The organism is Cupriavidus sp. D384 (genome assembly GCF_001652915.1).
GTDB lineage: Bacteria > Pseudomonadota > Gammaproteobacteria > Burkholderiales > Burkholderiaceae > Cupriavidus.
On the sequence record NZ_BBQI01000004.1, the window covers coordinates 1 to 96,691 of the forward strand.

The 96,691-nt window shown below is 64.0% G+C and carries 95 protein-coding genes and 5 tRNA genes; 40 read left to right on the forward strand and 60 right to left on the reverse strand.

From position 1 onward, the window contains the following. Positions 1–277: 277 nt before the first annotated feature. The 8 genes from A9J21_RS00670 to A9J21_RS00700 all read left to right on the forward strand — a co-directional run bounded on the left by A9J21_RS00670 (position 278) and on the right by A9J21_RS00700 (position 5,374). On the forward strand, positions 278–1,525 hold the full coding sequence (locus tag A9J21_RS00670; protein ID WP_066730901.1) for a site-specific integrase: 1,248 nt from the start codon (positions 278–280) through the stop codon (positions 1,523–1,525). Beyond that, positions 1,522–2,205, forward strand: a complete 684-nt coding sequence (locus tag A9J21_RS00675; RefSeq protein ID WP_066730903.1) for a hypothetical protein — start codon at positions 1,522–1,524, stop codon at positions 2,203–2,205. Before A9J21_RS00670 ends, A9J21_RS00675 begins: the two co-directional genes overlap by 4 nt. Positions 2,206–2,321: 116 nt before the next feature. Continuing rightward, positions 2,322–2,678, forward strand: coding sequence for an AlpA family transcriptional regulator (locus tag A9J21_RS00680; RefSeq protein ID WP_197497437.1), 357 nt, complete (start codon positions 2,322–2,324; stop codon positions 2,676–2,678). An 8-nt stretch (positions 2,679–2,686) separates the two neighbouring features. Further along, positions 2,687–2,977 (forward strand): hypothetical protein, encoded by a 291-nt coding sequence (locus A9J21_RS31320; protein ID WP_156545574.1) that lies wholly within the window; start codon positions 2,687–2,689, stop codon positions 2,975–2,977. Next, complete coding sequence (locus A9J21_RS00685) at positions 2,977–4,131, forward strand: AAA family ATPase (protein ID WP_066730906.1); 1,155 nt, start codon at positions 2,977–2,979, stop codon at positions 4,129–4,131. The genes A9J21_RS31320 and A9J21_RS00685 overlap by 1 nt, the downstream gene beginning before the upstream one ends. A gap of 295 nt (positions 4,132–4,426) precedes the next feature. Then, positions 4,427–4,786, forward strand: coding sequence for a hypothetical protein (locus A9J21_RS31325; RefSeq protein WP_156545576.1), 360 nt, complete (start codon positions 4,427–4,429; stop codon positions 4,784–4,786). Further along, positions 4,770–5,012, forward strand: coding sequence for a hypothetical protein (locus tag A9J21_RS00695; RefSeq protein ID WP_066730912.1), 243 nt, complete (start codon positions 4,770–4,772; stop codon positions 5,010–5,012). Before A9J21_RS31325 ends, A9J21_RS00695 begins: the two co-directional genes overlap by 17 nt. Further along, complete coding sequence (locus tag A9J21_RS00700; protein ID WP_066730914.1) at positions 5,009–5,374, forward strand: hypothetical protein; 366 nt, start codon at positions 5,009–5,011, stop codon at positions 5,372–5,374. The genes A9J21_RS00695 and A9J21_RS00700 overlap by 4 nt, the downstream gene beginning before the upstream one ends. Positions 5,375–5,464: 90 nt before the next feature. Here the strand turns inward: A9J21_RS00700 and A9J21_RS31330 are convergent, their stop codons facing one another. After that, the gene (locus A9J21_RS31330) at positions 5,465–5,710 is read right to left on the reverse strand and encodes a hypothetical protein (protein ID WP_156545578.1); all 246 of its coding nucleotides are present in this window, start codon (positions 5,708–5,710) and stop codon (positions 5,465–5,467) included. Here A9J21_RS31330 and A9J21_RS00705 point away from each other — a divergent pair. Then, positions 5,709–6,086: a hypothetical protein gene (locus A9J21_RS00705; RefSeq protein WP_066730916.1), complete on the forward strand. Its 378-nt coding sequence runs from the start codon at positions 5,709–5,711 to the stop codon at positions 6,084–6,086. The two genes, A9J21_RS31330 and A9J21_RS00705, sit on opposite strands and share 2 nt — an antisense overlap. A gap of 169 nt (positions 6,087–6,255) precedes the next feature. On the opposite strand, the gene A9J21_RS00710 is transcribed toward A9J21_RS00705, so the two are convergent. Continuing rightward, positions 6,256–6,477: a hypothetical protein gene (locus A9J21_RS00710; RefSeq protein WP_156545580.1), complete on the reverse strand. Its 222-nt coding sequence runs from the start codon at positions 6,475–6,477 to the stop codon at positions 6,256–6,258. Between the two features lie 78 nt (positions 6,478–6,555). Between A9J21_RS00710 and A9J21_RS00715 the strand changes: the two genes are divergently transcribed. Continuing rightward, the gene (locus tag A9J21_RS00715; RefSeq protein ID WP_156545582.1) at positions 6,556–6,978 is read left to right on the forward strand and encodes a hypothetical protein; all 423 of its coding nucleotides are present in this window, start codon (positions 6,556–6,558) and stop codon (positions 6,976–6,978) included. Between the two features lie 229 nt (positions 6,979–7,207). Next, positions 7,208–8,623 carry a phage major capsid protein gene (locus A9J21_RS00720; protein ID WP_066730921.1) on the forward strand — a complete coding sequence of 472 codons (1,416 nt, stop codon included), beginning with the start codon at positions 7,208–7,210 and terminating at the stop codon, positions 8,621–8,623. Positions 8,624–8,839: 216 nt separating this feature from the next. On the opposite strand, the gene A9J21_RS00725 is transcribed toward A9J21_RS00720, so the two are convergent. Then, positions 8,840–9,478, reverse strand: a complete 639-nt coding sequence (locus A9J21_RS00725; protein ID WP_156545584.1) for a hypothetical protein — start codon at positions 9,476–9,478, stop codon at positions 8,840–8,842. A gap of 399 nt (positions 9,479–9,877) precedes the next feature. Here A9J21_RS00725 and A9J21_RS00730 point away from each other — a divergent pair, with 399 nt between their 5' ends. Beyond that, complete coding sequence (locus A9J21_RS00730; RefSeq protein WP_156545586.1) at positions 9,878–10,246, forward strand: hypothetical protein; 369 nt, start codon at positions 9,878–9,880, stop codon at positions 10,244–10,246. 8 nt (positions 10,247–10,254) lie between these two features. Beyond that, positions 10,255–10,758, forward strand: a complete 504-nt coding sequence (locus A9J21_RS00735; RefSeq protein ID WP_066730928.1) for a hypothetical protein — start codon at positions 10,255–10,257, stop codon at positions 10,756–10,758. A 480-nt stretch (positions 10,759–11,238) separates the two neighbouring features. On the opposite strand, the gene A9J21_RS00745 is transcribed toward A9J21_RS00735, so the two are convergent. Both A9J21_RS00745 and acs read right to left on the reverse strand, forming a co-directional pair. Beyond that, complete coding sequence (locus tag A9J21_RS00745) at positions 11,239–13,290, reverse strand: sodium:solute symporter family protein (RefSeq protein ID WP_066730931.1); 2,052 nt, start codon at positions 13,288–13,290, stop codon at positions 11,239–11,241. Between the two features lie 116 nt (positions 13,291–13,406). Then, complete coding sequence (acs, locus tag A9J21_RS00750; protein ID WP_066730933.1) at positions 13,407–15,389, reverse strand: acetate--CoA ligase; 1,983 nt, start codon at positions 15,387–15,389, stop codon at positions 13,407–13,409. Between the two features lie 353 nt (positions 15,390–15,742). Between acs and A9J21_RS00755 the strand changes: the two genes are divergently transcribed. The 4 genes from A9J21_RS00755 (at position 15,743) to murI (ending at position 19,920) form a co-directional block, all read left to right on the forward strand. Then, entirely contained in the window at positions 15,743–16,666 is a 924-nt protein-coding gene (locus A9J21_RS00755) for a DMT family transporter (protein WP_082926159.1), read from the forward strand. A 123-nt stretch (positions 16,667–16,789) separates the two neighbouring features. Continuing rightward, positions 16,790–17,359 (forward strand): TIGR00645 family protein, encoded by a 570-nt coding sequence (locus tag A9J21_RS00760; protein ID WP_066730935.1) that lies wholly within the window; start codon positions 16,790–16,792, stop codon positions 17,357–17,359. 142 nt (positions 17,360–17,501) lie between these two features. Further along, positions 17,502–19,025 (forward strand): fumarate hydratase, encoded by a 1,524-nt coding sequence (locus tag A9J21_RS00765; protein ID WP_066730937.1) that lies wholly within the window; start codon positions 17,502–17,504, stop codon positions 19,023–19,025. Positions 19,026–19,098: 73 nt separating this feature from the next. After that, a complete protein-coding gene (gene murI, locus A9J21_RS00770) occupies positions 19,099–19,920 on the forward strand; it encodes a glutamate racemase (protein ID WP_066730939.1) in 822 nt (273 codons plus the stop codon). Here the strand turns inward: murI and A9J21_RS00775 are convergent. Then, positions 19,910–22,225, reverse strand: coding sequence for an AAA family ATPase (locus tag A9J21_RS00775; protein ID WP_066730941.1), 2,316 nt, complete (start codon positions 22,223–22,225; stop codon positions 19,910–19,912). The two genes, murI and A9J21_RS00775, sit on opposite strands and share 11 nt — an antisense overlap. A 454-nt stretch (positions 22,226–22,679) precedes the next feature. On the opposite strand from A9J21_RS00775, the gene A9J21_RS00780 reads away from it, so the two are divergent. The 4 genes from A9J21_RS00780 to A9J21_RS00795 all read left to right on the forward strand — a co-directional run bounded on the left by A9J21_RS00780 (position 22,680) and on the right by A9J21_RS00795 (position 25,199). Next, a complete protein-coding gene (locus tag A9J21_RS00780) occupies positions 22,680–23,336 on the forward strand; it encodes an energy transducer TonB (protein ID WP_066730944.1) in 657 nt (218 codons plus the stop codon). Positions 23,337–23,386: 50 nt separating this feature from the next. Next, complete coding sequence (locus A9J21_RS00785; protein ID WP_066730945.1) at positions 23,387–24,118, forward strand: MotA/TolQ/ExbB proton channel family protein; 732 nt, start codon at positions 23,387–23,389, stop codon at positions 24,116–24,118. A 35-nt stretch (positions 24,119–24,153) separates the two neighbouring features. Further along, a complete protein-coding gene (locus A9J21_RS00790) occupies positions 24,154–24,567 on the forward strand; it encodes a biopolymer transporter ExbD (RefSeq protein WP_066730947.1) in 414 nt (137 codons plus the stop codon). Positions 24,568–24,851: 284 nt separating this feature from the next. Next, entirely contained in the window at positions 24,852–25,199 is a 348-nt protein-coding gene (locus A9J21_RS00795) for a hemin uptake protein HemP (protein ID WP_066730948.1), read from the forward strand. A gap of 227 nt (positions 25,200–25,426) precedes the next feature. On the opposite strand, the gene A9J21_RS00800 is transcribed toward A9J21_RS00795, so the two are convergent. The 3 genes from A9J21_RS00800 to A9J21_RS00810 form a co-directional block, all read right to left on the reverse strand. Further along, positions 25,427–25,834, reverse strand: a complete 408-nt coding sequence (locus tag A9J21_RS00800; RefSeq protein WP_066730950.1) for a heme-binding protein — start codon at positions 25,832–25,834, stop codon at positions 25,427–25,429. A gap of 221 nt (positions 25,835–26,055) precedes the next feature. Then, positions 26,056–26,322 (reverse strand): hypothetical protein, encoded by a 267-nt coding sequence (locus A9J21_RS00805; RefSeq protein ID WP_066730952.1) that lies wholly within the window; start codon positions 26,320–26,322, stop codon positions 26,056–26,058. A 317-nt stretch (positions 26,323–26,639) separates the two neighbouring features. Further along, on the reverse strand, positions 26,640–26,978 hold the full coding sequence (locus A9J21_RS00810; RefSeq protein ID WP_066730955.1) for a hypothetical protein: 339 nt from the start codon (positions 26,976–26,978) through the stop codon (positions 26,640–26,642). Positions 26,979–27,159: 181 nt separating this feature from the next. On the opposite strand from A9J21_RS00810, the gene A9J21_RS00815 reads away from it, so the two are divergent. Then, a tRNA-Leu gene (locus A9J21_RS00815) sits at positions 27,160–27,246 on the forward strand. A 47-nt stretch (positions 27,247–27,293) separates the two neighbouring features. On the opposite strand, the gene A9J21_RS00820 is transcribed toward A9J21_RS00815, so the two are convergent. Beyond that, entirely contained in the window at positions 27,294–28,385 is a 1,092-nt protein-coding gene (locus A9J21_RS00820) for a YeiH family protein (RefSeq protein WP_066730956.1), read from the reverse strand. 104 nt (positions 28,386–28,489) lie between these two features. Here A9J21_RS00820 and A9J21_RS00825 point away from each other — a divergent pair, with 104 nt between their 5' ends. Then, entirely contained in the window at positions 28,490–29,419 is a 930-nt protein-coding gene (locus A9J21_RS00825; RefSeq protein WP_066730958.1) for a LysR family transcriptional regulator, read from the forward strand. Here A9J21_RS00825 and ybaL read toward each other — a convergent pair. The 6 genes from ybaL to uvrC all read right to left on the reverse strand — a co-directional run bounded on the left by ybaL (position 29,407) and on the right by uvrC (position 34,520). Then, a complete protein-coding gene (gene ybaL / locus A9J21_RS00830) occupies positions 29,407–30,651 on the reverse strand; it encodes a YbaL family putative K(+) efflux transporter (protein WP_082926161.1) in 1,245 nt (414 codons plus the stop codon). The two genes, A9J21_RS00825 and ybaL, sit on opposite strands and share 13 nt — an antisense overlap. 388 nt (positions 30,652–31,039) lie before the next feature. Then, a tRNA-Cys gene (locus A9J21_RS00835) sits at positions 31,040–31,113 on the reverse strand. Between the two features lie 112 nt (positions 31,114–31,225). Beyond that, positions 31,226–31,301: transfer RNA gene (locus A9J21_RS00840), tRNA-Gly, on the reverse strand. 84 nt (positions 31,302–31,385) lie between these two features. Next, positions 31,386–31,461 (reverse strand) — tRNA-Gly (locus A9J21_RS00845). 180 nt (positions 31,462–31,641) lie between these two features. Continuing rightward, positions 31,642–32,241: a CDP-diacylglycerol--glycerol-3-phosphate 3-phosphatidyltransferase gene (gene pgsA / locus A9J21_RS00850; protein ID WP_066730959.1), complete on the reverse strand. Its 600-nt coding sequence runs from the start codon at positions 32,239–32,241 to the stop codon at positions 31,642–31,644. Positions 32,242–32,378: 137 nt separating this feature from the next. Further along, entirely contained in the window at positions 32,379–34,520 is a 2,142-nt protein-coding gene (gene uvrC, locus A9J21_RS00855; RefSeq protein ID WP_066730961.1) for an excinuclease ABC subunit UvrC, read from the reverse strand. Between the two features lie 143 nt (positions 34,521–34,663). Here uvrC and earP point away from each other — a divergent pair, with 143 nt between their 5' ends. Together earP and efp are read left to right on the forward strand one after the other, a co-directional pair. After that, positions 34,664–35,815, forward strand: a complete 1,152-nt coding sequence (earP, locus tag A9J21_RS00860) for an elongation factor P maturation arginine rhamnosyltransferase EarP (RefSeq protein ID WP_066730963.1) — start codon at positions 34,664–34,666, stop codon at positions 35,813–35,815. Positions 35,816–35,947: 132 nt separating this feature from the next. Continuing rightward, positions 35,948–36,508 carry an elongation factor P gene (efp, locus tag A9J21_RS00865; RefSeq protein WP_066730964.1) on the forward strand — a complete coding sequence of 187 codons (561 nt, stop codon included), beginning with the start codon at positions 35,948–35,950 and terminating at the stop codon, positions 36,506–36,508. Positions 36,509–36,601: 93 nt separating this feature from the next. Here the strand turns inward: efp and nagZ are convergent, their stop codons facing one another. From nagZ to A9J21_RS00970, 21 genes are all read right to left on the reverse strand, one after another. Further along, positions 36,602–37,651: a beta-N-acetylhexosaminidase gene (nagZ, locus tag A9J21_RS00870; RefSeq protein WP_066730965.1), complete on the reverse strand. Its 1,050-nt coding sequence runs from the start codon at positions 37,649–37,651 to the stop codon at positions 36,602–36,604. A 6-nt stretch (positions 37,652–37,657) separates the two neighbouring features. Further along, positions 37,658–38,086, reverse strand: coding sequence for a holo-ACP synthase (gene acpS / locus A9J21_RS00875; RefSeq protein WP_066730967.1), 429 nt, complete (start codon positions 38,084–38,086; stop codon positions 37,658–37,660). Continuing rightward, the gene (gene pdxJ, locus A9J21_RS00880) at positions 38,083–38,865 is read right to left on the reverse strand and encodes a pyridoxine 5'-phosphate synthase (RefSeq protein WP_066730969.1); all 783 of its coding nucleotides are present in this window, start codon (positions 38,863–38,865) and stop codon (positions 38,083–38,085) included. Before pdxJ ends, acpS begins: the two co-directional genes overlap by 4 nt. A gap of 27 nt (positions 38,866–38,892) precedes the next feature. Beyond that, positions 38,893–39,774: a DNA repair protein RecO gene (recO, locus tag A9J21_RS00885; protein ID WP_066731056.1), complete on the reverse strand. Its 882-nt coding sequence runs from the start codon at positions 39,772–39,774 to the stop codon at positions 38,893–38,895. A 5-nt stretch (positions 39,775–39,779) separates the two neighbouring features. Beyond that, positions 39,780–40,718, reverse strand: a complete 939-nt coding sequence (era, locus tag A9J21_RS00890) for a GTPase Era (RefSeq protein WP_066730971.1) — start codon at positions 40,716–40,718, stop codon at positions 39,780–39,782. Then, positions 40,715–41,485 carry a ribonuclease III gene (gene rnc, locus A9J21_RS00895; RefSeq protein WP_066730972.1) on the reverse strand — a complete coding sequence of 257 codons (771 nt, stop codon included), beginning with the start codon at positions 41,483–41,485 and terminating at the stop codon, positions 40,715–40,717. Before rnc ends, era begins: the two co-directional genes overlap by 4 nt. Positions 41,486–41,489: 4 nt before the next feature. Continuing rightward, complete coding sequence (locus A9J21_RS00900) at positions 41,490–41,801, reverse strand: DUF4845 domain-containing protein (protein ID WP_231906770.1); 312 nt, start codon at positions 41,799–41,801, stop codon at positions 41,490–41,492. Positions 41,802–41,933: 132 nt separating this feature from the next. Continuing rightward, the gene (lepB, locus tag A9J21_RS00905) at positions 41,934–42,833 is read right to left on the reverse strand and encodes a signal peptidase I (RefSeq protein ID WP_066730974.1); all 900 of its coding nucleotides are present in this window, start codon (positions 42,831–42,833) and stop codon (positions 41,934–41,936) included. A 63-nt stretch (positions 42,834–42,896) separates the two neighbouring features. Further along, positions 42,897–44,690: a translation elongation factor 4 gene (gene lepA / locus A9J21_RS00910; RefSeq protein ID WP_066730977.1), complete on the reverse strand. Its 1,794-nt coding sequence runs from the start codon at positions 44,688–44,690 to the stop codon at positions 42,897–42,899. A 260-nt stretch (positions 44,691–44,950) separates the two neighbouring features. Then, positions 44,951–46,444, reverse strand: a complete 1,494-nt coding sequence (locus A9J21_RS00915) for a DegQ family serine endoprotease (protein WP_066730979.1) — start codon at positions 46,442–46,444, stop codon at positions 44,951–44,953. 132 nt (positions 46,445–46,576) lie between these two features. Continuing rightward, on the reverse strand, positions 46,577–47,656 hold the full coding sequence (locus A9J21_RS00920; RefSeq protein ID WP_066731058.1) for a MucB/RseB C-terminal domain-containing protein: 1,080 nt from the start codon (positions 47,654–47,656) through the stop codon (positions 46,577–46,579). Between the two features lie 8 nt (positions 47,657–47,664). Further along, a complete protein-coding gene (locus A9J21_RS00925) occupies positions 47,665–48,321 on the reverse strand; it encodes a sigma-E factor negative regulatory protein (protein ID WP_082926162.1) in 657 nt (218 codons plus the stop codon). Between the two features lie 106 nt (positions 48,322–48,427). Further along, complete coding sequence (gene rpoE, locus A9J21_RS00930) at positions 48,428–49,027, reverse strand: RNA polymerase sigma factor RpoE (protein ID WP_066730983.1); 600 nt, start codon at positions 49,025–49,027, stop codon at positions 48,428–48,430. A gap of 276 nt (positions 49,028–49,303) precedes the next feature. Next, on the reverse strand, positions 49,304–50,536 hold the full coding sequence (fabF, locus tag A9J21_RS00935; RefSeq protein ID WP_066730985.1) for a beta-ketoacyl-ACP synthase II: 1,233 nt from the start codon (positions 50,534–50,536) through the stop codon (positions 49,304–49,306). Positions 50,537–50,741: 205 nt separating this feature from the next. Further along, complete coding sequence (gene acpP / locus A9J21_RS00940; protein ID WP_008644813.1) at positions 50,742–50,981, reverse strand: acyl carrier protein; 240 nt, start codon at positions 50,979–50,981, stop codon at positions 50,742–50,744. A gap of 170 nt (positions 50,982–51,151) precedes the next feature. Then, positions 51,152–51,901 carry a 3-oxoacyl-ACP reductase FabG gene (fabG, locus tag A9J21_RS00945; RefSeq protein ID WP_066730987.1) on the reverse strand — a complete coding sequence of 250 codons (750 nt, stop codon included), beginning with the start codon at positions 51,899–51,901 and terminating at the stop codon, positions 51,152–51,154. A 20-nt stretch (positions 51,902–51,921) separates the two neighbouring features. Further along, entirely contained in the window at positions 51,922–52,857 is a 936-nt protein-coding gene (fabD, locus tag A9J21_RS00950; protein WP_066730988.1) for an ACP S-malonyltransferase, read from the reverse strand. A gap of 75 nt (positions 52,858–52,932) precedes the next feature. Continuing rightward, entirely contained in the window at positions 52,933–53,913 is a 981-nt protein-coding gene (locus A9J21_RS00955; protein WP_066730989.1) for a beta-ketoacyl-ACP synthase III, read from the reverse strand. A 90-nt stretch (positions 53,914–54,003) separates the two neighbouring features. Then, the gene (plsX, locus tag A9J21_RS00960; RefSeq protein ID WP_066730991.1) at positions 54,004–55,083 is read right to left on the reverse strand and encodes a phosphate acyltransferase PlsX; all 1,080 of its coding nucleotides are present in this window, start codon (positions 55,081–55,083) and stop codon (positions 54,004–54,006) included. Positions 55,084–55,275: 192 nt separating this feature from the next. Next, positions 55,276–55,455, reverse strand: coding sequence for a 50S ribosomal protein L32 (gene rpmF, locus A9J21_RS00965; protein WP_008644820.1), 180 nt, complete (start codon positions 55,453–55,455; stop codon positions 55,276–55,278). Between the two features lie 121 nt (positions 55,456–55,576). Beyond that, entirely contained in the window at positions 55,577–56,194 is a 618-nt protein-coding gene (locus tag A9J21_RS00970) for a DUF177 domain-containing protein (RefSeq protein ID WP_066730993.1), read from the reverse strand. Positions 56,195–56,350: 156 nt separating this feature from the next. Between A9J21_RS00970 and A9J21_RS00975 the strand changes: the two genes are divergently transcribed. Together A9J21_RS00975 and A9J21_RS00980 are read left to right on the forward strand one after the other, a co-directional pair. Then, entirely contained in the window at positions 56,351–56,950 is a 600-nt protein-coding gene (locus tag A9J21_RS00975) for a Maf-like protein (RefSeq protein WP_066730995.1), read from the forward strand. 3 nt (positions 56,951–56,953) lie between these two features. Beyond that, on the forward strand, positions 56,954–57,685 hold the full coding sequence (locus tag A9J21_RS00980) for an SAM-dependent methyltransferase (RefSeq protein ID WP_066730997.1): 732 nt from the start codon (positions 56,954–56,956) through the stop codon (positions 57,683–57,685). Between the two features lie 87 nt (positions 57,686–57,772). On the opposite strand, the gene A9J21_RS00985 is transcribed toward A9J21_RS00980, so the two are convergent. The 4 genes from A9J21_RS00985 to A9J21_RS01000 form a co-directional block, all read right to left on the reverse strand. Next, positions 57,773–58,939 carry a S49 family peptidase gene (locus tag A9J21_RS00985; RefSeq protein ID WP_066730998.1) on the reverse strand — a complete coding sequence of 389 codons (1,167 nt, stop codon included), beginning with the start codon at positions 58,937–58,939 and terminating at the stop codon, positions 57,773–57,775. A 39-nt stretch (positions 58,940–58,978) separates the two neighbouring features. Beyond that, positions 58,979–59,362: a Rieske 2Fe-2S domain-containing protein gene (locus tag A9J21_RS00990; RefSeq protein ID WP_066731000.1), complete on the reverse strand. Its 384-nt coding sequence runs from the start codon at positions 59,360–59,362 to the stop codon at positions 58,979–58,981. Beyond that, the gene (locus tag A9J21_RS00995) at positions 59,355–60,014 is read right to left on the reverse strand and encodes an HAD-IA family hydrolase (protein WP_066731002.1); all 660 of its coding nucleotides are present in this window, start codon (positions 60,012–60,014) and stop codon (positions 59,355–59,357) included. The genes A9J21_RS00990 and A9J21_RS00995 overlap by 8 nt, the downstream gene beginning before the upstream one ends. Positions 60,015–60,075: 61 nt before the next feature. Then, positions 60,076–61,074: an RluA family pseudouridine synthase gene (locus tag A9J21_RS01000; protein WP_066731003.1), complete on the reverse strand. Its 999-nt coding sequence runs from the start codon at positions 61,072–61,074 to the stop codon at positions 60,076–60,078. Between the two features lie 992 nt (positions 61,075–62,066). On the opposite strand from A9J21_RS01000, the gene A9J21_RS01005 reads away from it, so the two are divergent. The 5 genes from A9J21_RS01005 (at position 62,067) to A9J21_RS01025 (ending at position 69,104) form a co-directional block, all read left to right on the forward strand. Further along, complete coding sequence (locus tag A9J21_RS01005; RefSeq protein ID WP_066731004.1) at positions 62,067–65,213, forward strand: Rne/Rng family ribonuclease; 3,147 nt, start codon at positions 62,067–62,069, stop codon at positions 65,211–65,213. A gap of 251 nt (positions 65,214–65,464) precedes the next feature. Then, complete coding sequence (gene moaA, locus A9J21_RS01010; protein WP_066731005.1) at positions 65,465–66,589, forward strand: GTP 3',8-cyclase MoaA; 1,125 nt, start codon at positions 65,465–65,467, stop codon at positions 66,587–66,589. After that, positions 66,589–67,200 (forward strand): molybdenum cofactor guanylyltransferase MobA, encoded by a 612-nt coding sequence (gene mobA, locus A9J21_RS01015; RefSeq protein ID WP_066731007.1) that lies wholly within the window; start codon positions 66,589–66,591, stop codon positions 67,198–67,200. The genes moaA and mobA overlap by 1 nt, the downstream gene beginning before the upstream one ends. 54 nt (positions 67,201–67,254) lie before the next feature. Then, positions 67,255–68,541, forward strand: a complete 1,287-nt coding sequence (gene glp / locus A9J21_RS01020; protein WP_066731008.1) for a gephyrin-like molybdotransferase Glp — start codon at positions 67,255–67,257, stop codon at positions 68,539–68,541. Positions 68,542–68,822: 281 nt separating this feature from the next. Next, entirely contained in the window at positions 68,823–69,104 is a 282-nt protein-coding gene (locus tag A9J21_RS01025) for a hypothetical protein (protein ID WP_066731010.1), read from the forward strand. A gap of 29 nt (positions 69,105–69,133) precedes the next feature. On the opposite strand, the gene rmuC is transcribed toward A9J21_RS01025, so the two are convergent. The 6 genes from rmuC to A9J21_RS01055 all read right to left on the reverse strand — a co-directional run bounded on the left by rmuC (position 69,134) and on the right by A9J21_RS01055 (position 75,693). Next, positions 69,134–70,501: a DNA recombination protein RmuC gene (gene rmuC / locus A9J21_RS01030; protein WP_082926163.1), complete on the reverse strand. Its 1,368-nt coding sequence runs from the start codon at positions 70,499–70,501 to the stop codon at positions 69,134–69,136. Between the two features lie 28 nt (positions 70,502–70,529). Continuing rightward, the gene (locus A9J21_RS01035; protein ID WP_066731062.1) at positions 70,530–71,525 is read right to left on the reverse strand and encodes a D-glycerate dehydrogenase; all 996 of its coding nucleotides are present in this window, start codon (positions 71,523–71,525) and stop codon (positions 70,530–70,532) included. A 5-nt stretch (positions 71,526–71,530) separates the two neighbouring features. Continuing rightward, the gene (locus A9J21_RS01040; protein ID WP_066731012.1) at positions 71,531–72,961 is read right to left on the reverse strand and encodes a sodium:proton antiporter; all 1,431 of its coding nucleotides are present in this window, start codon (positions 72,959–72,961) and stop codon (positions 71,531–71,533) included. A 204-nt stretch (positions 72,962–73,165) separates the two neighbouring features. Continuing rightward, the gene (locus A9J21_RS01045; protein WP_066731013.1) at positions 73,166–73,852 is read right to left on the reverse strand and encodes a lactate utilization protein C; all 687 of its coding nucleotides are present in this window, start codon (positions 73,850–73,852) and stop codon (positions 73,166–73,168) included. Between the two features lie 69 nt (positions 73,853–73,921). Continuing rightward, positions 73,922–75,100: a nicotinate phosphoribosyltransferase gene (gene pncB, locus A9J21_RS01050; protein WP_066731016.1), complete on the reverse strand. Its 1,179-nt coding sequence runs from the start codon at positions 75,098–75,100 to the stop codon at positions 73,922–73,924. Positions 75,101–75,192: 92 nt separating this feature from the next. Further along, positions 75,193–75,693 (reverse strand): hypothetical protein, encoded by a 501-nt coding sequence (locus A9J21_RS01055; RefSeq protein WP_307188092.1) that lies wholly within the window; start codon positions 75,691–75,693, stop codon positions 75,193–75,195. Positions 75,694–76,181: 488 nt separating this feature from the next. Here A9J21_RS01055 and fdxA point away from each other — a divergent pair, with 488 nt between their 5' ends. From fdxA to rpsU, 6 genes are all read left to right on the forward strand, one after another. Next, on the forward strand, positions 76,182–76,505 hold the full coding sequence (gene fdxA, locus A9J21_RS01060) for a ferredoxin FdxA (protein ID WP_066731019.1): 324 nt from the start codon (positions 76,182–76,184) through the stop codon (positions 76,503–76,505). A 139-nt stretch (positions 76,506–76,644) separates the two neighbouring features. Continuing rightward, complete coding sequence (locus A9J21_RS01065; RefSeq protein WP_066731021.1) at positions 76,645–77,748, forward strand: NAD(P)/FAD-dependent oxidoreductase; 1,104 nt, start codon at positions 76,645–76,647, stop codon at positions 77,746–77,748. Positions 77,749–77,990: 242 nt separating this feature from the next. Beyond that, positions 77,991–78,066, forward strand: a tRNA-Asn gene (locus A9J21_RS01070). 176 nt (positions 78,067–78,242) lie between these two features. Then, complete coding sequence (locus tag A9J21_RS01075; RefSeq protein ID WP_066731023.1) at positions 78,243–79,082, forward strand: AraC family transcriptional regulator; 840 nt, start codon at positions 78,243–78,245, stop codon at positions 79,080–79,082. Between the two features lie 25 nt (positions 79,083–79,107). Continuing rightward, positions 79,108–79,767 carry a LysE family translocator gene (locus A9J21_RS01080; RefSeq protein ID WP_066731025.1) on the forward strand — a complete coding sequence of 220 codons (660 nt, stop codon included), beginning with the start codon at positions 79,108–79,110 and terminating at the stop codon, positions 79,765–79,767. Positions 79,768–80,118: 351 nt separating this feature from the next. Further along, positions 80,119–80,331: a 30S ribosomal protein S21 gene (gene rpsU / locus A9J21_RS01085; RefSeq protein ID WP_066731027.1), complete on the forward strand. Its 213-nt coding sequence runs from the start codon at positions 80,119–80,121 to the stop codon at positions 80,329–80,331. Positions 80,332–80,401: 70 nt separating this feature from the next. Here the strand turns inward: rpsU and A9J21_RS01090 are convergent, their stop codons facing one another. Beyond that, on the reverse strand, positions 80,402–81,019 hold the full coding sequence (locus tag A9J21_RS01090; protein WP_066731030.1) for a LysE family translocator: 618 nt from the start codon (positions 81,017–81,019) through the stop codon (positions 80,402–80,404). Between the two features lie 148 nt (positions 81,020–81,167). Between A9J21_RS01090 and nodI the strand changes: the two genes are divergently transcribed. Both nodI and A9J21_RS01100 read left to right on the forward strand, forming a co-directional pair. Beyond that, entirely contained in the window at positions 81,168–82,109 is a 942-nt protein-coding gene (gene nodI / locus A9J21_RS01095) for a nodulation factor ABC transporter ATP-binding protein NodI (RefSeq protein ID WP_082926165.1), read from the forward strand. Positions 82,110–82,118: 9 nt separating this feature from the next. Beyond that, the gene (locus A9J21_RS01100; protein ID WP_066731031.1) at positions 82,119–82,973 is read left to right on the forward strand and encodes an ABC transporter permease; all 855 of its coding nucleotides are present in this window, start codon (positions 82,119–82,121) and stop codon (positions 82,971–82,973) included. A 68-nt stretch (positions 82,974–83,041) separates the two neighbouring features. On the opposite strand, the gene A9J21_RS01105 is transcribed toward A9J21_RS01100, so the two are convergent. The 12 genes from A9J21_RS01105 to A9J21_RS01160 form a co-directional block, all read right to left on the reverse strand. Then, on the reverse strand, positions 83,042–84,250 hold the full coding sequence (locus tag A9J21_RS01105; RefSeq protein ID WP_066731032.1) for an O-succinylhomoserine sulfhydrylase: 1,209 nt from the start codon (positions 84,248–84,250) through the stop codon (positions 83,042–83,044). Between the two features lie 32 nt (positions 84,251–84,282). Then, complete coding sequence (gene purF / locus A9J21_RS01110; protein WP_066731034.1) at positions 84,283–85,815, reverse strand: amidophosphoribosyltransferase; 1,533 nt, start codon at positions 85,813–85,815, stop codon at positions 84,283–84,285. Positions 85,816–85,931: 116 nt separating this feature from the next. Next, the gene (locus tag A9J21_RS01115; RefSeq protein WP_066731036.1) at positions 85,932–86,429 is read right to left on the reverse strand and encodes a CvpA family protein; all 498 of its coding nucleotides are present in this window, start codon (positions 86,427–86,429) and stop codon (positions 85,932–85,934) included. A 108-nt stretch (positions 86,430–86,537) separates the two neighbouring features. Next, the gene (locus A9J21_RS01120) at positions 86,538–87,308 is read right to left on the reverse strand and encodes an SPOR domain-containing protein (protein WP_066731038.1); all 771 of its coding nucleotides are present in this window, start codon (positions 87,306–87,308) and stop codon (positions 86,538–86,540) included. 73 nt (positions 87,309–87,381) lie between these two features. Then, a complete protein-coding gene (folC, locus tag A9J21_RS01125) occupies positions 87,382–88,692 on the reverse strand; it encodes a bifunctional tetrahydrofolate synthase/dihydrofolate synthase (protein ID WP_066731040.1) in 1,311 nt (436 codons plus the stop codon). Between the two features lie 78 nt (positions 88,693–88,770). After that, positions 88,771–89,643, reverse strand: coding sequence for an acetyl-CoA carboxylase, carboxyltransferase subunit beta (accD, locus tag A9J21_RS01130; RefSeq protein ID WP_066731042.1), 873 nt, complete (start codon positions 89,641–89,643; stop codon positions 88,771–88,773). Positions 89,644–89,859: 216 nt separating this feature from the next. Continuing rightward, on the reverse strand, positions 89,860–90,657 hold the full coding sequence (gene trpA, locus A9J21_RS01135; protein ID WP_066731066.1) for a tryptophan synthase subunit alpha: 798 nt from the start codon (positions 90,655–90,657) through the stop codon (positions 89,860–89,862). A gap of 17 nt (positions 90,658–90,674) precedes the next feature. Then, a complete protein-coding gene (locus A9J21_RS01140; protein ID WP_066731045.1) occupies positions 90,675–91,622 on the reverse strand; it encodes a site-specific DNA-methyltransferase in 948 nt (315 codons plus the stop codon). Further along, the gene (gene trpB, locus A9J21_RS01145; RefSeq protein WP_066731067.1) at positions 91,622–92,815 is read right to left on the reverse strand and encodes a tryptophan synthase subunit beta; all 1,194 of its coding nucleotides are present in this window, start codon (positions 92,813–92,815) and stop codon (positions 91,622–91,624) included. Before trpB ends, A9J21_RS01140 begins: the two co-directional genes overlap by 1 nt. Before the next feature lie 118 nt (positions 92,816–92,933). Then, a complete protein-coding gene (locus A9J21_RS01150; RefSeq protein ID WP_066731047.1) occupies positions 92,934–93,644 on the reverse strand; it encodes a phosphoribosylanthranilate isomerase in 711 nt (236 codons plus the stop codon). Continuing rightward, on the reverse strand, positions 93,634–94,464 hold the full coding sequence (truA, locus tag A9J21_RS01155; protein ID WP_066731052.1) for a tRNA pseudouridine(38-40) synthase TruA: 831 nt from the start codon (positions 94,462–94,464) through the stop codon (positions 93,634–93,636). The genes A9J21_RS01150 and truA overlap by 11 nt, the downstream gene beginning before the upstream one ends. 144 nt (positions 94,465–94,608) lie before the next feature. Beyond that, positions 94,609–96,691 (reverse strand): FimV/HubP family polar landmark protein (locus tag A9J21_RS01160; RefSeq protein WP_066731068.1); only part of this gene is annotated, 2,083 nt, incomplete at its 5' end.

Here is a 96,691-nt window from a genome sequence, read left to right on the forward strand (position 1 = left end):
CGATTTTATGAGACACCATAATTCGCACTAAACGTTACGAATCAACAGGTTAGCGGAGAAGGTGGCACAGGTTAATAGCCTATCGGGGGTTCGAATCCCCCTCTCTCCGCCACACCCCCTTCCTGCCCAGTCAAGCAGCGTAAGGCAAAACACCAAGAAACCCGCATCCCATATAGGTTTGCGGGTTTTTTATTGCCTCTCGCCGGCTCGCATGACGTTGCATGCTATGCTTTCAAACTGGGGGCTGCGTTGGACAGACCTCATCTTGGGGGATGTGATGAGCGGCCGACTTACCGAATATAAGTGCCAAGTTGCGAAGCCTGGTCGCCATGGTGACGGGCGTGGCCTGTATCTGCAAGTCCGCTCGGAGATGGGCAAAAGCTGGATCTACCGCTACCGCGACGCCGAAGGGCGGGAGCGATTCTGTGGGCTCGGGCCTTGGCCGGCGGTTTCGCTGGAAGAAGCGCGCACCCGCGCCGTCGAAATGAAGCGTATGCGGCTGGATGGCCGCGACCCCATTGCCGAGCGCTTGGCACAGGAGGCGAAGGCCGAATTTGCCGCCACTTCCATCACTTTCCGTGCCGCCTTGGACAAGGTGATTGACCTCAAACGGCCGGAATGGAAAGCCGGCTCCGGCTCGGAGGCGCAGTGGCGGCAAACCATGAATGATTACGTCCTGCCCAAGATCGGCAGCCTCGATCTGCGCCAGATTGAACCGGCGCACGTACTGGCCGTGCTCGAACCGATCTGGTCGACCAAGCTGGAAACCGCGAGCCGTACCCGCAACCGCATTGAGCAAGTGCTCGGGTGGGGCATCGGCATGGGTCTGGCCGATGCACCCAATGCGGCGCGCCTCAAGGGCAATCTCGACGTTCTGTTGCCGCGTCACAGCGTTATTCAGAAAAAGGATGCCGCCAAGGCAGTCAAGCACCACGCGGCACTTCCCTACGCGCAAGCGCCGGCCTTTGTTGCCGAGTTGCGCCAACGGGAAGGGCTGGCTGCTCGTGCGCTTGAATTCACGATGCTGACCTCAGTGCGCACGGCCAACACGCGCGGGGCAACATGGGATCAGTTCGACCTGGAGGTCGGCATCTGGACATTGCCCGCCGAGGTCATGAAAGCGAGCCGGGAGCATGTTGTGCCACTGGCACGCCAAACCATTGCCTTACTGAAAGGCTTGAAGGGCAACCACGAAACCCTTGTCTTTCCGAATCCGGCGGGGGATGCGATGAGCGAAAACGCCATGTTGGCATTGATCGGCAGGATGAAGCGCAAAGGCGAAGTGACCAGCCACGGCATGCGCAGTACGTTTGCCGACTGGTGTACCGAGCAAACGAACTTCGACCGCGACGCAGTGCGCATCCAACTGGCGCACAACGTGGGCGACGCTACGCAACGCGCATACATGCGAGGCGCGCTACTCGAAAAGCGCCGGGTGATTGTGCAAGCATGGGCGGACTACCTGGAGGGCTTGCCGGCCTCGGGCATCGTGACCCCGATGCGCCACAAGGGGAAGGCAGCATGAGCAAATCTGCCGCTGATACGCTGCGCGAAATTAACGATGCGATGACCGGGTATCGGGCCGCCGTCGACATGCTCAACGCTGAATCGGCCCTTCCCCCCCAAGCCCTTGAGGCGCTGCGCAAGTTCAATGCATCGTTGCTGCCCACAATGCAGGCGATGGCAAAATCCGCACCGCCGGCAAAGTCCGCACCTGTGGCGAGCCCTCGGGCCAAGCTCAATGGTGAGTTAGATGCGGTAGGCGTAATTGCTGAACTTCGCGGCCTTGCAAAGCGCGCCACATCGCCCGAACTCGGCCACACGCTGACGTGGTTGGCTGATTTTGTTGACGCCACTCGAAATTCCGGTGGCGGATATCAGCAAGCCATGCACCGGGAGATCGGGAGGCAGAACAGCCGCAATGCTGCCTCAAAGGGTGGCAAGGCACCGAAGCGCTCAAAGGAGAGGGCCGAGGCAGAGAAGCTCTGGCTCGCGTGGCAGCGTGATATTCACCTCTTCACCGGCACCACGGCATTTTACGAAGAATTATCGGTGCGGAATCTTGCAGCAAATTGGCGCACTGCCCAAGCGTGGGCTGTCGGTTTTGCCAGCAAAAAGGCAACTGCTCCTTGGCGCAAAGCCTTTGCCAGCAAGCTTCGCGGGAAGGTGTGGGACCCGCTCAAACATGAGTGGGGTGTCAAGTAGCACCAAGCTGCTTACTGCTACCTGCTAACTGGCACCAAGCGGCTTGGTGCCAGTTTTTTTATTCCGTAGCATCGCCTTGAATGCCCCTGTACGAACTCGTAACAGGAGCAAGGACGATGCAACCCACTACTAGCCGTCGCTACAAGCGCAAGGCTGCTTCCGGGCAACGTGCGCCCCGCATTGACGGGCTCGACGACCTCGCCAACATTAACCGCGAGCAACTCGCGAAATTCCTCGACGTCGATCCGTCGACTACCTATCGGTTGCAGAAACAGCCCGGCTTTCCGCAACCCTTCCGCGTTGGCAATTCCGTGCGCTGGCTGGTATCCGAAGTCCGCGAGTACATCCAGCGGCAGGCGGATGCGCGACCGAGCGTGCGCCGCCAGAAAGCGCTTGACGATCAGGCCGATGCCACACGCCCTCGGCTTGGCGGTCGCCCACGTAAGGCTGCTATAACCCGTGCCGCCGAGTAGGGGGCGCCATGGCAGCCGCTACCCAACACGATGTGCTCTATGAACTCGACCGCGTGCGAGAGGCCGGGTGTGGGCGTTATCGCGCCTGCTGCCCGCTGTGCAACCTGTATCGCCGCACCGTCTCCATCCGCGAGACGAGCGAGGGCCGGATGTATATGCACTGCTGGCGGTGCGGTGCTGACGAGGGGCTGATTGTGGCCGTCCTCGCGCGCCGCCGCCGGGCTCTTGGCCTGCCGCGCCAGTGGTGGCGCGAGCCACCGCGCTATGCCTATGAACCCATCCCCGTGGGAGAGCGGTAATGCCTGCTCAACGAGATCACGATCACGGTGATTCGGACGCTCATGCTGAAAGGGAAGCTGCGGCACGCCAAGCACGCCGCAAGGCCAACGGCCATGACTATGGCGACCATGCGCACTTCAATGGCAAGGCGCATACCTCCATGGCGCTGCTGCGCGAAGGGAGCGATATGACGATGAAACCCATTGAATGGCTCTGGCCCGGCTGGCTACCCAAGGGCAAGCTCATCCTGCTGGCCGGGCAACCGGGCGCCGGCAAGACCACCATCACGCTCTCACTTGCTGCGGCTCTAACGCGGGGCACCATGTGGCCGGATGGCTCCGAGATTCAACGGGCCGGCCACGTTGCCATGTGGACTTCCGAGGATGATGCGGAGGACACCGTCGTGCCTCGCCTGTCGCGGATGGGTGCGAACCTCAATCACTTCCACCACATCTACGGCGCGCGCCGGCCCGACGGGCGAACCGATATCTTTGATCCTGCCACGGATATTCCGCTACTGGCCGAAGCACTGGCGGCGGCGCCGTACCACGTCGACATGCTCATCATCGATCCCATTGTGAGCGCGGTGGCCGGTGACGCCCATAAGGCCAATGACGTGCGCCGGCACCTTGAACCGCTCATTCAGTTTGGCGCGAGCTATGGGTGTGCAATCGTCGGCATCACCCACTTTGCGAAGCGTAGCCAAGGTACCTTGCCCACCGAGCGCGTGCTTGGCAGTCAGGCGTTCGTGGCCGCCGCCCGCATGGTGCTCTTGGCCGCCTATGACGAAAAGAGCCGGAGCGGCGCGCTGATGCGCGCCAAGTCCAACATCACCCGCGCCATCGGTGGCATTGCGTACTCGACGCAAGAGGGCGAGGCGGCCCCCGGCATTGATGCCACATATATCGAGTGGGGCGCCTATCAGCCTGACATGGCGGTCGAGATGCTGGCCGACCTGGAAAGCACTGATGAAGGCGGCGCGCTCTCCGAGGCGGTGGCATTCCTTCATGCACTGCTTGAGGATGGCCCCCAGTCCCAACGCTACATCAAGGCACAAGCCCACGAGGCGGGGCACTCGTGGCGCACCATCGAGAGGGCCAAGCACAAGCTCAAGGTGCAAGCCGAGCGGGTACAGGATGGCACCAAGGCGGTATGGAAGTGGGCGCTGCCATGATGCTGATGCTGCCAGTGACCAAGACCGCCACCTCGCGCGCGTGCGCGCGCGGGAAGGCACGTGGCGGACTTGGCGGTCTTACTGGAAATCCTTTCCTGTATTGGGTTTCCACTCCGCCAACCGTTGGCGGCCTTGATGGCGGTCTTGACGGTCTTGGATGGGCTCAAGGCCGCCAACAACACCGCCAAGACCGCCAACCCTTGGCGGACTCAAGAGCCTTACTGCAAGCGGGTTTCGGGCAAGGCCGCCAAGACCGCCACTATCCCCCCGCGCGTGCGTGCGCGAGAGCACCGGCATGACCGCCTACCTCACCGTGGCCGAGGTGCAGACGCTCATGGTGCAAGCACGGGCATGGGTGGATGAACTCGCGCGGCTTGAGGGCTGGCCGCCTGTGCTGCGTGACGACATCCTCTACCGCCTGCGCCGTGGCCCTGCTGCCGGTCTGCCCGATCAGGCCGAATACTTCCGCCAGCGCCTTGCCGATGCTCGGGCGCTGCGCGGCATCAAGACCGAGGTGCAACGCATGGGGCGAGCGCCACCCACGCCAGCCACCACCGAGGTGCGGCAAAGGGCACCACCCAAGCGGCGTGGCCTTGCCAAGCACCTTTACCGTGAACCCCCACACTCGGAGCATCACCATGAACCTCAGCCCTGAACAATTGGCCGGCATCATCAACGAGGGAATCAACACTGCTTTGGCCGGTGTGCTGGAGCGCGTGAAATCCCTAGAGGCCGAGCGTGCCAGATGTGCCGATATCGACCCGCTGCTCACCCGCATCAAGGAACTCGAAAGCGAGGTCGGGAGGTTGCAAGCCAAGGCCATGAACGGCGCGGCGTTCGTGCGGCGCCGCGTGGATTACCACACCGGAGAATCAGCATGATCGACCAAACCGAAACGAACGAGCACACCACCACCGAAGCCATCGACGTTGCAACGGGCCGCCATCAAGGCGTATGGGTGCGGCTCGCCCCTGATGGCTCGGGGCAATGGCAAGTGGCCTGTACCGCCGTGCATGGAGGCAAGCACGCCAGCCTCGCGGCGCCGTGCGAGGACGCCGGACAAGTAGCGGCCCAACTGCACCACTGCCTCAATGCGGTGGCGGAGTGGGATGGTTCGACGCAAGCGGCGCTGCTGGCGGTCTTCAGCCGGCTCATCACCGTGGCCGGTGAGAGCTTGGGTCAATCGCTTGCCAGCCTCAACGCTGGTGCGCAACGGGCGCTCGATCACCGCCGTGAGCACTAACCCTCGACCCGTGAGCAAACCGCCCGCCGAACTGGCGGCCAAGAGGTGCGCACGCATCGCAATAGTGATGAAAACGCACCTCTATCACAATTAATTCAGGTTTGCAAAAATTTCATTTCCGCCGCATGTGTCACCGGTTAAGGAGTGGTGATATTTAGAACATTCCCAGCCAAAGCCGGCTGACAAACAGGCTGCTGTCGGGAGGCGAGCCATGCTATCCAAATTTTTCAAGTGGATCGGGACTTTCATGTTGGTGGTCCTCGCATTGGGCTGGTGCGCGGCAAACAGGAAACCAGATTCATCACCTGCGAGCAGCACTACGGCTTCGAGACCCATGACTGCCAGCGAGGTTGAGGCGGAGGCCCAACGAAAGGAACGTGAAGCCGCTGCTTACAAGGCCGCTGCTGAACAGAGGACCAAAGTGAATGAACAGGCCGCGAAAGAACAAGAGAAGGCGCGGGCCGTGCGAGCCGCCGAACGAAAAAAGTACCCGGCTGAATGCAGAGACGTATCAGACCAAGCCTTTGAAGCCATTAAGCAAAAGCATGTGTACATCGGAATGACCGAGGTGGAAGCACGCTGTGCTTGGGGCAAGCCAGAGCGCGTCAACAACACCATCAACGCCAGAGGCAGACGCTCCCAATGGGTCTATCCCGGCTATCGCAGCTATCTTTACTTCCGAGATGGCATTCTTGAGACCGTGCAGAACTAGCCACATAGAGATGCGGTGGCTGGCAAGCTCGGGGGGGCCGTCGAATAAATCACGGGCTCGCTTTGAGAAGCGCCCGCCGAAGCCGACTTTTTGCTCATTGTCCAAAATTCGAGGCAAAAAAAATCGCACCCAGAAATTAAGCGGGCGGCCTATCAGAAGCCGCCGCGCGTCATGCTCCACGTTCCCAAGGAGTAAAAATCCTCCTGGTCAGCCGCTCGACCGAGCGGGCGCTACTACCGCTCACCTTGGCCTGCGCGCTGGCGGTACGCGCTTGCCGCTTTTCCGCCTTACCGCCAGCCGGCGGTAAGGCGATCCTGTGGTTCGTGATGGCGGCGCCTTGCTTCGCCCCCTCGACCTTGCGTGCGTGCGCCGCCTCTTTCAAAAATGCCATGATGCGATTGCCAATGAGGGCGCGGTCGGTGGCGGTAGTGCATAGACTGTCCACGTCGCCAGCTACCGGAGCGCCAGCATGCCGCGTCCCGCTCACCGCCCCCTTGTACCCGCCGGAAAAGCACAAGCGCCCGCCCCAGCCGTGGCGCGGTTCACGGTCTCCATCCAACGCGCTGAGATCAACGGCACCGCGCTCTTTCACTGCGACATTAGCGGCCCCACCGGCAAGGTCGGTGTGTGGGTAGAAGGCCACACCGGCGGTGCCCGCACCTTGGGCGCCGCGCTAGCCGCGCTCGCCGTTGCGGCGCACGCCAGCGATTCAACAGCGCAATTCACAGGCGCCGACCTCGGGGTGTTTCCTGAACTGGTGCTCACCGCTCTGCAAGAGCGCTTGCGTGAGGTGCGGCGCTGGACGCCGACGCGGCGGGACCGGATGCGCGAGACGATGTCGGCGGACATGGCGTATTCGCTGGCTCAACGCGGTCCCGCATCACGGGCGTAAGCGAGCGCAAAAAAGCCCACCGGGATCAACCGGCGGGCATCTCGAAAGCGAGTTGGGGGTGAGCCATTAATTCAATGCGCCTTTGGAGGGATGCTCCTCGTGCTGTTGAAGTGTAGGTCGTCGCCCGCCCGACCTACACTGGTCCAAAGCTTTCCTTAACACTCATCTCAGCACCGCGCGCATCCAACTGGAAACGTAATCCGGCGCTCCGCCAACTGTGGAGCGAATCATGCCGTCCCCCATTTCCGAACAAATCGAAACGCTGCAATCCCGCCGTGCCACCACACTCACGCTTCTGGAATCCATGCACGAAAAGGCTGTGAGCGAGGGCCGTGCGTTCAGCACCGAAGAGCAACTCGCCTTTGATGCCGCATCGAACGAATGCAACACCATCAACGCGCAACTCGAAACGCTGGACAAGCTGCAATCGGTGTCCGCCAAGAGCGCGCGCCCGCTCGGCATGGCGCCGGGCTACCCCACTTCGCAGAATCCCGTTGGCCGCCGCACCCATGAGCGCGGTATGGGCAACCTGCCACCGGGCACTGCATTTGCCCGCTTTGCGATGTGCCTTGCTGCTGGGCGGGGCAACCTACTGCAATCCGCCGAACTGGCAAAGAGCCTGTGGCCGGATTTCCCTCAACTCGCTGGCATCATCAAGCATGCTGCGGGCGTGGGTGGCACCGCTGGGGATGAGTGGGCAGCGCGCGTGATTCACACCAAAGCCGCCGTGGCCGCCGGCACCACGACCGACCCCACGTGGGCGGCACCGCTCGTGGATTACGCCACGATGCAAGACGAGTTTATCGGCCTGCTGCATCCGGCCACCATCATCGGGCGCTTGCAAGGGTTCCGCCGCGTGCCCTTCAATATCCGCATTCCACGGCAGACGTCCGGAACTTCCGTGGGATGGGTGGGCGAGGCCAAGCCCAAGCCCGTGAGCAAAATGGGTTTTGACGCGGTGACGCTCCCGTGGGCCAAGGTGGCGGGCATCTGCGCCATCACCGAAGAGCTTGCGCGGTTTTCGTCGCCCTCTGCCGAGGCGCTGGTGCGAGACGATCTCGTGGCGACGATCTCGGATTTCCTCAACGTGGCATTCATCGATCCAACGCAAGCACCCAACCCGGCGGCCAACTCGCCAGCGAGCATCACCTACGGCGCCGAGGCGATCCCGAGCACCGGCAACACGGTGAGCGCAATCACCGCCGATATTCAGGCGGCGCTCTCCTACGTCTCGCAGAACGGCTTGCCGTTGGATGGCCTCGCGTGGGTGATGAACCCACGCACGAAAATCTACCTCTCCATGCTGCGGCTCGGCACGGCGGACGGTGTGTTCGCATTCCCCGAGGTGGCAGCCTCCAGCACGCTGGCGGGCTTTCCCATCGTGGATAGCGCATCGGTGCCGATTGCCGCCGATAGCTCCACCTTCATTGCGCTGGTGAAGCCCTCGGAAATTTTGATTGCCGATGATGGTGGTGTGACGCTCGATGCGAGCCGCGAGGCAAGCATTGCCATGAGCGACGATGGCACCGGCTCGCTCGTTTCGCTGTGGCAAAACAACTTGGTGGGCATCCGTGCTGAAAGGTACGTTTTCTGGCAACCGCGCCGCGCGGCCTGCTGCGTGGTGATCTCGGGCATTACCTACTGAGGGCCAGGTCGGCGCAAACTTGCGCTCGCCTGAAAGGAAAAGCCCTCGCGCTTAAGGGTGAGCGCGAGGGCTTCATTTACTGGCCGCCCTTTTTCTCAACTCGCGGGAGTAAGCGGCATGGCATGGCCCGCGTCCCGATCTCTTGATAACGGCGCCGGGTGGCCGAGTAATCCGGCGCTCGCGGCTAAATAGCCCTCAACGGGCGCCGACTGCATTCTATGCCTGAGTCGTCGGCTTTGGTGGGTTCGATGATTGCTGCATGCCCGCTCTATCGTCGCTCTGCTGGAGTGCTCGCAGCGCATTATCGAAATCAGTAATGGTTTTTTGCAGCGACGTATTGAGAAATTTCATTGAAGCGAACAGGTCGTCAAACGCTGCCGCGTCCATCGCTTTGTGATTGTTTAACGCCATTGCGACCTTGGAAAGGAACTGCCTAACCGTACTTCTCAAATATAGAGATGGTGCAACCAGCGAAGCGGGTATGTGGTGGAGTTCGATGGATTCAAGCGAACGGACCAGTCCTTGCAGTTCAGGTAGGTCAAATGGCATTCCGTCTTTTGCGGCCTCGTAGATGGAATCTCGGCTCTTCAACTTCTCTGTAAAGTACTTTTGAACCGAAAGGGATCGTCGCGCGATCTCGCCCAGGGTCTCGGCCACATTTAGCTGCTCTAGCCTACGCTGTTCAGCCAACCCCGCAAGAGTTATCTGATGCTGGCGCCTTGCTTGGTAAATCGCAACACCCATCCCCAGTCCGAGAGCAAGTATTGAGCCCCACGCTTGAACCCATGAGGCGCATTCGCTCCGAGTCAGACCAAATGGTAGTAGTAAGCAAGTTTCTGCGATGTTGTAGGCCATAGGATCGCTTCAGCGGTAGCGGTTACTTGTTGGAATTCTGTCACAGCGCCTGCAGCGCAGATGGTATCGCATCCGCTATGGTCTAATTCCGGCATCGCCACCCCAAGTGCCACAGCATGAAACGTAGCTGGCTCAGGTTCGTCCCGCCTCTTGGCCTTTGCGCTCTGACCGCGCTCTCCCTCTATGGAATGGTGGTCCACACCAACGATCCCATCGCGTTCAATCTTGCGGTCGGTTTCGTTAATGCGGTGATCTTCTGGCTGCTGGTGGTGGTGTGGCCCGAGCGCAAGCGACGCAAGGTCATAAGGGAGAACCTACGCCGCCGATATCAAGATTTCAGGGAGACCGCCGTTCTCACGCTCTTGCATGCCGCCGGGATTTTACGAGACCTCGGACAAGGTGCAAGAGCTTACCGATCACCGAAAATTCAGGGAATTTTTCGATACCGACAGCGAAGGGCGATGGTATGACGCGCTCAATGGCCTGCAAGGTGAGCCCGAACGAATGGCCGACTTGCTGCTTGAGATGGAGATGCTGGCCGACGAGGTGCGCTATGTACTGAACAAGGTCGACATCGATGACGCCTCAGTGCACAGCGCGTTTAAGAACCTGTGTGCCCATATTTTGCGGCTGCGTAGCCATGGCGTCTATTCGCATGACCAGACAAAGTATGTCGGTCAATTCGTATGGGCCATGCTGGCGCAATGGAGTTTCATCGACGGCCAGTTGGAAAAAGACCCCATTCAAAAGCTCATCGACAGCATCTAGCTCACACCATGAAAGTTCCCTTGCTCTTGGCATTGCTGCTCGCCACCAATGCGGCCTCGGCATTCGACGTCGATGGCTTTCGCTCTGGTATGTCTCCCGCTGAGGTGTCCCAGATTGTTGCCGCTCGCGGACTTGAGCTGTGGCAAGCCGGCAATTCACAAAATTGGTCAATTGGTAGGCGGTCGGAATACCGAATCGACAGTACCCTGACTTTCTGCCAAAAGAGCGGGTTGATGGCCTACTCAAAGGCCATCGATCCCGACAACGACTATGTACCCACGCTTGAGCGGAATCTTTCTTCTTGGGGGCAGCCCAAGGTGAGCGTCAGGCGGCAACCATGGTCAGGACCAGGCGGTGGTGACATCGTCAGTTTGGACAACTTATGGAAGAGGGGCAGCGATGAGATCAACCTCAGCTTCTCGCCGGAGGGACGCGATGGCAAAGGCGGCTTGCGCTACAACCGAGGCGCATTTCTTTCCTATGCTGATCGGTCCCGTGTGTGCGCGCCGTAGCGACATGAGAAAGGCGCCGAGCCCACCGGAGTAATTCGCCCCACCGGGTGAGTCTGATGTGAGCGCCGTCTCGTTACCCGTAGTGCCCGGCGGGCTGCATGATGGCCTCCGACCGACATTCAGTGCAAGGCCGGGGCGAGTGGTCGCTTCACTCCAAGACGTTCTCAAACTGCGTAAATTGGGGGTAGAAGTGGGGGCTGGTTATCTGGTGAAGAACTGAAAACCGCCCCAGTAATGCCTTTGCGGGTAGCAGTTCGTATGACCCTCTCTCCGCCAGAATTTTGATGCCCGCGCCAGCGGGCATCGTCGCTTCCGGAGAGAAGCAAGCCAATAATTTGGCTTGCGCGGGGGATTCGAAGGGATTCGCTTGCAAGCGAATCCGCGGCCTGCGCATGTGTAGGCGAATCCCCCTCTCTCCGCCAGAATTTTGATGCCCGCGCCAGCGGGCATCGTCGTTTCCGGACTCCGCTCCGCCCCGCCCTACCCCTTCCTCAAATAATTCACCAGCCGATCGATCACTGGAGCATTCCTTGGCGTGACCAGGCTGACCAGAATGGCGGCCGCGAATCCTGCGGGTACGCCGAACGCCCCCGAGGCAATTGGATCGACGCCGAACCATCGGTTGCCGAAGATCCCGGTCATGCGGGTGAAGAACGGGTAGTTGACGAAGATGTAGTACACCGCCACGGCCAGGCCCGTGGCCATGCCGGCGACTGCGCCGGCGGCCGTGGTGCGGCGCCAGAAGATGGCCAGTACCAGCACCGGGAAGAAGCTCGATGCCGCCAGCGAGAAGGCCGCGCCCACCAGGAACAGGATATTGCCGGGCCGCAGCGATGTGACATACGACGCGAACAGCGCCACGCCCAGCAGCACCACCTTGGCCGTGGTCACGCGGCGCTGGTGGGTCGCCTGGCGGTCGATCATGTGGTAGTACACGTCGTGCGACAGCGCGTTGGCGATGGTCAGCAGCAGCCCGTCGGCCGTCGACAGGGCGGCGGCCAATGCACCGGCAGCGACCAGGCCCGAGATCACATAGGGCAGCCCGGCGATTTCCGGCGCGGCCAGCACGATCATGTCGGGCTGGATCAGGATCTCGGCCCATTGCACGATACCGTCCCCGTTCATGTCCCGGATGCCGAAGACCGGCGGGTCGACCTTGCGCCATTGCACCACCCACTGCGGCAGTTCCGCGTACGGCGTGCCCACCAGGTGATGGAAGAACTCGACCTTGACCAGTGCCGCCAGCGTTGGCGCCGACACATATAGCAGCGCGATGCAGAACACGGCCCACGCCACGGAACTGCGGCTTTCCTTGACCGATGGGGTCGTGTAGAGCCGCGTCAGGATGTGAGGCAGGCTGGCCGTGCCAACCATCAGGCAAAACACCAGCAGCACGAAGTTGAGCCGGCGCGTCTTGCGCTCCTGCTCCGACGCGGCGGGATAAGGCTCGGTCGATGGCGTGGAAGGCTGGCTGCGCGCCAGGGCTTCCTCGCGCTGCTGCGTCCATTGCTGCAAGGCGGCTGCGGCATCCGCGGGGAATGCCTGCCGTTCGCGCTCCACCGTCTTGATTTCGCGCAGCGGCGCATTGCGGGCGCGCAGTTCAAGCAGGCGCGCATCAAGCAACTGCCGCTCCTCGTTGAACGACATCGGCAGCCGTGCGATTCGCTCCTGCAGGTCGATGGCCTGCTGGCGGAAGATCTCGCGCACCTGCTGTTCCGCCGGATCGCGATCAAGCTGCTTCTCGGCCGCGTCGATCTGCTGGAGCAGACCGCCGTAGCCAACCTGCGGCAATACCTGGTGATGATGCTTCCAGGCGATCAGCGACACCGCCAGCAGGAAGGCCACGATCAGCATGATGTACTGGGCCACCTGCGTCCACGTCACCGCGCGCATGCCGCCCAGGAACGAGCACACCAGGATACCGGCCAGCCCGAAGAACACGCCCACCGCGAACTCCACGCCGATAAAACGCGTGACAATCAGCCCCACCCCCTGGATCTGGGCAACCAGATAGACGAACGAACATAGCGATGCCGCCAGAACGGCAATCGCCCGCACGGGAATATTGCCGCCCGGCTTGCCGTTGCCGTAGCGCGCCGCCAGGAAATCGGGAATCGTATATCCGCCGTATTTGCGGAGATAAGGCGCCAGCAGGAACGCCACCAGGCAATAGCCGCCGGTCCAGCCCATCACATAGGCCAGCCCTTCGTAGCCCGACGCGAAGATGATGCCGGCCAGGCCGATGAACGAGGCAGCGCTCATCCAGTCCGCAGCGATGGCCATGCCATTGAACATGGCGGGCACGCGCCGCCCGGCCACGTAGTATTCGTTGAGATCCGATGTGCGGCAGATCAGTCCGATACACGCATAGATCGCGATCGTGACAAAAAGGAAGACGTAGCCCAGCCAGAGCGCATCGGCATTCGAATGCTCGAGCAGGCCCATCATGCCGACGAAGCCGAGCAATCCGAGCGTAAACAGGCCGTAGTAAAGCATCAGCCGGCGGCGAAAGCGCGACTGGGTGTCTGGCATCAGCGCAACGATAAGTGGAAATCGGTGTGGAAAAAAGCATTGTGCCCGCCCCTGGCAGCGCCAGGGCGGGCACAACGTGGGTCACGCAGCCAGATAGCGTGCATGAACCGGCGGCGTTACTGCGCCTGCTTCAGTTGATCCAGGATGGCCGGGTTCTCCAGCGTCGAGGTGTCCTGCGTGATTTCCTCGCCCTTGGCCAGCGACCGCAGCAGGCGGCGCATGATCTTGCCCGAGCGCGTCTTGGGCAGGTTGTCGCCAAAGCGGATGTCCTTGGGCTTGGCGATCGGGCCGATCTCCTTGCCCACCCAGTTGCGCAGATCGGCGGCGATCTTCGTGGCCTCGTCGCCGGTCGGACGCGACCGCTTGAGCACCACGAACGCGCAGATGGCCTCGCCGGTCGTATCGTCCGGGCGGCCCACCACCGCGGCTTCGGCCACGAGCGGGTTCGACACCAGCGCCGATTCGATTTCCATCGTGCCCATGCGGTGGCCCGACACGTTCAGCACGTCGTCGATCCGGCCCATGATCGTGAAGTAGCCCGTGTCCTTGTCGCGGATCGAGCCATCGCCGGCCAGATACAGCGTGCCGCCCAGTTCCTCGGGGAAGTAGCTCTTCTTGAAGCGCTCCGGGTCGCCCCAGATCGTACGGATCATGGCCGGCCACGGACGCTTGATCACCAGGATGCCGCCACTTCCATTCGCCACGTCCTGGCCGGTTTCATCGACGATGGCCGCCATGATGCCTGGCAGCGGCAGCGTGCACGAACCCGGCACCAGCGGCGTGGCGCCGGGCAGCGGCGTGATCACATGGCCGCCGGTTTCGGTCTGCCAGAACGTGTCGACGATCGGGCAGCGTTCCTGGCCGATGTTCTTGTAGTACCACATCCACGCCTCGGGGTTGATCGGCTCGCCCACGGTGCCCAGCAGGCGCAGGCTGGACAGGTCGTACTGCTTCGGGTGGATCTTCTCGTCGGCCTCGGCCGCCTTGATCAGCGAGCGGATCGCCGTGGGCGCCGTGTAGAAGATGCTGACCTTGTGGCGCTGGATCATGTCCCAGAAACGGCCTGCGTTCGGGAACGTCGGCACGCCTTCGAACACGACCTGCGTGGCGCCGGCGGCCAGCGGGCCGTAGGCGATATAGGTGTGGCCGGTGACCCAGCCGATATCGGCCGTGCACCAGAACATGTCTTCGGGCTTGATGTCGAAGGTCCAGCGCATCGTCATCAGCGCCCAGAGCAGGTAGCCGCCGGTGCTGTGCTGCACGCCCTTCGGCTTGCCGGTGGAGCCGGAGGTGTAGAGCACGAACAGCGGATGTTCGGCGCCCACCGGTTCGGCTTCGCAGTGGTCCGGCTGGCCGGCCGACACATCTTCCATATAACGGTCGCGGCCCTCGGTCCAGGCCACCTTGCCGCCGGTACGGCGATAGACCACCACGTGCTCGACCGCTTCGCAGCCGCCCAGCGCCAACGCCTCGTCGGCAATGGCCTTGAGCGGCAGCGCCTTGCCACCGCGCATCTGTTCGTCGGCCGTGATCAGTGCCACGGCGCCCACGTCCACCAGGCGCTCCTGCAACGACTTGGCCGAAAAACCGCCAAACACCACCGAGTGCGTGGCGCCGATGCGCGCGCAGGCCTGCATGGCCACCACGCCTTCGACAGACATCGGCATGTAGATGACCACGCGGTCGCCCTTCTTGACGCCCAGCGCCTTCAGGCCGTTGGCAAAGCGGCTGACCTTCGCCAGCAGTTCCTTGTAGCTGACGCGCGAGACGGCGCCGTCATCGGCTTCGAAGACGATGGCCGTCTTGTCGCCATTGCCCTTCTCGATATTGCGCTCGAGACAGTTGTACGACGCATTGAGCTGGCCGTCCTCGAACCACTTGTAGAACGGTGCATCGCTCTCGTCGAGCACCTTGGTGAACGGCTTGTGCCAGTGCAGCAGCTCGCGGGCGTGGCGCGCCCAGAAGCCTTCGTAGTCGCGCTCGGCCTCGGCGCACAGGGCGTTGTACGCCTCCATGCTCGGAATCGCGGCGTTCTTTGCGAACGACTCCGGGGGATTGAAAACGCGATGCTCCTGCATTACCGACTCGATGGCGGACATGGGTTGTCTCCTGGTTTGGCTTTGACTGCTTTGGGTGCAAGGTACGCCCGGCGCCTTACTTAAACCTGACTATCCAGACCCGGCTACCGAAGTCTGACATTCGGGCGGATGCTGGCGGGCATCCATCGCACTGGGCGATGCTGCGGCGCAGCAGGTATGGCAAGGCGCGGGAGACTGGGGGCACAAGTGCAGTCGGCTCTACTAAGTTAGCACAGCTATAATGCGCCGGACCCAAATACCCGAACGTGGCGCACGCCCTTTCAATTGGCTTGCATGGGCCATGCCATGGCACCCAGCCAGCGGCATGCGAAGGCGCCCGCTTTGCGCGCCCCATCGGACGACATCGGACGAACTTGCCCATCCACGCCTTCCTGTTGATCGCCGCCATGGCCCTTGTCGGCAGCAATGTCGGGCTCGGCAAATCGATCATTGCCCATGTGCCCGTGCTGCTGTTCGCGCTGATGCGATTCCTGATCGCCATCGCCTGCCTGTCGCCGTGGTATCGGCCGGCGCGCATGCGCGCGGTGTCGCGCAGCGAATGGCTGAACCTGTTCCTGATGGCGTTCTTCGGCACCTTCATGTTCACGCTGCTGATGCTCGGTGGCGTGCGGCTGACCAGCGCGATGGCCGCCGGCGTGATAACCAGCACCATCCCGGCGACGGTAGCCATCCTGTCGTGGCTGTTGCTGCGCGAGCGGTTGTCCCGCCGCACGGTGTTTTCGGTGCTGCTGGCCGTGGCGGGCATCGCCGTGCTCAATATCGCCCGTGGCGGCCATGACGGCCAGGCCGACGCGGGCCTGGGCGGCGGCGACGCGCTGGCCGGCAACCTGATGATCCTGGGCGCCGTGGTCTGCGAATCGATCTATGTGATCCTGTCGCGGCGCCTGTCGCAAACGCTGGCAGCCATCGAGATCTGCGCCTACACCCACCTGATCGGTGGCGCGCTGATGCTGCCGCTGGGCATCGTGCCGCTGCTGACCTTCGACTTCGGCAGCGTGGACGGCACCACCTGGGCCATGCTGGTCTGGTACGCGCTGTCGGCCAGCGTGTTCTCGTTCTGGCTGTGGATGAAGGGCATTCGCCATGTGCCCGCCCAGCTGGCCGGGGTCTTTACCTCGGTGCTGCCGGTGGCGGCCGCCGTCTACGGCATCGCCGTGCTCGGCGAGCGGCCCGGCTGGGCCCATGGCGTGGCGCTGGCGTGCGTGCTGGGCGGCATTGTGCTCGCCAGCTGGCCGGGGCCGATCGCGCGCCGCGCGCTGGACAGCCAATCGCGCTGACCCAGCCCGCCGGCACTAACCAAACGTTACCTGGCCGCGCTGTCAGGTGTCATGGGCAGCACGGTACAATCGACCCCCGCTTCGATTGTCTGCTGACATTTACATCTTCTTCCGGCATCGCCCATGGCCCAACACACCCCGCTACGTCCCGCCCCGCTTCGACCGATTCCCCGCATCATCTTTGCCTCGCGCTGGCTGCAACTGCCGCTGTACCTTGGCCTGATCGTCGCGCAGGGCGTCTACGTCTACCACTTTCTGGCCGAGGTCTGGCACCTGCTGGCACACGTCACCACCTATGACGAAACCAAGATCATGCTGGTGGTGCTGGGCCTGATCGACGTGGTGATGATCTCGAACCTGCTGATCATGGTGATCGTGGGCGGCTACGAGACCTTCGTCTCGCGCCTGGGCATCGACAACCACCCGGACGAGCCCGAATGGCTGGACCACGTGAACGCCGGGGTGCTGAAGGTCAAGCTGTCGATGGCGCTGATCGGCATCTCGTCGATCCATCTGCTGAAGACCTTTATCGACGCCGAGCAGCGCAGCACGCACACGATCATGTGGCAGGTGATCATCCACGTAGCGTTCCTGGCTTCGGCCCTGGCCATGGCCTGGGTGGACCGCATGGTGTCGCATCCGCACCCTGCCGCCGGCCACGGCGCCGATGGTGCGGCGCAGCAGGCACACTGAATACTTCGCTTCGCCGAGGTGATTCATTCGCCTCGCAGCAATACCCGACCAAAGGTGTCGACGGCTGTATGCAACCCGTACAGCCGTCGCCGCCAGGGTGTATCATCCCGGGCTGTGTTTCACCGCTGCCCTCCCCCACAAAATGACAGTCATCAAGCAAGAAGACCTCATCCAGAGCGTCGCCGACTCGCTGCAGTACATCAGCTATTACCATCCGATGGACTACATCACCAGCCTGGGCCGCGCCTATGAGCTGGAACAGAGTCCCGCCGCCAAGGACGCGATTGCCCAGATCCTGACCAACAGCCGCATGTGCGCCGAAGGCAAGCGCCCGCTGTGCCAGGACACCGGCATTGTCACGATCTTCGTCAAGGTGGGGATGGACGTGCGCTGGGACGGCGCCACCATGGGCCTGACCGAGATGATCAACGAAGGCGTGCGCCGCGGTTACACGCACCCCGACAACGTGCTGCGCGCGTCGATCGTCAGCCCGCCCGAAGGCGCCCGCAAGAACACCAAGGACAATACCCCGGCCGTGATCCACTACGAAGTGGTGCCGGGCAACAGCGTCGACATCCAGGTAGCCGCCAAGGGCGGTGGCTCGGAGAACAAGTCGAAGTTCGTGATGCTGAACCCGTCCGACTCGATCGTCGACTGGGTGCTGAAGACCGTGCCGACGATGGGCGCCGGCTGGTGCCCGCCTGGCATGCTCGGCATCGGCATTGGCGGCACCGCCGAGAAGGCGATGGTGATGGCCAAGGAATCGCTGATGGAATCCATCGACATCCAGGACATCATCGCCCGCGGTCCGAAGGACTGGATCGAGGAAATGCGCGTCGAGCTGTACGAGAAGGTCAACGCGCTGGGCATTGGCGCGCAGGGCCTGGGCGGCCTGGCGACCGTGCTGGACGTCAAGATCATGGCATCGCCGACGCACGCCGCGTCGAAGCCCGTGGCAATGATCCCGAACTGCGCGGCCACCCGCCACGTGCACTTCACGCTGGACGGCAGCGGCCCGGCCAAGCTGGAAGCACCTGACCTGTCGGCCTGGCCGAAGGTGGAGTGGGCACCGAACACCGAAACGTCGAAGCGCGTCGACCTGAACACGCTGACGCCGGAAGAAGTGGCATCGTGGAAGCCGGGCCAGACGCTGCTGCTGAACGGCAAGATGCTGACGGGCCGCGACGCTGCGCACAAGCGCATCGCCGACATGCTGGCAAATGGGGAGAAGCTGCCGCTGGACTTCACGAACCGCGTGATCTACTACGTGGGCCCCGTGGATCCGGTGCGCGACGAAGTGGTTGGCCCGGCCGGCCCGACGACGGCCACCCGCATGGACAAGTTCACCGAGACGATGTTGTCGCAAACCGGCCTGATCGCCATGATCGGCAAGGCCGAGCGCGGTCCGGTGGCGATCGAATCGATCCAGAAGCACAAGTCGGCCTACCTGATGGCCGTGGGCGGTGCCGCCTACCTGGTGTCGAAGGCGATTCGCGGCGCAAAGGTACTGGCCTTCGAAGACCTGGGCATGGAAGCGATCTACGAGTTCGACGTCAAGGACATGCCGGTGACGGTGGCCGTGGACAGCTCGGGCACGTCGGTCCACAAGACCGGCCCCGCCGAGTGGCAGGCCAAGATCGGCAAGATTCCGGTCGCGGCAGCCTGATCGCCAGACTGGTCAATTGCAGTGCAAAGCCGGACAATTGCTGTCCGGCTTTTTTCATTCCCGAGTCAAAGGCGTGAACCCCTCCCCCATCGGCATCTTCGATTCCGGCCTTGGCGGCCTGTCGGTCCTGCGCGAAGTGCGCGCCATGCTGCCGCACGAGTCCCTGATCTACTTTGCCGATTCGCGCTACGCACCGTACGGCGACAAGCCCGAGCGATTTGTCGAGGCCCGCACGCTGCAGGTCTGCGAATGGCTGGTGGCGCAGGGCTGCAAGGCGCTGGTGATCGCCTGCAACACGGCAACCATGCATGCCGTGCAGACCCTGCGCGAGCGCCTGGCCGTGCCGATCATCGGCGTGGAGCCGGGGCTCAAACCCGCGGCATCGATGAGCCAGAGCAAGGTGGTGGGCGTACTGGCCACCGCCAACACGCTCAAGAGCGCCAAGTTCAACCGGCTGCTGACAGCGCTGTCGCACGAAAGCCGGTACCTGTGCGCGGCCGGTCACGGGCTGGTATCGCTGATCGAACAGGGCGACGTGTCGGGTCCGGCGATTCGCGAGAAGCTCGACGCCTACCTGCGGCCGATGCTCGACGCCGGTGCCGACACCCTGGTGCTGGGCTGCACGCACTACCCTTTCCTGTCGGAGACCATCCGCGACATGGTCGGGAGCCGGCTGACGCTGATCGACACCGGCACGGCCATCGCGCGCCAGCTGGCCCGCAAGCTTGCCGAGTTCGGCCTGGCGGCCAGCCCCGATGCCGCGCCGGCCGTGCGCTACCTGTCGACCAAGGACGCCACCCATCTGCGCGAGATGGCGTGGGCGCTGCTGCAGGTGGAGGCCGGCGCCGAGACGGTGGTCATCGAACCGGCACCCGCGATCGACGCTACTGAATAAACCCTACCGGCTTGTGATGCCGCACCTCGGGCTTCACGGAATGTTCCTGGCGCAACTGGGCCAGGAACTCGTCGGGCGTCAGCGCCTCGCCCAGCACCACTGACTGGCGCTTCACCGTAGCGAAATCGCCAGGTGTCAGGCAATCCATGCCGTCGAGATCGCGCCGGATGGCATCCGTCATGCGCCCGGTATCGCCATCGAGCGCCTCGTCGACGAACATCGTCTCGCGCTGCGCAGGCTTGAGCGGCAGAAAGCGGATCTTGAACGAAAACCGCCGCAGTGCAGCCTCGTCGATACGGTCGAACAGGTTCGTCGTGCAGACGAAGATGCCGTTGAAACGCTCCATCCCCTGCAGCATCTCGTTGACTTCCGACACCTCGTAATTGCGCACCGCCTGCTGGCGGCTCTGCATGAAACTGTCGGCCTCGTCGAGCAGCAGCACCGCGCCGTCCTCCTCGGCCCGCGCGAACATGGCCGCAATCTGCTGCTCGGTCTCGCCCACGTACTTGCTCATCAGGTCAGAGGCGCGCCGGATCATCAGCGGCAGGTCCAGCGCCGCCGCGATATGCTCGGCCAGCGCGGTCTTGCCGGTACCGGGCGGCCCATAGAAACACAGCGTGCCGCGCTGGCGCGCACCCAGCGCCTGCACGATCTTGTCCACCGCGTAGCGCGTTTCCAGATTCAGGTTGTCCAGCCGGTAATGGGTCACCACCGGGCGCGCCTCGACCTCGGGACGCAGACCCATCGCGCGGTCGGCATGTTCGAGCTGGCGCAGGATCAGCGCCTCGACCGGTTCATCGACATCGGGCCGCGCAAGTTCGACGAATCGCGCGGCCGATTGCACCTGTGCCGGTGTCAGCGTCTTTCGCGCCGCCAGCGTCGCCACGAACGCATCGCTGACCGCCAGGCTCCCAAGATGCTTGCGGATAATGTTCTCGCGCACCTGAGGTGGCGGAATCTTCAGTTCGAGGTGGAACTGGAAGCGCCGCAGATAGGCCGGATCGATCTGCCGGATCGAATTCGATATCCAGATCACGGGCACCGGGTTCTGCTCCAGCGTCTGGTTGACCCACGCCTTGCCATTGACGGAAGCGCGCGTGTCTTCCTGGCCAAACAGGCTCATCAGTTCGCGCGCGCTGCCGGGGAACACGTCCTCGACCTCGTCGAACAGCAGTGCCGTGCGCGGCCGCCCGCGCAGGAAGGCCTGCGACACCTGCAACGACCGGTATCGATCCTTGCCCGACAGGCTGTTGCCATCGCGGTCGAAGCAGTCCACTTCATACAGTTCGCAACCGGCTTCGCGCGCCACCAGCCGCGCAAACTCGGTCTTGCCAGTGCCGGGCGGCCCGTAGATCAGCACGTTCACGCCCGAGGCGTTCTGGCGCGTGGCGTTGCCAAGCAAGGCCGTCAGATAGCGGGCATCGGTCTCGACATGCGGGTAGTCGGCGGTGCCCAGCGTGGGCGGCGCGGCGGGCCGCGTGAAGACCGCCATCATCTCGGCCTCGCTGGCGTAGTTGCCCAGCAGCACGTGCAGCAGACGGTCGGACAGGCGCATCAGGTCGCCCAGGTCCGTCACACTGTTTTCCGGCAGCGGCTGTTCGATCAGGTTCAGCGTCTCCAGGCGCGATCCCGGCCGCAGCGACGCCGCGATATCGCCTGGGCTGGCAGCGGTCAGGCCAGCCAGGATCTGAAACGCTTCCTGGCTGTGCGCAACCTTGCAGTCGACCATCACCGCGCGCAGGTCGCGCTTGTACTTGGCAAGCGCCGCGTAGAGCAGCAGCTTGCGCTCGTGCTCGGGCAGGTTCAGCACGTGGCTGAGCATGTCGATATTGCGCACCAGCAGCACGCGCTCGCCATCCAGCCGCGCCGCAATCGCGGCCGACGATGCGGCAAACACCGCGAACATGTCCTTGGCGTGATGCTTGACGTATTCGTCCAGATAGTAAAACAGCGCGCTTTCGTCGAAAGCACTGTTCCACTGGCCGTGGCGCTCCAGGAAATCCTCGGGCGACAGGCGCGAAGCGCCCTTCCACGCAGGCATGTCGGCGCAACGCGCGGACAGGAAGCGCTGCACGCGCAGCACCACGCCGTACGGCCACACCATTTCCTGCGCGCTGACGGTCAGCACGTCATTGATATTGCTGCGCAGGTTGAAGCGCGGCCCGAGCGCGCAGACCACGCGCAGCGCAAACTGGGCGCACATCCAGTCGAGCGCCGAAGTGCCCACCGTGCCGGACGATGCGCGCAGCAGCGTGCTGCGGTCGTCCATCATGCGGTCGTCTTCAGCAAAACGGGTGAAATCCATGGCTGGTTCCCTTCGCACGGGGCGCGGGGCGTCCGGACCGCGGGGATCGCCTGGCCTGTGCCGTGTCTGCCGCTAACTTGGGATTTCTAATAATCGTAGCGCGGATTTCCGCAGGTGGGGCATTGGCGGCATGCTGTCGCGCGTTCTGCCCCACGTAACGCCGGATCGACATCCTCCCCGCATTGCTGCGAACTCCGCAATGAAGCAGACGCAGAATATCCTCACGCATTGCACAATGTGCAACAAATAAGAATCATTATCGTTTATACTGTCCTGCTGATACGCTGCCCAAGAGTGGCGCTCCCCCTGTAACCGGTTTCTAGACAGCTGTGTTTCTTTGGAGCGTTATCATCATGGAATTGCTATTGAGCCTGCTGGTTGGATGTGGAATCTCGCTGATCCTGTTCTACCGCAAGTGATTGCGCCGCGAGGCCGGACACCTGTCGTTCCTCTCATGTTCGATCAACGATTTTTGAAGATCACCGTTGCGGTCCTGCTGTTCCACGTCGGACTGCTGTATTTGATCCAGAGCGGGCTGGCCCGCAAGATGACGGAAGCCGTCATCGCCCCTGAAATCATCGCCCGCATCATCCCGATGGAGCAGCCGAAGCCTGAGCCGCCCGCCCCCGAACCGCCCAAGGCACAACCTACGCCGCCCAAGCAGGTCAAAGTGGTAACGCCACGTCCGACGCCGCCCAAGCCGCAGCCGACGCCGGCACCGGTTGCCAACCTGCCGCCAACACCGAACGCCATCGAGGCGCCGCCTGCTCCGCCCGCGCCACCTGCACCGGAGCCGCCCGCGCCGCCGCCGGCCGCCACCAATGCGGCACCGCGTGCTGTCGGGATCGGTGAAATGGCATGCTCGCAACCCGCGCCGGTGTATCCGCGGCAGTCGCAACGCATGGGCGAGACCGGTACTGCCGTGATCCGTCTGAATTTCGACGATACCGGCAAGGTCGTGAAGGCCGTGGTGTCGAAGACCAGCGGGTCCGATCGCCTTGACGATGCCGCGCTGACCGCCGCCAAGGCGATCCGCTGCAAGCCGTACATGGAGAACGGCCGCGCCATGGCCGCCACCGCGCAGCAACCGATCAAATTCGAGCTGAACTGATTTCCCGGAATTTTCCGATACCCTAAACACTGACACTTTCAGGAACCACCATGCAGGACCTCGGACTCTCCCACCTCTGGTCGCAAGGCGATTTCGTCATGCGCGCGACCGCCATCATTCTGCTGATCATGTCGCTGCTGTCGTGGATCGTGATTCTCACCAAGGCGTGGGATCTGGTTCGCCTCAAGAAGATGGCGCACGGCGCGGAAAAGCGCTTCTGGCACTCGGACGACTTCGACCACGCGCTCGACACGCTGGGCGCCAGCGACGCCAACCCGTTCCGCACGCTGGCCGTCACCGGCAAGGAAGCCGCCCAGCACCATCGCGCCAGCCAGCCGCAACTGCATGACGCACTGGACATTTCCGACTGGCTGACCCGCTCGCTGAAGAGCTCGATCGACGAAGCCGTTGCACGCATGCAGTCGGGCCTGGCCGTACTGGCCTCGGTGGGTTCCACGGCACCGTTCGTGGGTCTGTTCGGCACCGTGTGGGGCATCTATCACGCCCTGATCGGCATCGGCGCCTCGGGCGTGCCCACCATCGACAAGGTGGCCGGCCCCGTCGGCGAGGCCCTGATCATGACTGCCTTCGGCCTGGCCGTGGCCATTCCTGCCGTGCTGGGCTACAACGCCCTGAGCCGCGGCAACAAGGGCGTGATCAGCAAGCTGAACCGCTTCGCGCACGACCTGCACGCCTACTTCGTGACCGGCGCCCGCGTGCGTCCGACCTCCGCCAACCGCGCCAGCGACGATGCGTCGATGCGCTTGGCCGTCAAGAACTAAGCGCTGCTTCGCGCAAGCGCCTGAAGGAAAGCATCATGGCATTCGGCACCCTCGACGGCGACGATGACGAGGTGATGAGCGAAATCAACATGACGCCCCTGGTGGACGTCATGCTGGTGCTGCTGATCATCTTCATCATCACGATTCCCGTCATCAACCACGCGGTCAAGATCGACCTGCCGCGTGCAACCAACCAGCCCAACGACAGCAAGCCGCAGAGCATCAACGTTTCCGTCGATGCGCAGGGCAAGGTGTTCTGGAACCAGGAAGAAGTGGATCAGACGCAGCTGGAACAGCGCATTGCCAGCGCCGCGCAACTGCAGCCGCAGCCTGAACTGCACCTGCGCGCCGACCGCGACGTGCGCTACGAGCGCGTGGCCGAAGTCATGGCCGCCGCACAGCATGGCGGCCTGGGCAAGATCGGCTTCATCACCGAACCGAAGCACTGAGCCGGCGTCAGCCAGTTCTTGCCGACCGCTTCGTTTTGGCAGCAATAAGGGCACCTTCGGGTGCCCTTTTGCATTGGTAAGCGCGACTGCATCGGGCATCGTGAGCTGTCTTGCTTGTCCATCCCGGCAACGATTGCGTCACAGATGTAACTTCATGCGAAGAGGCTTGTAATGATAACGGTTCTCATTTAAGATCCTCTCATCGTGATTCGCAGCACGCGGATCGAGCAGATATCCACCTTCCGTCGCCAGACGGAACATCGGAACTTCGAACGGAGAAGACCATGAGCACCCTGAGCCTGCCGCTGTCGCAACCGCGTGAAGTCACGCGCCGCCGTCTGTCCCTGCGCCGCGTGGAGGTTGCCCCGCAGGCGCGCCGCGACACGGCTGCTACTGCGTCCGGCGCTCCGTCGACGGCCTCGTCCGCGCTGGAATCGGTCAAGTCGGCGGTCGCCGCCCTACCCGCGCGCCTGGAAGCGCTGATGCGCCAGACGCCGGCCAACACTACCGACACGCCCGCCGTGCCGCTCGAGGCGATCATGCAAGGGGCCACGACGCTGCCGATCCTGCATAACGGCGATGTTTATACGCTGCGCGTCACGCGCTACGGCAAGCTGATCCTGACCAAGTAACAGGAAAAGCAGCGGATTCTTCTGTAAAGACTTTTGTGGGGACCACCCGTCCAACGGGTGTTCGGCAGTAGCCAGACGATCGGATTCCCCTGTCAGGCAAACATTCCAGACCCTTTGCCTGAACGGCCGATGCCAGCCATGCCACTTTTTATACCGCCCCGCAGGCGTTGCGCCTGCGGGGCTTTTTGCTTCCTGTCAGCGCGTTGGCGCCTGGGAGCAACGGGGGGTCAGATACCCAGTGCGGCGATGCCGGCGCGGGCAATCTGCGCGTCTTCGGTCGACTTCACGCCGGACACGCCAACCGCACCCACCACCTGGTTGTTCACCACGATGGGCACGCCGCCTTCCAGCATGCCTTGCAGCACCGGCGCCGTCATGAACGAGTAGCGGCCATTGTTGATCATGTCTTCGTAGATCTTCGATTCGCGACGGCCCAGCGACGCCGTGCGCGCCTTTTCCGTGGCGATGTAGGCCGAGATCGGGGCGACGCCATCCAGGCGAATCGAGCCGAGCGGATGACCACCGTCGTCGACAACCACGATCGTGACAGCCCAGTTGTTTGCCGTGGCTTCGGCCTCGGCGGCGACCAGCACCTTCTTCACGTCGTCAGCCGTCAGTACGGTCTTTTGCTGCATACCTCTCTCCATCGTTCAGGGTTGAGGCTGCAGTATATCGCGCCCCTCTACCGCGAAATGACGTAATCCGCGCCTTTCGGAGGTGAAACTGCTTCACCTTCGCAAGGCTTGACGGTCATGTTACGAAGGGTCCGCACCCTGGACGCCGGAAACGTAAAGGCCCGCGATATCGTGGCGATACCGCGGGCCCTTGCCTGGCTGTCGGGTTGCCTGCTGTCGGATCAGGCGCCGTCGCTGAATGCGTCGCGGCGGTCGTTGACCCGCGCCCCATCCGAATACACATCGCGCGGGCCGGCCACGCGCGCACCATCGGTGTAGACATCCCGATTGGTGATACGGGCGCCATCGGTGTAGACATCACGCGTGTCCACAGCCCGTTGGCCGCCGCTGTAGATGTCGTACTTGACCGGTGCAGCGAACACCGATGTCGAGAGCGCGGCCAGCGCGCCAATTGCGGCCATAGCCGCCAGACGTTGTTTGAGAGCCATGTGAATCCCCTTGTTCTGTTTGACGACGGGCGCCGCGCCATCAGCGTGTGATCTGCTGGGAGCGTTGCTGTGGGAGCGGCGTCACGTGAGGCAGTTTAGGGGGAAACCCCTAGCCGAATATCCAGATCGCTTGAGCGTTCGCATCAAAAACTTTGAGCGACGAATTCGCGCGGGAACCAACACGCGCAATGTTCCGCCAAGTTTCTTCAGAAAGGATGGCCAGGATGAACGCTATACGGCGCCTGGCAAAAGAAAAAGCCCCATTCCGGGGCTTTTTCTAACAAATACCTTTCAATGACCTTGGAACGGCACACGGGTCAGTGGTGATGCCCATGGCCGTGACCACCGCCGTGGCCGCGGCCATGCCAGCCCGGGCCATAGTAGTAACGCGGGCCACCGTAATAGCGCGGGCCGTAGCCGTAGTACACCGGGGCCGGACGAACCACCACCGGCGGCGGGCCGTAATAAACCGGAGCCGGGGCCACGACGACCGGCGGGGGCGGTGCGTAGTAGGCAGGTGCCGGCGGATAGTAAGCGGGGCCGCCTACGACAACGCCCGGAACACCGATCGCCACGTCGACGTTCACTCGCGCCATTGCAGCGCCCGACGCCAGCGCGGCGGCTACACCGAATGCTGCGAACAACCAACGTTTCATGATCGTGCTCTCTATGAGTTAGGAAGAATCCTGATACTCACTATTGTACGAGGTCACGAACTTGCAGGTGCAACGGTGGTATCGACATTGTTACCGGCGGTAACAGGCAGATCACATATCGCAGGTGACGTGTCCAGCTTGCTTCCTGCGGGCGATGCCACCACAATACCGGGCTTGTCGTGCGGCCGTGGAGAAATTGGTAGACTCAGCAGACTTAAAATCTGCCGCCTTTCCAGGCTTACGGGTTCGAGTCCCGTCGGCCGCACCAGCCTCTCCGCCTTATCCAGGGCCCTGCGCTACTGGGCCCCTTGCCGTTCACACCAGAATCGCACACAGGCCAGCGCCCACCACCATCAGGAAGACAAACAGCAGGCCAGCCAGTGCCAGCGGCTTGCGGCCAGCGCGCAGCAGGTCGCCAATTCGCGTATGCAGGCCGATGGCGAGCATCGCGCAGGCCAGCAGCCAGTTGTCCAGCGCCGTCAGCGCGGGCTTCCAGTCGCTGGGCACCAGCGCCGCCGAATTCAGCGCCATCACCGCGACAAAGCCCACCGCAAACCAGGGCACCGAGCGCAGCAAACCCTTCAGGTTGCGCGAGGCACCGGATTCCTGCGACCAGCTCGTGCGCGGCCACAGGGCCATGATCAGCAGCAGCGGGCCCAACGCCAGCACACGAACCATCTTGGCTACCACGGCGGCATCGGCGGTGGCATCGCTCACCATCTTGCCCGATGCAATCACCTGGGCCACCTCGTGCAGCGTGGCGCCCGTGAAGATACCGAACGCGCGCTCGCTTACCGCGAGATGCCAGTGCTGCGTGGCCAGCTCGTACATCCACGGATAGAGCAGCATGCCGGCCGTGCCAAACAGCACGACGGTCGCCACGGCAACGGCGGTCTGGCGGTCGTCGGTACGCACCACCGAAGACACAGCAATGGCCGCCGCGGCACCGCAGACCGCGCTCCCAGCGCTCACCAGAATCGCTTCGCGCCGGCTAAGGCCGAAGAACGAGGAGCCCACCCAGGTACCGAACAGCAGCGTCGCCACCAGCATCAGCAAGGGCACCACAATTCCGCCAACACCCAGCGCGGCGATGGCGCCGAAGGTCAGGCGCAAGCCATACAGCGCCACGCCCAGGCGAAGCATGTGATGGCGAGCGAACTGCATGCCCGGGGCGAGCGGCGTCAGCCAGTGCTTGGGCATGGTGTTGGCGGCAATCATGCCGGCGAACATCGCCAGCGTCAGGGCCGACAAGCCATATTGCGAGACGGCCGGATGATCGGCCAGCACCTGGGCCAGCCAGGCGATGCCGCCCAGCGGCAGAAGCGTCAGAATGCGCTTGCGCCACAGCGTCAGCGTGGACGGGGCGATGGCAACAGAAATCGAATGCGGGGCAGGAGCCGTAGACATGGCAGCAACACGGGTCTTTGTTCAATGCCTTGCAGAGTACGCACCAGCTGCTAACCCGTAAAACGGGTAATATCGTTATGCGTAATCAGATATATCGATAAGACATGGAACAGCGCCCGCTTCGCCTGACCCTGCGCCAGTTGCAGGTGTTCGTTGCCGTTGCCCAGCATGGCAGCACGATTGCGGCCTCGGAATCCCTGGCGATGTCGCAATCGGCAGTCAGCGCGTCACTGGCGGAGCTGGAGCGTGCCCTGAATGGCGCACTTTTTGACCGTGTGGCGCGACGGTTAGCCATCAACGAAGCGGGCCGCCAGTTCTTTCCGCGTGCGCTGTCCCTGCTGGACCAGGCCCACGAACTGGAGCGATTTGCTTCCGAAGGGGGCGTGCAATTGCGCATCGCCGCCAGCAACACGATCGGCAGCTATATCCTGCCCGCACTGTTGGCGGGCTTCCGTCACGCCCAGACCGGCCCTTGCGCGCTTGACCTGCGCATCGGCAATACGCAAGACGTGCTGCAGTCCCTGCTGAAGTTCGAGGTGGATATCGGGCTGATCGAAGGCACCAGCCACGAGCGCGATCTGCGCAGCGTGCATTGGTGCGACGACGAAATGGTGGTGATCGTTGGCCCGTCGCATCCGCTGGCGACAGCCACTGACCGCCCGGAAGAACTGCACCGGCTGCTGCGCGAAGCCGACTGGATTGTGCGCGAGCCCGGCTCGGGTACACGCGAGATCATCGAGGCGCGCCTGGTGCCGGAACTCGGCGCCCTGCGTTTTGCGCTGGAGCTGGGCAACGCGGAAGCCATCAAGCGCGCGGTCATGAGCGGCTTTGGCGTCAGTTGCCTGTCACTTCACGTTGTCCGCGACGAAATCGAGCGTGGCTTGCTGGTGGCATTGCGCAGCGGCCTGCCGCGCGTGATCCGTCCGCTGCAACTGGTGGTCCACCAGGACAAGTTTCCCACGCAAGGCCTGCTGGCCTTTAGCGAATACCTGCGCGGCGCCGCGCCGGTGCTGCCACCACCTCAGGCCGGCTGAGCGTCGCGCCGTCCGTCCCCATCCACGCGCGCCGTATGGCGGTCGAGCAGATGGAACATGACGGGATTGAGCAGGATCGACAGCAGTGCGCCCGCCAGGATCAGCGCCTGGCCGCGCTCGGGCAGGATATTGAGATAGACGCCCAGACTCGCCAGGATGAACGAAAATTCGCCAATTTGCGCCAGGCTGACGGCAATCGTCAGGCCGACGCGGTTGTTGTGACCAAATGCGCGCACGATGCCAAGCGCCGCCAGCGACTTGCCCACCAGGATGATCAGCAGCGTCGCCAGCACGCCCCAGGGGTCGTTCACCAGCACCATCGGATCGAACAGCATGCCCACCGAGACGAAGAACAGCACGGCGAACGCGTCGCGCAGCGGCAGCGATTCTTCGGCGGCCCGATGGCTGAATTCCGATTCGGCCATCACCATGCCGGCAAAGAACGCACCCAGGGCGAACGACACGCCGAACAGCGAATAGGCACCGAACGCCACGCCGAGCGCCACGGCCAGCACGCCCAGGCGGAACAGTTCGCGGCTGCCGGTCCACACGATGCGTTCGAGCATCCACGGGATAAAGCGCCGGCCGATCACCATCATCACGGCCACGAACGCCGCCACCTTGCCCAGCGTCGAGAAGATCTCGATCAGCACATCCATCGTGGTCGGCGCCGATGCGGCGCCCGCCCCGCCTTCGGCGCCGCCTCCCAGCAGACCGGCCATCGCCGGCAGCAGCACCAGTGTCAGCACCATCGCCAGGTCTTCCACGATCAGCCAGCCCACCGCGATGCGCCCCTGTTGTGATTCGATCAGGTCACGCTCCTGCAGCGCGCGCAGCAGTACCACGGTGCTCGCCACCGACAGGGCCAGTCCGTAGACGAGGCCCTGGCCCCAGTGCCAGTCGAAGCCCCAGGCCACCAGCATGCCCAGCGCCGTGGCAATGCCAATCTGGACGATCGCGCCCGGAATGGCGATCTTCTTCACGGCCATCAGATCCTTGACAGAGAAGTGCAGGCCCACGCCGAACATCAGCAGGATTACGCCCAGTTCCGCCAGCTCCGGCGCAAGCGCCTGGTCTGCCGTGTAGCCGGGCGTATGTGGCCCCACCACAATACCGGCGCACAGGTAGCCAATCAGCGGCGGCAGCCGGAACCGGTTGGCGATGGCGCCCAGAATGAATGCCAGCACGATACCGCCGACGATGGTGCTGATAAGCGGGGTGGCGTGATGCATGCGTCTGGGGTTCCTTTCCGGTTGTCTCGATAATCTGGATGAATCACCGCAGCGCCCACGCACCATCCGCCGACGCATCATGCGCATTGGCATGTCGCGGACAGGGGAAGGACCCTAAACGTTGCTGGTGGTACGGGAAGAGCGGCCGCAGACCGCGGGTGCATAACAAAATCGCCATGCGCCGCGGCGGGAGGGAATGCATCGGAATACGACTACGCGAGGTGGCTTGCCACGCCAGGCGCCGTCCCGGATGCGTACGGCATTGACGTAATGTAACACGCGAAGCACCCCGCTCCGGATGAGAACAATCGCAAAAAACTGGGGAAGTTCGGCGAATGCCGGCGCTGAAAAGCACAACGGCGCCACATGGGCGCCGTCGGCTTGAAACTGGAGGCGGAGGTCGGAATCGAACCGGCGTACACGGCTTTGCAGGCCGCTGCATAACCACTCTGCCACCCCGCCAGGTGACGATGCTGGATTGTATCCGGATTCGCCGCGAGCGTCGTGACTGCCGACACTGCGACGGGATGCAATCCCGCTAAAGAAAAAGGGAAGCGTTGCTTCCCTTTGGGATTGGAGCGGGAGACGAGTCTCGAACTCGCGACCTCAACCTTGGCAAGGTTGCGCTCTACCAACTGAGCTACTCCCGCGTACAACTTTTACTGCCTTGGCAGCTTTCACTGCCGTTCCGCCGACCTGACCGAACATCATCACGTCACCGGATGCCATTAACCTGGAGCGGGAGACGAGTCTCGAACTCGCGACCTCAACCTTGGCAAGGTTGCGCTCTACCAACTGAGCTACTCCCGCAGGGCCCTGCATCATACCGAAAAGCAGACTATCGCGCAACTTCTTTTAACTACGCAGCTTTATGCTGGCAATTCGCGCTAAGTACCGCTTATCTTGCTGCTTTCGTTTGCGTCGTCAGCAGCGAGAACGAGATTATTGCAAACGACGAACCGGCTCGTCAACAACTTTTTGCAGGAAATTTCATTTTTGTGTGCGTGCCCCGCTCAGCGCATCGCTGCGCTCGCGAATCTGGGGCCACGCGAGCTTCATGTAATAGATCATCGACCACAACGTCAGCACGGCCGCCACGTAGATCATCAGCGTGCCCAGCAGCGAAGCATCCAGGCCGAACAGCGTGTCGTTGAACAGCAGCAAGGGGATGGCGATCATCTGCACGGTGGTCTTCAGCTTGCCCAGGAAGTTCACGGCCACGCTCTTCGACGCCCCGATCTGCGCCATCCATTCGCGCAGGGCCGAAATCGTGATCTCGCGGCCAATGATGACCAGCGCAATCAGGTCGGCCACACGCCCCAGCGCCAGCAGCGACAACAGGGCCGCGGTCACCATCAGCTTGTCGGCCACGGGGTCCAGGAAGGCGCCGAAGGCCGATGTCTGGTTCCAGCGCCGCGCCAGAAAGCCGTCCAGCCAGTCCGTGACCGCCGCGATGATGAAGAACGACGCCGCCGTCACGTTCTTGGTATGCATCGGCAACCAGGCCTCGGGCAGGTAGTAGACCCCGACGACAAGCGGGATCATGGCCACGCGAAGCCAGGTCAGCAGGATGGGAATGTTCAGTGGCATGGGCGGTGCGTTCGTGCGCCAGAAACTGGCTGGTGTGCGATGTGGTCGCCAAGGCGGATTGCGCGATTGTCGCCGATTTCGGCCTGAGCCCGTTAATTTCAGGCCGAAAGCCGCCCAATACGTGCAAACGCCAGGCTTTAGTGCAGTTGCCGGTAGATTTCCTCGGCCAGCGTTCGTGAAATGCCTTCCACGCTGGCGAGTTCGTCGACGCTGGCGGCCGTCACGCCGCGCAGGCCGCCAAATCGCGTCAGCAGCTTCTGGCGGCGCCGGGCGCCCACCCCTTCGATTTCTTCCAGCCGCGACGTGGTGCGCGCCTTGGCCCGCTTGGCGCGCATGCCGGTGATCGCGAACCGGTGCGCCTCGTCACGGATCTGCGCCACCAGCATCAGGGCGGCACTGCCCTGCCCCAGTTCCAGCGACGGGCGCCCATCGGCAAATACCAGCGTCTCCAGGCCCACCTTGCGGCCCTCGCCCTTGGCGACACCCACCAGCAGGCCAATATCGAGGCCAAGCTCCTCGAATACCTGGCGAGCCACCTCAACCTGGCCCTTGCCGCCATCGATCAGCACCACGCGCGGCATGCGAGGCACGCCCTCGGCGCCGGCAGCGTCCGGATCGCCGCCATCCTCCTGGATCTGCTCGACCAGCTTCTGGTAGCGCCGCGTCAGTACCTGGCGCATGGCCGCATAGTCGTCGCCGGGTGTGATATCGGTGATATTGAAGCGCCGGTACTCGCTGTTCTGCATCTCGTGATGATGGAACACCACGCACGACGCCTGCGTGGCCTCGCCGGCCGTGTGGCTGATATCGAAACACTCGATGCGCAACATGGCAAGGTCTTCCATGTCCAGGCCGATGGTCTCGGCCAGCGCACGCGTACGGGCCTCCTGGCTGCCCTGCTCGGCCAGGCGCCTGGCGAGCGCCAGGCCCGCGCCCTGTGCGGCCATCTCCAGCCACACCTTGCGCTGGCCCTGCGGCTGCCGCACCAGTGCCACCTTGCGGCCGGCCTGCATCGACAACGCCTCGACGACCGCACCGTCGGCCGGTACATGGCTGACCACGATGATCGGCGGGGGCGCCTGATCCAGATAGTGCTGGATCATGAAGGCCGACAGCACGCGCGCGGCAATGCGGTCGACGGACAGCGGCCCGGTGGGGGTGATGGGGGCGCCGGAGACTGCAGTTGCTGTTTCGGCCGCGGCCTGATCACTGGAGGCCTCGAACGCACCTGACGCCCCTGACGCCCCTGACGCCCCTGACGCTTCGGATGCCTCCGCCGCCTCGCCGTTGTCGTCGCTCTCCTCGACGATCATCGCCGCCTCGTCGGCATGGGCCGGAAAGTACGCCTTGTCGCCCAGATGCCGCCCGCCGCGCACCATCGCAAGGTTCACGCAGGCGCGCCCGCCCTGGACGGCCACGGCCAGCACGTCGATATCGCGCGCCTGGCCCACTTCCTCCACGGCCTGGCGCTTGAGCACGGTCGACAGCGCGCCAATCTGGTCGCGCACGGCGGCGGCCTGCTCGAACTGCAATTGCACCGCGTGCGATTCCATCTTCTGCTGCAGGCCCTCAAGCACCTCGGTTTCGCGGCCTTGCAGGAAGCTCGCCGCATTGCCCACGTCGCGCGCATAGTCTTCCTGCGAAATCGCGTTTACACAGGGCGCCGTGCAACGGTGGATCTGATGCAGCAGGCACGGTCGCGTGCGGTTGTTGAACACGGTGTCCTCGCAGGTGCGCAGCTGGAACACCTTCTGCAGGATCTGCATGCTCTCGCGCACCGCATGGGCACTCGGGAACGGCCCGAAATACTGGTGCTTGCGGTCGGTCGCACCCCGGTAATAGGCCATGCGCGGGAACTTGTGGCCCGTCAGCTTCAGGAACGGATACGACTTGTCGTCGCGAAACAGGATGTTGTAGCGCGGCGCCAGCGCCTTGATGAGATTGTTCTCAAGCAGCAGCGCTTCGGCCTCAGTCCGTACAACGGTGGTCTCGATCCGCGCGATCTTGCCCACCATCATGGCAATGCGCGGCGACAGCTGCGTCTTGTTGAAGTAGCTCGACACCCGCTTCTTCAGGTCGCGAGCCTTGCCCACGTAGAGCACATTGCCATCGGCATCGAAATATCGGTAGACGCCGGGCAGCCCCGGCATCCGCGCCAGGATTGGACGCGGATCGAAGTCCGGCACGTCGGGGGGCTCCGGAACCTGCGCCGGCATGGGAGCGGCTTCGGATTCGGATATCACGGGGTCGGTCTGGGGGACAGGTTCCTGCTCGGGCATCGCGGGCGGATTGGACGAATAAGGTGCGCCACATGTGCGCCATGTATGTGCGCCCATACGGGGCGCTGGCCTAGAATCGCAAGTTTAGAGCAATTCGCCCGCTAGACTTTTCCGACGGGCGGCCTCGACATTTCTTCTGCATCATGCCAATCCGTTCCTGGGACATTTTCTGCACGGTCATCGACAACTTCGGTGACATCGGCGTTTGCTGGCGGCTGGCACGCCAGCTGGCACAGGAGCACGGGCATGCGGTCCGCCTCTGGGTGGATGATCTTGCCAGCTTTGCCCGACTCGCGCCGGAGATCGACCCTGCCGCCACGCATCAACGCCTGGCAGGGGTCGATGTGCGGGGCTGGGACCCCCGGCCCGACGCCGCTTTCGATGCCCCGGCCCCGCACGACGTAGTGATCGAGGCGTTTGCCTGCCACCTGCCCGAATCGTTCCTGGCGGCCATGGCGGCTGCCCCGCGCAAGCCCGTCTGGATCAACCTCGAGTACCTGAGCGCCGAGGACTGGGTCAGCGAGCACCACACCATGGCATCGCCCCATCCGCGCCTGCCGTTGATCAAGTATTTCTTCTTCCCGGGCTTTGCGCGCGGCACGGGCGGCCTGTTGCGCGAATCCATGATCGGCGCCTCGCGCGATGCATTCCGCAGCAGCCCCGCCGCACAGGCCACGCTGTGGCACCGGCTTGGCGTGCGGCCCGCGCCCGGGGCGCTGAGGGTCAGCTTCTTTGCCTATGAGAATCCGGCCACGCCGGTTCTGCTCGACCAATGGCGCGATGGCGCCACGCCCATCGAATGTTTCGTGCCCCAGGGGCTGGCGGCGGCACAGGTCGGCCAGTGGCTGGGCGCGGCGCCCACCCCAGGCACCACTCACCATCGCGGCAATCTGATCGTCCATGGCATTCCGTTCGTCCGCCAGGAACACTACGACGAGCTGCTCTGGGCCTGCGACGTCAACTTCGTGCGCGGCGAGGATTCCTGCGTGCGCGCCCACTGGGCCGCGCGGCCGATGGTGTGGCACATCTACCCACAGGATGACCACGCACACCACGCAAAGCTCGATGCCTGGCTGACCCGGTTCACCCGTGCCGGCGTGGCGCCCGAAGGCTCCGCCGCCCTGATCGAGTTTTCGCATGCCTGGAACGGTTACGGCACGGCGCCCGACTGGGCGGCGTTACAGGCACAATTGCCGGCCCTGACCGCCGGCATGGACCGCTGGCAGCGGCAATTGCAGCACTTGGGCGACCTCGCAGCGAATCTCGTGGCCTTTAGCGAAAATCAGGTAAAATAGCGGGTTGATTTTGATGGCGAGCCAAGTTTCAAGGCCCAAGAACAAAACTGCCGGCTGCGCGCCTTCGCCATACCGATTTCCGGGCTACGCCTATCAGGTGCCCGGACCATTTTTTTCAGGAAGACAGTTCAGATGAAAATCGCACAGGAACTCCGCGTCGGCAACGTGTTCATGATCGGTTCCGACCCGATGGTGGTTCAGAAGGCCGAGTACAACAAGTCGGGCCGTAACGCCGCTGTTGTCAAGATGAAGTACAAGAACCTGCTGACGGACGCCCCGGGCGAGTCGGTTTTCAAGGCCGACGACAAGTTCGAAGTCGTGGTGCTGGAGCGCCGCGAATGCACGTTCTCGTACTTCGCCGACCCGATGTACGTGTTCATGGACACCGAATTCAACCAGTACGAAGTCGAGAAGGACAGCATGGGCGACGCGCTGAACTACCTCGAGGACGGCATGGCTGTTGAAGTGGTGTTCTACAACGACAAGGCCATCTCGGTGGATATGCCGACGACGCTGGTCCGCGAGATCATCTACACGGAACCGGCCGTCAAGGGCGACACCTCGTCGGGCAAGGTGCTCAAGGGCGCCAAGATCAACACCGGCTTCGAACTGCAAGTGCCGCTGTTCTGCAACATCGGCGACAAGATCGAAATCGACACGCGTACCGGCGAATACCGCAGCCGCGCCAACTAAGCTTCACGGCGCAACGCGATAAGAAAGGGCAGCTTCGGCTGCCCTTTTTGTCGTCCGCAGCCTGCCTGCCGCAGGCCCGGCATCTGCCCCCCCTTACTTGACCAGTCCCAGGTCCTTCAGCAGGCGCAGCGCGGCACGGTACTCGCCCTCCTGCTCGAGCTTGTTCCAGTCCAGCGGCTTGCGGCGGCCAAACAGCTTGCGGATACGGCGCTGCGACGTCTTGGAGATCGACATATCGAGCTCGGCCAGCAGCTGATCGGCCTTCTCCGGGTTGTTGCAGATCAAGACCATGTCACAACCAGCGTCCAGCGCAGCCTTGGCGCCCTGCGTGACGGTGCCCGCGACGCTGGCGCCTTCCATGCTGAGGTCGTCGCTGAAAATCACGCCTTCGAAACCAAGCTGCGCGCGCAGGATGTCCTGGAGCCAGAAGCGCGAAAAGCCAGCCGGAGCCGGGTCCACCTTCGGGTAGATCACGTGCGCCGGCATGACCGACGCCAGCGCCTGGCCCATCCAGTCATACGGGCGGGCGTCGTGCACCAGGATCTCGTCGAGCGTACGCTCGTCCACGGGCACCGCCACATGGGAATCGGCTTCCACGTAGCCGTGACCCGGAAAATGCTTGCCGCAATTGGCCATGCCGGCCAGCAGCAGACCATGCGTCAGGTGGTTGGCCAGCATCGTGACTACGCGCGGATCGGCATGGAATGCGCGATCGCCAATCACACCGCTGCGGCCGAAGTCCAGATCGAGCACCGGCGTGAAGCTCAAGTCGATGTCGCAGGCGCGCAACTCGGCTGCCAGCACATAGCCGCAGGCGATGGCCGCCTTGGTGGCCATCAGCACGTCGCGGTCCCACAGCTGGCCCAGTTTCGCCATGGCGGGCAGGTGCGTGAAGCCATCGGTCTTGGCGCGCTGCACGCGGCCGCCTTCGTGGTCGATGCAGATCAGCACGTCGTCGCGGACATTGCGGATCGCACGCGTCAGCGTTACCAGCTGGGCGCGCGATTCGAAATTGCGCGCGAACAGGATGACGCCGCCGGTCAACGGATGCGCGATGCGGCGCTCGTCTTCGGCGTTGAGCTGCTTGCCCACCACATCGAGCACCACGGGACCCGGACGCTTGCCGGTCACTTTATTGTTCATATCGGTTCAGTTCGAGGCTGGTTCAGGCAGCGGACCAGGCAGGCCTGTCCGCTCCGCGATCGCGAAGGCGACCGCATACTCATGTTCATCGCTGACACTGACCCGAATGGTCAGGCCGCGTTCCCGAACCCACTCGGCAAGTTCACCCGTGCATTGCGGGGTGGGCTCGCCAGACGGCAGATTCAGCAATTCCATCGCGCGCCAGGTCATCGGCCAGCGCATGCCCAGCCCGATCGCCTTCGAGAAGGCTTCCTTGGCGGCAAAACGCGTAGCCAGAAACGCCAGTCCGCGCTTTTCAGAGCGGGCCTTGCGCGCGTGATAGACCTTGAGTTCGCGCGGGCCCAGCACCTTTTCGGCAAAGCGCCCACGCGTGCGGTCCATCACGCCTTGCACGCGATCGATCTGGATGATGTCGGTGCCGATGCCGTAGATCACGCAGCCTGCCCCGGCACGGGATAACGGGTACCCAGCCGCGCCGCCACCATGATGGCCTTCATCTCGCGCACGGCATTCTGCCAGCCGACGAACACCGCGTGCGCCACGATGGCGTGGCCGATGTTCAGTTCCTGGATGCCCGGCAGTGCCGCAATGCGCTGCACGTTCGTGTAGTGGAGGCCATGGCCGGCATTGACGATCAGGCCGTGCTTCTGGCCAGCGCGCACGCCTTCGGCCACGCGCTGGAACTCCGCCTCCTGTGCGTCGGCCGTATGGGCATCTGCATAGGCACCCGTATGAATCTCGATCACCGGCGCCTTGCACGCTGCCGCGGCGGCAATCTGGTCAGGGTCCGCATCAATGAACAGCGACACGCGGATACCCGCATCGGCCAGCTGGCGGCACGCGGCGCTGACCTGCTCGAAATGGCCCGCCACGTCGAGGCCGCCCTCGGTGGTCACTTCCTCGCGCTTCTCCGGTACCAGGCACACGTCCTGCGGCTTGATCTCGCAGGCGATGTCGAGCATTTCCGCAGTGATCGCACATTCGAGGTTCATCCGCGTCGCCAGCTTCGGCCGCAGCGCGCGCACGTCGGCGTCACGGATATGGCGGCGATCTTCGCGCAGGTGCAGCGTAATCAGGTCCGCGCCGGCTTCCTCGGCCTGCAGGGCGGCCTGGATCGGGTCGGGATAGACCGTGCCGCGCGCATTGCGCAGCGTGGCAACGTGATCGATGTTGACGCCGAGGTCGATGACCCCGGGATTCGCGTGGAAGATCATGCCGGCTTGCTCAGAGGGAATTGGGAATCAAAGGTACTGCAGATCGATCAGGATCTGGCGCGTTTTCAGCGGCTCGCCCTGTAGATAATAATGCAGGAGGAACCGCATCAACGCGCGGCTTTGCGTAACCGTTTGTGCGCGTCCGTAGTCGTCCTGCGCCATGTCCAGCAGCGTCTGCCCCGACACGACGGGCCAGCTCGACGGATCGCTGGCATGGGCGCGCCGCACGCCGCGCTCGGGCTGGTAGACATAGTCGAGCCCGGGCTGCACGCGCTCGCCCGTTTTGATGCATTGGTCGAACGCCACCGCGAAGCCGGTTTCCTGCAGCAGCACACGTTCGAAACCGCGCAACACCAGGCTCGCAGGCTCGCCATGTGCCAGGCGCGTCAGCGTGATCATGTAGTGCTTGAACAGCGAGGGGTGTGCGTCTTCCCGCGGGCAGAATCGCAATAGCAATTCATTCAGATAGAAGCCCGACAGCAGCCCATCGCCAGCCAGCGGCAGCATGCCGCCCATGTACTCGGCCTTGGTCAGCGTCTTGACCTCGCCGCGGCCAGTCCACGACAACGAAATGGGATGAAAATGCTGCAGCACGGCGCGCAGCGCCGAATGCGGTCGCTTGGCGCCCTTGGCGACCATCGCCATGCGGCCGTGATCGCGCGTGAAGACGTCGAGAATCAGGCTGGTCTCGCGATAGGGATAGGCATGCAGCACGAATCCCGCCTCGTTGGTGACGCGCAACTCCGAGCGCGCCGGCACGATGCGCATCGCGCGGTCCATCATTTCGCGCCCGGCCGCCACGGCCGGACTCAGCGCAGGAATGGCGCCCGACTCCAGCACCTCGGCGGCCTCCTCGGCAATCGGATCGGCACTTCGCGCACGCGGCGCGCCGCGGCGCACGTCAGGCATCTTGCTCACTCGTAGCCGTAGGCGCGCAATCCGGCTTCGTTGTCGGCCCAGCCGCTCTTGACCTTGATCCACATCTCCAGGTAGACCTTGCCATCGAACAGCTTCTCCATGTCGAGGCGAGCCTCGGTAGAGATCTGCTTGAGCTTGCTGCCCTTGTTGCCAATGATCATGGCCTTGTGAGCGTCGCGCTCAACCAGGATCGTGGCGAAAATGCGGCGCAGCCGCCCTTCCGTCTCGAACTTGTCGATGACGACGGTGCTCGTGTACGGCAGTTCGTCGCCAGTCCAGCGGAACACCTTTTCACGGATGATTTCCGATGCCAGGAAGCGCTCGCTGCGATCGGTCATCGCATCGACGTCGTACATCGGCTCGCCTTCCGGCAGGTACGGCCGGATGATGGCAAGCAGGCGGTCGATGTGGTCGCGCGTCTTGGCCGACATCGGCACCACTTCCGTGAACGGAAAGCGCTGCCCCATCTGCTCCAGGAACGGCATCATCACTTCCGAACGGCCTTCGCCGATGCGGTCGAGCTTGTTGCACACCAGCAGCACCGGCACGTTCTTCGGCAGCAGCGCCATCACCTTTTCGTCATCGGGGCCGAAATAACCGGCCTCCACGACGAACAGCACGATATCCACCGACGACAGCGTCGATGTCACCGCGCGGTTCAGCGAACGGTTCAATGCGCTGGCATGGCGCGTCTGGAAACCCGGCGTGTCGGCGAAAACGTACTGCGCGTCGTCGGTGGTCTGAATACCGACGATACGGTGGCGCGTGGTCTGGGCCTTGCGTGACGTGATGCTGATCTTCTGGCCAACCAGCGCGTTCATCAGCGTGGACTTGCCCACGTTCGGGCGGCCTACGATGGCTACGGTGCCGCAGCGAAACGCCGCGGCGCCGGATGTTTCCGCCGCATCCTGCTGCGGAGGGAGAGAATCGGTCATTCCTTCAACCTGAGAGACAACTGGGGATCCTGGGGCACCGGCTGCTTGCGTGTCTTGCCCGTTCGCTCTGCGCGGCTGCGCTTGAGCAATTGGGGCACGAGCTTCTGGACTTCGTCCAGCGCAAGCTTGGCCGCTGCCTGTTCGGCCGCGCGGCGCGACGCGCCGGTGCCGAACACGCGTACCTCCAGTTTAGGCACGATGCATTCGACTTCAAATTGCTGGCTGTGCGCCGCACCGTGAGTGGCAATGACGTTGTACTGCGGCAGGGCAATCTTGTGACCCTGCAGATACTCCTGGAGCAGCGTCTTGGCATCCTTGCCCAGCGTGCGCGGATCCACCTGCTCCAGAATCGGGATATACAGCTTGCGGATCAACGCCCGGGCGGCGTCGAACCCACTATCGAGAAACACGGCCCCGACGATCGCCTCGAGCGCATCCGCGAGAATCGACGGGCGGCGGAAACCGCCGCTTTTCAGCTCGCCTTCACCCAGCCGCAGCGCGTCGGACAACTGCAGCATCTGGGCGATCTCGTACAGGGCCTGCTGCTTGACCAGATTGGCACGCACGCGGGACAGATCGCCCTCGTCCAGCTTGCCGAACATGCCGTACAGCATGTCCGCCACCGCGCAGTTCAGCACCGAATCGCCAAGGAATTCCAGGCGTTCGTTGTGCTGCGCGCTATGACTGCGATGCGTGAGCGCCTGCTGCAGCAATTCGGGCTTGCTGAATCGGTAGCCGAGACGTTGCTGCAAGGCGTCGAGGGTCATGTCTTTACTGCGTTCCCGAATAGGTAATCAAAAAACTCAACGGACCATAGATCCTGACTTCGGTCCGGTATTCGAAGCCGATCGTGCGAATGCGCCCGCTCTCGTCCTCGTTCACGTCCAGATCCTCGCCCCGGATCGAACCGATATTGTCGATCAAGGCCTGCTTGTCGAAATTGGCCGCAACTTCCTTGCGGTTATTCGAAGTGTCGCGCGCGTAGGTTACCGCCCGCTTGACCGAGAAATATTCCAGCATGCTGGGAATCGACTTCAATGCCGGCAAAGCCACTGCCAACACCAGCATGATGACCACCAGCATCGATCCCAACGAAAATCCGCGTGATTTATTAATCACAAATACACGGACTTTCCCCCTGCTACCCAAAGACTTCTGACCCATCGCGCTGCCCTCTATATTGAGTGTTTTGCGCTGCGTAGTGCCTGAAACGGCTTATTTGAACGACCCTACGCGCCCGAAATTGCCCAGATTCATCCAGATCATGAAGGCCTTGCCGACGATATTCTTGTCGGGTACGAAGCCCCAGTATCGGGAATCCAGGCTGTTGTCACGGTTATCCCCCATGACGAAATAGTGACCTTCCGGCACTTTACACGTCAGTCCCTGCTGATTGTAAGTGCAGTTCTCGCGGAACGGAAAATCCGGATCGGCGCCCGCCACAAATGCCGGCCGGTCCGTGTCATTCAGGATGCCATGTTCGGGGCCGCCCGGCAGCTTTTCAGTGAAATGCTTCGAATATGCCAGACGTTCCTCGTCCAGGTAGTCGGGCAGCGCACTGTATTCGGCCGGCTTGCCGTTGATGGTCAGCTTCTTGTTTTCGTAACGCACCACGTCGCCCGGCACACCGATCACGCGCTTGATGTAGTCCAGCGACTCGTCCTTCGGGTAGCGGAACACCATGACATCGCCGCGTTGCGGCTCGCCCACGTCCATGATTTTCTTGTTCACCACCGGCAGGCGAATACCGTAGTCGTACTTGTTCACCAGGATGAAGTCGCCGATCAGCAGCGTGGGGATCATCGACCCGGACGGGATCTTGAACGGCTCCACCACAAACGACCGCAGCACGAAAACCGCCAGGATGACCGGGAAGAAACTCGCCGAATACTCGAGCCACCACGGCTGACGCATTTTTTCTTCCGCCAGCTTCGCACGCGAGCGGTCCAGCTCCGTGCCGGCCTGCACGGCCTGCACGTGCTGGCGCTGGGCATCGAATTCAGCCAGCGCCAGTTGTGTCACGCTGCGGCGATGACGCTCGAATACGAGCTTGTCCGCGACCCAGGCAATGCCCGTAATGACCACCAGCACAAAAAGGATCAGTGCGAAATTCATGACGGCTTGGAGTGATGTCGATTTGTTGGTATCGCCAGCTTGTTATCGGCGGGGCGCAAGCGTTTACTTTTCGTCCACCTGCAGAATCGCCAGGAATGCTTCCTGCGGGATTTCCACGGTGCCCACCTGCTTCATGCGCTTCTTGCCGGCCTTCTGCTTTTCCAGCAGTTTCTTCTTTCGCGAAATATCACCGCCGTAGCACTTGGCAAGCACGTTCTTGCGCAGCGCCTTGACGTTTTCGCGGGCAATGATATTCGCGCCGATGGCCGCCTGAATGGCCACGTCGTACATCTGGCGCGGAATGATCTCGCGCATCTTGGCGGCCACCTCGCGCCCGCGATATTGGGAGTTCGAGCGGTGAACGATCACCGACAGCGCATCCACCTTGTCGCCGTTGATCAGGATATCCACCTTGACCACGTCCGACGGGCGATATTCCTTGAACTCGTAATCCATCGACGCGTAACCGCGCGACACCGACTTCAGGCGATCAAAGAAATCCATGACGATTTCCGCCATCGGGATTTCATAGGTGAGCTGCACCTGCTTGCCGTGATAGCTCATGTTGATCTGCGAGCCGCGCTTCTGCGTGCACAGCGTGATCACCGAGCCCACATAATCCTGGGGCATATACAGGTTCACCGTGACGATCGGCTCCAGGATTGCCTCGATCTTGCTCGGATCGGGCATCTTGGCCGGGTTCTCGACGGTAACCATCGTGCCATCGCGCTGCTGAACCTGATAGACCACCGTAGGCGCGGTCGTGATCAGGTCCATGTCGAATTCGCGCTCCAGACGCTCCTGCACGATTTCCATGTGCAGCAGGCCCAGGAAGCCGCAGCGGAAGCCAAAGCCCAGCGCCTGCGAGACTTCAGGTTCAAATTGCAGCGATGCGTCGTTCAGGCGCAGCTTTTCCAGCGATTCGCGCAGCGCTTCGTACTGGTTCGCTTCCACCGGATACAGGCCGGCAAACACCTGCGGCTTGACTTCCTTGAAGCCGGGCAGCGGTTCGGGGGCGCGCTTTGCGACCGTGGTGATCGTGTCACCCACCTTGGCCGCCTTCAGTTCCTTGATGCCGGCGATCACGAAGCCCACCTCGCCGGCGGTCAGCGCGTCGCGCGGGATCGACTTCGGCGAGAACACACCCACCTGTTCCACCAGGTGCTGCGAGCCCGTGGCCATCAGCAGCACCTTGTCCTTGGGGCGCAACGTACCGTTGACCACGCGCACCAGCATCACCACGCCAACGTAGTTGTCAAACCACGAGTCGATGATCAATGCCTGCAGTGGCGCGTCGGTTTCGCCCTTGGGCGGCGGCACCTTGGCGATCAGCGCCTCGATGACGTCTTCCACGCCCTGGCCGGTCTTGGCCGAGCACGGCGTGGCGTCGCTGGCGTCGATGCCGATGACGTCCTCGATTTCCTGCTTGGCGTTGTCCGGATCGGCCTGCGGCAGGTCGATCTTGTTGAGCACCGGCACCACTTCCACGCCCAGTTCGATCGCGGTGTAGCAGTTGGCCACGGTCTGGGCTTCCACGCCCTGCGACGCATCCACCACCAGCAGCGCGCCTTCGCAGGCCGACAGCGACCGGCTGACTTCATAGCTGAAGTCCACGTGCCCCGGGGTGTCGATCAGGTTCAGGTTGTAGACCTTGCCGTCACGCGCCTTGTAGCTCAGTGCCGCGGTCTGGGCCTTGATGGTGATGCCGCGCTCTTTCTCGATGTCCATCGAATCGAGCACCTGCGCTTCCATTTCCCGATCCGACAGCCCGCCGCAGCGCTGAATGATCCGGTCGGCCAGGGTGGATTTGCCGTGGTCGATGTGGGCAATGATCGAGAAATTACGAATATGGTCCATCTAGTGATCTGGAAAACGCCAGCGCGGCCCGGCAAGCCAGGGATGGCGCGGGCGCGGCAAAAAGTGGGGCGCACGGTTTTGCGCCAATCCGCGATTTTACCGGATTTTCAAGGACTTCCGTCGCGCGAAATGCCTTTGCGCACCGGGAATCCGGGCCCTTTGGCATGGCGCTTGCCGCACCTTGCCAAAAAACGATCGCGCCGGAGGGCATCCGGCGCGATCAGTCGACCTTCTGGCGGCCGGAACGGCCGCGCCATGCCCTAGCGGCTCTGGCTCGGACGCAGGGTCAGCACCTGGGTCGCATCGCCACGCCGCACGAACACCGCGGCCATCCGGCTCTTGTCCAGCGACTTGACCAGATCGTTGAACTGACGCGCACCCGTCACATCCGTATCGCCCACGCGCAGGATGATGTCGCCCGGGCGGATGCCGGCACGTGCCGCAGGACCGTCCGCCGTATCCACTTCCACGCCGGACTTGACCTTGAGTTCACGCAGGCGCGCTTCCGGGATGTCGTTCACGATGAGACCCAGCGCATTTGGCTTGGCTGTCGGCTGCTCTTCTCCGCCGCCGCTGCCCTTCCGGTCTCCCTTGCGCGCCGCAACCTTGGCATTGTCGGGCTCCAGCTCCGTCACGGTAATTTGCACCTCGCGCGTCTGGCCCTTGCGCCACACCTGCAGCGGTACCCGCGTACCCGGCTTGGTATCGCCCACCATGCGCGGCAGGTCGGAAGCCTTCTCGATATCGCGCCCATTGAACTTCAGGATGATGTCGCCAGCCTCGATGCCCGCCTTTTCGGCCGGGCCACCCGGCTCGACGCTGCCCACGAGTGCGCCGCGGGCACGACCCAGACCGAGCGAATCGGCCGCTTCCTTGGAAACGTCGCTGATCGCCACGGCAATACGGCCGCGCGTGACCTTGCCATTTGCCTTGAGCTGCTCCGACACACGCATCGCCTCGTCGATCGGAATCGCGAACGAAATGCCCATGTACCCGCCGCTGCGGCTGTAGATCTGCGAGTTGATGCCGATGACTTCGCCGCGCAGGTTGATCAGCGGGCCGCCGGAGTTGCCGGGGTTCACCGCCACATCGGTCTGGATGAACGGCAGATAGTCGCCCGTATCACGCCCCTTGGCCGATACGATGCCAGCGGTCACACTGTTATCCAGGCCGAACGGCGAGCCGATCGCCAACACCCATTCGCCAGGACGAATCTTGTCCGAATCGCCCAGCGCCAGGCGCGGCAGGCCGGTCGCCTCGATCTTGAGCAGCGCCACGTCGGTGCGCTTGTCCGAGCCAATCAGCTTGGCCTTGAACTCGCGCTTGTCCGGCAGCGTCACATAGATGGTCTCGGCATCGGCCACGACATGAGCGTTGGTCATCACGTAGCCATCCTGGCTGATGATGAAGCCCGACCCCACGCCACGGCTCTGCTCCTCGCCCTGGGGCGGCGTCTGCGGTTGCCCACGACGCGGCGGTGTAGGCTGCCCAGGCATCGGCACGCCAAAGAACCGGCGGAAAAACTCCGCCATTTCATCGTCGTCGGGCGAATTGCCGCCACGCGACCGGACCCGCTCGGTGGTACGGATATTTACCACGGCCGGACTGGCCTTCTCGACGAGGTCCGTGAAGTCGGGCAGGTTGTAATTCGAGGCCGCCGCCTGGGCGTGGCCCAGTTCGGAAACGGCCGGACCGAGCACGAGCATGGCCACCATGACCATGGCCCGCGCCAGGGCGGGGGATCTGGAAATCATCGACGAACTCCCGGGAGAATCAGCGAGAAACGGATGCTTCGCGGCAGGCCAAGGCCGGGGCGCCTGCGAAGCGCACTGCCTGGTGGTCCGGCGAGGGATTCGCTGCCCCGTCGCCGCCACGCCAAGATTCGCTCAGTGTAACGCCTTGGGCGGGCGGTACTCCACGCCGGCGGCGAACTGCTTCACGGTTGCGGCAGGCACCTCGCCGACCACGGTAATCCAATAGTCGGACACCCGTCGCACCACCACCTGGGTGGCGCCCAGTGAAGCCACGCCTTCGCGGCGGGCGCGTTGTTCGGACACCGGCTCGATAAACACCGAAAGTCCGGTCAGTCCGTCGCTATAGACGATCTGCAGTACCTCGAAGACACCCGCGGGCTTGGCACCCTGCGTCGGCGCGCGCAACTCGCCCAGCGGGCGACGCACCTCGCGGATCTTCTGGAAACCCTTGATCGGGGCGTTGATCGTCCACCCCTCGTCGGCGATATTGGCCGGCTGGTAGCTAACCTCGTAGTGATTCCACGAGCTTGCACCCTTGATCGCGTTCAGGATGCGCTGCTTGTCGGACGGCACGCCGATGTCGACCTGCGAAAACGCCACCTGTTCGAGCACCTTGCCGCCCTCGCCAATCGTCTGAGCGCGCATCAGCAGGCCAGAATTCTTGTCCGCCCACAGGCGCACCGCATAGCGCGCGACATCGTGTGGCTCCAGCGCGAAGACTTCGCACTCAACGCCCGCCACGCGTTCGGCGGGCAGCTTGCGCATGTCGTACAGATCCAGCACGTCGCTCTTGTTGGTCGCGAGCAGCGCGGGGAAGCGGTCCTTTGCCTCCTGCTTCTCGATCACGACGAGCTTCGCTTCGGGGATCAGGCTGTGCACCACGTCGTTTTGCCGCAGTACCTCGCGCGGCTTGCCGTCGAGCGTTTCCAGCCGTTCGTATTCGTTGTTGACGAGGTCGCTGTAGTGCTGGATCCGCGAGGCATGCATGACGCTGCCGCGCTGGTAGATCAGCGTGCCGACGTAGTTTTCGCGCTGCGCGGCGCGGTGGATCTTGTTGAGCCACGCTGTGGCATCGCGTCGACTCAGCGCGCTGTCAGACGGCTGCGCGGTGGCTGCGGCAGCGGTCAGACACAAGGCCAGAAAAAAGGACCTGCGCAGGCCCTTCTTTCCGTGTACGCCCGCGACATCGGCGGGCGACCGTCCTTTATGCATGTCCGGCATTATTCCTGCGAATTATCCTGGGAGAAATTGGCACCATTGGCCACGGTACGCATGGTCGGCACAAAGGCGTCCGTTGCCACAGACGTGCGGTGCGCACGCAGGTACTCGTCGAGACGTGGATCGCGGATCATCTGCGCGTTGTCGGCAGAAACCGTGACGATCCCGCCAGCGGCCGGCGCGACCGAGGCACCCGCCTTCATGGCGCCGCCCGGCTGCTGTTCCATGCGCGCCACGATGGCATCCGGCGCACCGGTGTCGCCCGGCCCACGCATCTGCGGCACGACCACCCAGCTGACAGCCGCAACGGCGGCGGCAATCGCGGTTCCGGGCATGACGCGGCGCACCCACGACGGGCGCACCAGCAGGCGCTGCCGGCCCGCGGCGGCCACGGCTGGCACAAGCACGTGCGGCTCGGACTCGAGTTGCGCGGAGAAACGGGAAAGAAAATCCGTGGTTGACCCCGCGTGCGTCAGTTCTTCCGAACGCAACGTGTCACCGATCAGTTGATACATCGACCATTCGGCCATTCCGGCATCGCCTTTGGCGATATCGAGTGCCGCGTCGATTTCGTGCGCCTGCAGTTCCCCATCCATCAGGATCGAGATCTGCTCCGCTGCTTCCATTACATGAACCGACTGCTTATGAGCCTGACCCATTTCCAACCCCAAGAAATTCCATTGAACACCGATAAATCCCGTCACTACCGCTTGTCGTTTATCGATGCAGGAATAGGCTGCAACGCTGGCTGCACGACATTCTCACTTACCATCGCTTGCCCTCTGCCGTTCCCAGCAGGGGCCGCAATTTCTCTGCGATCGCTTCGCGCGCCCGGAAAATCCGCGAGCGCACCGTACCGATCGGACACCCCATCGCCTCCGCGATCTCCTCATAGCTGAGGCCTTCGATCTCGCGCAGCGTGATGGCGGTGCGTAACTCTTCCGGCAGTGCTTCCATGGCGCGGTTCACCGTATCGGCAACCTGACGCGTGTGAAGCATGGACTCCGGCGTATTGATATCCCTTAGTTGCTCACCGTCCGCAAAAGTTTCAGCCTCTTCAGCATCGATATCGCTGTTTGCTTCCGGACGGCGCCCCTGGGTTGCCAGGTAGTTCTTGGCGGTGTTCACCGCGATCCGATACAGCCAGGTGTAGAAGGCGGACTCCCCCCGGAACTGGGGCAAGGCACGGTATGCCTTGATAAAGGCATCCTGCGCCACATCCTCCACTTCTGCGGGGTCACGGACAAGGCGCGAGATCAGGCGAATGATCTTGCGGTGGTACTTGACCACCAACAGTTCAAAGGCCTTCTTGTCGCCCTGCTGGACGCGTTCAACTAGAAGCTGATCGGCTTCGCGTTCGCTCACGAATGGTTCACCTGCTGCAGTGTATCTCTTGGTTTTGTCGTCACGACAAGCGTTGTATTTTACCTACGATCCGCGCGCCTTCGGGTGTCGCAAAGCGCATTCTGTGACCGTGGCTACGCAATTTGGTTCCTTCACCGGCTGGCTCCGGTTGCACCTGCGTGCAACCCGGCGGCACTGCGGCGGGACGATCAGGGGAAATACGAAGAAGAAGCCGGGACCCGCCCCTGCTGCCGGCAGGGTCCCGTCGACGCGCCACGGACGGGCGCGCCACACCGCTCAGAAACGGCGGAAAACCAGCGTGCCGTTGGTACCACCGAAGCCGAAGTTGTTCTTCACAGCCACGTCGATCTTCATTTCACGCGCCGTGTTGGCCACGTAGTCCAGGTCGCACTCGGGATCCTGGTTGAAGATGTTGATGGTCGGCGGCGATACCTGGTTGTGGATCGCCAGCACGGTGAAGACTGACTCCAGCCCGCCCGCACCACCCAGCAAATGGCCGGTCATCGACTTGGTCGAGTTGACGGCAACCTTGTAGGCGGCGTCGCCCAAGGCCAGCTTGATGGCATCCGACTCGTTCTTGTCGCCAAGCGGCGTCGACGTGCCATGGGCATTGAGGTAGTTGACCTCGTCCGGGTTCACACCAGCGTCCTTGAGCGCCGCGACCATGCAGCGGCGCGGACCATCGGTGCTCGGCGCGGTCATGTGGTAAGCGTCGCCGCTCATGCCGAAGCCCACCAGTTCGGCGTAGATACGCGCACCGCGCGCCTTGGCCGACTCGTACTCTTCCAGCACCATCACGCCGGCGCCTTCGCCCAGCACGAAACCGTCACGATCCTTGTCCCACGGACGCGAAGCGGCGGCCGGGTCCTCGTTGCGGGTCGACAGTGCACGGGCGGCGGCAAAACCGCCGATACCCAGCGGCGAGACCGTCGATTCGGCGCCGCCGGCCACCATCACATCGGCGTCGCCAGCCTGGATCAGGCGGGCGGCCAGGCCGATGCTGTGCAGGCCGGTCGTGCAGGCCGTCACGGCGGCCAGGTTCGGACCCTTCAGGCCGTGGATGATCGACAGGTGACCCGAGATCATGTTGATGATCGAGCCGGGCACGAAGAACGGCGAGATGCGGCGCGGGCCACGGTTGGCCAGCGTCATCTGCGTGTCTTCGATCATCGGCAGTCCGCCGATGCCGGAACCGACAAGCACGCCTACGCGTTCGGCATTGGCCTCGGTGATCTCCAGGCCGCTGTCCTTCAGCGCCTGGGTACCGGCGGCGATGCCGAAATGGATAAAGGTATCCATGTTGCGGGCTTCCTTGGCCGGGATGTAGTCCTCGGCGTTGAAGCCCTTCACTTCGCCGGCGAAATGCACAGCCAGGGCGGAGTGATCGAATTTGGTAATGGTGGCGATGCCGGACTTGCCGGCAACCAGGTTGGCCCAGCCTTCGGCAACCGTGTTTCCGACCGGAGACACAAGGCCAAGCCCAGTGACGACGACGCGACGACGGCTCACTATATTTTCCTACGAGTGCGTGAAGTGGAAACGGATGACTTCAGGATCCCGCCGCGCCTGCCGACAAATCATGGCATGGGCACATTGCTTGGGATCGATCCGGTTCAGCTTCTTCGAACAGACGAAAGCCACAGAAAACGGCATGACAGGACCGTGACGGCCCCGTCCATGCGCCTTCTGTGGCTCGGAATATGATGACGACGGCTTAGGCCTTGACGTGCGCGGTGGCGTAGTCGATGGCTTGTTGCACGGTCGTGATCTTTTCGGCTTCCTCATCCGGAATTTCCATGCCGAATTCATCTTCCAACGCCATCACGAGTTCAACCGTGTCCAGCGAGTCCGCACCGAGATCATTCACGAACGACGATTCGTTCTTGATGTCTGCCTCGGCCACGCCAAGCTGTTCAGCCACGATTTTCTTGACGCGTTGTTCGATATTGTCCATGTAACCCTCCAGGGAATGTTCGACAAAAAGTGGGCGCATTTTAGCAGGTTTGGACCACAAAAAATCCGCCTGCCAACCTTTGCAAGATTCGCGCCCGATTGGTTTCAAAAACTACTGCTTCAACCGGCTTCTTTCGGCTTCTCCCTCGAAACCGAAGCCGGTTCAAATCCTCAGTTCATGTACATGCCGCCGTTCACGTGCAGCGTAGTGCCCGTGATGTAGGCGGCTTGCGGACCGGCCAGGAAAGCCACCGCATTCGCGATGTCTTCCGGCTGGCCCAAACGGCCCAGAGGGATGCGCGTCTTGAGAGCAGCATGCTGCTCTTCCGACAGCACCTTCGTCATATCCGTATCGATGAAGCCCGGTGCCACGCAATTCACCGTCACGTTGCGGCTGCCGATCTCGGCGGCCAGTGCACGGGTCATGCCTTCCACGCCGGCCTTGGCGGCCGCGTAGTTCATCTGACCCGGATTGCCCGTCGAACCCACCACCGACGTGATGTTGATGATGCGGCCACCGCGGGCCTTCATCATCGGGCGCAGCACGGCCCGCGCCAGGCGGAACACCGCCGTCAGGTTCGTGTCGATGACGGCCGTCCAGTCGTCGTCCTTCATGCGCATGGCCAGCTGGTCCTGCGTGATGCCGGCATTGTTCACCAGCACTGCCAGGCCACCGTGCGTCTTCACGATCTCGTCGATCACGGCGTCGCAGCGCGCGGCGTCGTTCACGTTCAGCACCACGCCATTGCCCTTCAGCCCTTCGGCCGACAGGTATTCGCTGATGCCGGCCGCGCCCGATTCGCTCGTGGCCGTACCGATCACGGTAGCGCCCTGGCGTGCGAGTTCCAGCGCGATCGCCCGGCCGATGCCGCGCGAGGCGCCCGTTACCAGCGCGACCTGATTTTCCAGAGTCTTGCTCATGTTGCGTTCGTTCCTTGGTCTTATTTCAGCAGTGCCAGCGTTTCCTGCAGCGATGCCGGATCAAAGATTGCACCACCAACGAGGTTGCCGTCGATGCGCTTGGTCATGCCGGCCAGAACTTTGCCCGGGCCGCATTCGATCACATGCGTGATGCCTTCGGCAGCCATCTTCTGCACGCACTCGACCCAGCGCACCGGCGCTGCGGCCTGGCGCACCAGCGCGTCCTTGATCTGCGCCGGATCGTTGACGATAGCCACATCGACGTTGTTCACCAGCGGAATGGCCGGGGCGGCGAACGCCAGGCCAGCCATGCGTTCGCGCAGGCGATCCGATGCGGGCTTGAGCAGCGACGAGTGGAACGGCGCCGAGACCGGCAGCGGCAGCGCGCGCTTGGCGCCCTTGGCCTTGGCGATTTCGCAGGCCTTTTCCACGGCGCCCTTGTGGCCGGCGATCACGACCTGTGCCGGGGCGTTGAAGTTTACGGCCTCCACCACGCCGGCACCGGCCGCCGCGGCTTCGGCGCACGCGGCGCGCACGTCGTCATCGGACAGGCCGAGGATGGCGGCCATGCCGCCCTCGCCCACCGGCACGGCTTCCTGCATGGCCTGGGCGCGGAAACGCACCAGCGGCACGGCGTCGGCGAACGGGATCACGCCCGCGGCCACCAGCGCCGAATATTCGCCAAGGCTGTGGCCGGCGACCAGGGCCGGGGCCGGACCGCCGGCATCGAGCCAGGCACGGTACACGGCAACCGCAGCCGTCAGCATCACGGGTTGCGTGTTGGTCGTCAGGTTCAGGTCTTCCGCAGGGCCTTCGGCGATCAGCTTGCCGATGTCCTGGCCCAGCGCCGTCGAGGCTTCCTCGAGCGTGGCACGCACGACGGGGTTGTCGGCAAACGCGTTCAGCATGCCAACCGACTGCGAACCCTGTCCGGGAAAAACGAATGCGAATTTCATCGGAAATCCAGTCTAGCTATACAACGTTTCGTTTCGAACGGTGCAGCACGCTCTGGCGCGCGCACCGGCCGCATATTACATGCGCAGCAGCACCGCACCCCAGGTGAAGCCGCCGCCGACGCCTTCCATCAGCACGGTCTGGCCCGGCTTGATGCGGCCATCGCGCACGGCGACGTCCAGCGCCAGCGGAATCGATGCGGCAGACGTGTTGCCATGCTCGTGCACCGTGGCCACCATGCGCTCGGCCGGCAGGCCCAGTTTCTTGGCCGTGCCCTGCATGATGCGGATGTTGGCCTGGTGCGGAATCAGCCAGTCGATCTCGTCGGCCTGCATTTCAGCTGCCGCGATCGCCTCGCGCGCCACCTTGTCCAGCACAGTCACGGCCAGCTTGAACACGGCCTGGCCGTCCATGTGCAGGAAGGCATTGCCGGTGATGGCACCGCCCGACACATTGCCCGGCACGCAGAGGATGTCCACGTGGTTGCCGTCCGAATGCATGGCCGACGACAGGATACCCGGCTCGTCCGAGGCGCTCAGCACCACGGCGCCCGCGCCATCGCCAAACAGCACGCAGGTGGTGCGGTCGTTGAAATCGAGGATGCGCGAGAACACTTCGGACCCGATCACGAGCACGTTCTTGTGCGAGCCGCTGCGGATGAACTTGTCAGCCGTCGCCATCGCATAGACGAAGCCCGAGCACACCGCCTGCAAGTCGAACGCCGCGCAGTTGTTGGTGATGCCGAGCTTCTGCTGCACAAGGCAGGCGGTGCTCGGAAACACGAAGTCGGGGGTCGACGTGGCGACGATGATCAGGTCGATGTCCTGGCGGTCGATGCCCGCGGCGGCAATCGCCTGCTCGGCGGCCTTGACGGCCAGGTCGCTCGACGTGACGTCGGCCTCGGCCCAGTGGCGCGCCGAAATGCCGCTGCGCGAGACGATCCACTCGTCGCTGGTCTCGATACCCTTTTCGGCAAGCTGCACGGCGAGGTCGTGATTCGTGACGCGCCGCGGGGGCAGGTAGCTCCCCGTGCCGATGATTTTTGCGTACTTGGTCATGAGTATGTCGGATCGTGGTGCTCACCGGCCCGCCCGGGCCAGGCCATCGGGCGGAACGTCTGGCCACCCGCCCGTGACGGGCGCGCGGCCTCAGGCGGCACGGGTATCGGAATGTGGGTCCGGTGTGTCTGTCTCCGGGCCGCCCGTCGCGGCGCCAGCGGCACCGGACTTGTTGGCAAAGGCCTTGGCAATGCGCTCGATGACGCCATTTCTGGCCGCATCATACCCGCGTTTGATCGCCCACTCAAAAGAATGGGCATCGGCGGAACCGTGGCTCTTGATCACCAGCCCGCGCAGCCCCAGCAGCGACGCGCCATTGTAGCGGGCGGGATCCAGCCGCCGCGCCAGGCGCGACAGCACCGGCATCGCCACGGCAGCGAGCAGCTTGGTGAACCAGGAGCGCGTGAACTCTTCCTTGATCATGCTGCCGATCATCTTCGCCAGGCCTTCGGTGCTCTTGAGCGCCACATTGCCGACGAAGCCGTCGCAGACGACGATATCGGTCGTGCCCTTGAAGATGTCGTTGCCTTCCACGTTGCCGTAGAAGTTGAGCTCGGAAGCGCGCAGCAGCTCGCCGGCGGCCTTGACCACCTCGTTGCCCTTGATCACTTCCTCGCCGATATTGAGCAGGCCCACCGTCGGGTGGTCCTTGTGATCCACCACCGCGACCATGGCCTCCGCCATGCGCGCGAACTGCAGCAGGTGCTCCGGCTCGCAATCGGCGTTGGCGCCGAGGTCGAGCACCGTGGTGCCCCAGCCCTGTTCGTTGGGAATCGTGGTGGCGATGGCCGGCCGCTCGATGCCTTCGAGCGTTTTCAGCACATAGCGTGAAACCGCCATCAGCGCGCCGGTATTGCCAGCGGAAATACAGGCGCCAGCCTTGCCTTCCTTGACTTGCGTCACGGCCACGCGCATCGAAGAGTCTTTCTTCTTGCGCAGCGCCACTTCCACCGGGTCATCCATGGTGATGACTTCGGTCGCGGGCACGATGGTCACGCGCGGATGATCGCTTGCATGCAGCTTCTTCAGCTGTGCGCCGATGGCGTCGGGCAGGCCGACGAGGATCATCTCGGCGTCGTCGTGACGGGAAAGAAAACTGATCGCTGCCGGCACCGTCACGGAGACTCCGTGATCACCGCCCATGCAGTCGATAGCGAGCTTGATCGTCATTGTTTCCTGATACGGAAAGCGCGCCGGCACCCGCCGCATCGGTTCGCGGGGACGCAACCAGCCGGACGCGCGGATACGCTGCCGTGCGGGCGCCGAGCGCCCAACAAAAAAGCGGCAACGAGCTTGCCGCTTTCCTGTTTTACACCTGACAACGTGCGCGAGCGAGACACAGGGTCACGCCAGACGACCTGGTCAGTCGTTCTTGGTCTTGATGACCTTGCGACCACGGTAGTAGCCGTTCGGGCTGACATGGTGGCGCAGGTGGGTTTCGCCCGTGGTCGGCTCAACGGCCAGGGGGGCGACCGACAGATGGTCGTGCGAACGATGCATGCCGCGCTTGGACGGCGACTTCTTGTTCTGTTGAACAGCCATGATGACTCCTTCGAGAATTTTGCGATATTAACACACGCATCCTGCGCAAGGCGTAGCCGGGGCCCGGCTGGATGCTTGACCTGCTACCGTGAGACCTGCCACGGCCACGCTCAGCGCGGCGTCAGTGCTTGGTCTTCAGGCCGGCCAGCGCCGCGAAGGGCGAAGGCCGCTTTTCTTCCGCGGGTGGCGCCTCGGGCTCCACCTCGCCATCTGCGCCGGTCACGAGAGACTCGTGAACCGTCGGGCAGACTTCATGCTTTGGTGCCGCAGGCAATGCCAGCAGCACTTCATCTTCAATCAGTTCGAGCGCCGAAAATTTCTTCGAACCCACGATCACGTCGAGTTCGTCGTCATCCATCGACGCATCGTCGGCAGCCGCTTCGCTGACCACCACTTCAAAACGCATTTCCGTCGCGATCGGCTCGGGATACACCCCAAGGCAGCGCTGGCAATCGAGCCAGACACGGCCATTGACCGTCACGTCGACAAACAGGCGTTGCGATACGGCCGCGCCAGGCTCGGCCGCCTCTTCGCGGACAAAGCCGCTCAGGGTGTACGAGAACGCCTCGTCCTGGGCCGATGCTGGCGCATCGGCAGCCGTCTCGGCTAAGATGCGCGGCAAATCGCGCACCGGCACCTCTCCCGCCACATTGCCACCTTTGCGGCAGAAGGCGAAGAGATCGGTTTCACGCAGATCGAAGGCCACGGCGGACGCCGTTGGCTGGGTCGGCTGACTCATACAGACTGAATCGCAATAAATGCCTTGTTTGCCACACGTAGCAGGCAACGCATGTGCCTGTGCAGCTAAACGCGCGATTATACGTGGAATTTCCCGGAACGGTCAAAGTATACAAGCCGAAAACCGTTCCTCACCGCTTTCAGGCGCTATCTATATATGTCATCCGACTCCCGCCCTGCCCTGATCCTCGGGTCGAGCTCTCCTTACCGCCGCGAACTGCTGGCGCGCCTGCAGATCCCGTTCGAGGTGGCAACGCCCGATATCGACGAAACGCCACTGCCCGGCGAGCGCCCCGACGCGACGGCCCTGCGCCTGGCGCGCCTGAAGGCCGAAGCCATTGCGGCGCGTCACCCGGGCGCACTGGTGATCGGGTCCGACCAGGTCTGCACGCTCGACGACATGCAGATCGGCAAACCCGGCACCCACGACAAGGCGCTGGCGCAGCTGCAGCTGATGCGTGGCCGAACCGTCACCTTTCATTCGGCCCTGTGCCTGCTCGACAGCCGTACAGGCGTGGCGCAACTGGCTGACGTGAAGACACTGGTCACGTTCCGCAATCTGACCGATGCAGAGCTGGATGCCTATCTGCGCATCGAAACGCCGTACGACTGCGCCGGCAGTGCCAAGGCTGAGGGTCTTGGCATCGCCCTGCTGTCGCGCGTGGAATCGGACGATCCCACGGCCCTGATCGGCCTGCCGCTGGTGGCGCTGACCGGCATGCTGCGCCAGGCCGGCTACCCGTTCTTTGGAGCCTGAACCATGGCTGGCACGCTTTTCCTGATTCCCAACACGCTCGGCAAGCGCGACGAGTCCGATCCGGTGATCGATGTGCTTCCCGCCGGTGTGCAGCAGATTGCGGCAAGGCTTGACTATCTGGTGGCCGAGAACGCCAAGACGGCACGCGCCTTTCTAAAGAAGCTTGGCGAGACCGCGCCCCTGACGCATGCCATCCAGCAAATCGAGATCCGCGAGCTGAACGTCAATACGAAGTCCGATGCGCTGGACGCCCTGCTCGACCCCATCGCCACCGGGCGTGACGGCGGCCTGCTTTCCGAAGCGGGCGTGCCGGCCGTGGCCGATCCGGGTGCCGATCTGGTGCGGCTGGCCCACTCGCGCAATATCAAGGTGCGGCCGCTGGTCGGCCCCAGTTCGATCCTGCTGGCGGTCATGGGATCGGGCCTGAACGGCCAGAGCTTCGCGTTCAATGGCTACCTGCCGGTGGACGCAGACGAACGCGCGAAGAAGCTGCGCGACCTGGAGCAGCGATCGCGCAAGGCACAGCAAACGCAGGTGTGGATCGAGACACCGTATCGCAACGGCGCGCTGCTCGACGCGTTGCGCCAGCATTGTTCGGGCACCACGCTGCTGTCGATCGCCGTGGACCTGACACTGCCATCGGAGACCATCGTCACGCTGCCGATCTCGGCCTGGCGGCCGGATCGCCTGGAACTGCACAAGCGCCCGGCGATTTTCTCGCTACTGGCGCAGTAGCTGGCAGACGCCACTGGTAAACCAGCAGGCAACTGGCATCATCCCGTCCACTCCCCGCCGGGAGAGGACGGAAAACCGCCAGATCCATCAGCGCACAGCCGGCGCCGACGCGTTAATCAGCATCATCTTCATCGCCGCGGAACCCATCGCCGCGCCAAACCGCTTGGCGACGCGCTCGGCAATATTCTCCTTGACGGTGTAGTCGACGATATCTTCGGCCTTGAACAGGTCGCGCGCCACGTAGTCGGCGCTGCCCAGGCCATCGGCCAGACCCAGTTCCACCGCGCGCTCGCCTGACCAGAACAGGCCCGAGAACAGGTCCGGATCGTTCTTGAGGCGGTCGCCCCGGCCTTCCTTGACCACGTCGATGAACTGCTGGTGGATCTGCTTGAGCATCGATTCCGCGAACGCCTTCTGGCGCGGCACCTCGGGCGAGAACGGATCGAGCATGCCCTTGTTGGCGCCCGACGTGTACAGCCGGCGCTGGACGCCCAGCTTGTCCATCAGGCCGGTGAAGCCGAAACCATCCATCAGCACGCCGATCGAGCCGACGATGCTGGCCTTGTCGACATAGATCTTGTCGGCTGCCGCGGCCACGTAATAGCCGCCCGACGCGCAGATTTCCTCCACCACCACGTAGAACGGCTTGTCCGGATAGAGCTTGCGCAGGCGATGGATCTCGTCGTTGATGATGCCGGCCTGCACCGGCGACCCGCCAGGCGAATTGATCTTCAGGATCACGCCCGCTGCCGTGGCGTCGGCAAACGCGGCCTGCAGCGATGCATTGATCGATTCGGCGCTGGCCGGCGTGCCGGCGGCGATCTCGCCTTCCAGCGTAACCATGGCCGTGTGGCGACCGGCGGTGCTGGTCAGGCTGTCACCCTTGAAATCGATGACCGCAAACAGGATCAGCGCCAGGATGCCCAGCATCACCAGCCGGAAGAAGATTTTCCAGCGCCGGGCCGAGCGTTGCTCGCGCAGGCTGGCCAATAGCACCTTCTCCAGCACATCGCGCTCCCAGCCGCCACTGGCGCTGGCGCCGCCCACCGGCGCGGCAGCCTGGCCGGCCATGCGCGCCCGGCGTTCGTCGGCCTCGCGCCGTGCGGCATCGTCGCCGGCCTTCAGTTCGCGTTCGAGCGGATAGTCCGCATGCTGCGCCGATTCCAGCGTCTCGCTGCCGGGGGTGTGCTCGTCGAGGCGCTGCTCAGGTTGACCCGGTTGTTCGGATGATGGCGGTTTTTGCTGTTCTGTCATGCAGATGGACTCAAGCGTCAAACGAAGACCCGGCTCCGCTCAGCTGGCGTCGGGCGCAAAAAAAGGGGCTTCGGGCTGCCAGAAGACAGCGCCTTCGCGTTCCTCTATACGGAGCTTGGCCAGCGCGGCGCCCCGGCAAGGGCCGCCGACACACAGGCCGGTGTCTGGCGCGTAGGTCGCGCCATGTGTCGCACACATCAAGTATAGGCCTGCACTATCGAAAAACTGTCCCTCCTGCCAGTCGAGCTCCATGGGCACATGAGCGCACTGGTTCAGGTAGCCGTACGCAACGCCGTCGTAGCGGATCGCAAACGCGCCAATATCGCGCGAAGCCATGCGGACGGTGAAACGCACGCCGGCACCGCCATCGACCAGGTCAGCCGCCGAGCAGAGACGGCGTGCCGTGAGGCTTTCATCAGGCATGGTCAAGCAGCCACTGCTGCAAATCGGCGATCGACGTGGCGCAATGTACCGGCGACATGGCACGCAAAGAATCCGCCGGATGTGCGCCATAACACACCCCCAGGCCCTGCGCCCCGGCGTTGATCGCCATTTGCAGATCGTGCGTGGTGTCGCCAATCATGACCGTGCGCTCGATGTCCTGACCCAGTTCACGGGTGAGTTCATGCAGCATGGCCGGATGGGGCTTCGAGAATGTCTCGTCCGCGCAACGTGTGGCATCGAACAACTTGCCCAGGCCAGTGCTTGCGAGCGCACGCTCCAGGCCCACGCGGGTCTTGCCAGTCGCCACGCCCAGGAAATAGTGCTCGGTGTGCAGGGCTTCGAGCATCTCGCGCACGCCGGGGAACAGCACCAGGTCGGCGTCGCGGGTCAGGAAGTGATAGCGATAGCGCTCGGCCAGACGCGGGTAGTCGGCCGGATCGAGCGTCGGCACGGCGTAGGACAGCGCGTCCTTCAGGCCCAGCCCGATCACGTGGCTGGCGGCGCTGTCGTCGGGCACTGGCAAACCCAGGTCGCGGCTGGCCAGCTGAATGCATTTGGCGATGGTGGGCGTGGAATCCATCAGGGTTCCATCCCAGTCGAAGACGATCAGGTCGAAGCGCTGCCTGCCCATTGCGGTCCTTGGTCGATGCGGAAAGTGTTGCAGATATGGATTGCGGCGCGTGCGCCATTCCTCACGAAGCGGCGCCGATAGGAGTCAATTGTTGCAAAAAATCGACACATTCGGGAGGCAGCGGTGCCGATACCGTGATCGGGTCGCCGGTATTCGGATGGACAAAGGTCAGCTTGTGGGCGTGCAGGAACATCCGTTTGAGGCCAGGCTTGGCGCCACTGCGAGAAAGTGCCTTGTTGAGCGCAAAATCGCCGTACTTCTCGTCGCCAACAATCGGAAAGCCGGTCGACTGCAGATGCACGCGGATCTGGTGCGTGCGGCCGGTCTTGAGCTCAGCCTCCAGGAGCGTAAAACCCTCGAACGCCTTTACGCGATTGAAGATGGTGTGCGAAGCCAGCCCGTCAGCCTGCACGCGCACACGCCGCTCGCCGTCGGGCGTGCTGTACTTATATAGAGGCAGTTTCACGTGCTGGCGCGCATTGGGAAATTCCCCGGCCACGCAGGCGAAGTAGCGCTTGTCCATGTCGCTGCCGCGAATCTGCTCGTGCAGGTGCACCAGCGCCGAGCGCTTCTTCGCCAGCACCAGGATGCCCGAGGTTTCGCGATCCAGACGATGCACCAGCTCAAGGAACTTGGCCTCCGGGCGCGCCCGGCGCAGTTGCTCGATCACGCCGAACGCCACACCCGAACCGCCATGCACAGCCACGCCGGCCGGCTTGTCGATGACCAGCAGATGGGAGTCTTCAAACAGGATGGGAAACTCGCCGGCCGGCACGTAAGTGCCTTCTGCTGCCTTTTCAGCCACGCGAATTGGCGGTATCCGTACGACATCGCCCAGCTTCAGCCGATAAGTCGCATCGATCCGGCCCTTGTTCACACGAACTTCGCCAGAGCGCAACACCCGGTAGATGTGGCTCTTGGGCACCCCCTTGGCAATCTTCAGCAGGAAGTTGTCGATGCGCTGCCCTTCGGCACTCTCGTCAATCGTGACATACGCCACCTGGAGGCCGCTAGCGCGGGAGCGCGGCTCCGTTTCAATTTGATGGCGTAACTCATTCATTTTCAATATAATTTCCCGGCCGTTCCCGGCCAAATGCCGGAAATGTGCGACCTGTGTAAGCGATGTTTGGCGCGAACCCCAACCGGAATGCCTGCCTTTTTTGCGGCAAACCGGAACGGAATATGCAGGGCATCCAGGCAGTTGTCTTGGGTAGTCCCACCAGTATCCGCGCAAGATCTCGCATTTTACACTTCGGGTTGCCGCCAGCCCGGCCCGTCTCCCGCATGTTGCGTACCCCGCAAGCGCCAGACAGGCAAATGGTGGCAATCAGCAGCACGCACGCGCCGCGCCGGCGCGCAGGAAGTCGCCCAGAGGCGGCTTCGGCAACCAGCCGGCCGACACGTGGAAACAGAGTGTTCAGGTAGAAAAGAATTCAATGCGGGTGCCAGCGAACGGGCATCCGCATCGGTGAGAGAAGACCGCCCGCACCGGGAACCGGTGCCGGCCCGGCAGGTGACACCCTGCCAACCGACCTGCAGTACCCGCCGCAACTTGCCGGTGGTCGTCGTAGTTCGACGATCCGGCAGCGGCGCCCGAGCGCAGAACGCGAAGAACCAGCGGCGCGCCCGCCAGCGGACAGGTCGGTTTGGCAATGGCATGCAACTGCTGTGTCCGGATGACTTGCTCTTTGACGCGTCCTGGCCATCCCGGCCCGGCTGCGATGGGCAGCGTTGCCCGTGCCGATGGCACGGCCGACATGCCGCCCTCGCCCCCGGCCCGCCGGCATCCGCCAGATATCGCTGCATCAGGAGCAAGGCCCATTTGCCCTCTCCCGACCCAGCAGCGGATCGCCCGCAGGCTTTTTTGCGGATGACGGGACGCCGACACCCTCTCCTTTCACCCGCGCCCAGCCGGCCGCATAGCAGAACGCGCCGGCAACTCCGGCAATTCTCCCGCCCTCGCTCTCTTTCCTCGCGTGCTCCCTGGACCGTCGCGGGCATGACCCACTCATGACCCATTGGGCTCCCGCGACACTGGAGTGAGGTATTGCGATGAAACGCATGCTGTTTAACGCGACGCAACAGGAGGAGTTGCGCGTCGCGATCGTCGATGGACAGAAACTGATCGACATCGACATCGAAACTGCCGGGCGCGAACAGCGCAAGGGCAACATCTACAAGGGTGTCATTACCCGTATCGAACCGTCGCTGGAAGCCTGCTTCGTCAATTACGGCGAAGAGCGCCACGGCTTCCTGCCGTTCAAGGAAGTGGCCCGGGCCTTCTTCAAGGACGGCGTGGACGTGCGCAACGCGCGCATCCAGGACGCCCTGCATGAAGGCCAGGAACTGATCGTCCAGGTGGAAAAGGAAGAACGTGGCAACAAGGGCGCCGCCCTGACCACGTTCATCTCGCTGGCCGGCCGCTACCTGGTTCTGATGCCGAACAACCCGCGTGGCGGCGGCGTGTCGCGCCGCATCGAAGGCGAAGACCGCCAGGAACTGCGCGAGACGATGGCGCAGCTGCAGGTGCCGGAAGGCATGAGCATCATCGCCCGCACCGCCGGTATCGGCCGAGCCGCCGAGGAACTGCAGTGGGACCTGAACTACCTGCTGCAACTGTGGAAGGCCATCGACGGCGCCGCCGGCGACAACAAGGCCCCGCTGCTGATCTATCTGGAATCGAGCCTGGTAATCCGCGCCATCCGCGATTACTTCCAGCCCGATATCGGCGAGATCCTGATCGATACGGACGAGATCTACGAGCAGGCCCGCGCTTTCATGAGCGTGGTGATGCCCGACAACATGAGTCGCGTGAAGAAGTACCGCGACGACGTGCCGCTGTTCTCGCGTTTCCAGATCGAGCACCAGATCGAATCGGCATACTCGCGCATGGTGATGCTGCCGTCCGGCGGTGCCATCGTGATCGACCATACCGAAGCCCTCGTGTCGGTTGACGTGAACTCGGCCCGCGCCACCAAGGGTGCGGACATCGAGGAAACTGCGCTGCGCACGAACCTGGAAGCCGCCGACGAGATCGCCCGCCAGCTGCGCCTGCGCGACCTGGGCGGCCTGATCGTGATCGACTTCATCGACATGGAGTCCGGCAAGGCCCAGAAGGACGTGGAAACGCGCCTGAAGGACGCGCTGCGCCACGACCGCGCCCGCGTTCAGATGGGCAAGATCAGCCGCTTCGGCCTGATGGAGCTGTCGCGCCAGCGCCTGCGTCCGTCGCTGTCGGAAGGCTCGCACATCACCTGCCCGCGCTGCAATGGAACAGGTCATATCCGCGATACCGAATCGTCCGCCCTGCAGGTGCTGCGCATCATCCAGGAAGAGGCGATGAAGGAAAACACGGCCGCCATCCACTGCCAGGTGCCGGTGGAAGTGGCCGCTTTCCTGCTGAACGAGAAGCGTCAGGACATCAACCTGATCGAACTGCGCTTCAAGGTCAATGTGCTGCTGATCCCGAACAAGCATCTGGAAACGCCGCACTACAAGCTGGAACGTCTGCGTCACGACGACCCGCGCCTGGAAGACTCCACCGCCAGCTACCGCATGGCAGAGGCCGCCGCGAAGGAGCTGGAAGCCGACACCAGCTACAGCAGCCGCAAGAAGGAAGACGCACGTCCGCGCCAGGAAGCGGCCGTCAAGGGCATCACGCCCGACGCGCCCGCGCCGGTATCGGTGCCGCGCGCCGAGCGCGCGCCAAAGCCGGAAGCCACCGCGGCTGCCCGCCCCACGCCGGCTACCCAGCCGGTGGCAGGCGGCGGTTTCATCGCCTGGCTGAAGGGTCTGTTCGGTGCGAAGCCGGCACCGGCTCCCGTGGCCGAGCCGGTCAAGCCGGCCGCTGAAACCCAGGCTCGCGGCGACCGTCAGGGTCGTGGCGAGCGCGGCCAGCGTGGTGAACGCGGCGAGCGTGGCGAAGGCCGCCAGGGCCGTGGCGAACAGCGCGGCGAACGTGGCGAACGTGGCGAACGTGGCGAGCGTGGCGACCGCCAGGGTCGCGGTCAGCGCGGCGAGCGCACGGAACGTGCCGAGCGCGGCGAACGCGCAGAAGCACAACGTGGCGAAGCACGCGAGCAACGCGAACCGCGTGAACAGCGCGAACCGCGTGGCGAGCGTCAGCCGCGTGGCGACCGTCAGCCGCGCGAAGCACAGCAAGCCACCCCGGCGATTGCCCAGGGCGAGCGCAGCGAAGCCCGCCGTGAACGCAATCAGGAACGCCGCGAGCGTCAACGCGAACGCCAGCGCGAGCGCGCCGAGGCCCGCGAGACCGAGGAACCGCTGAACGCCGAAGGCACGGCACCGCAATCGGCATTCGAGGCAGCCCAGGCTGCACCGGCCGTCATCGCTGCCGTGGATGTGCCGGAAGGCGCACTGGGTGCAGATGCTGCATCGTCGGAAGCCGGCGATGGTGAAGAGCGCCGCCGCCGCAATCGTCGTGGCCGCAACCGCTACCGCCGCGAGCGCGAGGACGGCACCGGCCTCGAAGTCAACGAAGGCAACCTGGCCGAAGTCAGCGCCGGCGTGACCGAATCGGAAGAAGAATCGGCTTCGGCAGCGGCCGAGGTGGCTCCGGTGGCCCAACAGGCCGCCGAACACGCCGCCCCGGCACCGGTTGCGCAAGCTGCCGTGGCCGCCGCTCCGGTGGAAGCCGTGGCAGCCACCCCGGCGGCACCGGTGGAACACGTCGAGCCCGTCAAGCCGGCCCCGGCCGCTGAACCGGTCTTTGCCGCCGTGGCCGAGCCGCAACCGGCGCCTGTCGTGACGCCCGCACCGGCGCATCCGGCTATCGAAACCGCGGCCGTGCAAGCCCCCGTGGAAGCACCGGCACCGGTCGCTACCGCCCCGGTGACGCCCGAGCCCGTCGTCGTGGCCCCGGAAGTGACTCCGGCACCGGTTCCCGCCGTGGAAGCCCCGGCACCGGCCGCTGTTGCACCTGTCGTGGCCGCCCCGGCTCCGGCAAGCACGAGCACCCCGGCACTGGAGTCGATGCTTTCGACCGCAGGCCTGGAGTGGGTGCGCACCGATAGCGCCAAGCTCGCCGCCGCACAGGAAGCGGCCGCACGCATCGCACCGGCGCCGCGCGTCCCGCGCGAGCGCAAGCCGCTGCCGCCGCTGCCGGAAGGTCCGATGGTCCTCGTCGAAACGGGCGGCCAGCAACGCGAGACGGCCCAGCAACAGCAACAGCAGCAATAAGGCGACACCTCGCCGCTGCACGCTGTGCAACAAGGAAGGGACGGCAACCGCCGTCCCTTTTTTCATTGGCGAAGCTGTGTCGTCAACGTGACTTGGCACAAACCCGCCAGCTGTACTGCTTTACCCCGCCATAAACTGTGCTGCAGTCACGACAGTGTTGCGCGCGACGTGCAGCCGCCCTCGGCTAGAATGGCAGGCAGAACGGCCACCCGGGCGCCCTACGCACCGGTCAGCCGCGGCCCCACTCTGCCATGACCGATACTGTCATTCCGATTCTTGACCTGCGCGACCATCGATACCGTTCGATGGTGCCGAGCATTCCGTCGCGCCTGATGGCTCCGGCCGGGCTCGTGGCCGACACCCGGGGCCGGCCGCTGCACGACCTGCGCATCTCCGTCACCGACCGCTGCAACTTCCGCTGCGTCTACTGCATGCCGAAGGAGGTGTTCGACAAGGACTACACGTTCCTGCCCCACTCCGAACTGCTGAGTTTCGAGGAAATCGAACGGGTGGCGCGGCTGTTCGTGGCCCAGGGCGTCGAAAAGATCCGGCTGACCGGCGGAGAGCCGCTGCTGCGCAAGAACATCGAGCGCCTGGTGGAAATGCTGGCCCGCATCGAGACCGCATCCGGCAAGCCGCTGGACTTGACGCTGACCACCAATGCATCGCTGCTGGCGCGCAAGGCGCAGTCGCTGCGCGACGCCGGCCTTTCGCGTGTAACGGTCAGCCTGGACGCCATCGACGACGTCACGTTCCGCAAGATGAACGACGTGGATTTCGCCGTGCGCGACGTGCTGCACGGCATCGAGGTGGCCCAGGCCGTGGGCCTGGCTCCGATCAAGGTCAATATGGTGGTCAAGCGCGGCACCAACGACCAGGAAATCGTGCCAATGGCACGTCACTTCCGCAACAGCGGCATCATCGTCCGCTTTATCGAATTCATGGATGTCGGCGCCAGCAACCACTGGCAGATGGACGAAGTGCTGTCGTCGGCCGATGTCGTGCGCCGTATCGACGAGGCATTCCCGCTGGAAGCCGTGCAGGCCAATTACTCGGGCGAAACCGCCGAGCGCTGGCGCTACCGTGACGGCGGCGGCGAAATCGGTGTGATTTCCAGCGTCACGCACGCCTTCTGTGGCGATTGCAGCCGGATCCGGCTATCCACCGAAGGACGGCTCTACCTGTGCCTGTTTGCCACCGAAGGCTATGACCTGCGCGCGCTGCTGCGTAGCGGACACAGCGACCTGGAGGTTGGCAACGCCATCGCACAGGTATGGCAGGCCCGCACCGACAACTATTCCGAGCAGCGCAGCGATCCCGCCGTACGCGCCGCGCGCGCCGAAAGCAAGATCGAAATGTCGTATATCGGCGGCTGATGATTGCTCGCGACGACATCACGGGCCTGATCCTGGCCGGCGGCCGCGGCAGCCGGATGGGTGGCACTGACAAGGGCCTGCAGCCGTTCCAGGGCGCGCCGATGGTGCAGCACACGCTGCAGCGCCTGGCCCCGCAGGCCGGCCCCCTGCTGATCAATGCCAACCGCAATCCCGAACGCTACGCTGCCTTTGGTGTGCCCGTGATCGCCGACACCATCGCGGATTTCGCCGGGCCGTTGGCGGGCATGCTGGCCGGACTGGCGCAGTGCCAGACGCCGTGGCTGGTCACCGCCCCCTGCGACACCCCTTTCCTGCCGGCCGATCTGGTAGCCCGACTGGTCCAGGGCATTGAAGACCAGGATGCCGACCTCGCGGTGCCGGTGACCGTGGATGCCGACGGCCGCCGACGCTTGCAGCCTGTGTTCTGCCTGATGCCGGTCACGGCCGCTGCCGGGCTGCGGGCTTATGTGGACGCCGGCCATCGCAAGATCGAAAGCTGGGTCATGTCACAGCGGCTGGCACAGGTCGAGTTCGAGGACGCCCGGGCGTTTGCCAACATCAACACGCTGGACGAACTCCGCGAACACGAAGCCGCCGGCCGATCCGGCTAGACTGTCACCCAAATCCCTTCACCGCCGACGCGTGCGCGTGTCGCGACCCAGACCATGCCTTCGCTGCAATCCGTCATCTCCTGCCAGTCCGACTACGACCCCACTGCCCTGCCGGTGGATCAGGCCAACGCCATCATTGCCGATGTGGTGGACCCGGTTCGCGGCATCGAGCAACTCGCGATTCGCACCGCGCTGGACCGCGTGCTGGCCGTCGACGTGATCTCGCCGATCGACGTTCCTGCGCACGACAACTCGGCCATGGACGGCTACGCGTTCTCCAGCCAGGCGCTGGCCCAGGGCGACACCAGTATTGCGCTGGAGGTCATCGGCACCGCCTATGCGGGCAACGCCTTCGCCGGCGAGCCGCAGGCAGGCCAGGCGGTTCGCATCATGACCGGCGCGATCATGCCGGCGGGCTGCGACACCGTGATTCCGCAGGAATTTGTTGAAATCCAGGCGGGCGGCAATCTGGTGCGCTTTGCGCCCGACGCCGTGCGCGCAGGCGACAACCGCCGGCTGCGCGGCGAAGACCTGGCGTACGGCCAGGCGGCATTGCGCGCGGGGCGGATCCTGACACCGGCTGACCTGGGCATGCTGGCGTCGCTGGGCGTGGCGGAGGTGAAGGTACGCCGGCGCCTGCGGGTGGCGTTCTTCTCCACCGGCGATGAACTGCGTTCCATCGGCGAGCCGCTCGATCCGGGCTGTGTCTACGACTCGAATCGCTACACGCTGCACGGCATGCTGCGCCGGCTCAACGTGGAGCTGATCGACATGGGCGTGGTACGCGACGACCCCGAAACCATGGAGGCAGCATTCCGCAGCGCCTGCGAGAACGCCGACGCCATCATCACGTCAGGCGGCGTGTCGGTCGGCGATGCCGACTATACGAAGCAGATCATGGAAAAACTGGGCGATGTCACGTTCTGGAAGATCTCGATGCGCCCGGGAAGGCCGATGGCGTTCGGGCGGATTTCGTCGAACGGCCACGATGCCATGCTATTCGGCCTGCCCGGCAATCCGGTGGCCGTGATGGTCACCTTCTACCATTTCGTGCGCGGCGCCCTGCACCGCCTGATGGGTGCCGACGTGGCGCCGCTGCCCCGCTTCCGCGTGCGCACCACCACGCCGATTCGCAAGAAGCCCGGCCGTACCGAATTCCAGCGCGGCATTCTGGCGCCTGGCGCCGACGGCAATCTGGAGGTGCGGCTGACGGGCCAGCAGGGATCGGGCGTGTTGCGGTCGATGAGCGAGGCCAATTGCTTTGTGGTGCTCGATCACGACCAGGGCTCGGTGGCCGCTGGCGATGCCGTACAGGTGATGCTGTTCGACGGCCTGATCTGACGCCGCACTGCCACCGGGCGCCCGGCTTGGGCGCTTTCCGGCGCGTCCCGCCACGCGGAACATCGCCCGCAAAGCATGAATGAAACCGATTCATGCGTCACTTGCGGTGCCAGGCGTCTGACACCGCCGGCGGTGTCGTTTTTGTGCCGCATACATTGTCGGAAAGCACCGTTGGACTCTGAAATGCCTCATCCGGCAGTGGGGCGGTCTAGGCGTCGCAGGCACCAATCGCTACACTTGCAGCACGAAAATCCCCAATCCCCAATATCTTGTCTGTCGTCATGCACCAGGAGATCGCGTACCTCCACCCCGTCAAGACTGCCCGCGCGCTAGTGCTGGTCTATCTCTGCTTTTCGGTGCCGATCGTGGCCATGGGCCTGTTCGTCGCCTTCGTGCGCTACGGCGATCTGCCTGGCATCGCCGTCTTCACCGCGCTGATCCTCAACGCGCTGATCGGCTTTGGCCTGCTCTGGCTGGGCTGCCGCGCCTACAACTGGGTGGCCGCGCGCTTTGGCGGCATCGAGGTTCACATCCGTGAACTGAGCCCCGAAGACCCCCAGTAATTGCTACCCGGCCGCCATTCGTTCGGCCACTAGGCCAGCCGGTCCTCATGCTGCCCCGGGCTCTCGTCAGCCGGGGCGGTATCGGTAGCCGTTCCGGCGCCAATCATTCCCGACGTTCCCAGCAACTGCTCCGCAACCTCTCCGGGCAGCGCTTCCACGGTGCGCAGCTTGCGCTCCATCTGCCGCGTACGGACTTCCGCCTGCTCGATATTGCGCGCCGCGCGCACCAGCGTATCGCGCGTCTTCGCCAGAACTTCGCCAAATTTGCCGAATTCCGTCTTTACGGCGCCCAGCACTTCCCACACTTCGCTTGACCGTTTTTCCAGCGCCAGCGTCCGGAATCCCATCTGCAGGCTGTTGAGCAGCGCCGTCAGCGTCGTGGGGCCGGCCACGGTCACCCGGAAATCGCGCTGCAGCAAGTCGGTCAGCCCCGGCCGCCGCAGGACTTCGGCATAGAGCCCTTCGGTCGGCAGGAACAGGATGGCGAAGTCGGTGGTGGCCGGCGGTGCCAGGTATTTCTCGGCGATGGTCTGGGCCTCGCGGCGTACCGCCACTTCCAGCTCGCGGCTGGCCGCGTTCACACCGTCCACGTCGCCGCGCTCCTGCGCGTCGACCAACCGCTCGTACTGCTCCTTCGGAAACTTCGCGTCGACGGGCAGCCAGACCGGACTGCCACCCACCTCCCGGCCAGGCAGACGGATGGCAAATTCCACCCGCGCCCCCGAATTGCGTACGGTCTCCACATTCTTGCCGTACTGGTCCGGCGTCAGGATCTGTTCGAGCAGCATCGCCAGCTGCACTTCGCCCCAGGTACCGCGCGTCTTGACGTTGGTCAGCACACGCTTGAGATCGCCGACCCCCTGCGCCAGCATCTGCATTTCACCCAGCCCGCGATGCACCTGCTCCAGACGCTCGGACACCAGCTTGAATGACTCACCCAGCCGTTGTTCCAGCGTGGCATGCAGCTTCTCGTCCACGGTACGTCGCATTTCCTCCAATTTGGCTGCGTTATTGGCCTCGATATCGCGCAGCTTCTGCTCCAGCGTCGCGCGCACGTCAGCCAGCCGCCGTTCATTGGCTTCCGACATCTGCGCGAGCTGTTGCTGCTGCACCGTGGCGATGCTGGTCAACTGCGTCGACAGTTGCTGCTGGAACCGCAGCATGTGCTGCCCCGACTCGCTGCGATTGCCACGCGCCGTTTCGGCCAGTTCGGTACGTAACTCGCGTTCGAGCCGCTCCAGCCCACGGGCGGTGTCCTCGCGCACGTCGTCGCGCAGGTCGCCCAGCATCGGCAACAGTTCGCCGGTGCCGCCGCGCGACTGGCGCATCAACAGCACGATCAGCAGGATCACGGCCACCACCGTGGCGGCCAGGGTCAGCAAGGGGATAAGCGACATGGAAATAAAAGCTGGCGATCCGGCACCATCAACGGCGACGCGGCATGACCTCGGGATTGATGACGGTCTGGGGCTTGCCGGCTTGCGGACCGGCGTCAAGCGCGGCGATCAGGTTGTCGGCCGCCAGATTCGCCATGGCCCGGCGCGTCTTTTCGGAAGCGCTGGCAATGTGCGGCGTCAGCACGACATTCGGCACGGTCAGCAGGTCGGGATGCACGCCCGGCTCGCCCTCGAAGACGTCGAGCCCTGCGGCAAAAATCCTGCGATCGCGCAACGCCGCTGCCAGCGCGCCGTCGTCGACAATGCCGCCACGCGCCAGGTTGATCAGCGTGGCCGTGGGCTTCATCAGCGCCAGTTCCGCCGCGCCGATTGCATGATGGCTCTCGGGGCTGTACGGCAGCACCAGGATCAGGTGGTCCGCCTGTTTCAGCAATTCGGCCTTGCTGACATAGCGGGCATTGAGCGACTGCTCGACATCGGCCGGCAACTGGCTGCGGTTGTGATACAGCACCTGCATGCCGAAGCCCGCCGCTCGGCGTGCCAGCCCCTGCCCGATACGGCCCATGCCGAGGATGCCCAGCGTGCTGCCGTAGATGTCCATGCCCACCAGCATGTCATAGCTCCAGCGCTCCCACTTGCCGGCGCGCAGGTAGTGCTCGCTCTCGGTCACGCGGCGGGCGGTGGCCATCAGCAGTGCCCAGCCGAAATCTGCGGTGGTCTCTGTCAGCACGTCCGGCGTATTCGTCGCCACGATGCCCGCGGCGGTCAGCGCCGGCACGTCCAGGTTGTTGTAGCCCACCGCCATGTTGCAGACCGCCCGCAGCTGCGGCAATGCGGCGACCAGATCGCCATCGATCCTGTCGGCCGCATTGGCCAGTACGCCAGCCTTGCCGGCCAGCCGCGCGCGCAATGCCGCCGCATCAAGGACCAGGTCCTCCTGATTGGCATCGACGTCGAAATATTGCGAAAGACGCTCGATCACATCGGGGAAGATGGCGCGCGTGACAAGGACAGGGGGCTTCATGGCAGTCATACGTGGAAGAAGAGGAACGTCATCACCAGGAACAGCGGCACCAGCACGGCGCAGGACCACGCCATGTAGCCGAAAAAGCTCGGCATGCGCACGCCACGGCTTTCGGCAATCGCCTTGACCATCAGGTTGGGCGCATTGCCGATATAGGTATTGGCGCCCATGAACACGGCACCGGCCGAAATGGCGGCCAGTGTCGAGGCATCGCGCGTCATGAGCGTGGCGGCGTCACCGCCCGCGGTGTTGAAGAACACCAGGTAGGTCGGCGCGTTATCAAGAAATGACGACAGGATGCCGGTGGCCCAGAAGTACATGCTGTCGATCGGCTGACCGTTGCCGTCGCTGACCGTCCGGATCACACCCGCGAACGCGCCATCGGTGCCAGCCTTGAGCATGGCGATGACCGGAATGATCGTCAGGAAGATGCCGGCGAACAGCTTGCCAACTTCGAGCATCGGCTCCCAGTTGAACTCGTTGCCATTGCGCGCGGCATTCGGGGTCGCCAGCAGCGACACCAGGGTCACCCCGATGAGCAGCCCATCGCGCACCAGGGCTGGCAGCGGCACCTCCGTCCCCATCACGTCGAATGCGATGCCCGGTTTCCACAGCCCGCTCATCAGCACCAGGCCAACCACGGCTGCCAGCAGCACGAAATTGACCTTGCCTTCGAGGCGGATCCCCACCGAGTCCGGCGTGGGGTCCTGCGCCTGCGGCAGCTCTTCCTCGCGCTTGAGAAAGTAGTACCGGTCGATGGCGTAGAACAGCGCCAGCAGTACCACCCAGATAAAGATCGTCTCGGGCAGGATGTTGCGCAGGGTCCAGGTGAACTCCACGCCCTTGAGGAAGCCCAGGAACAGCGGCGGATCGCCCAGCGGCGTCAGCGCGCCGCCGGCATTGGCAACCAGGAAGATGAAGAACACCACCACATGGGCCACATGGCGCCGGTTGTCATTGGCGCGCAGCAGCGGCCGGATCAGCAGCATCGCGGCACCCGTGGTGCCCATCAGGCTGGCGAGCACCGTGCCCAGTGCCAGGATGCCGGTATTCAGCCTTGGCGTGGCGTGCAGGTTGCCGCGCACGCAGATACCGCCCGCCACCACGTAGAGGGCCGTCAGCAGGACGATGAACGGGATGTATTCTGCCAGCAGCGCGTGCACCGTGTTGGCGACGGCAGCGTGCCAGCCGAACTGCGCGGCGAACGGCACCAGGAACAGCGCCGCCCAGGCCGCGGCAATCTTGCCATAGTGGTGATGCCAGAATTTCGGCGCGATCAGCGGAAACAGCGCGATCGACAGCAGGATGCCGGCAAACGGCAGGCCCCACACGGGAGACAGCGCGGCCCCGTCGACATCGGCCGCAAAGGCCACGGCTGGCGACAGCAACAGCGTGGCGAGCAAATATTGGGGAATCAGCGTGGCAACACGGCGCATCAGACAGCAATCTCCTTCATCGCAACACACGCCCAGGCGCGTGCTAGGCACGGACCGGCGGTGAGACAGACGACAAGGCGCACGCGTCCGGAGTGGTTACCAGGGCGGTGGGACGGCAGCACGCAGCGAAGGGCCCAGTGTAAAGCAAACCCTTTTGAGAATGGTCTGAAAGTGCCTCAATACGCGCGCCGCAGCGCGCGCCGGTCATTGCTGATCGACCAGAATCACGTGAACCCGATACGGACCATGGGCGCCCAGCACGATGGTCTGCTCGATATCGCCCGTGCGCGACGGCCCGCTGATGATGTTGGTGGCGCGCGGCAGCTGACCATGTTCGGCACGCATGCGCGCGAACGCCTCTTCCAGATTGGCGACGATGCGCGACACCGGCACCACGGCGATATGGGTTTCCGGCAGCAGCGCGGCCGATGCAAAGGTATCGGGGCCCGACAGCAGCATCAGCGAACCGGTCTCGGCGATCGCCACGAAACAGCCGGTGATGCCGACCAGGTCGCCATGCTCGCGATCCGCCTGCGGTTCGCGAACCGGCGGGCGGCATTCCACCTCCAGGCCCTGCGCAGCCCACGGCAGTTCGCCCAGGCTGGTCCAGGCCACGGCACGGCGCGTCAGTTTCAGACCATCCAGATAATGCAGCACGGCGCCAGGCACGTCGGCCAGCGTGGCAACGCGGTCTACCGTCGAGGCCATCTTCTGCGCCTGCACGCCGAATGCGGCGGCGCGGTCTTCGGCCACCTCGGGTTGCGGCCCTTGCGGATGGCGCGTCAGGTAGTCGGCCACGGCGTCGCGCTCGCCCTGCGTCACTGCCGCCCCCCTGCCCTGGGCGGCACGAATGCGGGCGAAGATGCGGTCACGGGCGGCGTTCGTTTCCATGGTAGGGGCCTGAAGGGTTGCGGGGCTTGCCGATTATAAGAAAACGGCGATGACCGTGGATGAATCCGGTTAAGCGGATGCCTGAACTTCGAACACCTGCCGCAGGTAAGCCAGGTAGCCCGGATCGTCGCACATGGTCTTTTCAGGCGTGTCCGACAGCTTGGCAACCGGCTGGCCGTTGCAGCGGACCATCTTGATGACGATCTGCAGCGGCGTGTAGCCAAGGTCGTTGGTCAGGTTCGTGCCCACGCCAAAGGCCAGCTTGCAGCGGCCGTGGAAGCGTTCGTAGAGCTCGATCACCTTCGGAATGTTCAGCGCGTCGCTGAAGATCAGCGTCTTGCCGCGCGGATCGACGCGGTTGGCGGCGTAGTGCGCGATCATGCGTTCGCCCCACTCGAACGGGTCGCCCGAGTCGTGCCGCACGCCATCGAACAGCTTGCAGAAGAACAGGTCGAAGTCGCGCAGGAACGCGTCGAAGCCATAGGTATCCGACAGCGCGATGCCCAGGTCGCCACGATATTCGCGCGCCCAGTTCTCCAGTGCATAGACCTGCGAATCGCGCAGGCGCGGCCCCAGCGCCTGGCACGCCTGCAGGTATTCATGCGCCATCGTGCCCAGCGGCGTCATGTTGTGCATCCGCGCGAAGTGGACATTGCTGGTGCCGGCCAGTTGCGGCCCCAGGATGTCGCGCATCGACAGCAGCACCTCTTCCTGCCAGTCGCGCGAGAAACGCCGGCGGGTGCCGTAGTCCGCGATCACGCAGTCCTGGTATTTCGACGACTTCAGCAGGGCCAGCTTGGCCTCCAGCCGGCGTCGCCCTTCGTCCAGATCGGCCTGCGGCTGCGTCCGGCGGAAGTACACCTCGTTGACGATGGCCAGCAGCGGGATCTCGAACAGGATGGTATGGAGCCACGGCCCGCGGATCGTGATGTCGATCTCGCCATTGCCCTGCGCCGACGGCTGGACGACCACGTACTTCTGGTTCAGGTGGAACAGCTCGAGGAAGTCGACGAAATCGCTCTTGATGAAGCGCATGCCGCGCAGATAGGACAGTTCGTCGTCGGAAAAGCGCAGTTCGCAGAGCTGGCGGATCTCGTCGCGGATCTCGTCGACATATGGCGTCAGGTCGACGCCGGCATTGCGGCACTTGAAGCGGTATTCGACTTCGGCCTGCGGAAAGTGGTGCAGCACCACCTGCATCATCGTGAACTTGTACAGGTCGGTGTCGAGCAGGGAACGGATGATCATAGCGAAGCCAAGGCCTGGGGCGCGGCGAAGTCAGGCCATCATGCTAACCGAAAGTCACGCTCGGCATAGGGATGGCCGGCCCTTGCGCGGGGTCAGCCGCCGTCAAGCCCGCGCAGCGCCGGCGACGTCTGGCGGGCAGGCCGCTTCGACTGCAGGCACCACAGCTGCTGCCCCTGGTCGCCCTGACAGGTGACCAGCGTGGCCTGGGGGCGCGGCACGGCCGCCGGCAACGGATCGGCAAAATTGGCGGATGCCACCATGATGCGTTCCTGGTAGACCGGCTGCCCCGCCCGGTCGAAGCGCAGGACCTGTATCAGGGTATCCGGCGAAGGCTGCAGATCCTTGCTGCACGGCAGGAATCCGTCACGGTTGCAGTTCGCCATCGCCATCCCCGCCGGGGTCCGGATCACGCTGAAGCTGTCCCAATCGAAGGCGGTCAGCGCGGACAGGGCCACGGGCTGGTCGGTACGCGCGCGCCACGCCACCAGGCGGGACACCACGCTGTCGGCCATTTCGCCCTGGCGCGGCTGGGCGGGCTGGGCAGCCGCCCCGGCGCCCAGGATGGCGCAACACAGCACCGCGGCGCTGGTCAAACCGACCGTCCGACTCCCCCTTCGGCACCCCATCAGGCTGGCTGGCATGAGCAAGTCCCTTCGCAAGATTGCTGTCGATCAACGCGTGCGCAAGGCACGGAAACGGAATGTAAAGGGCCGGCGGGGGCACCCGCGGGCCTGAAAAGCCACGCATGACACAGGGGAATAGTAGTCCGGGAGCTTGCCGCGCGGACGCCGATCGGCCCGGAATCTGGCGCCAGAAGCCACTTCGGGGCCAATTTCGCACCAAAAGTACATAAAGAAATAAGAAAACTATCTGACCCGGCTATATAGACTCACTATCCTTGCGAGAAGGCTCAGCTACAATATCGGTCTTTGAAAGGCCTCGGCCCTCGCTCGCCCCAAGTTATCCCGATTGACACGCGCGGTGTTTGGCGCGTAACGGGCAACTCGCAAGAGCGACCGGCAAGAATCCGGCCTTGGACAATATCCCCCATCGAAGACCGATCCGTTTTTCTGGAACCGAAATGACTCACGTTGTCACCGAAGCCTGCATCCGTTGCCGTTACACCGACTGCGTTGATGTGTGTCCGGTCGATTGTTTCCGCGAAGGCCCGAACTTCCTGGCCATCGATCCCGACGAATGCATCGACTGCGCCGTGTGCGTGGCCGAGTGCCCGGTGAACGCGATTTACGCCGAGGAAGATGTGCCCGGCGACCAGCAGCAGTTCATTGACCTGAACGCCGAGCTGGCCCGCAACTGGCCGTCCATCACCAAGACCAAGGCCCCGCTGGCCGAGGCCGAGGAATGGAAGGACGCCACCGACAAGCTGCAATACCTGCAGCGCTAAGACAAGACTGACGCAACGGGCACGCGAATCCCTGCCGGCGGCACGCCGGATTTGCCTGCCCAGCGTCGCAGAAAGCCGTCCCCACGCGCTTTCCCGTAATACCGGGCACCTGCCGTGCCCACAACGTATCAGGACGAATATGGACTTGAGCATTCCAAATCCCGTGGCCGACGCGACCCAGCAGGCTGGCGGCAACAACGGCGGCCAGCCGCTGGAAATCGACGCGCTGATCGTTGGCGCGGGCCCCGTTGGCCTGTTCCAGGTGTTCGAACTCGGCCTGCTCGAAATCAAGGCGCACGTGATCGACTCGCTCAAGGTAGTGGGCGGCCAGTGCGTGGAGCTGTATCCGGACAAGCCGATCTACGACATCCCGGCCGTGCCCATCTGCACGGGCCAGGAACTGACCGACAACCTGCTCAAGCAGATCGAGCCGTTCTCGCCCACGTTCCACCTGGGCCAGGAAGTCAGCGTCGTCGAGCGCCGTGAAGACGGCCGCTTCTTCGTCGAGACGTCGCTCGGAACCCGCTTCATCACCAAGACCATCTTCATTGCCGCCGGTGTGGGCTCGTTCCAGCCGCGCACGGTCAAGGTGGAAGGCATCGACAAATTCGATGGCAAGCAGCTGTTCTACCGCGTGAAGGATCCGAGCCGCTTCCACGGCCGTAACCTGGTGATCGTGGGCGGCGGCGATTCGGCGCTGGACTGGGCGCTGGACCTCCATGGCAAGGCCGAGTCGATCGTGCTGATCCACCGCCGCGATGGCTTCCGCGCCGCCCCGGCGTCGGTCGCCAAGATGCGCGATCTGTGCGAACAGATGGAAATGCAATTCATGGTCGGCCAGATCGGCGGCTATGAAGAGAAGGATGGCGTGCTCACCGAGATCAAGGTGACCGGTGGCGACGGCGTGACCCGCCGCATGCCGCTGGACGATCTGCTGGTGTTCTTCGGCCTGTCGCCGAAGCTCGGCCCGATCGCCGAGTGGGGCCTGGACCTGGAGCGCAAGCAGATCAAGGTGGATACCGAGAAGTTCGAGACGAACATTCCGGGCATCTTCGCCGTGGGCGACATCAACACCTACCCGGGCAAGAAGAAGCTGATCCTGTCGGGCTTCCACGAAGCCGCGCTGGCTGCGTTCGGCGCAGCGCCGTACATCTTCCCGGACAAGAAGATCCACATGCAATACACGACGACTTCGCCGAAGCTGCACAAGGTGCTGGGCGTCGAATCGCCGGTGTTCGATTGACCTGTCGAAGGCCAACGCAAAAAAATCGCCTCCGGGCGATTTTTTTGTTTGCACAATTCAAAAAGCTGGCTATAATGCGGCCTCGCTGTTGAACACGGCAACGCAGCAAAAGGCGGAAACGCCCAGCGCTGGCCGGTTTCAAGGCGAACCAGAGTGACAACGACAACTTCTGACGAAAACAAAACGTTAAAAAGTTGTTGACGAAACGAAGAGAAGCTGGTTATAATTTCTTTCTCAGCTGTTCCCCGATAGCTCAGTCGGTAGAGCGCCGGACTGTTAATCCGTAGGTCCCTGGTTCGAGCCCAGGTCGGGGAGCCAACCGATAGAAGATGAAGGCCGATGCGAAAGCATCGGCCTTTTTCTTTTTCCGCCGCCGTACGCCGTCCTCGCCACCGTTCCGTGGCACACCATCCCCTCCCCGCACAAACGTTCCAGAAAGTCCTGGCCGATCTGGCTATGATGGACGGCCGCACATTCCGAACCAGGACCCCGCAGTGAGCCCCCAGAGCTGGATCGACCTCAAGCAGGATGCCGACACTGGCATCGAGACGATTCGCGCCCATTTCGAAGGCCACGCGTACGATCCGCATTGGCACGACAGCTACCTGGTCGGCTACACGGAACAAGGCATCCAGCAATTCCATTGCCGGCGCGAGGTCCAGCGCAGCGTGCCGGGCAAGGTCTTCACGCTCGAACCGGGTGAAATCCACGATGGTTACGCGGTGGCACCGGAGGGTTTTACCTATTCGATGCTCTATCTGGACGCACAGTGGATGGCGCGCGAGCTGCATGCCCTGTTCGAAGATGCACCCGCGCACTGCCAGCCCGCCTTCGCGCATACGCTGAGCGAGGACCCCCAACTGATCGAAGCAATCGGCCGCGCGTTCACGGTGCTGCAACAGCCCGAACTGCGCATCGTCCGACAGTCCGCGCTCGACACCCTGCTGGCGCAACTGACCTCCAATTTGCACTGGCGCACGCAGCGCGCCGTCGATCCGCGCCTGCCGCTGGCAGCCCAGCGCGCTCGCGATTACCTGCACGACCATATGGACCAGGACATCGGCCTGGACGACCTGGCCGCCGCCAGCGGCGTGGATCGCTATCGGCTGACACGCGCGTTCAAGACCGCGTTCGGCATCGCGCCCCATGCCTATCTGGTACAGCTGCGACTGGCTCGCGCCCGTCATATGCTGGCACGCGGCGCCACGCCCGCCGACGTTGCCATGGCCCTTGGGTTCGCCGACCAGAGCCATCTGGGCCGCTGGTTCCGGCGCGCCTATGGCCTGACCCCCGCGCACTACCGCAAGCGCTGCTCAAACCTTCCAGACGCATGAGCCACACGGCCGCAACAATGGCCGCATGAGCGATACCCTGCCCCTCCTCCCCTTCCTGATGTTCGCCCTCGTGGCGTCGATCACTCCTGGCCCCACCAACGTCATCGTGCTGAGCCACAGCGCACGCCGAGGCGTGGCGGCCACGCTTCCGATCATTATTGGAGGCTGCGGCGGCGCCGCGCTGCTGGTGCTGACGGTGGGCATCGGCGTGGGAGACGCCCTGGCAGCCCACCCGCTCCTGCAGCGTGCGATGGCCTGGACCGGCGTGTTGTGGCTGTCCTGGCTGGCCTGGCAGATCTGGCGCAGCCCGGCCACCCCCATTGCGACCGATAGGGCCGCGCACGCCGAACGCGCCGAACGCGCCGAACGCGCTGATCAGGCCGATTCACGCCACAGACCGCTTGGGCTCGCCGGTGCCGCAGGCCTGCAACTCGTGAATCCCAAGACATGGATGATGGCGCTGGCCGTGGTCAGCGTCTTTGCCGGTCACGGCAAAGACCAGACGCACCAGGTGATCCTGCTGTCACTGATCTTCTTTGTCGTCTCGCTACCCTGCATGGGAGCGTGGGCGGTTCTGGGAGCCGGGGCCGCGCGGTTCATCCGCTCGGCAGCGCAGATGAAGCGCTTCGAACGCCTCATGGCGCTGGTGTTGCTGGCCTCGGCCTGGGGCAGTCTGTTGCCTTGATGCAAATCCGCGGGAAAGGCGCACTCACGCACATTTTCTGGGGTATAGTCTTGGATTGCCCTGAATAGCTTGACTCTCGTTCGGTATACCTGTAAAAGCTTACCGGCGTATTTCTTGCGCAATATCCACGGAAACAGGTAGTCGCCAAGTTTTTACCTAGCTAGGAAAATTTGGCCCGTCACCCCTGACACAGGCAGTACGGATTTCGATCCGCAGCAGGTTCTAGGGGGCGCACCACGGCATTCGCCGCAGCGTGCGATACCACCGTCGCCGAAGGCTCCGGAGCCCGACGTGACACGTTTCCCTCCTATGAACCCACCGCCACCTGGCGGTTATTCCTGAAGGACTGAATTGACTAAGATCGTTCTGAAACCGGGCGAGCCCGTTGAAGTTGCAATGCGTCGTTTCCGTCGCTCCATTCTGCAGACTGGACTGATCGTGGAACTGAAGAGCCGCACCGCCTACGAAAAGCCGACGACCGAGCGCAAGCGCAAGAAGAAGGCTGCCGAAGCTCGTCTGCGCAAGCGTCTGCGCATGCAAATGCTGCCGAAGAAGCTCTACTGATTCGGGCATTGCCAAAAGAAAAACCGCCAGTTCGCTGGCGGTTTTTTTTTCGTCCCGACGCGGGGCGCCCTCAGGTGCGCGTCGCGATCAGCGCGCCGGCGCCGATCAGCGTGATACCGCCGGCTCGCTGCACGTTGGCCTGTGCGCGCTGCGAGGTCAGCCGCGTAGCCAGCGAACGTGCCAGCAGCGCGTAGACCATGGCGTTGGCCGTTGCCAGCACGACGAACGTGGGAATCAGCACCACGGCCTGCGGCCAGAACGCCAGCTTGGCGTCGATGAACTGCGGCACAAAGGCTACGAAGAACACGATGCTCTTCGGATTCAGCGCCGTCACCAGCCAGGCCTTGGCAAAGCGCTGGCGGCCGCCGCCCGACTGCGACGCCACTTCCAGCGAACGCGCACGGTTGGCCGTGCGCAGCGCCTGCACCCCCAGATAGACCAGATAGGCCGCCCCAGCCCATTTCAGGCCCGTGAACAGCGTGGCAGAGGCTGCCAGGACTGCGCCCAGCCCGGCCATCGACAGCGTGAAGGCAGTGAGGTCTCCGGCCGCCACACCGGCCACCGTGGCGTAGGCGCTGCGGCCGCGGTGCGCCAGGGCATCGCCGATCACCAGCAGGATGGTCGGCCCCGGAATGATCAGCAGCACGACGCTGGTCAATACAAATGTGATCCAGTGTTCGAAGGACATGGGTTCTCCTCGGCGCATCGCCGTTGTTGTTCTGGAAACGGCGAGAGTACGCCTGTCCGCTCTGCTCTGCCAGCCTGCCGATATGCCCCTGCGAATGGAATTGTCTTGCTGCGATGCGCCAACAATGCGTCACGCGATGGCCTGCATAATGGCGGATATCGCTCGCAAGGACTTCGCCTTGACTGCCATCCTTCAGATGCGCAATGTGCGCAAACGCTATGGCGACCAGCTCGTCGTCGACAACCTCGACCTGGAAGTCCAGCCCGGCCAGTGTTTCGGGCTGCTGGGCCCCAATGGCGCCGGCAAGACCACCACGCTGCGCATGCTGCTGGGGCTGACCACGCCCGAATCAGGCACGCTGATGCTATGTGGCGAACCCATCCCCCAGCGCGCCCCGCAGGCTCGCATGCGCGTGGGGGTGGTGCCGCAGTTCGACAATCTGGACCCCGACTTCTCGGTGATCGAGAACCTGCGCATCTTCGGCCGGTACTTCGGGCTGTCGTCGGCCCGGATCGCCGAGCAGGTGCCCCGGCTGCTGGAATTCGCGCGGCTCGAGAACAAGGCCAACGCGCAGGTGCGCGACCTGTCTGGCGGCATGCGCCGCCGCCTGACCGTGGCGCGTGCGCTGATCAACGATCCGGACCTGCTCGTGATGGACGAGCCGACGACCGGCCTCGATCCGCAGGCGCGCCACCTGATCTGGGAACGCCTCAAGTCGCTGCTTGCCGCGGGCAAGACGATCCTGCTGACCACGCATTTCATGGAAGAGGCCGAACGGCTTTGCAACCACCTGTGCGTGATCGATGCCGGGCGCAAGATCGCCGAAGGCAAGCCGCACGAGCTGATCGACCGCGAAATCGGCTGCGATGTGGTGGAAGTCTACGGCGACGAACTCGAACCCCTGCGCGACACGCTGACCCCGCTGGCCGACCGCTGCGAAATGCGCGGCGAGACGCTGTTCTGCTACGTGCGCCAGCCCGATCCACTGTTGGCCGCGCTGCACGGCAAGGGCGGCGTGCGCTACCTGCACCGGCCCGCCAATCTCGAGGACGTGTTCCTCAAGCTGACCGGCCGCGAGATGAGAGATTGAGAGACTGAGATGAGCGAACAGGATCCACGCAATCCCGACGTCGCAATTTCGCCAGGACCTGCGGCGTCGACAGCCCCCCAGCACTATCCCCAGCCCCTGCTGCCGCGCAATGCGCGCAACTGGATGATGGTCTGGTACCGCAACTACATGGTCTGGAAGAAGCTGGCCATCCCGTCGATGATCGGCAACCTGGCCGATCCGATGATCTACCTGTTCGGCCTGGGGCTTGGCCTGGGCCTGCTGGTGGGCCAGGTGCATGGGGTGTCGTATATCGCCTTCCTGGCGGCGGGCACCACGGCATCCAGCGTGATGATGTCGGCCAGCTTCGAGTCGATGTATTCGGCGTTCTCGCGCATGCACGTGCAACGCACGTGGGAAGCCATCATGCATGCGCCGCTGACGCTGGGCGACGTGGTACTGGGCGAAGTGCTCTGGGCCGCCAGCAAGGCGGTGCTGTCAGGCGCGGCCATCATGATCGTGGCGGGCCTGCTTGGCTATGCGCAGTTCCCGGGTGCACTGGCCGCGCTGCCTGTGATCGTGCTGGCCGGCATCGCGTTCGCAAGCCTGGCGATGATCGTCACCGCACTGGCACCAAGCTACGACTTCTTCATGTTCTACCAGACGCTGGTGATGACGCCGATGCTGCTGCTGTCGGGGGTGTTCTTCCCGCTTGAGCAATTGCCCGAAGGCGCGCAGAAGGCCACGATGGTCCTGCCGCTGGCGCACGCGGTGGCGCTGATTCGTCCGTTGATGCTGGGCAGGCCCGTGGAGAATGGCGCAGTCCATCTGGCCGTGCTGGCGGCCTATGCGGCAGTGGCGCTGGTGGTGGCGCTGGTGCTGCTGCGCAGGCGGCTGCTGCGCTGAGAGCGGTATCGAGAGAGAGGCGCCCTCTCCCGCAAGCGCGGAGGGGGCGTACCACTTGCCCGAGTGGCTTACTGGCCCAGGCCGCGCAGCAGGTCGGCCTTCAGGTCTTCCACCGATTCCAGGCCGACAGCCAGGCGGATCAGGCCTTCGCTGATCCCGGCCGCTGCCTTTGTTTCCGGCGCCACGCGGCCATGCGTGGTCGTGTACGGATGCGTGATCGTCGTGCGGGTGTCACCAAGGTTGCCCGTGATCGAGCACAGCTTCGTGTTGTCGATCACGCGCCAGGCGTTGGCACGCATCTGTTCCGGCGTATCGCCCTTCAGTTCGAACGACACGATCGCCCCGCCACCACTTTGCTGGCGCTGGGCCACGGCGTACTGCGGGTGCGACATCAGCGCCGGATGGAAGACACGGCTCACGGCCGGGTGCGACTCCAGGAACTGGGCCAGCGCCAGCGCGCTCTGCGAATGGCGCTCCATGCGGATCGCCAGTGTTTCCATGCCCTTGAGCATCACCCAGGCGTTGAACGCCGACAGCGTCGGGCCGGCCGTGCGCACGAACGGGAAGACCTTGCCCATGATGAAGTCGTGCTTGCCCAGCACGGCACCGCCTAGCACGCGGCCCTGGCCGTCGATGTGCTTGGTGGCCGAATGCACCACCACGTCGGCACCGAACCTGATCGGTTGCTGCAGCGCCGGCGAGCAGAAGCAGTTGTCCACCACGAACAGCGCGCCCGCGTTGTGCGCGATCTCGCCGACGGCCGCAATGTCCGAAATCTCGGTCAGCGGGTTCGACGGCGTTTCCAGGAAAAACAGCTTCGTATTGGGCTTTACAGCTGCACGCCAGGCCGCCAGGTCGGTGCCGTCGACATAGGTCGTCTCGACGCCGAACTTCGCCAGGATCGTGTTGAACAGCGTCATGGTCGATCCGAAGATCGAGCGCGAGCTGACCAGATGATCCCCCGCCTGCAGCGTAGCCAGCGCCACCGACAGGATCGCGCTCATGCCCGATGCCGTAGCCATGCAGGCCTCGGCACCTTCCAGCGCCGCCAGGCGGGACTGGAACATCGACACGGTCGGATTGGTGAAGCGCGAGTACGTGTAGCCCTCTTCCGAGTTGGCAAAGCGCTCGGCCGCCTCGGCGGCGCTGTTGAAGCAGAAGCTCGAGGTCAGGTACATCGCCTCGGAGTGCTCCATGAACTCGCCGGTACGCAGCGTACCGGCGCGCACGCCGAGCGTGTCAATGCCGTAGGACTCGGGTTGGAACGGTTCGCTCATGCCGCTGCGCTGCCCAATCTTGTGGATTGCCGTTACTCGTTGCCGCCCGAGCGCTGCAGGTGAAGCTGCGAGCGTTCGGTTTCGCCACCGTTGCTGCCTTCGCGGTCGGCCTGGCTGCGCGCCGTTTCCAGGCGGTCCAGGTAGGCGTCGTCGATATCGCCGGTGATGTACTTGCCGTCGAAGCACGACGCGTCGAAGTCTCGCAGGTTCGGGTTGATGTCGCGCACGGCCTGCTTCATCGCTTCCACATCCTGGTACACGAGCTGGTCGGCGCCGATCATGCGCGCCACTTCCTCGTCGGTGCGGCCGTGGGCCACCAGTTCGGCGCGCGTGGGCATGTCGATGCCGTACACGTTCGGGAACTTCACGGGCGGCGCGGCCGAGGCGAAGATCACCTTCTTGGCGCCGGCGTCGCGAGCCATCTGCACGATCTCGAACGACGTGGTGCCGCGCACGATCGAGTCGTCCACGATCAGCACGTTCTTGTCCTTGAACTCCACGCCCATGGCGTTCAGCTTCTGGCGCACCGACTTCTTGCGCACCGCCTGGCCCGGCATGATGAACGTGCGGCCCACATAGCGGTTCTTGAAGAAGCCCTCGCGGTACGGCACGCCCAGCGCGTTGGCTACCTGCATGGCGGCCGGACGGCTCGAATCGGGAATCGGCATGACCACGTCGATCTCGCCAGCCGGCACTTCGCGGCGGATCTTCTCGGCCAGGTAGTCACCCATGCGCAGGCGGGCGTCGTAGACCGGCACGCCATCGATGCACGAGTCCGGACGTGCCAGGTACACGAATTCGAAGATGCAGGGCGTCAGCTGCGGATTCTCGGCGCACTGCTTGCTGTGGAAGTTGCCGTCCAGGTCGATGAAGATCGCCTCGCCCGGTGCCACGTCGCGCTCCATCGTGTAGCCCATGCCTTCGAGCGCCACCGATTCCGAGGCAATCAGGTATTCCTTGCCGGTTGGCGTATCGACGCTGCCGATGCACAGCGGGCGGATGCCGAACGGATCGCGCACGGCCAGCAGGCCGTAGCCCGAGATCTGCGCCGTGATGGCATAGGCGCCCTTCACGCGGCGATGCATGCCGCTGACGGCCGTGAAGATGGTTTCCGGCACCAGCGACTTGCCGTTGCTGGCGCGCTGCAGTTCGTCGGCCAGCACGTTCAGCAGCACTTCGGAATCCGAATGCGTGTTGATGTGGCGACGGTCGCGGCGGAACATCTCCTCGCGCAGCTGTTCCGAATTGGTCAGGTTGCCGTTGTGGGCCAGCATGATGCCGTAAGGCGCGTTCACGTAGAACGGCTGGGCTTCTTCCTCGCTGGCAGCGGAGCCGGCGGTCGGGTAACGCACCTGGCCGATACCGGACGTGCCCGGCAGGCCGCGCATGTTGCGGGTGCGGAACACATCGCGCACCAGGCCGTTGGCCTTGTGCATGTGGAAGGTGCTGCCATTGGCCGTGGCGATGCCGGCTGCATCCTGTCCGCGGTGTTGCAACAGCAGCAGGCTGTCATAGATCAGTTGGTTGACAGGGCTGGTGGAAACCACGCCGACGATACCGCACATGCCGAACTCCCAGGAAAGGCAAAATGATTCAGGGGCGCCGTTCCGTCATGTACGCGACGGAACTGCGTTGATACTGCGCCGCGAATGCCCAACGTTCAAGCACTCGCGTCTTTGATTCAGGTCTTCACGTACTTTGCCAGGTCGGGCGGCAGCCATTGGCGCAATTCGCCCATCGCCTGGATCACATACGGGCGCGACACCGCGTCGCGCCAGAAAGGTTCTTCCGGCAGCTTCGTGAGCCCCGCCAGCACGACGATCAGCATCACGATCAGCACACCCCGCGCCAGCCCGAACACCAGGCCCAGGCCGCGATCCGCCGGCCTCAGGCCGGTGGTTTCCAGCAACTGGCCCAGAACGGCTCCTGCCAGCGCCGACACGATCCACGTGCCGAAGAACACGGTCAGGAAACCCAGCGCACTGCGCGTCAGCTCGCCGCCTGGCAGCGATTCGGGCATCCATTGCGCGGCCATGCCGCCAAAGTGATACGCCAGCACGAACGCCACAACCCAGCCCACCAGCGCGAGCACCTCGCGCACCAGGCCGCGCAGCACGCCAATCAGCGCCGACGCCACCAGAATGAAGGCCACGCCATAGTCAAAAAAAGTAAAAGCCATGCGTGCGATGCAGGTTCCTGTCAGATGGGGGCGATCAGCCGCCCTGCAACCGGGACGTCACCGGCGATATGCGCGGGGACGGAATCGGGAACGAGGTTGTCCGGGACGTTACTGCTCCACCACCTTCGAGGTCAGCCCGATCGACCGCACCTTCTTGTCGGCTGCATCGGCTGCATCGCGGCTGGCGAACGGGCCCGCGCGCAGCAGGATGCGGTCGCCGTCGGCCAGTGTCTTCTTTTCCACGAACGCCGGCACCTTGCTCTCCTTGAGCTTGGCGAGCCAGTTCTTCGCGCGCTCTTCCGAAGAGAAGGCACCAATCAGGATCAGGTATTTGGTATTGGCTGCGGCGGGCTTGTCAGCCGGCTTGTCGGCCGGCTTCGCATCGGCTGGCTTGGTTTCGGCCACCTTCGTTTCGGCCTTGGCGTCGGCGGCCTTGGCCTCCGGCCGGGCGTCCGCCTTCGGCTTGTCAGCCGCCGGAGAGGTGACGATTTCCTCGCCTGCATCCAGCGCAGCGTCGTTGCGGCTGGCATTGGCCGACGGCGGCAGCGCCTGGGCCTTGCGAGCCTCGACCTTGGGCTTCTGTGCGCCCTGGCCGTTGGCCACGCTGACGGCCACGTCATCGGACACCGGCCGCGGCTTGTGCTCGAACACGATCGGCAGCACGATGACCGCGGCAGCCAGCAGCACCACGGCACCGATCAGGCGGCGGCGTGCGCGTTGTTTCTGGGGGAAATCGGGATCGAGGGTATCGTCCGGGTATTCGTCGGCCGTGCGGCGCGACGCGCCGATGCCGGCGCCAGCTTCTGCGCGCGTACGGCGACCGCGTTCGGGTGCCGGGTCAGTGCCCTTGCGGGACGAAAACAGCGAAAGCAGGCCCATAGATGCCCAAAGAGTGGTGTTCGGTGTGATGTCGTTCCGGCCCGGGAGTTCAGCCAGGAATCGGGACAGCGATTCAGTTGGCCTGCGTGGCGCGATATGCCATCACGCCAGCCACGGTATAGAACGATCCGAAGACCAGGATTCTATCATTCTCGGTTGCTCTCTCGATGGCATCGCGATACGCCAGTTCCGGACTTGAGAAGCACGCCGCGGTGTTATCCGGCCCTTCCCGGAAGCCCGTGGCCTCCAGTGCCTCGCGCAGGTCATTGGCCGTGGCGGCGCGATCCGTGGGCAGGTCGCACAGGCACCAGTGGTCGACCTTGTCGGCCACGTGGCGCAACACACCCGCGATATCCTTGTCTGCCATCGCCCCGAACACCGCGTAGGTGTAGCGGAAGAACCCCATGTTCTCCATGTTCTGGCCCAGCGTGGCCGCCGCATGAGGATTATGCGCCACATCAAGGATCACGGCCGGACGTCCCGGCATCACCTGGAAGCGACCCGGCAGTTCCACGAAGGCCAGGCCGTTGCGCACTTCCTGCGCGCTGACCGGCAGGCGCGGGCGCATGGCCTGCAGCGCGGCCAGTGCAGCCGACGCGTTCAGCAGCTGGTTGGCGCCACGCAGCGCCGGATAGCCCAGGCCGTTGAGCTTGCGGTCGCGGCCCGTCCAGTCCCATTGCTGGCGCTCCTGGCCCGCTGCGGCCTGGTGGCGGAAATCGCGGCCCACCAGCCACAGGTCGGCGCCGATGGCCTCGGCATGGTCAATCAGCGACTGCGGCGGCATGGGGTCGCCGCAGACGGCCGGTACATGCGGGCGGAAGATGCCGGCCTTCTCGTAGCCGATCTTCTCGCGCGTGTCCCCCAGGTACTGGGTGTGGTCGATGTCGACGCTGGTGATGACCGCACAGTCCGTGTCGATCACATTGACGGCGTCGAGCCGGCCGCCCAGGCCCACTTCGAGGACGATTGCGTCCAGCCCGGCCGACGCGAACATATGGATGATGGCCAGCGTCGTGAATTCGAAATACGTCAGGCTGACCGGATCGGCGAAGCTGGTGCGGGCGCGCTCCACGGCCTCGAAGTGCGGCAGCAGCTGCGCATCGGTGGCCTGCTCGCCGTTCAGGCGGGCGCGCTCGTTGAACGTGATCAGGTGGGGCGACGTATGCAGGCCCACCTTGTAGCCGGCCTCCAGCAGGATGCGTTCGAGCATCGCGCAGGTCGAGCCCTTGCCATTGGTACCGCCAACCGTGAAGACCACGGCGTCGATGCGCAGTCCCAGCGCTTCCTTGACGCGCGTGATACGCGTCAAACCCATGTCGATACCCACGGGATGGGCGGTTTCCAGGTGCTGAAGCCAGTCGGGGAGTGTGTGGAAGATGGGCATGCTGAATTACGACACGACTAAAAACAAAATGGCGCGGGTAGGTACCCGCGCCATTGTCCTGCAAATCACGCTACCGCGTCAGGCCACCGCATCGGCCGGCTGCTTCTGCAGCAGCGCCAGCAGCTGGGCAATTTCCGCGCGCAGACGGCGACGATCGACGATCATGTCGATGGCGCCCTTCTGCAGCAGGAACTCGGCGCGCTGGAAGCCTTCCGGCAGCTTCTCGCGCACGGTCTGCTCGATCACGCGCGGGCCGGCAAAGCCGATCAGCGCCTTGGGCTCGGCAATCACCACGTCGCCCAGGAACGCGAACGATGCCGACACGCCACCCATGGTCGGGTCGGTCAGCACGCTGATAAACGGCAGCTTGGCATTCGACAGCTGGTTCAGCATGGCCGTGGTCTTGGCCATCTGCATCAGCGAGAGCAGGCTTTCCTGCATGCGCGCGCCGCCCGTGGCGGTCACGCAGATGAACGGCACCTTTTGCTCCAGCGCGGCCTGCGCGCCACGCGCGAAGCGCTCGCCCACCACCGAGCCCATCGAACCGCCCATGAACTCGAACTCGAAGCAGGCCACCACCACCGGAATCGTGTGGATCGCGCCACCCACGACCACCATCGCGTCGGTCTCGCCGGTGTCATCCATGGCGGCCTTGATGCGGTCCGGGTACTTCTTCGTGTCCTTGAACTTCAGCGCGTCCACCGGCACGATTTCCTGGCCGATCTCGAAACGGCCTTCGGCGTCCAGCAGCTTGTCCAGGCGCTCGCGCGAGCGGATGCGCATGTGGTGGTCGCACTTCGGGCAGACGTGCAGATTGGCTTCCACGTCGGTGCGGTACAGCGTCGACTCGCACGACGGGCACTTGACCCACAGCCCTTCCGGAATGCCCTTGCGGGTGGAGGGGTCGGTCTGTTGAATCTTGGGAGGCAGGAGTTTATCCAACCAGCTCATGAAAGCTCCTTTCGGATAGCTGCCGCCCGCGCATCGACGCCCCTCTCATGAGAGGCGGACACAGGGACGGCAGGGAATCAGGCCGCGAATTTACCACGCCCGGCACATCTCGCCTAAGCAAAACGCGCCAATTGTGCCGCTTAAGTCTCAAACGACGGCAATTGGCGACGATTTTTGCCGCGTTTTTCAGCCGGCGGTCACGCCTGGGACACGTTTTCAGGCGTCCAGTGCCTGGCGGATTTCGGCGATAAACGCACGTAGCGCTTCCACGGCCTTGTCGCGCGGTGCATCTTCCAGCAGTTGCACCAGGCGGCTGCCGATCACCACGGCGTCAGCCACGCTGCCGATGGCGCGCGCCGTCTGCGCATCGCGAATGCCGAAACCGACACCTACGGGCAAGTTGGCGTGCTGCTTGATCAGCGGCAGGCGGGCGGCCACGCTGTCGAGGTCCAGCGTGGCCGAACCGGTCACGCCCTTGAGCGACACGTAATAAAGATAGCCGCTGGCGACCTTCGCCACAGCGGCAATTCGGTCGTCGGTCGACGTCGGCGCCAGCAGGAAGATCGGATCCATCTGGTTGGCGCGCATCAGGCCGGCGAACGACTCGCATTCCTCGGGCGGGTAGTCCACCACGAGCACGCCGTCCACGCCGGCTGCCGAGGCGGCCTTGGCGAACGTTTCCTCGCCCATGCGTTCGATCGGGTTCGCGTAGCCCATCAGCACCACGGGCGTGGTGTCGTTGGTCTGGCGGAATTCCTTCACCCAGGCCAGCACCTGCGTCAGCGAGACGCCTTGCGCCAGGGCGCGCTCCGAGGCGCGCTGGATGACGGGGCCGTCGGCCATTGGGTCGGAGAACGGCACGCCAAGCTCGATCACGTCGGCGCCGCCCTCCACCAGCGCGTGCATCAGCGGCACGGTCAGCGCGGGCGCCGGATCGCCGGCGGTGATGAACGGAATCAGGCCCTTCTTCTGCTGCGCGGCCAGTGCCGCGAAAGTCTTCTGGATACGGGACATGTCGTTGACCATCGGAATCAGATAAGGCGCTGCACCGCCGAAGCCGCGTCATTGGCATCGTCGTTGGCAGCAGCCGGGGTCGCTTCGGTGCCTGCGGGCAGGCTGTCAGCCACGCCGTCGGGCTGGATCGGGGCATACACGGGCTGGGCCGCCGTCACGCGATCGCGCACCAGCGAGGCGTACTGCGGATTCATCTCGAATCCGACAAAGCGCCGGCCGTGGCGCACGCAGGCCACCGCCGTGGTGCCGCTGCCCGTGAACGGGTCCAGCACCACGCCGCCCGGCGGGCAGCTCGACAGCACCATGCGCTCGACGATCTCCAGCGGCTTCTGCGTGGGATGGTCGGCGCGCTCGGGGTCTTGCCGGTGAATACGCGGCACGCTCCACAGGTCTTTCGGGTTGTAGCCCACCTCGAGCCATTTCTTGCCCTCGAAGCGCGGCCGGCTGCGCGCCTTCTTGGTCTCGGCATCGTACGGAATGCGCACCGGGTCCAGGTCGAAGTAGTAGTCGCGCTGACGGGCAAAGAAGCCGATGTTGTCGTGCACCGACGAGAACTTGCGCGTGGTGCCGCCCATGCTCGGCACGCGGCGGTCCCAGATGATCTCGTTGATCATCGTCAGCCGCTTCTTGAGCATCACGAACAGCTCGGGCGAGTACTGCCACGTGCAGAACAGGTACAGCGTGCCCTTGGGGGCCAGCTTCGGGATGATGGCGTCCATCCAGCGCTCGGACCATTCCAGGTAGGCGTCGCCCGACAGCAGGTCGGAATCGTTGCCATAGTCCTTGCCCAGGCCGTAAGGCGGGTCGGCGATGATCAGGTCGACCGATCCGTCTTCGATGCGATTGATGCCTTCGAGCGCGTCTTCCTGGTACAGGCGGACAGCTTCGGTGTCGAGGATGTCGAACGGCGCCGCGGCGCCGCCCTCTTCCGCTTGAATCGTGGTGTCAGGGGGCAGCGCACGCATTACAGCTTCAACCCCGCACGTTCGGCCACGGTGTGCATGTCCTTGTCGCCACGGCCGGACAGGTTCACCAGCAGCAGCTTGTCCTTGGGCAGCGTCGGCGCCAGCTTGCATGCATAGGCAATGGCGTGACTCGATTCCAGCGCCGGGATGATGCCTTCGATGCGGCAGCAGTCGTGGAACGCCTTCAGCGCTTCTTCATCGGTGATCGGCACATACTGCGCGCGGCCGATGTCCTTGAGCCACGCGTGCTCCGGCCCCACGCCCGGGTAGTCCAGGCCGGCCGACACCGAGTGGGTCTCGATGATCTGGCCGTTTTCGTCCTGCAGCAGGTAGGTACGGTTGCCGTGCAGCACGCCCGGCGAACCGCCGGTCAGCGATGCCGCGTGGCGCCCCGTGTCCAGGCCGTCGCCGGCCGCTTCCACGCCGATCAGCTGCACGTCCTTGTGCTCGATGTACGGGTAGAAGATGCCCATCGCATTCGAGCCGCCGCCCACGCACGCGATCACGGCGTCCGGCTGGCGGCCGGTCAGTTCCGGCATCTGCACCTTCGACTCTTCGCCGATCACGCACTGGAAGTCGCGCACCATCATCGGATACGGGTGCGGGCCGGCCACCGTGCCGATGATGTAGAACGTGGTCTCGACATTGGTCACCCAGTCGCGCATGGCTTCGTTGAGCGCGTCCTTGAGCGTCTTCGAGCCGCTTTCAACCGGCACCACCGTGGCGCCCAGCAGCTTCATGCGGTAGACGTTGGCCGCCTGGCGGCGCACGTCCTCCGAGCCCATGTAGACCACGCATTCCATGCCGAAGCGCGCGGCAATCGTCGCGGTGGCCACGCCGTGCTGGCCGGCGCCGGTTTCGGCGATCACGCGCTTCTTGCCCATGCGCTTTGCCAGCAACGCCTGGCCGATCACGTTGTTGATCTTGTGGGCGCCGGTGTGGTTCAGGTCTTCGCGCTTGAAGAACAGTTGGGCGCCGCCCAGCGTCTCGCTCCAGCGCTGCGCGTGGTAGATCGGCGACGGACGGCCGACAAAATGCTTCAGTTCGCGCTGGAATTCGGCGTTGAAGTCCGCGTCTTGCTGGTAGTGCGCATAGGCATCGCGCAACTCGTCCAGTGCGTGGACCAGGGTTTCGGAAACGAAGCTACCGCCATAGGGGCCGAAATGGCCTCGGGAATCGGGCAAGTCGTACATGTCCAGGCTCTCAGGTGGCGTTTCGCGCACAGTGACAGCGAAACGCATCAAATTCGGTATCGGGCGATCGGAGCGACCGGGGGCAAGCGGGGATGGCAGCGCAACGGTGCCGGTGGCGTTACTGGCCGGCCTGTCCTGCATCCGCCATGCGCACGGCGCGCACGAACGCGGCAATGCGGGCGTGGTCCTTCACACCCTTCGACGCCTCCACGCCGCTGCTGACATCCACGGCATAGGGGCGCACGCGCTCAATCGCACCAGCGACGTTTTGCGCGTTCAACCCACCACTCAAAACGATGCGAGGAGCGTCGCTTGCGGGCTGGCTGGTCGGATTGGGCGGAAGCCATTGAGCAGGAATCAGGGTCCAGTCGAAGACGTGGCCGCCACCGCCATAGCCTTCCACGAAGGCGTCGAGCAACAGGCCGGCGGCGTCACGGTATTGGTCGGCGAATTCTACCAAATCAAGCCCCGGCTGGACACGGGCGGCACGCACAAACGGCAGCCGGCAGCGGCGGGCGATCTCCGTGCACTGCTGGGGCGTCTCGTCGCCGTGGAACTGGAGTAGCGTCAACGGCACACGTTCGGTGACATGCGCCACTTCCTCGGCGTCGGCGTTGACGAACAGACCGGTCACGGTCACGAACGGGGGCACCTGCTCGGCCAGTGCGGCGGCCCGCGCCACGTCCACGTAGCGGGGGCTCTTGTCATAGAAGACCAGGCCGATGGCATCTGCGCCCGCATCGACGGCCGCGCGCACGTCTTCCGGGCGCGTCAGACCGCAGATCTTGATACGGGTGCGGGGCGGCACGCGGCCGGAATCAGGCGCCATTGTCGGGACCATCGGCAAATACTCCGTGGAAGAAACTGGCGGATGCATCCGCCTGGGGGAGCCGGTACGGCTCAGGATACTTCACGTCGACCAGGTACAGGCCGTCGGGCATGAACGTCGGGGCGGCCTTCTGCCGGTTGCGGCCGGCCAGCACCTCGGCCATCCATTCGGCCGGGTAGCGCCCCCGCCCCACCGCCACCAGGCACCCCATCAGGTTGCGCACCATGTGGTGCAGGAACGCACTGGCACGAAAGCGCAGGAATACCCAGTTGCCATCTTCCCGGATCGTCACGTCATACATCGTCTTGACGGGCGACTTGGCCTGGCATTCGGCGGCGCGGAAGGCCGAGAAATCGTGTTCGCCCAGCAGGCAGGCCGCCGCGGAGCGCATGGCGTCGACATCGAGCCGCTGGCCCGGCGGCAGCATCTGGTAGCCCGCACGGCTATGGATCATCGGCACGCGATGCGGGCCGGTATAGAGCGCGTAGTAGTACATCCGCTCGTAGGCCAGGAAGCGCGCGTGGAAACCGTCGTCGACCGGCTCCGCCCATTGCAGCGCGATGGACTGCGGCAGGAACGCGTTGACGCCGCGCACCCACGAGAACTTGTCGCGATCCAGTTCGGTATCGAGGTGGATCACCTGGCCCAGCGCATGCACGCCGGTATCGGTCCGCCCCGCCACCGTGGTCAGCAGGCGCTTCCCGGCAAAGCGCTCGATGGCGTCTTCCAGGTGGTCCTGCACGGTGTTGCGATGGGGCTGCGACTGCCAGCCGGAAAAGGCCGAACCGTCGTAGTGGAGTCCGATGGCGATGCGATTCATGAGTGTGGCGATGCGCAAAAACAAAATGCGCCGGAAGGGACGCTTCCGGCGCATCGCTTCGGGCTGCGGCACGCCGTGTCAACGGCGTGCCGCAAACCCTGCATCATACCGGCCTTTGGGTCGAAACCCGCGGGCCAATCCGCATCAGGCCATGTCGCGCAGCAGCGTGCGAGCCTCGGACTGCAGCGGATCTTCCGACTGCTCCACCACTTCCTGCAGCAGTTCGCGTGCACCTTCCTTGTCACCGATTTCGATGTAGGCACGTGCCAGGTCGAGCTTGATCTGCATGTCGCGGCTGCCATCCATGCCCGTGGCAGACAGCGTGCTGGCGGAAACGCCATGCGTGGAATCGCCATTGCCTTCGGACGTAACGCGGGTCAGGTCGATCGGCTCGACCAGCCGGCCGTTCTGCAGCATCGTCGGTGCCGGCAGCGGCACGGTCGATTCCGTCAGCGACGGGGCCTCGAACGTCGCGACCGAAACCGGTTCGGCCGCAACGGCCGCGCCCGGATTCGCGGCGTTCAGGTCCAGCGACAGGCTGGACATGTCGAACTCCAGCGGACGCGAACGCGTCGGGGTATCGAGCGCCGGCACCCCGGCCGGCAGATCCATGCCGGCATCGTGACTCTCGTCGAGGACGTCGTCCAGACGTGCCACCGGTTCCGCCTGGTGCTCGTTACCGAATACCAGCGAGGCCGACTCCGGTGCCACGATGGGCTCCCCCGGCGCGGGCGCCGGGAAGGCGTCCAGCGGCAGTGCCAGATCCGGCATGGCCGAAGCCTGGACGGGCTGCTGCAGCGACTGGGCCGGATCCTGCGTGCGCCACTGATCGGCCACCGGCGTGGTCGTATCGGCTTCCGCCGTGAGGTCGGGCGCCACCGACAGGTACAGCGCGTTGCCCGGATCGAGCTTCCGACCCATATCCGCGACCTGTTGCCAGTCCGCGCCTTGTCCGCCTACCTGGGCGAACATTTCTTCTGCGATCACTCGGAAACCTTCCACATCCTGACGAGTGTTGTAAATCTCCAGCAGCTTCAGGCGAATGGCCTGGCGCTCCGGATTCTGTTGCAACGCTTCGCGCAGGATTTCCTCGGCCTGCACGTCGCGTCCGTACGCGATGTACACCTCGGCCTCGGCAATGGGGTCTACTTCCGTCGCTTCGGGCGAGTTGTTGCCGATGCGGAAGTCTGCGCCGAACACGCTGTGCTGCGACGTGTCGACGCTCTGGCCACCAGCGGTACCGAACAACGAGTGTCCGCCCGCCATGACCGTGCTTTCCTGGGACAGGATGCTGTCACCGAAACCGGTGTTCTCGCTGGCCTTCTGCTTCTGGCGGCGGCGATAGTACGCATATCCGCCAAGCAACGCAACCAGCACACCCGCACCCGGCAGCAGCATCGGGTTGCCAAGCAGCTCGTCGAGGAATGACGGCTGGGGCAGCGGCTGGATGACAGGCGGCTTCTTCTTGGCAGCAACCGGGGCCGAAGCGGCGGCGGCCGGGGCCGAAGCGCTGGCCTGCGGAGCCGATGCGGGCGCTGCGGCTGCGGTGGCTTCCGGTGCCGAGGCAGCGGCAGCGGCCGGTGCCGGTTCCGGCGTGGCCGTGCTCGGGGCGTCGGCGGCCTTGGCCGGCTCGGCCGGTACCACCGTCGGGGCCGGCGCGGCGGCGTCGGCTGCCTTGCCTGCAGCAGGCGCCGCAGCGGCCGTGGCTGCAGCGGCCGTTGCAGCCGTTGCGGCCTTGGCACCCTGGTTGTTCTGATTGAGCTTGGCGATCTCCGTGTTCTTCAGCTCCATCAGGCGCTGCATGTCGGAGATGTTCTTCTCGAGGTCGGCAACGCGCGATTCGGCGTCCTTCAGCTTGCGCTGGCTGGCAACGTCGGCTTCCGCCTTGGCCTGCGCGCCCTTCTCGGCCTTCGAGAGCTTCAGTTCGTCACGCGGCCCAGCGTTCGGCACCGTGGTGTCCTGCACGCGAGCCGTCACGTTGCCCGACTGCTCGCGGCCCGAGCCGGCTTCCACCGACTTGGCGGCGGCTGCGGCGGCCAGGCGGCTGCGGTAGCTGTCGAAGCCCTGCGTGCGGGCCACCACTTCGCGGCGCGCCTCGCGCGGGGTCACCGACTGCGCCTGCTGGGCGCTCGGCACCTTCAGCACGGCGCCGGACTTGACCCGGTTGATGTTCCCGCCGATGAACGCGTTGGGATTGTTGCGGTAGAGCGCGAGCAGCATCTGCTCC

What these genes read in the sequence shown, in the direction of transcription:
- A9J21_RS00805 (WP_066730952.1), bottom strand. Translation starts at nt 26,322, where the DNA reads ATGGCTCTCAAACAACGTCTGGCGGCTATGGCCGCAATTGGCGCGCTG.
- A9J21_RS31325 (WP_156545576.1), top strand. Translation starts at nt 4,427, where the DNA reads ATGACCGCCTACCTCACCGTGGCCGAGGTGCAGACGCTCATGGTGCAA.
- A9J21_RS00790 (WP_066730947.1), top strand. Translation starts at nt 24,154, where the DNA reads ATGGCATTCGGCACCCTCGACGGCGACGATGACGAGGTGATGAGCGAA.
- fabD (WP_066730988.1), bottom strand. Translation starts at nt 52,857, where the DNA reads ATGAAATTCGCATTCGTTTTTCCCGGACAGGGTTCGCAGTCGGTTGGC.
- A9J21_RS00715 (WP_156545582.1), top strand. Translation starts at nt 6,556, where the DNA reads ATGCCGCGTCCCGCTCACCGCCCCCTTGTACCCGCCGGAAAAGCACAA.
- A9J21_RS00810 (WP_066730955.1), bottom strand. Translation starts at nt 26,978, where the DNA reads ATGAAACGTTGGTTGTTCGCAGCATTCGGTGTAGCCGCCGCGCTGGCG.
- folC (WP_066731040.1), bottom strand. Translation starts at nt 88,692, where the DNA reads ATGCCCATCTTCCACACACTCCCCGACTGGCTTCAGCACCTGGAAACC.
- A9J21_RS00680 (WP_197497437.1), top strand. Translation starts at nt 2,322, where the DNA reads ATGCAACCCACTACTAGCCGTCGCTACAAGCGCAAGGCTGCTTCCGGG.
- lepA (WP_066730977.1), bottom strand. Translation starts at nt 44,690, where the DNA reads ATGGACCATATTCGTAATTTCTCGATCATTGCCCACATCGACCACGGC.
- A9J21_RS01045 (WP_066731013.1), bottom strand. Translation starts at nt 73,852, where the DNA reads ATGGAAACGAACGCCGCCCGTGACCGCATCTTCGCCCGCATTCGTGCC.
- earP (WP_066730963.1), top strand. Translation starts at nt 34,664, where the DNA reads ATGCCAATCCGTTCCTGGGACATTTTCTGCACGGTCATCGACAACTTC.
- efp (WP_066730964.1), top strand. Translation starts at nt 35,948, where the DNA reads ATGAAAATCGCACAGGAACTCCGCGTCGGCAACGTGTTCATGATCGGT.
- A9J21_RS00700 (WP_066730914.1), top strand. Translation starts at nt 5,009, where the DNA reads ATGATCGACCAAACCGAAACGAACGAGCACACCACCACCGAAGCCATC.
- acs (WP_066730933.1), bottom strand. Translation starts at nt 15,389, where the DNA reads ATGTCCGCCATCGAGTCGGTAATGCAGGAGCATCGCGTTTTCAATCCC.
- A9J21_RS00720 (WP_066730921.1), top strand. Translation starts at nt 7,208, where the DNA reads ATGCCGTCCCCCATTTCCGAACAAATCGAAACGCTGCAATCCCGCCGT.
- A9J21_RS00920 (WP_066731058.1), bottom strand. Translation starts at nt 47,656, where the DNA reads ATGCATAAAGGACGGTCGCCCGCCGATGTCGCGGGCGTACACGGAAAG.
- A9J21_RS00995 (WP_066731002.1), bottom strand. Translation starts at nt 60,014, where the DNA reads ATGGGCAGGCAGCGCTTCGACCTGATCGTCTTCGACTGGGATGGAACC.
- moaA (WP_066731005.1), top strand. Translation starts at nt 65,465, where the DNA reads ATGACCGATACTGTCATTCCGATTCTTGACCTGCGCGACCATCGATAC.
- rmuC (WP_082926163.1), bottom strand. Translation starts at nt 70,501, where the DNA reads ATGTCGCTTATCCCCTTGCTGACCCTGGCCGCCACGGTGGTGGCCGTG.
- fabG (WP_066730987.1), bottom strand. Translation starts at nt 51,901, where the DNA reads ATGAGCAAGACTCTGGAAAATCAGGTCGCGCTGGTAACGGGCGCCTCG.
- A9J21_RS01035 (WP_066731062.1), bottom strand. Translation starts at nt 71,525, where the DNA reads ATGAAGCCCCCTGTCCTTGTCACGCGCGCCATCTTCCCCGATGTGATC.
- glp (WP_066731008.1), top strand. Translation starts at nt 67,255, where the DNA reads ATGCCTTCGCTGCAATCCGTCATCTCCTGCCAGTCCGACTACGACCCC.
- A9J21_RS00970 (WP_066730993.1), bottom strand. Translation starts at nt 56,194, where the DNA reads ATGAGTCAGCCGACCCAGCCAACGGCGTCCGCCGTGGCCTTCGATCTG.
- A9J21_RS01150 (WP_066731047.1), bottom strand. Translation starts at nt 93,644, where the DNA reads ATGGCGCCTGATTCCGGCCGCGTGCCGCCCCGCACCCGTATCAAGATC.
- A9J21_RS01025 (WP_066731010.1), top strand. Translation starts at nt 68,823, where the DNA reads ATGCACCAGGAGATCGCGTACCTCCACCCCGTCAAGACTGCCCGCGCG.
- era (WP_066730971.1), bottom strand. Translation starts at nt 40,718, where the DNA reads ATGACCGATTCTCTCCCTCCGCAGCAGGATGCGGCGGAAACATCCGGC.
- A9J21_RS00670 (WP_066730901.1), top strand. Translation starts at nt 278, where the DNA reads ATGAGCGGCCGACTTACCGAATATAAGTGCCAAGTTGCGAAGCCTGGT.
- A9J21_RS00990 (WP_066731000.1), bottom strand. Translation starts at nt 59,362, where the DNA reads ATGCCTGATGAAAGCCTCACGGCACGCCGTCTCTGCTCGGCGGCTGAC.
- A9J21_RS00780 (WP_066730944.1), top strand. Translation starts at nt 22,680, where the DNA reads ATGTTCGATCAACGATTTTTGAAGATCACCGTTGCGGTCCTGCTGTTC.
- A9J21_RS01090 (WP_066731030.1), bottom strand. Translation starts at nt 81,019, where the DNA reads ATGTCCTTCGAACACTGGATCACATTTGTATTGACCAGCGTCGTGCTG.
- plsX (WP_066730991.1), bottom strand. Translation starts at nt 55,083, where the DNA reads ATGACGATCAAGCTCGCTATCGACTGCATGGGCGGTGATCACGGAGTC.
- A9J21_RS00675 (WP_066730903.1), top strand. Translation starts at nt 1,522, where the DNA reads ATGAGCAAATCTGCCGCTGATACGCTGCGCGAAATTAACGATGCGATG.
- A9J21_RS01005 (WP_066731004.1), top strand. Translation starts at nt 62,067, where the DNA reads ATGAAACGCATGCTGTTTAACGCGACGCAACAGGAGGAGTTGCGCGTC.
- accD (WP_066731042.1), bottom strand. Translation starts at nt 89,643, where the DNA reads ATGAGCTGGTTGGATAAACTCCTGCCTCCCAAGATTCAACAGACCGAC.
- A9J21_RS00800 (WP_066730950.1), bottom strand. Translation starts at nt 25,834, where the DNA reads ATGCAGCAAAAGACCGTACTGACGGCTGACGACGTGAAGAAGGTGCTG.
- A9J21_RS00735 (WP_066730928.1), top strand. Translation starts at nt 10,255, where the DNA reads ATGAAAGTTCCCTTGCTCTTGGCATTGCTGCTCGCCACCAATGCGGCC.
- A9J21_RS00725 (WP_156545584.1), bottom strand. Translation starts at nt 9,478, where the DNA reads ATGGCCTACAACATCGCAGAAACTTGCTTACTACTACCATTTGGTCTG.
- trpA (WP_066731066.1), bottom strand. Translation starts at nt 90,657, where the DNA reads ATGTCCCGTATCCAGAAGACTTTCGCGGCACTGGCCGCGCAGCAGAAG.
- A9J21_RS00765 (WP_066730937.1), top strand. Translation starts at nt 17,502, where the DNA reads ATGACAGTCATCAAGCAAGAAGACCTCATCCAGAGCGTCGCCGACTCG.
- A9J21_RS01065 (WP_066731021.1), top strand. Translation starts at nt 76,645, where the DNA reads ATGGACTTGAGCATTCCAAATCCCGTGGCCGACGCGACCCAGCAGGCT.
- A9J21_RS01080 (WP_066731025.1), top strand. Translation starts at nt 79,108, where the DNA reads ATGAGCGATACCCTGCCCCTCCTCCCCTTCCTGATGTTCGCCCTCGTG.
- A9J21_RS00760 (WP_066730935.1), top strand. Translation starts at nt 16,790, where the DNA reads ATGGCCCAACACACCCCGCTACGTCCCGCCCCGCTTCGACCGATTCCC.
- A9J21_RS31320 (WP_156545574.1), top strand. Translation starts at nt 2,687, where the DNA reads ATGGCAGCCGCTACCCAACACGATGTGCTCTATGAACTCGACCGCGTG.
- A9J21_RS00825 (WP_066730958.1), top strand. Translation starts at nt 28,490, where the DNA reads ATGGAACAGCGCCCGCTTCGCCTGACCCTGCGCCAGTTGCAGGTGTTC.
- A9J21_RS01000 (WP_066731003.1), bottom strand. Translation starts at nt 61,074, where the DNA reads ATGAATGAGTTACGCCATCAAATTGAAACGGAGCCGCGCTCCCGCGCT.
- trpB (WP_066731067.1), bottom strand. Translation starts at nt 92,815, where the DNA reads ATGTACGACTTGCCCGATTCCCGAGGCCATTTCGGCCCCTATGGCGGT.
- rpmF (WP_008644820.1), bottom strand. Translation starts at nt 55,455, where the DNA reads ATGGCTGTTCAACAGAACAAGAAGTCGCCGTCCAAGCGCGGCATGCAT.
- A9J21_RS00710 (WP_156545580.1), bottom strand. Translation starts at nt 6,477, where the DNA reads ATGGCATTTTTGAAAGAGGCGGCGCACGCACGCAAGGTCGAGGGGGCG.
- A9J21_RS00785 (WP_066730945.1), top strand. Translation starts at nt 23,387, where the DNA reads ATGCAGGACCTCGGACTCTCCCACCTCTGGTCGCAAGGCGATTTCGTC.
- purF (WP_066731034.1), bottom strand. Translation starts at nt 85,815, where the DNA reads ATGTGCGGTATCGTCGGCGTGGTTTCCACCAGCCCTGTCAACCAACTG.
- A9J21_RS00705 (WP_066730916.1), top strand. Translation starts at nt 5,709, where the DNA reads ATGACTGCCAGCGAGGTTGAGGCGGAGGCCCAACGAAAGGAACGTGAA.
- rnc (WP_066730972.1), bottom strand. Translation starts at nt 41,485, where the DNA reads ATGACCCTCGACGCCTTGCAGCAACGTCTCGGCTACCGATTCAGCAAG.
- fdxA (WP_066731019.1), top strand. Translation starts at nt 76,182, where the DNA reads ATGACTCACGTTGTCACCGAAGCCTGCATCCGTTGCCGTTACACCGAC.
- A9J21_RS01115 (WP_066731036.1), bottom strand. Translation starts at nt 86,429, where the DNA reads ATGGCTTTTACTTTTTTTGACTATGGCGTGGCCTTCATTCTGGTGGCG.
- pdxJ (WP_066730969.1), bottom strand. Translation starts at nt 38,865, where the DNA reads ATGATCTTCCACGCGAATCCCGGGGTCATCGACCTCGGCGTCAACATC.
- A9J21_RS00775 (WP_066730941.1), bottom strand. Translation starts at nt 22,225, where the DNA reads ATGGATTTCACCCGTTTTGCTGAAGACGACCGCATGATGGACGACCGC.
- uvrC (WP_066730961.1), bottom strand. Translation starts at nt 34,520, where the DNA reads ATGCCCGAGCAGGAACCTGTCCCCCAGACCGACCCCGTGATATCCGAA.
- A9J21_RS00820 (WP_066730956.1), bottom strand. Translation starts at nt 28,385, where the DNA reads ATGTCTACGGCTCCTGCCCCGCATTCGATTTCTGTTGCCATCGCCCCG.
- A9J21_RS01100 (WP_066731031.1), top strand. Translation starts at nt 82,119, where the DNA reads ATGAGCGAACAGGATCCACGCAATCCCGACGTCGCAATTTCGCCAGGA.
- lepB (WP_066730974.1), bottom strand. Translation starts at nt 42,833, where the DNA reads ATGAATTTCGCACTGATCCTTTTTGTGCTGGTGGTCATTACGGGCATT.
- pgsA (WP_066730959.1), bottom strand. Translation starts at nt 32,241, where the DNA reads ATGCCACTGAACATTCCCATCCTGCTGACCTGGCTTCGCGTGGCCATG.
- ybaL (WP_082926161.1), bottom strand. Translation starts at nt 30,651, where the DNA reads ATGCATCACGCCACCCCGCTTATCAGCACCATCGTCGGCGGTATCGTG.
- A9J21_RS00900 (WP_231906770.1), bottom strand. Translation starts at nt 41,801, where the DNA reads ATGCTGGTGGTCATCATGCTGGTGTTGGCAGTGGCTTTGCCGGCATTG.
- pncB (WP_066731016.1), bottom strand. Translation starts at nt 75,100, where the DNA reads ATGATCATCCGTTCCCTGCTCGACACCGACCTGTACAAGTTCACGATG.
- A9J21_RS01140 (WP_066731045.1), bottom strand. Translation starts at nt 91,622, where the DNA reads ATGCGTGCGCTGCCCCCTGACACCACGATTCAAGCGGAAGAGGGCGGC.
- nagZ (WP_066730965.1), bottom strand. Translation starts at nt 37,651, where the DNA reads ATGAACAATAAAGTGACCGGCAAGCGTCCGGGTCCCGTGGTGCTCGAT.
- A9J21_RS00985 (WP_066730998.1), bottom strand. Translation starts at nt 58,939, where the DNA reads ATGACAGAACAGCAAAAACCGCCATCATCCGAACAACCGGGTCAACCT.
- mobA (WP_066731007.1), top strand. Translation starts at nt 66,589, where the DNA reads ATGATTGCTCGCGACGACATCACGGGCCTGATCCTGGCCGGCGGCCGC.
- A9J21_RS00980 (WP_066730997.1), top strand. Translation starts at nt 56,954, where the DNA reads ATGGCTGGCACGCTTTTCCTGATTCCCAACACGCTCGGCAAGCGCGAC.
- A9J21_RS31330 (WP_156545578.1), bottom strand. Translation starts at nt 5,710, where the DNA reads ATGGGTCTCGAAGCCGTAGTGCTGCTCGCAGGTGATGAATCTGGTTTC.
- nodI (WP_082926165.1), top strand. Translation starts at nt 81,168, where the DNA reads ATGGCGGATATCGCTCGCAAGGACTTCGCCTTGACTGCCATCCTTCAG.
- A9J21_RS01040 (WP_066731012.1), bottom strand. Translation starts at nt 72,961, where the DNA reads ATGCGCCGTGTTGCCACGCTGATTCCCCAATATTTGCTCGCCACGCTG.
- A9J21_RS00915 (WP_066730979.1), bottom strand. Translation starts at nt 46,444, where the DNA reads ATGATTTCCAGATCCCCCGCCCTGGCGCGGGCCATGGTCATGGTGGCC.
- A9J21_RS00745 (WP_066730931.1), bottom strand. Translation starts at nt 13,290, where the DNA reads ATGCCAGACACCCAGTCGCGCTTTCGCCGCCGGCTGATGCTTTACTAC.
- A9J21_RS00925 (WP_082926162.1), bottom strand. Translation starts at nt 48,321, where the DNA reads ATGGGTCAGGCTCATAAGCAGTCGGTTCATGTAATGGAAGCAGCGGAG.
- acpP (WP_008644813.1), bottom strand. Translation starts at nt 50,981, where the DNA reads ATGGACAATATCGAACAACGCGTCAAGAAAATCGTGGCTGAACAGCTT.
- A9J21_RS00795 (WP_066730948.1), top strand. Translation starts at nt 24,852, where the DNA reads ATGAGCACCCTGAGCCTGCCGCTGTCGCAACCGCGTGAAGTCACGCGC.
- A9J21_RS00955 (WP_066730989.1), bottom strand. Translation starts at nt 53,913, where the DNA reads ATGACCAAGTACGCAAAAATCATCGGCACGGGGAGCTACCTGCCCCCG.
- A9J21_RS00695 (WP_066730912.1), top strand. Translation starts at nt 4,770, where the DNA reads ATGAACCTCAGCCCTGAACAATTGGCCGGCATCATCAACGAGGGAATC.
- A9J21_RS00685 (WP_066730906.1), top strand. Translation starts at nt 2,977, where the DNA reads ATGCCTGCTCAACGAGATCACGATCACGGTGATTCGGACGCTCATGCT.
- recO (WP_066731056.1), bottom strand. Translation starts at nt 39,774, where the DNA reads ATGCCTGACGTGCGCCGCGGCGCGCCGCGTGCGCGAAGTGCCGATCCG.
- truA (WP_066731052.1), bottom strand. Translation starts at nt 94,464, where the DNA reads ATGAATCGCATCGCCATCGGACTCCACTACGACGGTTCGGCCTTTTCC.
- A9J21_RS01105 (WP_066731032.1), bottom strand. Translation starts at nt 84,250, where the DNA reads ATGAGCGAACCGTTCCAACCCGAGTCCTACGGCATTGACACGCTCGGC.
- A9J21_RS01120 (WP_066731038.1), bottom strand. Translation starts at nt 87,308, where the DNA reads ATGGGCCTGCTTTCGCTGTTTTCGTCCCGCAAGGGCACTGACCCGGCA.
- A9J21_RS00975 (WP_066730995.1), top strand. Translation starts at nt 56,351, where the DNA reads ATGTCATCCGACTCCCGCCCTGCCCTGATCCTCGGGTCGAGCTCTCCT.